Consider the following 115,343-nt stretch of genomic DNA (forward strand, 5'->3'; position numbering starts at 1 on the left):
GGAGCCTGACGAAACCATGAGTCATCGGCGCGCAGTGCGTTCCCGGCTGGAGCGGCTGGTCCGCGAGATCGCCAAGTTCGGCGCCATCGGCGCGGTCGGCTTCGTGGTCAACACCGTCATCTTCAACATGTGCCGGCACTCGGGGCTGGCCGTGGTCCGCTCGGGCGTGATCGCCACCTGCTTCGCCATCGCGGCGAACTACGTCGGCAACCGCTACTGGACGTACCGCGACTGCGACAAGAGCCGCCGCAGCCGGGAGCTGACGCTGTTCCTGCTGTTCAGCGGCGTCGGCCTGGTGATCGAGAACGGGATCCTGGCGCTGTCGCACTACGGCTTCGGCCTTACTTCCGCGGTGGCGGACAACATCGCCAAGAACGTGGTGGGGCTGGGCATCGGGACGGTGTTCCGGTTCTGGTCGTACCGGACGTGGGTGTTCAAGCGGCTGCCGGTGACGCAGGCGACCGTCGAGGCGGCTGAATCGTTTCTGGCGCAGGCTCCGAAGGCTTCCGCCACTCCGGAGATCCCGCGCCAGCGGCACCGGGCTTCGTCGACGCGCCACTGACGGCCGGGCAGCCCGACCCCCTGACGCCCGGGCCGGCGCCCACACGCCGTCGGGGAATCAGTCCCCCCGCTCCTCCCGCTCCGGCTCCCGGCTCCCCGGCCCCGCCTCCATGCTCAGGAACAGCGCGAACACCGGCGGGCGCTGCTGGAGCAGTTCCAGCCGGCCGCCGTCCGCCTCCGCGAGGTCCCGGGCGACGGCCAGGCCCAGGCCCGTCGAGTTCCGGCCGCTGACCGTCCGTTCGAAGACCCGCGCGCCCAGGTCCGTCGGAACGCCCGGACCCTCGTCGGAGACCTCGACCACCGCCTGGTTGCCGGTGACCCGAGTGCGCAGGGCCACCGCTCCGTCGCCGTGGGTCAGGGAGTTCTCGATCAGCGTCGCGATGACCTGCGAGACCGCGCCGGGCGTGCCCACCGCGCGGAGCCCCTGTTTGCCGGAGCGGACCAGGGCCCGGCCGCCGGCGCGGATGGCGGGCCGCCATTCCTCCAGCTGCTGCTTGATCACCTCGTCGAGGTCGAAGGTGACGGCGGAGCCGGTCTTGGGGTCGCGCGAGTTGGTCAGCAGCCGCTGGACGACGTCGGTGAGGCGCTCGACCTGGGTGAGGGCGATCGTCGCCTCCTCCTTGACCGTGTCCGGGTCGTCGGTGAGCGTGATCTCCTCCAGCCGCATGGACAGCGCGGTCAGCGGGGTGCGGAGCTGGTGGGAGGCGTCGGCGGCGAGCCGCCGTTCCGCCGTGAGCATCCGGGCGATGCGTTCCGCGCTGCTGTCGAGGACGTCGGCGACCCGGTCCAGCTCGGGGACGCCGTAGCGGCGGTGGCGGGGGCGGGGGTCTCCGGAGCCGAGCCGCTCGGCGGTCTCGGCGAGGTCGGTGAGGGGCGCGGTCAGGCGGTTGGCCTGCCGGACGGCGAGGAAGACGGCGGCGACGACGGCCAGCAGGGCCACCGCGAGGATCACCAGCAGCGTCCGGCCGACCTCCTTGCTGACGGCCGAGCGGGACTCCTCCACCCGGACCCGCTCGCCGTGCTCCCCGGTCTGCTCCGAGACGATCAGCCCGCCCTCGGGGCGGGTGCCGACCTCGATGGGCTTGCGGCCGGGGATCTCCACCCGCGCGTACCGGTCCTGGGCGATCTGCTGCTGCAGTACGCCCGCCTCGACCCGTTCGCCGCCGGCCAGCCGCCCCTCGACGCTGCTGACCAGCCGCACCGCCTCGGACTGCACGCTCTCCTGCGCGCTGCTCTCGATGGTCCGCGTCTCGACGATGACCAGCGAGATCCCGAAGACCGCGATCACGACGAGGACGACGGCGAGCGTGGAGTTGATCAATCGGCGGCGCACGGGCGGTTCTCCGGCTCGTTGTTCCGTTGTTCGGTGCCCCCCGGTTGCCCCGGGCGCGGGGCGTCGCCCCTCCGGCGCGGGGGCTAGTTCTTCTCGAACCGGAAGCCGACGCCGCGCACGGTGGCGATGTAGCGCGGGTTGGCCGCGTCGTCCCCGAGCTTCTTGCGCAGCCAGGAGATGTGCATGTCGAGGGTCTTGGTGGACGACCACCAGGTGGTGTCCCAGACCTCGCGCATCAGCTGGTCGCGGGTGACGACCCGGCCCGCGTCCCGGACCAGGACCCGGAGCAGGTCGAACTCCTTGGCGGTGAGCTGGAGTTCCTCGTCGCCCATCCAGGCGCGGTGCGACTCGACGTCGATCCGGACGCCGTGCGTCGCCGTCCCCTGCTGGGGGGACTCGGCGGCGCCGCGCCGGAGCAGGGCCCGGACGCGGGCGAGCAGCTCGGCGAGGCGGAACGGCTTGGTGACGTAGTCGTCGGCGCCGGCGTCCAGCCCGACGACGGTGTCGACCTCGTCGGCCCGGGCGGTGAGGACCAGCACCGGGAAGCCGTGGCCCTCGGTGCGCAGCCGCCGGCAGACCTCCAGACCGTCCATTCCGGGCAGCCCGAGATCGAGGACGAGCAGGTCGACGTCTCCCTTGATCCCCGCGGCGAGCGCTGTGGGACCGTCTTCTCGTACCTCCACCTCATACCCCTCACGGCGCAGCGCGCGTGCGAGCGGCTCCGAGATGGACGCGTCATCCTCGGCGAGCAGTACTCGGGTCATGCACGTGATGGTAGTCCGCTCGGGCGCACGTCAGAGCGCACTCCGGGCACCCGGGACCCGGGGAACGCCGAAGGGGATGACACATCGGAACCCCGATGAATGGTTCCGCCAACCATTGTGATCCATGTCTCAACTCCTTCCATATGCGGGCGGGGTGTGACGTATGGTTACCGGAAGTCTGGACCAGCGTGTGGGACCTTCGGCTCGGCAGTAGCGCCGGAGGTCTCTTCCGTACGCGGGACTGATACGTCACTCTTATGTGAAACCTGAACGACCTGTCGGCCGGGTCCGCCGCGCGAAGGTGCGCGGGGGCGTGGATCCCGGAATCAAGGCCGCTCTGCCGGCTCCCCCACGGGAGGCGAACCCCAAGGGCGTGGGGGCGGGCGGTGTCGTGATCCGGTGCCGGCCAACCCCCACACGGGTGCGCAGCAGCTCCACGCGCGTCCTCGGAACCCAAGGATCGACCATGGCGTCCAGCCTGACGAAGGAGTCAACCGCGCGGGACAACACCCCCGTCGCCGGCGGTAAGACCCTCTTCGGCCACCCCCTCGGCCTGGCCCCCCTCTTCCTGACGGAGATGTGGGAGCGCTTTTCCTACTACGGAATGCGCGCCCTCCTCGTCCTCTACCTGATCTCCGGTGGCCCGGACGCCAAGTCCGGCAGCCAGGGCGGCGGTCTGGCCATGCCGGAGTCGACGTCGCTGGCCATCTACTCGGTGTACGTGGCCATGGTGTACCTGCTGGCCATGCCCGGCGGCTGGTTCGGCGACCGCGTCTGGGGTCCCCGCAAGACGGTGGCCATCGCGGCCAGCGTGATCATGTGCGGTCACCTGCTGCTCGCGCTGCCGGGCAAGCCCACCTTCTTCGCCGGTCTGGCGCTGGTGGCGATCGGTTCGGGTCTGCTGAAGTCCAACATCTCGACGATGGTCGGCCACCTCTACAACGGCCCCAAGGACCCGCGTCGCGACGGCGGCTTCACGCTCTTCTACATCGGCATCAACCTCGGTGGTCTCGGCGCGCCGCTGGTCATCGGCACCGTCGGCCAGCAGGTCAGCTGGCACCTGGGCTTCACCCTCGCCGCGATCGGCATGGGCCTCGGCCTGGTGGCGTTCCTCATCGGCACCCGCTGGCTGGACCCGAAGAGCGCCGAGGTCCCGATGCCGCTGACGGCGGCCGAGCGGAACTCGTGGCTGCTCAAGGGCCTGATCTGGCTCGTCATCGCCGCGATCTTCTACGGCGTCGTGGTCGGCACCGGTCACTTCACGATCAACTGGGCCCTCGTTCCGATCGCCCTCATCGGCCTGATCGTCCCGATCTTCGTCCTGGCCCGCATCAAGCGGGACAAGGAGCTGACGTCGGAGGAGCAGACCAAGGTCAGCGGCTACATCTGGTTCTTCGTCGCCGCCGCCGTGTTCTGGGGCATCTTCGACCAGGCCGGTTCGACGATGTCGACGTTCGCCGAGAAGAAGACCACGGACAACGTCTTCGGCATCCACTTCCCGTCCACCTGGTTCCAGTCGGTCAACTCCGCGTGGGTCCTGGTCCTCGCCCCGATCTTCGCGGCGATGTGGGTGTCGATGGCGCGCCGCAAGCGCGAGCCCAGCTCCACGGTGAAGTTCTCCGCGGCGATGCTGCTGGCCGGTGCCTCCTTCGTGCTCTTCGCCATCCCCATGAAGATGGCGACGGGCGGCTCGACCGTCAGCCCCATGTGGCTGATCACCATCTACATGCTGCAGACGCTCGGTGAACTCTGCCTGTCCCCCGTGGGTCTGTCGCTGACCACGAAGATGGCGCCCAAGAAGTACGCCAGCCAGATGATGGGTGTCTGGTTCCTCGCGGTCACCGCGGGTGACTGCGTCATGACCCTGATGGCCACGGCGGGCGTGGACCTCAACGGCTTCGGCGTGATCCTCGGCGAGGCCGGGGTCGCGGCCCTGGCGGGCGTCGCGGTCTGGTCGTCCCGCAAGAAGATCGAGGCCCTCATGGGCGACGTGCGCTGACGCGCACCTGAGGCGAGCCGTCGGCCGCCTCCCGCACAATGCCCCCGGCGCGATGACGCGCCGGGGGCATTCGTGTGCGCGGGGCGGGCGCGCGGGGCTGGGCGGGCGCGGGTGGGGGCTTCCGTGCGTGGGTGGCGGGGCTGCTGAGGGGGTGGCGGGGGGCCGGGCCCGGGCGGAGGGGGGCCTCTACGTCGCCCCTTGGCGCCTGCCAGAGGCACTCGGCTGTTCGGCGGTCTCGGCGCTCCTCGGCGGGCGCCCTGCGGACGTCAGATGGCGTCAGGGCGCTTCAGAGAGCGGTCAGCGGGCGCCATGGGCGTCATCGGGCCCGGCGGTCCCCGGCGGGCGTCAGCGGTCCCCTGCGGGCATCAGCGGGCGACAAGCGGCCCGTCAGCGGGGTGTGGCCGCGGCGGCTTCCCCACGGCGTCCGGGCGCACCAAAGCGGCCACCGGCGAAGCGCCGTGGCCGTACGGGACAGGGTCGGGGCGTGCGAGGTGGCACGCCGTACGAGCGTCCGTCTACGAGGGGGCGGCCAGTTCCGCCCAGACCGTCTTTCCCGCGCCGTCCGCGTTGCGGACGACACCCCAGTCCAGGCACAGCCGCTGGACGATGAACATGCCGTGCCCGCCGGGGCGGCCCGCGCGGTGCGGGGTCCGGGGCACCGGCTCGCCGTTGCCGAGGTCGGAGACCTCCAGCCGCAGCACCTTCGTCCCGCGGTTGCTGACGAGCAGCTCGGCCGGGCCGCCCGCGTGCAGGCAGGCGTTGGTGACGAGCTCGGAGACGACCAGCAGGACGTCCTCGGCGGCGGCCCGGTGATCGGCGTTGGCCGCGGGCAGCCACCCCCAGTCGCGGAGCGCCTGGCGGGTGAAGTCACGGGACAGGGGAACGGCGCCGCTGACCCCGACGAGGGGGAGCCTGCGGGCCGGCCCGCCCGGTGGCCCCGCTTCGGCGGGCTCGGCCGCGGCTGAGCCGTGCGCCTCCGGGCCGGGGTCGCCCGGCGCCGGCGGGTACGGCCGGGTGGTGCTCATCAGCGCTTCACCTCACCGATTCACCGATTGAGAAAGAGACTCTGTCGTCGCGTACACAGTCTTCGCGTACAAAGCGGTCAGCCTGCTCCTGCCCGGACGTACGCGGTGAACACCTACGGCACCGTTCCGGTGGTCCGCACAACGCACCGTCGCCCGCCCGTCACTCGGCGAGAGCCGCGTCGAGACTGCTGTGCACCGCGAAGACCGCGCCGGCGCCCGTGATCTCGAACACCCGGGCCACCACCGGCCGCATCGCCGCCAGATGGACGGAACCGCCGGCGGCCTCCGCCTTCAACCGGGCACCGAGCAGTACGTTGAGGCCGGTGGAGTCGCAGAACTCCAGCCCCGAGCAGTCGACGACGATGCGCGCGCCGACCTCCTCGGCGCAGCTCTCCAGCGGCTCGCGCAGGAGATCGGCCGTATGGTGATCGAGCTCACCCTCCGGCTTCACGACCGCGCTCGCCCCGTGCCGCCGGACCTCCACCCGCAGCCGGGTCCCGCTCACGACTCCGACACCTTTTTCCTGGTATCTCCGCATGCCATCGCGCATCCCTTCATGGTGTGCCCGTGCCCTGCCTGCCCGCTCAGGACAGCGGAAACCCTACGCGTTCCCTACGCCTGCGGAAAGTCGAACAACCGTCATTTAGCACCAAATACGGACAATCGAGACTTGCCAAGCATAGGTAAAGACCGGTACGGCTAGAGGAAGACATCACCCACCACGGACGGCCCGGAGGCGCCGCAAACCGCAGCACGAGCTCATGGCACCGGCGGCCATATGCCGAGAACGATGGAGGAGACCATGTCACCCCGGCTCGACGAACCGCGTTCCCCCCTCTCCCCGGAGGCAATCCTTCCGCGCTCTGAGGACGAGGACACCGTCCCCTACGGGACGGCGGAGACCGCCTCGTCGACATTCCCGCCCCTTCCGGACATCCCCCCGTACGACGAGGTGGAACCGGTGGACGCGCGGGCCCTGTCCAAAACCCTCTTCGCCCGCCTCGAATCGCTCGAGGAAGGCACGCACGAGTACGCCTACGTGCGCAACACCCTGGTCGAACTCAACCTGGCCCTCGTCAGGTTCGCCGCCTCCCGGTTCCGCACCCGCAGCGAACCGATGGAGGACATCGTCCAGGTCGGCACCATCGGCCTCATCAAGGCCATCGACCGCTTCGAGCTCAGCCGCGGCGTCGAGTTCCCGACCTTCGCGATGCCGACCATCATCGGCGAGATCAAGCGCTTCTTCCGCGACACCAGCTGGTCCGTGCGCGTCCCGCGCCGGCTCCAGGAGCTCCGGCTCACCCTCGCCAAGGCCGGCGACGAACTCGCCCAGCGCCTCGACCGCTCCCCCACGGTCGCCGAACTCGCCCGGCACCTGGGCATCTCGGAGGACGAGGTCGTCGAGGGCATGGGCGCCAGCAACGCGTACACCGCGAGCTCGCTGGACGCGCCCTCCGAGGACGACGACCACGAGGGCACCCTCTCGGCCCGGATCGGCTACGAGGACCACGACCTCGAAGGGGTCGAGTACGTCGAGTCGTTGAAGCCCCTGATCGCCGAGCTGCCGCCGCGCGACCGCAAGATCCTGTCGCTGCGGTTCGTCGGCAACATGACCCAGTCGGAGATCGGCGAGGAACTCGGCATCTCGCAGATGCACGTCTCCCGGCTGCTCTCCCGGACGCTCGTGCGGCTGCGGCGCGGGCTGCTGGCCGACGAGTAGCACGACGGACCGGCCTGCCGGTCCGCCGCCTCCGGGTGCGCGAAGCGCCGCGCGGAACCCCCGCGCGGCGCTTCGTCGTTCGCCGGTCCGGCGGGGTCTCCTTCCCCCGCTGCCGCTCGCCTCCCCCCGTCAGGAGGTCGGCGCCGCCTCCGGCACATCGGCCAGCGCCCGGGCGACCGCCGCCTCCGCGTGCAGCCGGGCGGTCGGGAAGACCGGGACCGGGCTGTCCTCGGCACCGATGAGGAGTTCGATCTCCGTGCAGCCGAGGATGATCCCCTCCGCCCCGGCCGCGACGAGGTCGCGGATGACCGCCCGGTACGCCTCGCGGGACTCCTCGCGGACGATCCCGGCGCACAGCTCCTCGTAGATCACCCGGTGCACGGTCGCGCGGCCCTCCCCGTCCGGCACCAGGACCTCCAGGCCGCCCGCCGTGAGCCGGTCGCGGTAGAAGTCCTGCTCCATGGTGAAGGCGGTGCCGAGCAGACCGACGCGGCGCGGACCGGCCGCGTGCACGGCCTCGGCGGTGGCGTCCCCGATGTGCAGCAGCGGGACGTCGACCTCCGCCGCGACCCGGTCCGCCACCTTGTGCATGGTGTTGGTGCAGATCAGCAGCAGCTCCGCGCCCGCCGCCGACAGGGACTTCGCGGCGGCGGCCAGCACGTCGCCGGCCTCCTCCCAGCGGCCCTCGACCTGGAGCCGCTCGATCTCCGCGAAGTCCACCGAGTACAGCACGCACTTGGCGGAGTGCAGTCCTCCGAGGCGCTCCCGCGTGCGCTCGTTCAGCAGCCGGTAGTACTCGGCGGTGGACTCCCAGCTCATGCCACCCAACAGCCCGATCGTCTTCATCGGGTCACTTTCGCCCCGTGCGCCCCTGGAGGCAATCGAGTTGTGATGTGACGGTGGCCGCAACGGGGGTTCCGCGGGAAACGTGGGGGTGATGTGATGACGGCGATGATCCACACTCGATCCCTCGATCTCGGCCGCTTCGCTTGGGAGAAGAGACGCATGCAACGTTCCGGCACCTGCGGGGCGTCCGACACGCCCCCTGCCTCGTTAGGGCGCCGCTCGCTCCTCCGCGCCTCGGCGGGCGCGGTGGGCGCCGCCCTGACCGGTGGCGCCGCGGGCGCCCTGGGCCCGGCGGCGCACGCCGCGACGCCCGCGCCCCGCACACCGTCCATGGACCCCGTACCCCTCCCGGCCCCCTCCGGCCCCTGCCCGGTGGGCACCACCCGACTGCACCTGGTGGACACCCGCCGTACGGACCCCTACGCGCCCACTCGGACGCCGCGTGAGCTCATGGTGCAGCTCTGGTACGCCGCGGACGGCGGCTCCGCGCGGACGACCGCCCCCTACCTCACCGGTGGCCTGCTGCCTTTGGTGGAGCAGCGCTTCACCCTGCCGGCGGGCTCGCTCTCCCGGGTGCGCACGCAGTCGCGCGCCGGCGCGCCCGTGAGCCGTGCGCTCCGGGACGCGCCCCTGATCCTCTACAGCCCCGGCCGCCAGGACCCGGCCGCGACGGGCACCGCGTTCGCCCAGGAACTGGCCTCCCAGGGCTGTGTCGTAGCGGGCGTCAACCACACCTACGACGGACCGGTCGAGTTCCCCGACGGCCGCGTCGTCCCCGGCAATCCGCCGACGAGCGACCCCGAGGAGCTGCGGCGGTACTCCGACGTCCGGGCCGCGGACCTGCGCTTCGTCCTGGACGTGCTGAGCGGCGAGCGGGGCCCGAGCCCGGCGCCCGCGGTGAGCGCCGCCGTGGACTTCGGCCGCGTCGGCGCGTTCGGGCACTCGCTGGGCGGCTCGGCCTCCGCCGAGGCGCTGCGTACGGACGCCCGGTTCTCGGCCGGGGTCGTGCTCGACGGGCGGCTGCGGACGGACGCCGTCCGCACCGGGCTGACGCGGCCGTTCATGCTGTTCACAGAGGACTCGACGGACGCGGGCTGGGACGCCTTCATGGCGGCCCACCGGGCGTGGGGCCGCAAGGTGAACCTGCTGGGCACCCGGCACTACGGCGTCACCGACCTCGCACCGCTGGGCGTCGGCCTGGAGCTGGCGGACACCTGGCCACCGGAGCGGTTCCAGCGGTTCTTCGGCAGCCTCGACGGGCGCCGGGCGCAGGCGGTGACGAGCCGTTACGTGGCGGCCTTCTTCGGTCTGCACCTGTGCGGCCGGGCCGCGCCGGAACTGGACGCGCCGGGGGCGGACCTGCCGGAGGTGCGGATCGCCTGGCGGCAGGAGGCGGAGGGCTGAGGGGTGGCGGCCGGCCGAGCCGTCGGGCCGGCCGCCCGTGCCGGGGCCCTTCCTGGCGTGGGGGCCCTGGGCCCCGGCGTGCGGCGGGCCCCGCCCGAGGGGCGTCGTGACGCCACGGCGGCCGGGGCGCGCGTCCGGAAGCCGTCGTGGTGGGAGCGGTCGTTCGCCGGCCGTCGCCCCGATTCCCCCGGTCGCTCCATCGCCCGGGGCCCTTGTCAGACTCCGCGCCCTTGTCAGACCTCGCGCACGCCCCGGCGCCAGACCGCGGAGACCAGCGGGACGCCCGGCCGGTAGGCGAGGTGGACGTGGCTCGGCGCGTCCAGCAGGAGGAGGTCGGCGCGGGCGCCGGGGGTGACGCGTCCGACGTCGGTGCGGCGCAGGGCCGCGGCGCCGCCCGCGGTGGCGGCCCAGACGGCCTCGTCGGGGGTCATCCCCATGTCGCGCACGGCCAGGGCGACGCAGAACGGCACCGAACTGGTGAAGGACGAGCCGGGGTTGCAGTCCGTGGAGAGCGCGACGGTGACGCCCGCGTCGAGGAGTCGGCGCGCGTCGGGCCAGGGGGCGCGCGTGGAGAACTCCGCGCCGGGCAGCAGGGTGGCGACCGTGTCGCCGGAGGCCAGGGCGTCGACGTCCGCGTCGGTGAGGTGGGTGCAGTGGTCGGCGGAGGCGGCGCCGAGTTCGACGGCGAGCCGGACTCCGGGGCCGTGGCCCAGCTGGTTGGCGTGGACGCGGGCGTGCAGCCCCTTGGCGATCCCGGCCTCGAGGACCGTACGGGCCTGGTCGCCGTCGAACGCGCCGCGCTCGCAGAAGACGTCGACCCAACGGGCGTGCGGAGCGCAGGCGTCGAGCATCTCGCCGGTGACGAGCGCGACGTAGCCGTCGGGGTCGTCGGCGAACTCGGGGGCGACGACGTGGGCGCCGAGGTAGGTGACCTCGTCGGTGTGGGCGGCGGCGATCCGCAGGGCGCGGGCCTCGTCGTGGACGCTGAGGCCGTAGCCGGACTTGGTCTCCAGGGTGGTGGTGCCCTGGCGGAGGGCCTCGTCGAGGTGGCGCCGGAGGTTGGCCTCCAGCTCGGCGTCGGTCGCGGCGCGGGTGGCGGCGACGGTGGTGCGGATGCCGCCGGCGCTGTAGCTCCGGCCGGACATCCGGGCGTTGAACTCCTCGGTCCGGTCGCCGGCGAAGACCAGGTGGGAGTGGGAGTCCACGAAGCCCGGGAGGGCCGCCCGGCCCTCGGCGTCGACGGCGTTGTCAGTGGCGGGTGCTTTGCTTGTCGGACCGACCCAGGCGATGCGGTCGCCGTCGATGACGACCGCCGCGTCCTGGATCACGCCGAGGGGGCCGGTGCCGGGGAGGGAGGGATCGTTGGTGACGAGGCTGCCGATGTTGGTGATCGCCGTGGTGTTGGGGGCCATGGGGGTGATGACGTCCTTCGGGTTCGTGCGCTTCGGGTTCGGCCGCTTCTTGTCAGGGGTTCGGGCGGGGTGCGTGTCGGGGATGCGGCCGGGCTTCCGGTCGGGGATCCCGGCGGACGTTCGGACGGGGGTGCCGTCTCGTGGCCCGGCGGGGGCCGCGCCCGGCTTCTCGCCCGGTTCCTCTTCCCGGCGCTCCGGGGACGGACACTCGCGAGCCGGGACCAGCCGCTCCGCCGCCGAACCTACCCGCCCTGGCGGACCGGGCGGCCCCGGCGGTCCCGTCGGACCGGGCGGGCCTGGCAGAACCCCCGGACCGGACGGGTCCGGGATGCCGAGCGGGCCGGGCGAGCCGGGCGGAGCTGTCGGAGCGCACGCGCCGGGCTGGTCCCCGGATCCGAACGGTCCCGGGACGCCGACCGGACCGAACGAGCCGGGCCGCTCCGCCGGACCGAACGGACCCGGCGAGCCCGTCGCGCCGAACAGGTTCACTGGGCCCGCCCGTTTCAGGAGCGCAGGGCCGCGATGGAGTCGGCCAGCGCGCCCGCCACATCCTCCACGAGTTGGTGGACACCGTCCCGTACGACGTGCCGTCCGCCGACGACGGTGTGCCGTACGTCCGCGTTGGTCGCCGCGAATACGGCCGTCTCGGCGCCCAGCCGTGGGTGTGGGCCCGCCGTGCGGACGGAGTCCAGCGCGACGGTCGTGAGGTCGGCGAGGGCGCCGGGCTCGATGCGGCCGGCGTCGGACCAGCCGAGGGCGGCGTGCCCGTCGGCGGTGGCCGCGCGCAGCAGGGCGGCGGCCGTCCAGTGGCCCCGGGTGCGGGTGCGCAGGCGCTCGTCGAGCTCCATCGCGCGGGCCTCTTCGAGCAGGTCGATGACGGCGTGGCTGTCGCTGCCCAGGGACAGCGGGGAGCCGGCCCGCTGGAGGGCCGCGGCCGGGCCGATGCCGTCGGCGAGGTCGCGTTCGGTGGTGGGGCACATGCAGGTGCCGGTGGAGGAGCCGCCGAGCAGGGCGATGTCCTCGTCGGTGAGGTGGGTGGCGTGCACGGCGGTGGTGCGCGGCCCGAGGACGCCGTGGTCGGCGAGGAGCCGGGTCGGGGTGACGCCGTGGGCGGCGCGGCAGGCGTCGTTCTCGGCGGTCTGCTCGGAGAGGTGGACGTGCAGCGGGGCATCCCGGTCGGCGGCCCAGGCGGCGACGGTCGCCAGCTGGGCGGCGGGCACCGCGCGCACGGAGTGCACGGCCGCGCCGATCCTGGCGTGCCCGCACCCCTTGAGGGCGTCGGCGCGTTCGGCCCACGCGTCGGCCGAGCCGTCGGAGAAGCGGAGTTGGTGCCGGTTGGGCGGTTCGCCGAAGCCGGCGGAGAGGTAGGCGGTGTCGAGGAGGGTGATGCGGATGCCGGCTTCGGCGGCGGCGGCGAGCAGCGCCTCGCCCATGGCGTTGGGGTCGTCGTAGGGGGTGCCGCCGGGCGCGTGGTGGAGGTAGTGGAACTCGCCGACGCAGGTGACGCCGGCGAGGGCCATCTCGGCGTAGGTGGCGCGGGCGAGTGCGAAGTAGCGATCGGGGGTGAGCTTGTCGGCGACGCCGTACATGGTGTCGCGCCAGGTCCAGAAGGTGCCGGAGCCGATCTGGACGGCGCCGCGCAGGGCCCGGTGGAAGGCGTGGCTGTGGGCGTTGGCCAGGCCCGGGAGGGTGAGCCCGCGTAGGGTCACCGCCCCGGGCGGGGGTGCCGTCACCTCGGTGCGCACGGCCGCGATCCGGCCGTCGGCCGGGTCGGCGTCGATGGCCACGCCGGGCTCGACGTGGCTGCCGAGCCAGGCGTGTTCCGCCCAGTAGGTGGTGGTCACCGGCACGCGAGGCCCTCCAGTACGTCGGTGAGTGCGGTCACCCCGGCCAGGCAGTCGTCCTCGGTGGCCGTCTCGGCCGGCGAGTGCGAGACGCCGGTGGGGTTGCGTACGAACAGCATGGCGGTGGGGACGGCGGCGGAGAGGATCCCGGCGTCGTGTCCGGCGCCCGTGGGGAGCACGGGGACGCCGCCGAGCAGTCCGGCGAGCTCGTCGCGGAGGCCGTGGGCGAACTCGACGACCGGGGTGAACGACTCGCGGGTGACGCGGACGTCCACCCCGTCGCGCAGGCCGCGTTCGACGGCGGCCTGCTCGATGGCGGCGACGACCTCGGCCAGGGTGGCCTCGTCGGCGGCGCGGGAGTCGAGCCAGCCGCGGACGAGCGACGCGATGGCGTTGACGCCGTTGGGCTCGACGGCGACCTTGCCGAAGGTGGCGAGGGCGCCGGCGAGGCGCGCCTTCTTCCGGGCGGCCAGAACGGTGTTGGCGTAGGTGAGCATCGGGTCCTTGCGGTCCTCGATGCGCGTGGTGCCCGCGTGGTTGGCCTCGCCGTGGAAGTCGAACCGCCAGCGGCCGTGCGGCCAGATCGCGGAGGCGACGCCGACGGGGTGCGGCGTCTCGGCGAGCGCGCGGCCCTGCTCGACGTGCAGCTCGACGAACGCGCCGATGCGGGCGAGACGTTCGGGGTCGGGGCCGATGGCCTCCGGGTCGTACCCGGCCCGTTCCATCGCCTGCGGCAGGGTGACGCCGTCGGCGCCGCGCAGCGCGTGCGCGGCCTCGGGGGTCAGCGTGCCGGCGGCGAGCCGGGAGCCGACGCAGGCGACGCCGAACCGCGCGCCCTCCTCGTCGCCGAAGTTGACGACGGCGAGGGGGCGGGTGGGCGCGGCGCCGCGCGCGCGGAGCCCGTCGAGCGCGGCGAAGGACGAGACGACGCCGAGCGGGCCGTCGAAGGCGCCGCCGTCGGGGACGGAGTCGAGGTGGGAGCCGGTGACGACGGCGTCGCCGGCGGTGGGGTCGCCGAGCCAGGCCCACTGGTTGCCGTTGCGGTCCACCTCGTAGGTGAGGCCGCGGGTCTCCGCTTGGGCCTTGAACCACGCGCGGCAGTCGGTGTCGGCGCCGGTCCAGGCGTGGCGGCGGTAGCCGCCGCTTTCGGAGTTCCGGCCGATGGGCGCGAGGTCGCGCCACATCTCGTGGAAGCCCGCGCCTGCGGCGGGCTGCTCCACGGAACCGCGCTCCGCGCGGTCGTCCTCGAACTCCGGACGGGCTGTGCGGCTCACGCGTCACCCTCGCGCATCGGGACGCGGACGCCCCGGTCCTCGGCCACCGACTCCGCGATGTCGTACCCGGCGTCGACGTGCCGGATGACGCCCATCCCCGGGTCGTTCGTGAGGACCCGGCGGATCTTCTCACCCGCCAGCGGCGTGCCGTCGGCGACCGTCACCTGGCCGGCGTGGATGGAGCGGCCCATGCCGACGCCGCCGCCGTGGTGGAGGGAGACCCAGGAGGCGCCGGAGGCGACGTTGACCATGGCGTTCAGCAGCGGCCAGTCGGCGATCGCGTCGGAGCCGTCGAGCATGGCCTCCGTCTCGCGGTAGGGCGAGGCGACCGAGCCGCAGTCGAGGTGGTCGCGGCCGATGACGACGGGGGCGGACAGTTCGCCGCTCGCCACCATGTCGTTGAACCGCTCGCCGGCCCGGTCGCGCTCGCCGTACCCGAGCCAGCAGATGCGGGCGGGCAGCCCCTGGTAGTGGACGCGCTCCCCGGCCATCTTGATCCAGCGGGCCAGGGACTCGTTCTCGGGGAAGAGGTCGAGGATCGCCTTGTCGGTCCGGGCGATGTCGGCGGGGTCGCCGGAGAGGGCCGCCCAGCGGAAGGGTCCCTTGCCCTCGCAGAACAGCGGCCGGATGTAGGCGGGGACGAAGCCGGGGAAGGCGAACGCCCGGTCGTACCCGGCGAGCTGGGCCTCGCCGCGGATGGAGTTGCCGTAGTCGAAGACCTCCGCGCCGGCGTCCTGGAAGCCGACCATGGCCTCGACGTGCTTCGCCATGGACTCCCGGGCGCGGGTGGTGAAGCCGGCCGGGTCCTTGGCGGCGGCGTCGGCCATGTCCTCGAAGGCGATGCCGGTCGGCAGGTAGGCCAGCGGGTCGTGGGCGGAGGTCTGGTCGGTGACGATGTCGATGGGGGCGCCCATTGAGAGGAGCTGCGGGACGAGCTCGGCCGCGTTGCCCAGGACGCCGATGGACAGCGGGCGGCGGGCGTCGCGGGCCTCGACGGCCAGCCGGAGCGCGTGGTCGACGGAGTCGGCCTTCACGTCGAGGTAGCGGTGCTCGATGCGGCGGTCGATGGCGCGCGGGTCGCAGTCGATACAGATCGCGACGCCGTCGTTCATGGTGACGGCGAGCGGCTGGGCGCCGCCCATGCCGCCGAGGCCGGCGGTGAGGGTGATCGTTCCGGCGAGGGTGCCGCCGAACTTCTTCGCGGCGACGGCGGCGAAGGTCTCGTACGTGCCCTGGAGGATGCCCTGGGTGCCGATGTAGATCCACGAACCGGCGGTCATCTGGCCGTACATGGTGAGGCCGAGCGCCTCCAGACGGCGGAACTCCTCCCAGTTCGCCCAGTCGCCGACCAGGTTGGAGTTGGCGATCAGGACGCGCGGCGCCCACTCGTGCGTCTGCATCACGCCGACCGGGCGGCCCGACTGGACGAGCATGGTCTCGTCCTGCTTCAGCGTCCGCAGCGTGCGGACCATGGCATCGAAGGAGCGCCAGTCGCGGGCGGCCTTGCCGGTGCCGCCGTAGACGACGAGCTTGTCGGGGTGCTCGGCGACCTCGGGGTCGAGGTTGTTCTGGAGCATGCGCAGGGCGGCCTCCTGCTGCCAGCCCAGGGCGCTGAGCTCGGTGCCTCGCGGCGCTCGCACGGGTCGCGGTCCTGACATGGGCCCTGCCTCCCTGACTCCCGGCCGCGGCGGACGCCGGCCGTGGGTGAGAAGAACGTGTGGAGAACGTGCTGAATAGAACTTCTGCACATACTGGGCCGGTGAATACGTCTAGTCAACAGGTGGTGTGACCCCCTTCGCGCCGTGGCGCCGCACCGGGTCCGGTGGTGAAGTAGGAACGTGGGCCTGAAGGGGAACGGCCGGCCGGAGCCCGGCCCGGCGGAGCGGCGGGACGCCGCCGTCCGGGCGGCGGTGGCGCGGGGGCTGGTGGACGAGGGGCACCCGGTGGCCGGGCTGCTGGACGTGGCCGGTCTGCGGGCGTCGGCGGCGGCCCTGCGCGCGGCGTTCGAGGACGTCCGGACCGGCGGCGGGCAGGGCGTGCTGCACGCCTTCGCGGTCAAGGCCGCCTCCCTGGTGCCGGTGCTGCGACTGCTCGCCGACGAGGGACTGGGCTGCGAGGTGGCCAGCCCCGGCGAGCTGGCCCTGGCCCGCGCCGCCGGCCTGCCGCCCGGCCGGATCGTCCTCGACTCCCCCGCCAAGACCCCCGCCGAGCTCCGCGAGGCGCTGGCGCTCGGCGTCGCCGTCAACGTCGACAGCCGGGCCGAACTCGACCGTCTCGACGCCCTGGTCGCGGCCGGCGGGCCGCCCGCCGCGCCGCTGGGCGTCCGGGTCAATCCGCAGGTCGGCGGCGGCAGCATCGGCGCGATGAGCACCGCCACGGAGAGCTCGAAGTTCGGTGTGGCGCTGCGCGACCCGGGCGCCCGCGCCTGGCTGCTGCGGGCGTACGCGGACCGCCCCTGGCTGACCCGGCTGCACGGCCACGTCGGCTCGCAGGGCTGCCCGCCGGAGCTGCTCGCGGAGGGCGCGCGGATCGTCTACGAGCTGGCCGAGGAGATCAACGGGCTCGCCGGGCGGCAGCAGGTGGACACCCTGGACATCGGCGGCGGCCTCCCCGTCAACTTCGCCTCCGACGAGGAGGCCCCGAGCCACCGGGACTACGCCCGGCTGCTCGCCGCGACCGTGCCGGGGCTCTTCGACGGGCGGTACGGGCTGGTCACCGAGTTCGGCCGGTCGCTGACGGCCAAGCACGGGCTGGTGCTGGCCCGGGTGGAGTACGCCAAGTCCGCCGGGGGCCGGCGGATCGCCGTGACGCACGCGGGCGCCCAGGTCGCCACCCGCACGGTGTTCGCGCCGGACGCCTGGCCGCTGCGGGTGGCCGCGTACGACGCCCGGGGGCTGCCGAAGACCGGCGCGCCGGTGGCCCAGGACGTCGCCGGGCCCTGCTGCTTCGCCGGCGACCTGGTGGCCGTGGACCGGGCACTGCCGCCGCTGGAGGCCGGCGACCACGTCGCCCTCCTCGACACCGGCGCGTACTACTTCTCCACGCCCTTCGGCTACAACGCGCTGCCGCGGCCGGGGGTGTACGGGTGGGTGGGTACGGCGGACGAGGTGCGGTTCGCGCCCGTCCGCGCGGCGCAGACCCTCGACGAACTGGTCGCCGAGAGCGGGGGCGCGCACGCGGGGTCGCTCAGCGGGCTGCGCTGACCGCCGCGCGGCCCGCCGGACGCCGGTCACGGCGGGGGCCGCCGCCGGGGGCGGCGTCGCCCGCGGCGAGACCGGTGGTCAGGTAGCCGCGGACGTGCTTGCCGGCCGGACCGCCCTTCGCCCACTCCGTCCGCACCCACAGCAGCGTCCCCGCCCGGCGCTCCAGCCCGCCCAGCCACTGGGCCTTCGCCCACAGGCCCGCGCCCAGGCCCGCCAGGGCCAGGCCGGCGGTGCCGGGGGCGGCGAGGGAGGACGCGACGGCGGCCGGGAACGCGAGCGCGAGCCACCAGCGGCGGTCTCGCCTCCAGGCGCGGGCGGTGACGGCGCGGTCCTGGAGGAACACCGACTTGCCCGCCCGCGAGGCGGCGCGCGCCAGGTGGGCGTAGCGCTTGCGGCGGGCCGTGAACGCGGCGGTGGCGGTCACCAGGAACAGGGCCGCTCCGGCGAGCAGGCCGACGCGGCGGCCGGTGAGACCGGGGAGGGCGGTACCGATGCCGGCCGCCAGGAGGCCGAGCCACCACAGGGGGGCGGCGGGTGCCCGCACGATCACGGCTACGCGCGCCAGTGCGCAGTGTCCACGTCCCATCGGAAACCTCCTCACATCGGCTGAATTCCGCGGGCAGGGTAGCGGGCGAATCTGAGGAGAAGCTGAGGATGGCGGCGGCGGGGGCGCCTGCGGCGGGCTGTGCCCCGGGCCCCACCCCTTCGCCGATTCCTGGGGGCTGCGCCCCCAGACCCCCCTTTCGCGGCTTCGCCGCTCGTCCTCAAACGCCGGACGGGCTATATCCAGCCCGTCCGGCGTTTGAGGACTGGGGGTACCCCCTCTGGGGGAGCCCGCAGGGCGCTTCGGGGGCGCGGGGGCGCAACCCCCGCAAGAAACGGTGAAAGGGCGGGGCCAGGGCACCCCACATGACCGAACGATGACAGCAACGTCATACCCCGGTATCACCCATCACTGAGCGCCCACGTATGACGTGTACGCGTCCCGACGCCCGCTACCGTCAAAGCAGCGCACAGGGGCGGACCGACGAGCGGAGGAAACCGGAATGCCGGTGGACAAGCGGGGATTGAGGCGGCGGGCAGTGGTCGCCGCGGTGGCGCTGGCGCTGACGGGGCTGATGAGTCTGCTGGGGTCGGCGACGGAGGCCAGCGCGCACGCCTATCAGAAGGCGGCGAGCGCGCCGGCGCGCTGACGTCGCGTCACTCCGTGAAGAGCCCCCGCGCCGCCGCCTTCGCGTCGAACTCCTCCAGGCGCGCCTGCGCGTCGGGCAGCGCGTCGCACATCGCCTCCAGCAGCACCCGCCCCAGCAGCATCGGCGCGCAGGCGGTGTCGAAGACCAGGCCGGTGCCCACGGCCGCGGGGAGCAGGAGGTCGCTGTGGCGGGCCACGGGGGCGAAGGTGGAGTCGGCGACGGTGACGACGGTGAGGCCCGCCCCCCGCGCGTACTCCAGCGCCTCGACGACCTCGCGCGGGTGGCGGGGCAGCGCGAAGCACAGCAGGACGCTCGCCCCGGCCCGTACCGCCGCGTCGAGGCGGTCGACGAGCAGGCTGCCGCCCTCGTCGAGCAGCCGGACGTCGGGGTGCACCTTGCGGGCGAAATAGGTGAAACCGGCTGCCTGGGCGCCGGCGGCCCGCAGGCCGAGCACCGGCAGCGGCCGGGACGCGGCCAGCAGCCGCCCGGCGCGGGCGACGGGCTCGGGGTCGGCGAGCAGCGACGCGAGGTGCCGCAGGTTGTCGATCTCGGCGTGGACCGCCTGCTGGTACGCGTTCTCGGTGGCCGGCGCCGTCTCCGGCGCCGCCGGGACCGACTCGCGCAGGTGCCGTCGGAGCGCCGGGTACCCGTCGAAGCCGAGGGCCACGGCGAAGCGGGTCACGGACGGCTGGCTCACCCCGGCGAGTTCGGCCAGTTCCACGCTGGAGAGGAAGGGCGCGTCGGCGGCGCGGCGCACCATGCAGTGGGCGATGCGGCGCTGGGTGGGCGTCAGCCGGTGCCCCTCGAAGAGCTTCTGCAGCCGTGCGGTGGCCTCCGGTGCCGCGCCGGTCTCCGTCATCCGCTCTTCCTCTCCCCTTCACCCCGGACCATTCATTCGGCCCGGTCTCTGCATGGAATTATGCAGCCAGGGGGCGGCCCGCGCCCCTACATCCCCTCCAGCAGCTTCTTCTGCGGCTTGCCCATCGCGTTGCGCGGCAACGCCTCCAGGAACCGGACCCGGCGCGGCCGCTTGTGCACGGACAACTGTCCTGCCACGAAGTCGATCAGCGCCTGCTCCGTCACACCGTCCGCCACCACGTACGCGACGATCTCCTGGCCGAGGTCGTCGTGCGGCAGCCCGACGACGGCCGCCTCCGCCACGGCCGGGTGGTCGAGCAGCGCGTTCTCCACCTCCCCGGCGCCGATGCGGTACCCGCCCGACTTGATCAGGTCCGTGGAGGCGCGGCCGACGATGCGGTGGCTGCCGTCGGGGTCCAGCGCGGCGATGTCACCGGTGCGGAACCAGCCGTCGGCGGTGTGCGCGCGGGCGGTCTCCTCGGGGCGCCCGAGGTATCCGGAGAAGAGAGTGGGACCGGACACCTCCAGTTCGCCGATGCCGCCGCCGTCCTCGACCGCCGCGAGCCGGGTGCGCGTCCCCGGCAGCGGCACCCCGACGCGTCCGGGCACCCGTTCCCCGTCCGCCCGCGCGGCGACGGTGATCAGCGTCTCCGTCATGCCGTACCGCTCGACGGGCCGCTGCCCGGTCAGCGCCTCCAGCTCCCGGAAGACCGGCACGGGCAGCGCGGCGCTGCCGGAGACCAGCAGCCGCGCCCCGGCCAGCCGCCGCGCGGCGCCGGGGTCGCGGACGACGCGGGACCACACCGTCGGCACGCCGAAGTACAGGCTGCCGCCCGCCGACGCGTACGCCTCGGGGGTCGGCCGCCCGGTGTGGACCAGCCGGCAGCCGGTGCGCAGCGCGCCCAGCACGCCGAGGACCAGTCCGTGCACATGGAACAGCGGCAGCCCGTGCACCAGGGTGTCCTCCGCCGTCCACTGCCAGACGTCGGCGAGCCCGTCGAGGCAGGCCGCGATCGCGTCGTGCGGTATCAGGACGCCCTTGGGGGCGCCGGTGGTGCCGGAGGTGTAGAGGATCAGCGCCGGACGGTCGGGGTCCGCCGTCCGCTCCGGGTGGTCGGCCCGCTCCCGGAGGTCCACGGGGACGGACGCGACGCCGGCGTCCCCGTCCTCCCCGGCCTCGCCGGCCTGCCCGCTCTCCCCGCCGAGGACGAGTTCCGCGCCGGAGTCGCGCAGGATGTGCCGCCGCTCGACGGGCCCGGCGTCCGGCGGCAGCGGCACCACGGGCACCCCGGCGAGCAGTCCGCCGACGACGGCGGCGGCCGTCTCGGCCGTCGCCGTCGCGCGGACGGCGACGCACTCCGCGCCGGAGATCCGGTGCGCCACGGCCCCCGCGGCGCCGAGCAGGTCCTCGCGGGACAGGGTCCGACCGGCGAAGGACAGGGCGTCCGGCCGGTCGGCGGCGGCGCCGTCGGTGAGGGACGACAGGAGGGCGGCTGTCACGGGCTGCTCCTTCCACGGAGCCGTCCCGGGGGCGGCCCCACTGCGGATACTGGTGCTGCCCCCACCGACGGGGGCCACGGGCCGACCGTACCGTTGTCGCCATGACCGGCCACGATCCCGACCTGAAGCCCGAGCTCAAGAAGGACCTCGACGCGTCCCTCCAGGCCCGCAAGGAGCTGGGCGCCGACTACGAGGCGGAGCTCGTCGACTCCTTCCTGGAGAAGGTGGAGGACAAGCTCGACGACGCGGTGGCGCGGCGGCTGCGCCGCCAGGCCGCCGAGCAGCAGATGACGGCCGCGCGCGGCGGGAAACCCGGCGGCGGCGGCGAGTTCGGCAGCTTCGGCGAGCGGTTCGGCTTCGCGACGGTGACGCTGGTGCTGGCGATCCCGCTGTCCGCGATCGGCGTGGGCAGCGCCGGACTGGCCGGTCTGCTGGTGACCTGGGCCGGGATCGTGGGGGTCAACGCGGTGCACGTGATGCAGGCGTTCCCGTGGCAGCGGAACAAGGACCGCGACGGCTCGGGGTGGGACTGACGGACCGGCCGCCGAGGGCGTCCACCGGGGCGCGGGTGACGCGGGGGACGGACGGGGTGGACGAGGCGGGGGAACGGGCTGCGCGGACGACGCGGGGACGGGGACGCGGCCTACGGGTGACCCCAGGAGAGGGACCGCGCGGGGGCCCAGCGGAGGAACCCAGGGGAAGGACCGCGCGGGGAACCCAGCGGAAGGACCGCGCAGGTGCCCCACGGGAAGGACTGCGCGGGGGGCCGCCGCACCCCGGGCCGAGCCCGGGGCCGGGACGGCGGCGGTCCCCCGCGGGGACGCGGCCCGGGCCGTAGGCGCCGGCCACCGCGTCCGGACGGCCGTGGAGTCCGGGAGCCGCTCCGGAAGATCCCGCCGTCGCACCGTTGTGCCGCCCGGGACGGTTCCGCCCCCGCGGCACGCCTCCAGTCTGGCGGGGCCGTGTTAAGTCCGTGCTGCCGTCGCGTGACACATACGTTCCTTTTACGGGACGGGAGCGGGCGTTGACGCCTCTCGAACGACCCCGAACGGCCCCGGAGGGCACGGGCAACCTTGGACGGCCGCGGACGACCCTGGGCGGCCACAGGCAGTCCGGACGGCCACGGACGGCGGACCCCCCTGACCGCTGACCGCCGGGAACGGCCCCGGACCGCCCCCGGCAGCCCTGGGCGCCCACGGCGCCGCCCGCACGGCCCGCCCACGGCGGAGCCCGCCGGTCCGGCTCCCACCGGCCCGACGGGCTCCGACAGTCGTCAGCCGACCCGGGCGACCCGGGCGGCCCGGGCTACTTGCCCCCGTTGCCCTCCGCCAGGAAGGCCAGCAGGTCCTGACGGCTCACCACACCGGTCGGCTTGCCGTCGACCAGCACGATCGCCGCGTCCGCCGCGCCCAGGACGGCCATCAGGTCGCCGACCGGCTCGCCGGAGCCGACCTGCGGCAGCGGCGCGCTCATGTGCTTCTCCAGCGGGTCGGAGAGCGAGGCGCGCCGGGTGAACAGGGCGTCCAGCAGCTCCCGTTCCACGACCGAGCCGATGACCTCGGCGGCCATCACGTCCGGGTGGCCGGCGCCCGGCTTGACGATCGGCATCTGCGAGACGCCGTACTCGCGCAGCACCTCGATCGCCTCGCCGACCGTCTCCTCGGGGTGCATGTGCACCAGCGAGGGCAGGCCGCCGTCCTTGCGCCGCAGCACGTGGCCGACGCGGGCGGCGTCGCCCGGCTCCTCCAGGAAGCCGTAGTCCGCCATCCACTCGTCGTTGAAGATCTTGCTGAGGTAGCCGCGGCCGCTGTCCGGGAGCAGGACGACCACCACGTCGTCCTCGGTCAGCCGCTCGGCCAGGCGCAGCGCGCTGACGACCGCCATGCCGCAGGACCCGCCGACCAGCAGGCCCTCCTCGCGGGCGAGGCGGCGGGTCATCTGGAAGGCGTCCTTGTCGGAGACGGCGATGATCTCGTCGGTCACCGTGCCGTCATAGGCGGTCGGCCAGAAGTCCTCGCCGACGCCCTCGATCAGGTACGGGCGGCCGGAGCCGCCGCTGTAGACCGAGCCCTCGGGGTCCGAGCCGACGACCTTGACCTTGCCGCCGCTGACCTCCTTCAGGTACCGGCCGGTGCCGCTGATCGTGCCGCCGGTGCCGACGCCCGCGACGAAGTGCGTGATCTTGCCCTCGGTCTGCTCCCACACCTCCGGGCCGGTGGAGTGGTAGTGCGACAGCGGGTTGTTCTGGTTGCTGTACTGGTCCGGCTTCCAGGCGTTGGGGATCTCACGGACCAGCCGGTCGGACACGTTGTAGTACGAGTCCGGGTGCTCCGGGTCGACGGCGGTGGGGCAGACGACGACCTCGGCACCGTACGCGCGCAGTACGTTGATCTTGTCCTGGGACACCTTGTCCGGGCAGACGAAGACGCACTTGTAGCCCTTCTGCTGGGCCACCATCGCGAGGCCCACGCCCGTGTTGCCCGACGTCGGCTCGACGATGGTGCCGCCCGGCTTCAGGTCCCCGGACTTCTCGGCGGCCTCGATCATCCGCACGGCGATGCGGTCCTTGACCGAACCGCCGGGGTTGAAGTACTCGACCTTGGCCAGCACGGTCGCCTTGATGCCCTCGGTCACGCTGTTGAGCTTCACGAGCGGGGTGTTCCCGATGAGCTCGATCATCGAATCGTGATACTGCACGGTGGTCTCCGCGGTCGGGGGCACTAGCGGTTCGTCGCGTGCCCGTACAACCAGCCTATTCGGACGATTCGAGGGCCGAGTGCACCAGTGACGCGTTGCACTGGGCCGCGCTCGGGGCACGTAGCCATCAACACGGTCGAGCAAGGGTGCACAGCGCTCGTGGAGCGGGAGGAGACCCGCCTTATGTCCATGTCGAGGGCGAGGGCCGCGCGCCGGATCGCGGCGGCGGCGGCATACGGGGGCGGCGGCATCGGGCTGCTGGGCGGTGCGGCGCTGGGGGTGCTGCTGACCGAGGTGGCGCTGGCCCGCCGGGTCGTCGGCGGCAACCACGACACCCCGCCGCAGGCGGACGGCCGCTACGGGTCGGCGTTCGTCCACCGGGCCGGGAACGAACCGCTGGTCCTCGGCATGCTGGGCGACTCCACGGCCGCCGGCAAGGGCGTCCACCGGCCCCGGCAGACGCCCGGCGCCCTGCTGGCCACCGGGCTGGCGGCGGTCGCCGAGCGGCCGGTGGAGCTGCGGAACGTGGCGCTCTCCGGCGCCCAGTCCTACGACCTGGAGCGGCAGGTCACCCTGCTGCTGTCCGGCCACGACCGGGCACCCGACGTCTGCGTGATCATGATCGGCGCCAACGACGTCACCCACCGGGTGCCGGCCGCCCGCTCGGTCCGGCTGCTGTCGGAGGCCGTGCGCCGGCTCCGCGAGGCGGGCTGCGAGGTGGTGGTCGGCACCTGCCCCGACCTCGGCACCATCGAGCCGGTCTACCAGCCGCTGCGCTGGCTGGCCCGGCGGCTGAGCCGCCAGCTCGCGGCGGCGCAGACGATAGGCGTGCTGGAGGCGGGCGGGCGCTCGGTCTCGCTGGGCGACCTGCTCGGCCCGGAGTTCGAGTCCAACCCCCGCGAGCTGTTCGGCCCCGACAACTACCACCCCTCGGCGGAGGGGTACGCGACCGCCGCCATGGCCGTCCTCCCCACGCTCTGCGCGGCGCTCGGCCTCTGGCCGGAGGACGAGGAGCGGCCGGACGCCGCCCGCCGCGAGGGCATCCTGCCGGTGGCCCGGGCCGCGGCCCAGGCGGCGGCCGAGGGCGGCACCGAGGTCACGGCCGCCCGCGGCCGCTGGGCGCTCCTGAAGCACCGCCGGCGTCGTCAGCTTCCCCCGGCCGAGGGGCCGGAGGGGCCGGGGGACGGGCCGGAGCGGCATCATGTGTGGCACCGGGTGGGTCGGTAGGGGGTGTGCCCCGGCCCCGCCCTTTCACCGTTTCCTGCGGGGGCTCCGCCCCCGCACCCCCGAAACCGCGCTCCGCGCGGTTGTCCTCAAACGCCGGACGGGCTATATCAGCCCGTCCGGCGTTTGAGGACGAGCGGCGAAGCCGCGACAAGCGGGGTCTGGGGCGGCAGCCCCAGCACACCCCGGCGCGGAGCGACAATGGACCGACACCCCGCCGTCACCCGGCCCGACGGCCATGAGTCCCGCATCACAGCCGCCGCCTCGTGACCTTGACCTTACGTGCGGGTAACTTCACCGGAGTCCTGCCTGCCGTCGCGTCGACTGGAGCCGTGATGCCCGAAGCCGTGATCGTCTCAGCCGCCCGTTCCCCCATCGGCCGGGCCTTCAAGGGCTCGCTGAAGGAGCTGCGGCCGGACGACCTGACCGCCACGATCATCCAGGCCGCCCTCGACAAGGTCTCCGGCCTGGACCCGCGCGAGATCGACGACCTGATGCTCGGCTGCGGCCTGCCCGGTGGCGAGCAGGGTCACAACCTCGCCCGGATCGTCGCCGTGCAGATGGGCATGGACCACCTGCCCGCCACCACGATCACCCGCTACTGCGCCTCGTCCCTCCAGACGTCGCGGATGGCCTTCCACGCCATCAAGGCGGGCGAGGGCGACGTCTTCCTCTCGGCGGGCGTCGAGATGGTGTCCCGGTCCGTCAACGGCACGTCCGACGGCATGCCCGGCACCCACAACCCGCTGTTCGCCGACGCCGAGGCGCGTACCGCGGCCCGCGCCGAGCAGGGCGGCGAGGGCTGGCACGACCCGCGCGAGGACGGCCTCGTCCCCGACGCCTACATCGCGATGGGGCAGACGGCCGAGAACCTCGCCCGTCTCAAGGGCATCAGCCGCGAGGAGATGGACGAGTTCGGCGTCCGCTCGCAGAACCTCGCCGAGCAGGCCCTCGCCAACGGCTTCTGGGAGCGCGAGATCACCCCGGTGACCACCCCGGACGGGACGGTCGTCGCGAAGGACGACGGTCCGCGCGCGGGCGTCACCATGGAGGGCGTGAGCGGCCTCAAGCCGTCCTTCCGCCCGGACGGCCTGGTCACGGCCGGCAACTGCTGTCCGCTGAACGACGGCGCCGCCGCCCTGGTGATCATGTCCGACACCAAGGCGCGCGAGCTGGGCCTCACCCCGCTCGCCCGGATCGTCTCCACCGGCGTCTCCGCGCTCTCCCCCGAGATCATGGGCTACGGCCCGGTCGAGGCGAGCCGCCAGGCCCTGAAGCGGGCCGGCATGACCATCGACGACATCGATCTGGTCGAGATCAACGAGGCGTTCGCCGCGCAGGTCATCCCGTCCTACCGCGACCTGGGCATCGACATCGACAAGCTCAACGTCAACGGCGGCGCCATCGCCGTCGGCCACCCCTTCGGCATGACCGGCGCCCGCATCACCGGCACGCTCATCAACTCGCTCCAGTTCCACGACAAGCAGTTCGCGCTGGAGACGATGTGTGTCGGTGGGGGTCAGGGCATGGCGATGGTCATCGAGCGGCTGAGCTGATCACTCCGTCCGCCTCCCGTTCGTGACCCAATCTCCCCCAGGATGTGACCAACGTCCCGGGGGAGATTCGTTTCCCCTGGTCAGCTATGTTGAAGTCACCACCCCCGGGCCCTAAGTCCCGCCGGTTTCATGACGTTTTGCACTGGGGACCAGGGAAGCCGCGCGCGAAGCTGAGGTAGGAATTCGGGGACCGACAGCAACCGGGAGTACGTCAGTGAGCGCCATGTCCCTTGCCCTGCTGCTGGCCGCCGCCACTGCCACCGCCGCGGGCACCGCCGCCCTGTGGACGACCCGCGGGCTGCGCCGGCAGATCCACGCACTCCGCGCCGACCTGGCCGAGGCCGGCGCCCGGCACCCGGCGGCCACGACGGACCCGGCGACCGCGGCCGTCCCGGCCGCCCGGACGGCCCCCGCCGAGGAGCCCGGCGTCGTCCTCTCCGACATACGGGCCGCCGTCGCCGACGCGCTCGCGGAGGAGCGCGAGCGCGAGCTCGCCGAGGCCCGGGCGTTCTGGGCCGCGCAGGAGGCCCTCGACCTGAGCGGCGCCGCCGACGCGCCGTCCCTGCTGTCGGGCCTGCCGGGCGCCGTGGACGACGTGTCCGCCCCCGAGTCGCCGTACGGCGACCTCCCGCAGGGCCCGTTCCCGTACCTGCCCCGGCAGGCCGACGCCGCCGCGGCGGACGAGGCCGAGTCCCCGGAACTGGCCGCGGCCCGCCGCCGGCACCCGTCGCACCCCGACTTCTCGCCCGCCGACCACTCTCCCGCCGGCGCCCCGGTCGGCGACCACGAGCGCACGGTCGAGCGGCTCTCCGAACTGGCCGAGGCCGGCGTGCCGCTGGCGGACGTCCGGCCCGGCCCGCTCGGCACCCTCGACGTCTACGTCTTCGCCGACGGCACCACCGTCTGCATGACGCCCGGCCACCGGGAGACCGCGGAGAGCCTGGCGCACGCGCTGCGCACCGGCGAGGCGCCGGTGCTGCTCGGCGGCTCCGGTGTGGCGGGCGCCTACGCCCTCACCTTCGGCTGCGCGACGGGCAACGTCTACGTGCTCGCGGACCGCGTCATCGCGTCCCTCTGACCCCAAGGCCCCCACGGCCCCCGCGGCTCCCGCCGGGCCCGCGGTCTCACTGCAGGCCGCACCGCCGCGCCGCCCCCGCCACCAGTTCCACCGCCTCCGCGACCGCGCCCTCCGGCGCGCCGCAGGCGGCCAGCGCCTCGGCCAAGTCATGGCCCGCGACGGCGACTTGGTCCGCCACGGCGAACATCCCGGCGTCCGGCATCTCACGCGGCGCGGTCTCCCCGGGCTCCTCCATCCGCTGGGCCCGGGCCGCCAGCTCGCGGGCGAGGGCCAGCGCCTCGGCGGCGGCCCCCCGGCTCAGCCGGGACTGGGGCAGGGCGCGCAGGCGGTCGGCGAAGGTGTCCACGGCGGTCAGCAGAGGCGTCACATCATCCACGCCCCGAGACTATGCGGCGGCCACCGACTGTTGCCAATGGCTGAACAGTCGGGCACGGTGACATGAAGGACCATCATCCGAAGCGTCCGGAGGCGCCGATGTCCTACGTCATCTCCGACGAAACCCACCGGAACCTGCTCTCCCGAATCCCCCACTGCACCGGCCGAGAAGTCGCCGACTGGCTGCGCACGGTCGACGAAGGCCCATCCCTGTCCCGGTTCGAGGAGAAGGTGAGCTGGCTGCGCGGAGAGCACGGCCTCGCCTACGGCCACGCCAAGGCGATCGTGCACGAGTACGACCTCCGACGGGCCGCGCGCAGGCTCCTGTAGCCCGGTAGCCGCGAGCGGCCGGTCCGCAACGCACCCGCACGGACGATCCCGTACACACGGGCAGGGCCCGGGAAGCCGCCGTCAGACGGACTTCCCGGGCCCTGCTTCGTCTCGCGTCCCTCCGGGGGACTAGTCGTCGCTCATCACCAGGGCGATGACCCGCAGCAGCTCGGTGTAGATCCACACCAGCGACAGCGTCAGACCGAACGCGGCCAGCCACGACTCCTCGCGCGGGGCGCCGTACTGGACGCCGTCCTCGACCTGCTTGAAGTCGAGCGCCAGGAACGCGGCACCGATCAGCACACCGATGACGCCGACGAGGATGCCCACCGGGCCGGTGCGGAAGCCGAGGCCGTTGCCGCCGCCGAAGGCGGCGAACAGCATGTTGACGACGCCCAGCAGCAGGAAGCCGATCGCGGCACCGGCCACGAAGCGGTAGAACCTGTTGTTCACGTTGATGATCCGGGCCCGGTACGCGAAGAGCACACCGGCGAAGACCGCCACCGTGCCCAGCACCGCCTGCATCGGGGCGCCCTTGGCGACCTCGTTGTACGCCTGGCTGATCACACCGAGGAACAGGCCCTCGAACGCCGCGTAGGCGAGGATCAGCGCCGGGGACGGCTTGGCCTTGAACGACTGGACGAGGCCCAGCACCATCGCGATCACCGCGGCACCGAAGCCGAGGCCGACCGGCAGCTTGAGCGCCCACGCCGCGCCGGCCGCGACGATCACCAGGCCCAGCGTGATGGCGGTGCGGCTGACGACGTCGTCCATCGTCATGGCGCCCGGGCGGGCCGGGGCCTGCGGCATCCCCTGCTGGAGATCGGGGGCGCCCTGCGCGTACGGGTTGGTGGGCTGGCCGTACGGGTTGCCCGCGTACGGGTCGGCCGGCTGCGCGTAGGGGTTGTTCGCGTAGGGGTTTCCCTGCGTCGCGGACCCGGACGGCGGTGCCGCGTTGAAGTTCGCGTAGCCGCCTCCGGGAGTGAACCCCCGTCGCGAGAAGACCGGGTTCCTGCTCCTCATTTCACTCCTCCATGGCCACCCTGCGCGGCCTTGCCGTCAAGGGTAATAGGTAGGCAAAGGAATGGCTCTCGTGCTGTGGGACGATCTTTTGCCGTACACCTCTCCTACCAGAGAACGCGATACGCAAACGACGGGTTCCACGCGGACGGCCGAAAGCCGGGCGGCCCGTCCGAAGACGGCCCGCCCGGCTCGCTCACACCCGCGCGTACGCCGTGTCAGGCAGCGGCCGCGTTCACCCGGACGGCCATGTTCCCGGACGGGTGCCGGTTCTCGTACATCAGCTGGTGCGCCCGGCCGGTGTCGGCGAAATCACCGGTCCAGGACAGGCACGGGTCGAGTTTTCCGCTCGCGGCGAGTTCGATGACCTGGCGGCACTGCCGGATGTTCGCGAAGTGGGAGCCCTGCAGCCGCTTCTGCCGCATCCAGAGGAATCGCAGGTCGAGGTCGCCGTTGTAACCGCTGGTGCCCCCGCAGATGACGACCATTCCGGCGGTGTCGCACAAATACATCGAGGTGGGAATGGTGTTCTGCCCGCTGTGTTCCAGAACGATCCGGGGCGCCCGGCGTTCGCCCAGGATCTCCCAGAACCGGTTGCCGAAGGCGCGGGCGCCCTTCATCCACTTCGCCATGGCGGCGCCGTCCGAGGTGTCGGGGAGCCGGCCCCAGTGGTCGAAGTCGTTGCGGTTGATGAAGCCCTCCGCGCCGAGCTCCAGGCAGTGCTTGCCGCGCTCGTCGTCCGAGACCACGGCCACGGGGATGCCGCCGCGGATCCGGGTGATCTGGATCGCCATCGAGCCGAGGCCGCCGGCGCCGCCCCAGATCAGCACCGGGTCGCCGGGCTCCACCGTGTGCGGGGGCCAGCCGCAGAGCTGGCGGTAGGCGGTGGCGCCGGTCAGCAGGAAGCAGGCCGCCTCCTCCCACGAGAGGTTCTTCGGCTTGGGGTGGCACTGGAAGTCCTTGACCAGGGCGTACTGGGCGAAGGTGCCGTAGTTGGTCTCGTAGCCCCACGCCTTCTGGGTGACCGACGTCATCGGATCGGCGCCCAGCCGGATGTCCTCGGCGGTCTCGTCCCAGGTGCAGCCGGAGAGGGTGACCTCGTCACCGACCCGCACCGAGGTGACGCCGTCGCCCACGGCCCAGACGATGCCGGACCCCTCGGAGCCGCCGATGTGGAAGTCCTCGGGCTCGCCCTTCTTCCGCCGGCCGGCCACCACGTCGTACGGGTAGCCGAGGGAGGCCCACACGTTGTTGTAGTTGATGCCCGCGGCCATGACGTAGACGAGCACCTGCCCGCGGCCGACCGCCGGCACGTCCACGACCTCCATGGCGAAGCCCTGGGACGGCGGCCCGTAGCGCTCCGGGCGGATGACCGACGCGTGCATCCGCGCCGGAACCTCGCCCAGGGGCGGCATCTCGCCGATGTCGTACAGGTCCTTGGTCAACTCTTCCTCCACGTCGGGTGACTGGCGTCACATGCGTCAAGCGGTACTGGGGGTGCCGGTGCTTCAGACGGGAATCTCCGCCGCCAGCTCCCGGGCCAGGGACGCGGTGGTGGTGCCGCGGGCCAGGCGGGCCACGGGGAGGGCGACGCCCAGCTCCCGTTCGAGCCGTTTGCGCAGCTCCGTGGCCATGAGCGAGTCCATGCCGAGCCGGTTGAACGGCTTGTTCACGTCGAGGCGGCCCACGCGCATGCCCAGGACCTCCGCGACGTGCTCGGCCACCCGGTCGGCGACCGGGCGGTCGGCGGCGGGGGCCTCGGCGGGTGCGGCGGCCGGGGCCTCGGGGGTGACGGGCGCGGGCGCGGGAACGGGCGCGGCGGGAGCCACGCGCGCCTCCACCGCCACGGGCAGGGGCTCGGCGGCCCGTACGGGTGCCGGGGCCGCCTCCCCGCGCGGCGCCGGGGCCGCGATGCGCAGGCTGCCGCGCAGTTCGATCACGAACCCGCTCGCCGGGTCCGTCAGCCGCAGTTCACCGGTCAGTTCGACGCCCTGGTCCGCCGTGTTCGCCGCGGCCCGCCGCCCGCCCGTCCCGTCCGCCCGCGCGTGCTCGGTCACCACGGTCCCGTCCTCGCTCACTTCGCTCACGTGCTCCGGTTTCTCGGTGTCGTCCGTCGGGCGTTCGCCGACGGGCATGCCCTTCGCCTCGGCGACGGCCCGGCCCTCGGCGTCGAAGAGGACGGTGTCCAGGGCGAGCGCCCCGCCGGCGCCCTCGGTGATCCGGCAGACCGTCCACAGCTCCTCGGTCGCCTCGCCCGTCACCGCGAACCCGGTGAGGTGCGGGGAGAGCAGCGACGGATCGGGCAGCAGGGCCAGGGCGGGCTGGTAGGCCGAGCGGACGAGTTCGGGGTGGACGGGGTGTCCGGGCCGGGGTTCCGTCCCGGCGGGCCGGCGCAGCCGGGCGACGGCCTCGCCCCGCCCGAGCCAGACCTCCTCCAGGACGGGCCGCAGAGCACCCGCCGCCGGGACGCGCCGCCGGAAGGCGTCGCCGTCCAGGTGCTCCGGGCAGCGGGCGAGGACGGCGGCGGGCGGCTCGTGCCCGGCGCTCCCCCGGCCGCTCCCCCGGCCCGCGGAGGCGGTGCCCCGGGCGCGCCCGGTCCACTCCCGCGCGCCCTCGGTCCGGCTCTCGACGGCGAACGCCCACTCCCCGTCCGCCGCCCCCGGCGTGACGGTGACGCGCAGCACGGGCGCCGTCCCGGGCGGGACGAGCAGGGCCTCGCCGATGTCGGCGGCGGTGAGCCGGACGTCGCCGGTGCCGGCGGCCCGGGCCACGACGGCCCGCGCGGCCTCGACGCACTCGGGGCCGTGGACGACGGCGGAGTCCTGATCAGGGGCGGGCGGCGGCAGGAACGGCGTCCCCGGCTCGTCCAGCCGGAACTCGTACGTCCGGGGCAGCGCCTCCAGGTCCTCCACCCAGTGGCTCTCCCGCTGCCAGGGGTAGGCGGGCAGCGGGACGCAGCGACCGCCGCCGTACAGGGCGGTCCAGTCGACGGGCGCCCCCGCCTCGTACACCCGGCCGAGGTGGGCGAGGAGCGTCTCGCGCTCGGGCTGGTCGCGCAGCAGGGAGCCGACGGCGGTGCCGGGGAGGCCGGCGTCGGCCAGGGTCTCCTGGACGGCCTTGGAGAGCACGGGGTGCGGGCTGATCTCGACGAAGACGGTCTCGCCCGCCTCGGCGGTGGCGAGTACGGCCTCGTGGAAGTGGACGCGGCCACGGATGTTGCGGGTCCAGTACGCGGCGTCGAGGCCGGAGCCGTCGACGAGTTCGCCGGTGACGGTGGAGCGGATCGGGACCGTCCCGGCGCGGGGAGCGAGGTCGCGGAGCTCGTGGGCGAGTTCGTCGAGCAGCGGGTCCATCTGCGAGCAGTGCGACGCGGCCTCGGCCTTCATGACGCGGCAGAAGACGTCGCGGGCGTCCAGCTCCGCCTTGATCTTCTCGATGCCCTCGACCTCGCCCGCGAGAACGGTGGTGCGGGGGCCGTTGCTGGCCGCGACCGCGACGTCGACGGCAAGGTCGGCGATGAGCCGGTCGGCCTCGTCGGCGGTCAGGGCGGCCACCGACATCGTCCCCCGCCCGGCGACGCGGTCGCGGATGAGCCGGGCGCGGCGGCAGACGACGGCGGCGGCGTCGGCGTGGCTCAGCGCTCCGGCGACGCAGGCGGCGGCGGACTCGCCCATGCTGTGGCCGAGGACGACGTCCGGTTCGACGCCCCAGGCCCGCCAGGTCTCGGCGAGCGACACCTGCACCGCCCACAGCACGGGGTGGACCACGGCGACGGTCTCGTGCACGAGGTCGGTGCCGTCGGTGAGCCGGTCGATGACGGACCAGCCGGTCTCGGCGCGGACGGCCTCGTCGCAGCGGATCAGGGAGGCGCTGAACGCCGGGGAGGCGTCCATGAGTTCGCGGGCCATGCCGATCCACTGGGAGCCGTGGCCGGAGAAGACGAAGGCGACGCGCGGGCGGCCCGCGTAGCCGGCGTCGGAGGCGTCCTCGGCGGCCTCGCGCAGCCGGGCGGCCAGCGCCTCGGGCGCGTCGCCGACGACGGCCGCCCGGCAGTCGTGGTGGGCACGGCGGACGGCGGCGGTGTGGCAGAGGTCGTCGAGGGGGGCGGACCGGCCGTCGGTCTCCAGATGACCGGCCAGGTCCAGCAGGCGCTGCCGCAGGGCCTCGGGGGAGGCGGCGGAGACGGGCAGCAGGTGCGCGGCGCCGCGCTCGGCGCCGGCGGGTCGCTCGGCGGGCGCGGCGCCCGGTCCGGCCTCGGTGAGGACGACGTGGACGTTGGTGCCGGAGACGCCGAACCCGCTCACCCCGGCGGTCAGCGGCCGGCCTTCGGCGGTGAGCGGCACGGCGCCGGCGCGCGGGAGGTCCATGCCGACGGCGTCCCAGTCGACGGCGGGGGTGCGCTCGGTGACGTGGAGGGTGCGGGGGACGGTGCGGTGCTGGAGGGCGAGGACGGTCTTGATCAGGCCGAGGACGCCGGCGGCGGCGCCGGTGTGCCCGATGTTGCTCTTGACCGAGCCGACGAGCAGCGGCGCCCGGCCCGCGCGGGTGTCCCCCAGGACGGCGGCGATGGCGCCGAGTTCGACGGGGTCGCCGGCGCGGGTGCCGGTGCCGTGGGCCTCGATGTAGTCGACGTCGGCGAGCCGGATCCCGGCGTGCTCGTAGGCGAGTTCCAGCATCTGCCGCTGGCCGCTCAGCGCCGGGTTGATCATCGTGTCGCTGCCGGCGCCGTCGTTGTTGACGCTCCAGCCGCGGATGACGGCCCGTACCGGGTCGCCGTCGGCGAGCGCGCGGGCCAGCGGCTTGAGGATCACCGCGCCGACGCCCTCGCTGAACACGAAGCCGTCGGCGGCGGCGTCGCCGAAGCGGCAGTTGTCCGAGAAGACGTTCGCGTCGACGAAGCCGTGGTTCTCGGTGTTGGTGAGCAGGAGCTGGGAGCCGCCGGCGATGGCCACGGTGGACTCGCCGGTCGCCAGGCTCTGGCAGGCGAGGGCGAGGGCGGTCAGCGAGGACGAGCAGGCGGTGTCCACGGAGAGGCCGGGGCCGGTGACGTCCAGGGCGAAGGAGACGCGGCCGGTGGTGGTGGAGCGGGAGCCGGCGCCGAGCGAGGCGTGGATGTCCGGGTGGCCGACGGACTGCTGGAGCTCCCAGTAGTGGACGTTGGTGGTGCCGACCCAGACGCCGGTGCGGGTGCCGGCCAGGGCGGAGGTGTCCTGCCCGGCGTCCTCCAGCGCCTCCCAGACGGCCTCCATGAACAGCCGCTGCTGCGGGTCCATGCCCGCGGCCTCGCGCGGGGAGATCCCGAAGAACCCGGCGTCGAAGCGGTCCACGTCGTCCAGCAGCCCGGAGCGGACGCGCGCGCCCGGGATCTCGTACGGCCGCCCGAAGCGGGTCGACGGCACGTCACGCACCGTGCAGGTCTCGTCCGTCAGCAAGCGCCAGAACGCGTCGGGGCCGTCGGCGCCGGGCACCCGGCAGCCGATGCCCACGACGGCTATGGGAGCGGGCCGCGTCCCGTCGTATTCGCCCATGGTGTACGTGACTTCCTCGATTTCGGCTCGATTCCGGGGCCCGCGCGGCCGGTGCCGGCGCGGGTTCGGACTCCGGCTCTCGGATACGTCACGACTTTCGAGGGTGGAACGGGGCGGTTCAACGGGCCGGTCCGGAAACTGCCGGGCGGTTCGCGGGATGGCGTGAATTCCCCGCCGGTCCCCGGCCCGCGGTGGCAGCTTCCTGCCTCCGGTTCACGCGGATGTCACGTCCGCGGACTTATGCGCGCAACAAACCGGCGCCGGCCGCGTAGAGGCCCGCCTGGAATCGGGAACGGGCGCCGAGCAGCCGCATGATGTCGGCGACGCGGCGGCGGTAGGTGCGGACGGAGATGTCGAGTTCACGGGCGGCCACCTCGTCCGTGTACCCCTCGCCGAGCATGCGCAGGATGCGGGCGCCGGAGTCGCGGCGCAGGCACTCCTGGAGCCGCTGGTAGCGGGTCAGGGGGGCGGCCCGGTACCAGGCCGTCATCAGGATGTCGTACAGCGCGCGGACCACGCTGGGGGCCCGGACGAGCGACGCCTCGGCGCCGAACACGGTGGCCTCACCGGCCCTGACCAGCGCCACCCGCTGGTCGATGACGGCCGCCGCGTGCCGTACGCCGGCGGCCAGCCGGATCTCCACGCCGTCCAGCAGCGTCGTCAGCCCGGCCAGCCGGGCGTCGGCGGCCAGTTCCGGCGGGGCGAGGACCCGTACCCGGGCGTCGTCCGGGTGCCGGCCGGCCAGCGCCCTGAGCGCGTCGGTCACCAGCCGCAGGGCGTCGCCGGCGGGCGGGACGAGGAGGGTCACCGACGTCTCCGCCCGGCGCACCAGGTCGATGAGCGCGTCGACGGCGACGGCGCGGTCGCCGATGACCGCGAGGCTCGATTCCTCCAGCGCCCGGATCTGTGTGCTCTGCATCACGGATTCGATGAGCGGGCGCATTTGTAAAAGGACTTGGTCGACGTCTCCGGGCGGTATGTCGCCACCCGCCCGCGAACCGCCTGCGGCGTCCCGCTCGCACGGGTCCGGGAGTATGTGATCCGGGACCATGTAAAGGGAATTGGGAATACGCATGCACGCCCCATTGAGTTTCTTTGCGGTCCGTCCGGATGGCGGGCCGCCGAGGTGACCGCCGGTAAGGGCCGGAAGGGCCCCGGAAAGGACCGGGAGGCGGCCGGGAACGGGCCGGTGGGGAAGGGGAATTCACGGGCCGCCGCCTCGCCGGACGTCCGGACCGCCCGCCTCACTCACCCCTCCCGCCTCAGCGATCACGACGCTACCGATCGGTAACGCTACAGTCCGTAGCTTTTCTGCGTCAACGCGCCGTAGCTCGCCGACAGTTGCCATTCGGCCAGGCGGCCGACGCCACACCCGTCGCAGGCAGATCTTTGCGGGCCCTGCAAACTTGCGGGCCGCGCATGTTTTCTGGGACGGTGAGGACATGAGCACCAGGGCCGCGAGAACGACGGCACAGCGGGAGGGCGCCGGGCCGACGCCGGCGGAGCACACGGCGGAACCCCCCGCGGAGCCCCGGAACACCGGGCTCCGGGAGCGGAAGAAGCAGGCCACGCGGACGGCGCTCGGCCTCGCGGCGCTACGGCTCGCCGCCGAGCGCGGCTGGGCGGCCGTCCGGGTGGAGGACATCGCGGCCGAGGCCGGCGTCTCGGCCCGGACGTTCAACAACTACTTCTCCAGCAAGGAGGAGGCCGTCATGGCCTCCGGCACCGAACGGGCCGAACGGGTCCGCGCGGCGCTGGCCGCCCGCCCGCCCGAGGAACCGCTGTGGGACGCCCTCACCCACGCCTTCGCCACCGCGCTGGAGCACTCCGCCGTCGACCCGAGCACCCTCCTGCGCGCCCGGCTGGCCCTGACCCACGCGCAACTAGCGGCGGAACAAGTGCGGTTCGAGGCCGGGATGGCCGCCACCCTGGCCGCCGAGATCGCCCGCAGGACCGGCACCGACCCCGAGCGCGACCTCTACCCGCTGCTCGCCGCCACGGTCGCGCTCACCACGACCCGGCTCACCTTCGAGCACTGGGTGCGCACCGGATCCCGCACGCCCGTCGCCGAGGCGGTGCGCCGGGAACTGCGGCGCGTGCGCGTCGATCCCTGACCGGCCACCCCGCCGGTACGCCCCCGCCATGCCCCGACACTCCCGGGCGCGCGGCCTCGATGAGGGGCGCGGGGCGTCCGGAGCGCGCTGGGGGCGTACCGATCGGGCCGGTCGATCGGGCCGGTCGATCAGGCCGGTCGCACGGGGCGGGCGGTGCGGGGCGGACGGACGCACGGCACGCCCGCGAGCAGCACCACGGCGCTCGGCCTCCATGGCACATGCGGCACACGCAGTACACACAGCACGCCCACGGCACACAGCACCCACGGCACACGCAGCACACACAGCACCCAGCACGGCGCCAGGAGCACGTCACCCGCCCCGAGGGGAACTCCCATGTCCCGTACGCCCACCGACACGACCGGTACCGCCGGCACCCGCGCCGACGAGCCCCCGGGCGCCGCCCCCGATCCGGCCGCCGCCACCGCCGAGGCGGCGGCGGGATGGCGGAAGGTCCCGGTCCTGATCGTCGGCCTCACCGCCCTGCTCGCCGCCATGCTGACGGCCTTCGCCCTGCCGGCGATCAACTCCGGCCCGCACAAGGTGCCGATCGCGGTCGCCGGACCCGGCCCGGCGGCCGACCGGGTCGCCGACCGGCTGGCGGAGGCCCGGCCCGGCGCGTTCCGCGTCACGAAGGTGCCGGACGCGGCCGCCGCCCGGCACCGCGTCGACGACCGGAAGGCGTACGGCGCGGTGGTCCTCGGCACGGCGCCCGGCGACAAGCCCGAGGTCCTGGTCGCCACCACGGCGGGCCCGTCCGTCGCCGCCACCCTGCGCGCCCTCGCGCCGTCCCTCGACCCGGCCGCGCCCCGGCCCTCCGTGGCCGTGCACGACCTGCACCCGCCGACGAAGGACGACCCCAACGCGGCCGGACTCGCCGCCGGCGCCCTGCCGTTGGTGCTCGGCGGCTACCTGGCGACCGTCGCCATCGTGATGCTGCTCCGCCGCCCGGCCCAGCGGGCCGCGGCCTCCCTCGGCTTCTCGGTCCTCGCCGGCTTCGCCCTCAGCGCCGTGCTCCAGTACGGGTTCGGGGTCACGGACGGCGACTACGTGCTGATCGCCCTGGCCGTCACCTTCAACACCGCGGCCACCTCCGTCACCATCATGGGCCTCCACTCGCTGCTCGGCGGGCCCGGCCTCGGCCTCGGCGCGGCCATGATGATCTTCCTCGGCAACCCGCTGTCCGGGCTGGCCTCCGGGCCGGAGTGGCTGCCCTCCGGCTGGGGGACGTTCGGGCAGTTCCTGCCGCCCGGCGCCGGCGGCACGCTGCTGCGGTCGACCGCGTTCTTCGACGGGGCGGGGTGCGGGCGGGCCCTGCTCGTGCTGTCGTGCTGGCTGGTCGGGGGGCTCGTACTCTTCGCCGTGGGCTCGCGGCGGGCGACAGCGGTGCGGGTACAGGCTTCCTGAGCCCCGGTCCCACCCCTTCGCCGATTCCTGGGGCTGCGCCCCAGACCCCCTTTTCGCGGCTCCGCCGCTCGTCCTCAAACGCCGGACGGGCTGGATATCCCGCCCGGGCGCACACTTCAGCCCGTCCGGCGTTTGGGGACTGGGGGTGCCCCCTCTGGGGGAGGGACCGGGCTCACCCCTCCACGAACGCCACCACCCGAGCCGGCGCCGCACTCGTCCCCGTCAGCTTCAACGGGAAGAACCCGACCATGAACCCACTCGACGGCAGCGCGCCGAGGTTCACCAACTGCTGGACGATGAAAGCCTCCTTCTCCTGGATCGCGTAGTGCCCGTCCCAGATGTGCCGCGCGTCCCCCGTCTCCTCGAAAGCCCGCCGCATCGCCGGAATCGGCCGGTCCCACCCGATGGCGTCCGTCCCCAGGACGGTGGCCCCCAGCCCGGTGAGGTACCGCGTCCCCGCCCCCGACATGCCCGGATAGGCGAAGTACTCGGGGTCGCCCAGCCGGTACCGCTCCTGCCCGGTCCGGACGAGCACCGCGTCGCCCGGCTCGACGTCCCGCCCGGTGGCCGCGATCGCCTGCTTCAGCGCCTCGACCGGAATGGCCTCCCCTGGTTTCGCCCAAGGCCGTACGTCGAGGACCATGCCCGGCCGGTACAACTCCTCCAGGGAGATGTCGCTCAGCGTCCGGGCCGGCCGGCCCTCGCACAGCCGTCCGCTGTGCAGCGGGGCGTCCACGTGCGTCCCGCAGTGGGTGCTGATCTCGTGCATGACCTCCCCGGCCGGGCCCTCGCGCCCGGGCAGGTCGTCCGGGTCACACCCGAAGGAGGCGACCATGAAGTCCCGTCCCCACTCGTCGTGCGTGTGGTAGTCCATGCGCGGGGCGACGACCAGCGCCAGGTCCGGCATGCTCTCCGGGACGAGGTCGAGGTCACGGGGGTCGATGGGGGAGGTGAGGTCGACGATGCGGCTCATATCGCGGTACCAGCTCTCGGGTTGTCGGCTTCCGGGGGCCGGCCGATCAGCCCCCGCAGTTCGGTCTTGAGCACCTTTCCGTAGCTGTTCTTGGGCAGCGCGGCCACGAACAGGAAGCGGCGGGGCCGCTTGTAGCGGGCCATGCGGCCGAGGCAGTGCGCCTCCAGGGCGGCTTCGAGTCCCGCGGTCCCGCCGCCGTCGGCCCGCACCACGAAGGCGACGGGCAGCTCCCCCCACTCGGGGTCCGGCGCGCCGACCACCGCGGCCTCGGCCACCGCGGGATGGCGCAGCAGGACCTCCTCCACTTCCCGGGGGTAGATGTTGGACCCCCCGGAGATGACCAGGTCCTTGGCCCGGTCGACGAGGGTGAGGAAGCCGTCGGCGTCCAGCCGGCCCAGGTCGCCGGTGTGCAGCCAACCGCCGCGCAGGGTACGGGCGGTGGCCTCCGGCGCGTTCCAGTAGCCGGACATCACGGTGGCCCCGCGGACCAGCACCTCGCCGGTCGTCCCGGTGGGCACCTCCCGTCCGTCCGGATCCGCCACCCGCACCTCGACACCGGTCCGCGCCCGGCCGACGCCGGCCAGCCGGCGGCCCAGCGCCTCGGGGTCGTCCCCGGCGTGGTCCTCGGGACGCAGGTGGGTGATGGTGCCGGGCGACTCGCCCTGCCCGTAGCCCTGCCAGAGCCGCCCGGCGCCGAAGCGGGCGACGACGCGCTCCAGGTCCTCCCGGTACATCGGTGCGCCGCCGTACAGGATGCGGTGCACGCGCGGGACGAGCCCGTCGGGCAGCAGGGCGGGGTCGAGCAGGCGGCGCAGGATCGTCGGCACCGCGAAGAACGCCACCGGGCCGAACGCGCGCAGCGCCTCTTCCAGGGTGTCCGCCGTGACCGCGCCGCCGCGCGGGAAGACCTGGGCCCGGGCGCGCGCCACGTGGGCGAGGCCGAAGAGGCCGCCGGCGTGCGACATGGGGGCGATGTGCAGCATCGACGCCTCGACGCCGTCCCCGATGTCGGCGAGCGCGCTGTCGGTGGCGGCGCGCAGGTTGCGGTGGGTGAGGGTGGCGCCCTTGGGCCGGCCGGTGGTGCCGCTGGTATAGAAGAGCCACGCCGGCGCGTCGTCCGCCACGCCGGCGGGCGGCCCCGGCCGCCCGGCGGTCCCGCAGAGCTCGTCGACGTCCACCAGAACGGCCGGACCGAGCCCCTGCCCGCCCAGCGGACCGGTCAGTTCGCCGGTGGCGACGCAGACCCGCGCGCCGCAGTCCTCCACCAGCTGCGCGAACTCCCGTGGGTGCAGCCGGGCGTTCATCGGCACCGCCACCAGCCCGGCCCACCAGACGCCGAACAGCACCTCCGGGTAGAACGGGGTGTTCCGCATGGCCAGCGCCACCCGGTCGCCGGGCCGCAGCCCGTACGCGCGCAGCAGCGCCCCGCCGATCGCGGCGGCCCGCTCGGCGAGCCCCCGGTAGTCCCGGAGCACGTCCGCCCCTTCGCACACGGCGGGCGCGTCCGGCGCCTCGGCGGCGGCCCGGTGCAGCAGGTACGCGACGTTTGTCCGGCCGGCCGCCGCGTACGTCCCGGCACGCGGCACGGCCCCGAGGCCCGCCGCCGGCGCCCGCCCCATCGCCGTCCCGCCTTCCGCGGCCGTCCGGGCGGCGGTCGCCGGTCCGGTGACCGTCATCGGCCCGAGGCCGGGCGCCCCTCCGGTGCCCGCCGGCCTCGCGCCCGCACCCTCCCCCGCGCTCACGGCCGCCTCCCCGGTGCCTCCAGGACGACCACCGCCGCCGCGGCCTCCTCGAAGCCCAGGAAGCCGCCGCCGTTCTCGGCGAGGCCGACGCGGGCGCCGGGGACCTGGCGGTCGCCGGCCTCGCCGCGGAGCTGGGTGACGAGTTCGTGGATCTGACCGACGCCGGTGGCGCCGACGGGATGGCCGTTGCTCTCCAGGCCGCCGGAGGTGTTGACGGGCAGCCGGCCGCCGAGGGCGGTCTCGCCGCGTTCGGCGGCGTGCGCGCCCTCCCCGTCCGGGACCAGGCCCAGCGCCTCCACCTGGAGCACCTCGCCGATCGCGGTGGCGTCGTGGACCTCCGCCAGCGAGACGTCCGACGGGCCGAGGCCGGCCCGTTCGTAGGCGGCGGCCGAGGCGAGGCGGGTGATCCGGCGGGCCTCCTCGTCGAGCGTCCGGCCGGTGCCGGAGGCGACGACGCTCGCCCGGATCCGTACCGCCCGGCCGGCGCCGAGCCGGCGGGCCGCGGCGGGCGAGCAGACCAGGGCCGCCGCGGCGCCGTCCCCGATGGGCGCGCACATCGGCTGGGTCAGCGGCGGCACGATGGTCCGCGCCGCCAGCACCTCGTCGACGGTGAGCGCCTCGCGGCGGGCGGCGCGCGGGTTGAGCGCGCCGTGCCGCCGGTTCTTGGCGGTGACGGCGGCGAGCCGCCGGGGGGTGAGGCCGGGGTGGCGGCGGCGGTAGTCGGCGGCGAGCGCGGCGTAGACGTCCATGAACACCGAGCGCCGGCCCGGCGGGGCCGCCTCCGCTCCCGCCGCCTCCCGCAGGGCCTTGAGCCCCTCCTCCCAGCGGGCGACGTCGAGCCCGCCGTGGAAGGCGGCGGCCAGCCGCGGTTCGTCGGCGCCGTACATCTTCTCGGCGCCGACGGCGAGGGCGACGTCGGCCTCCCCGGCCCGGACCGCGGTGGCCGCCAGGTGGACGGCGGCGGTCCCGGAGGCGCAGGCGTTCTCGACGTTGAACACCGGGACGCCCTCGATGCCCTTGACTCCCGCGGCGCGCAGCGCCACCTGGCCGCGCACCAGGTGCTGCCCCTCCAGGGCGCCCTGGGTGGCGTTGGCGAAGAACACCGCGTCCACGGCGGCGGCTTCCACCCCGGCGTCAGCCAGGCACAGGGCGAGCGCCTCGCCCGCGAGCGCGCCGACGGTCAGGCCGGGGAACCGGCCGTACGCCGTGCGGCCGACGCCGAGCACGTACGCGTCACTCATGACCGGCCCGGCTCCCCGTTCCGCGCGGCGGGCACCCGGACGGTGTTGCGGAGCACGCCGATGCCCTCGACCTCCAACTCGACCACGTCGCCGTCCTTCAGGTGCCGCCCGAGGTCGAACCCGGTGCCGGAGGGCACGGTTCCGGAGCCGATGACCTCTCCGGCGTGCACCGCGCGGTCCCGGCTGAGGTGCACCACGGCGTCCTCGAAGCTGTGCTCCATCCCGTCGGTGGTGCCGCGCGACCACTCCTCGCCGTTGACCCGGGCGGTCATGGTCAGGGAGTACGGGTCGGGGAGCTCGTCGCGGGTCACGACGCAGGGGCCGAGGGTGTTGGAGCCGGCGAAGTCCTTGCCCTCGCACGGACCGACCCCGGCGCGCATGAGGACGGCCTGGAGGTCGCGGGCGCTCCAGTCGTTGAAGACGGTGTAGCCGAAGACGTGAGCGGGGGCGTCGGCGGGCTTCACGTCCCGGCCGGTCCGGCCCACCACGGCCGCGAACTCCAGTTCGAAGTCGAGCTCGCGCGATCCGGTGGGCGCGGTGATCTCGTCCTCCGGCCCGCTCACCGCCAGGTGGTCCGCCGTGTAGTACATGACCCGCTCCCGGAACAGCGGGCTCAGGTCGAACTTCCCACTGGCCATCAGCCGCTCGAACTCCGCGGCCGGGTCCTCCGCCGCCGCGGCCTGCCGCCGGGCCAGCTCCCGCAGCCCGCTCTCCAGGTGGGCGATGAACAGCCCGCAGTCGCGCAGCCGCACCGGCCGGGGCAGCGGCGCCAGCAGCCGGAGGTCGGCGAGGGGGCGTACGGCCTCGCCGGGCCGCCGTTCGCACAGCTCCCGCACCCGGTCCAGACCGGCCTCGCCGGACTCGATCAGGGCCTGGAGCGAGCCGAGGCGCGGGTCGTCGGGCGCGGCGGCGGTGAGGTCGAGGACGGCGCCGTCCGGGGCGCCGCCGTCCAACAGGACGCCGGCGCGCGGCCGGTCCGGCGGGGGCCCGCCGGCGGGGTGTTTGCCTACGAACGTGATCAGGCGCATGACGGCTCCGATCGTGCGGTCGGTGGTCCCGGGCGGACGGATGGGCACACGGGGAGGCCCGGGGTGGCGTGAATCGACCGGCGTACAGCCGGCGAGGAGCGGTACGAGGGGCGTGCGACGACGTGCGGCTCGGAACGTGTCCCGCCACTTCTGCGGTGCGAGCCGCCGTACACCAGGGCATTCAAGGTCCCCGGCTCCGCTCACCCGCGAATACTGGACGGTGGTCCAATCGTTGAACGCCCGGCACAGACCGTCAAGTGGTGTGCGGGGATTGGTTTTCCGGACACGGGACGGAAAGCGGAGGGATACATACCTCTTCGGCCGCCCCCACCCCCGTGGAACAATCACCGCATGACTGCCGGCCGTCGTGAGGAATCCGCCCGGGAGAGCCGCCGGCGGCTGCTGGAGGCCGCCACCGAACTGGTCGCCGAGGGCGGCCCGCGGGCCGCCTCCGTACAGGCCGTCGCCGACCGCGCGGGCATCAGCCGCGGCTCGGTCGCCTGGCACTTCGGCTCCAAGGAGGGCCTGATCGTCGCGGTGATCGGGCAGGCGTTCCAGCGCGCCGAGGAGGAGTACCGCCGGGTGCTCCCGGAGTCCGGGCCGCTCACCTTCGACGCCCTGCTCGACGCCCACCTCGCGGTGGTGGACGCGCCCTGCGGCCGGGTGTTCGCGACGGTCCTGCCGGAGGTCATGGGCGGGCCGGGCCCGCTGCGCGACGCCTATGTACGGGGGTACGAGGGGACCCGCCGCGTCTGGGTCGGCTACCTGGAGCGGATCACCGCCGGCACCCCGGGGCTGCCGGACGCCAAGAGCCTGGCCTCGCTGGTCTTCGGCAGCGGCGTGGGGGTGAACACCCTGCACGGCCTCGACGGCCTGGTGGACCGGGCGGAGGCGTTCGCCGCCCTCAGGACCCTCTTCGAGCTGGCGGGCGGCCCGGCCCCGGACGCCTGAGGCACCCGGAACACACGGGCCCCACGGCCGACGACCCCGGTCGCACGGGCGGACGCCGACCGTATGACCGGGGTCCGCCCGTCGCCGGGCACACGCGCCCGCCCACAGGCGAACGGTGAACGTGCGGATGTGCCCGGAGCCGGACTCGAACCGGCACGGCCCGAAGGGCCAGCGAGGTTTAAGCTCGCCGTGTCTGCATTCCACCATCCGGGCGGGCCCTCGGGCCACGCGTGCACGGACGCGCGCGCGGGTTCCCTCGAGGAGAACAGGATGAGCCTATCCGGGTGGCGCCCCCCAAACAGCGGAACACTGACCAGAGGTTGTCTTATTTTATGGGCAACTGAGGAGCTGTCAGTGCAGCAATGACGCCATAGGCACATGCCAGCGGCCGATCCATCCCGTTCACCACCCCACCCGGGCACTCTCCCGGAATTGTCGCAATCTCGACTCCCCGCTCACCCCTCCGTAGCCGTTCCCTCACCGTCCGGCCGCTCCGGCGCCGGCGGAGGCACCCCCAGGGCACCCCCGAGGCATCGCCCGGACACCGGCGGACCCGGCGTCGGCGCCCTCATACCGGAGGATGACCCGGCCCCCCGCCCGTACCTCTGGAGACGGTCCCGCGAACGGGAGCCTGGTCTGATCCGGGCCGGGCAGGCGGACAGGACCATGGAATCACGTCCCGTTCCGCGTCCCGACAGGAGTGTCCCCCGTGACCACCAGCCCCTACGGCGCCCCGACCGCCGTCCGCACCGCCGAGGTGGCGGCCCGTGCCACGGATCTCACCAAGGTCTACGGCCAGGGCGAGACCCAGGTGGTCGCCCTGGACGCCGTGTCCGTGGACTTCCGCAGGGCGGAGTTCACCGCGATCATGGGACCGTCGGGGTCGGGCAAGTCGACGCTGATGCACTGCATGGCCGGGCTGGACACGGTCTCCGGCGGCTCCGCCCGGATCGGGGACACCGAGCTGACCGCGCTCAACGACAAGAAGCTGACTCAGCTCCGCCGGGACAAGATCGGCTTCATCTTCCAGGCGTTCAACCTGCTGCCCACGCTCAACGCCCTGGAGAACATCACGCTGCCGATGGACATCGCCGGCCGCAAGCCCGACAAGAAGTGGCTCGACACCGTCGTGGACACCGTCGGTCTCTCCGGCCGGCTCAAGCACCGCCCGAACCAGCTCTCCGGCGGCCAGCAGCAGCGCGTCGCCGTCGCCCGCGCCCTCGCCGGCCGCCCCGAGATCATGTTCGCCGACGAGCCCACCGGCAACCTCGACTCCCGCTCCGGCGCCGAGGTCCTGGGCTTCCTGCGCAACTCGGTGCGCGAACTGGGCCAGACCGTCGTCATGGTCACCCACGACCCGGTCGCCGCCTCCTACGCCAACCGCGTCGTCTTCCTCGCCGACGGCCGCATCGTCGACGAGATGTACGAGCCGACCGCCGACGCCGTCCTGGACCGCATGAAGGCGTTCGACGCCAAGGGCCGGACCAGCTGACCGTCCGGCCGCCGGAGACCGACAGGCCGCCCGGCAGCCGAAACCGGACGTCAGCCGACCAGACCACCCGACCCCCAGGACCACCTGTGTTTCGTACCGCACTGCGCAACGTCCTCGCGCACAAAGCCCGATTGCTGATGACCGTCCTCGCCGTGATGCTCGGCGTGGCCTTCGTCTCCGGCACCCTCGTCTTCACCGAGACCTTCTCCAGCGCCCTCCAGAGCAGCAGCCAGAAGGGCTTCGCCGACGTCGACGTCGCCGTCCAGCCGCACAAGGACGACGACGACCAGGGCAAGCCCGGCGACGCCCCGCTGCTGACCCAGCGCCTGCTGGACAAGGCGGCCAAGGTCCCCGGCGCCGCCTCGGCCACCGGCAGCGTCGACGGTCAGGCCTACCTCGCCGACAAGGACGGCGAGCTGGTCGGCTCGGGCTTCACCCGGGCCGGCTCCAACTACTTCCCGGGCAAGGACGGCAAGGACGCCCGCTATCCGCTGAAGTCCGGCCGGGCGCCGCAGCGCGCCGGCGAGATCGCCGTGGACGCCAAGACCGCCGAGCGCGCGGGCTTCAAGGTCGGCGACACCGTCCGGATGTCCGTCCGGGGCCCGGTCCTCCCCCAGAAGATCACCGGCATCTTCACCACCGACAAGGGCCAGGTGACGGCAGGTGGCACGCTCACCCTCTTCGACACCGCCACCGCCCAGAAGCTCTTCACCAAGCCCGGCCGGTTCAACGAGATCGACGTCAAGGCCGCCCCCGGCACGTCCCAGGACAAGCTGAAGGCCGAGCTCGACAAGATCCTGCCGCGTGACGCCAAGGCCACTACCGGCAAGAAGCTCGCCGACGACGAGGCCGAGATGATCGCCCAGGGCATGGACGGGGTGAAGACCGGTCTGCTGGCCTTCGCCGGAATAGCCCTGTTCGTCGGCATCTTCATCATCGCCAACACCTTCACCATGCTGGTCGCCCAGCGCACCAAGGAACTGGCCCTGCTCCGCGCGGTCGGCGCCAGCCGCCGCCAGGTGACCCGCTCGGTGCTCGTCGAGGCGTTCGTCGTCGGCGCGGTCGCGGCCGTCGCCGGTCTGCTCGCCGGCATCGGCATCGGCGCCGGCATGAAGGCCCTGATGCCCTCCGACGCCATGCCGGACGGCCCGCTCGTCATCCCGCCGTCGGCGATCATCTCCTCGCTGGCCGTCGGCGTCCTGGTCACCATGCTCGCCGCCTGGCTCCCGGGCCGGCGCGCCGCCAAGATCCCCCCGGTGGCCGCCATGAACAGCGTCCACGCCGTGGCCACCACCAAGTCCCTGGTGGTCCGCAACACCATCGGCGCGCTCCTCACCGCCGCGGGCGCCGCGGTCGCCGTCGTGGCGAAGGACAAGTCCAGCCTGGGGATCGGCGCGGGCCTGCTGCTCATCGGCGTGTTCGTGCTGACGCCGCTGCTCTCCCGGCCGCTGATCGCCGCCGCCGGTCCGGTGCTGCGCCGCTTCGGGATGCCCGGCAAGCTCGCCGGCCAGAACGCGGTCCGCAACCCGCGCCGCACCGCCGCGACCGCCTCCGCGCTGATGATCGGCCTCACCCTGATCACCGGCCTCACGGTCATCGGGAACAGCGTGCAGAAGGCCATCGACAAGATGGCGGCCGACTCGCTGAAGGCCGACTACGTGGTCGTCATGGCCAACATGAACGACCTCTCCCCCGACATCGCCGAGAAGCTCGCCAAGCAGCCCGGCGTCACCGCCGTCAGCGCCCTGCGCCAGTCGCCCTCCCGCATCGACGGCGACGGCGAGTACCTGACCGGCGTGGACGCCGCGAGCATCGGCAGGCTCACCCAGGTCGACTTCACGACCGGCTCGTACGCGGCGCTGTCCCAGCGGCAGCGGGTGGTCGTGGACGACAGCACGGCCAAGAGCCACCACTGGAAGGCCGGCTCGTCCTTCGAGGTCACCTACGAGGACGGCAAGAAGGGCCGGCTGACGGTCGGCGGGATCTACAAGGGCAACGACATGCTCAAGGGGATCATGGTCGACAACCGGACCCTGACCCCGCACATGTCCGACCTCGTCGACCGCCAGGTCCTGGTCAAGACCGACACGGGAGCGAGCGCCGCGACCAAGAAGTCGCTGCGCAAGGCCCTCGGCGACAACCCGGCGATCCAGGTCCAGGACAAGGACGACATCTCGCGCGAGGTCGCGTCGATGATCGGCATGATGCTCAACGTCCTCTACGGCCTGCTCGCCATGGCGGTGATCGTCGCGGTGCTGGGCGTCGTCAACACCCTGGCCATGTCCGTCTTCGAGCGCCAGCAGGAGATCGGCATGCTGCGGGCCATCGGCCTGGACCGCACCGGCATCAAGCGGATGGTCCGCCTGGAGTCGCTGGTCATCTCGCTCTTCGGCGGGGTGCTGGGCATCGTCCTCGGCGTCTTCTTCGGCTGGGCCGCCGGCGAGCAGATCGCCACCAGCATGGCGACCTACGAGCTGACCCTGCCCTGGGGCCGGATAGCCCTGTTCCTGCTGCTGGCCGCGGTGGTCGGCGTGCTGGCGGCGCTCTGGCCGGCCCGCCGGGCGGCACGGCTGAACATGCTCTCCGCCATCAAGGCCGACTGACGGCCCCGATCCCGCGAGGGCCCGGCTCCACGATCGGAGCCGGGCCCTCCGGCCGTTTCAGGCCCGCCACTCCCGGGTGCGCAGCGGCAGTCCCGGATCACCGGATCCGGGGGTCCGTACGGCCAGCACCTGGTTGACGCCGATGCGGTTGTGCTCGAACGACAGCGCCGAGGCGGCCATGTAGAGCCGCCACACCCGGGCGCGGCCCGGCGAGGTCAGCCGCACGGCCTCGGTCCAGTGCTCCTCCAGGTTGGCCACCCAGCGCCGAAGCGTCAGCGCGTAGTGCTCGCGCAGCGCCTCCACGTCCCGGACCTCGAACCCGGCCTCCTCCAGCTGCGCGACCGTCCGTCCGACGGGCGCGAGCTCGCCGTCCGGGAAGACGTAGCGGTCGATGAACTCGTCGACCCGGTACGCCTCCTCGTCCCGCAGCGGGCGCCGGGCGATCTGGTGGTTGAGCAGCCGGCCGCCGGGGCGGAGGAGGGCGTAGAGGTCGGCGGCGTACTCGGCGTAGCGGTCGCGGCCGACGTGCTCGGCCATGCCGATGGAGGAGATCGCGTCGAAGGGCCCGTCGGAGATCTCGCGGTAGTCCTGGACGCGGATCTCCACCCGGTCCGTCAGCCCGGCCTCGGCGATCCGCTTGCGGGCGTAGCCGGCCTGCTCCTCGGAGAGGGTGATGCCGACCGCGCTCACCCCGTACTCGCGGGCGGCGTGCAGCACCATCGAGCCCCAGCCGCAGCCGACGTCCAGCAGCCGCGTGCCGGGGGCCAGGCCGAGCTTGCGGCAGACGAGGTCGAGCTTGGCGCGCTGGGCGTCCTCCAGGGTGCCCTCGGGCTCCCAGTAGGCGCAGGAGTAGACCATCGAGGGGCCGAGGACGAGCTCGTAGAAGGCGTTGCCGACGTCGTAGTGGTGGCTGATGGCCTGCTTGTCGCGGCGGAGGCTGTGCAGTCGCCCGGACGTCCCGCGGGCCTCCTCCGGGGGCGGCGCGGGCGGTGTCCAGGGCCCGGCGAGCCTCAGCAGCTCACGGCCCGCGGCCCGGGTGCCGGGGTCCCGGAGGGCGTCCAGGGCCGCCCGGAGGCCGGAGCGGCGGACGGGCTCCTCACCGCGCTCCCAGATCGACTCGGCGAGCAGGTCGAGGGCCGCGTAGAGATCTCCCTCGACGTCGAGGTCCCCGGCCACCCAGGCGCGGGCCAGACCGAGCTCGCCCGGCTTCCAGAGCAGGCGGCGGAGGGCGCGGCGGTTGCGGACCACGAGCACCGGCCCACCGGGCGGACCCGCCTCGCTGCGGTCCCAGGCGCGGAGGCGGATGGGGAGCGGCGCCCCCAGTACCCGTTCCGCGAGGTCGGCGAGCCGTCGGGCGGCCTGGGCCATGTCGCACACCTCCATGATGCGGTGTCAGGAGATTGATTCATCTGACACCTAAACACCGGCGAGCCGTGCTGTAGTCCTTCCCTTCGGGAGTGCGTCATCTTCCCGCCGGGGAAGGAAAATCGCCATGTCGGCCGAGCACCGGGCGCTCACGGGGGCGCGGCGGGGGCGCGGGTCGGCTCAGGAGTGGCGGGCGCGCGGGGGCACGCCGAAGGGCGCCCACCCCACGGATTTGGTGGACGCCCTTGAGCGGATGCCGTGCGTGCGCCGCGCGGCGGCGGACTCAGCCGGCCTTGGCCTTCTGGTTCGGAACCGCGTCGGCCGGCTGCGGAGCGGGCTTGGCGGCCTCGTAGAACTCCTCGCGGGGGTTCTCCATGGCGCCGAGCGAGACGACCTCGCGCTTGAGGAACATGCCCAGCGTCCAGTCGGCGAAGATGCGGATCTTCCGGTTCCAGGTCGGCATGGCCAGACCGTGGTAGCCGCGGTGCATGTACCAGGCGAGACGGCCCTTGAGCTTGATCTTCATCTTGCCCATGACGATCATCGCGACGCCCTTGTGCAGGCCGAGACCGGCGACCGCACCCTTGTTGGCGTGGCTGTACTCCTTCTGCGGGAAGCCCCGCATGCCGGAGACCACGTTGTCGCCGAGGACCTTGGCCTGGCGCAGCGCGTGCTGGGCGTTCGGCGGGCACCAGGCGTTCTCGTTGCCCGCCTTGCGGCCGACGAGGTCCGGGACCTGGGCGTTGTCGCCCGCGGCCCAGATGTAGTCGGTGCCGGTGACCTGGAGGGTCGCCTGGGTGTCCACGTGGCCGCGCGGGCCCAGCGGCAGGCCGAAGCGGGCCAGCGCCGGGTTGGGCTTGACGCCCGCGGTCCACACGATGGTGTTGGCGTCGACCTCGAGGCCGTTCTTGAGCACCACGTGGCCGTCGACGCAGGAGTCCATGGACGTCGAGAGGTGGATCTCCACCCCGCGGCTCTCCAGGTGCTCCTTGCCGTACTGGCCGAGCTTGGGGCCGACCTCGGGGAGGATCTTGTCGGCGGCGTCGACCAGGATGAAGCGCATGTCCTCGCGCTTCACGTTCCGGTAGTGCTTGGCCGCGTCGCGGGCCATGTCCTCGACCTCGCCGATCGTCTCGGCGCCGGCGAAGCCGCCGCCGACGAAGACGAAGGTGAGCGCCTTGCGGCGGATCTCCTCGTCGGTGGTCGAGTCGGCCTTGTCCAGCTGCTCCAGGACGTGGTTGCGCAGGCCGATGGACTCCTCGATGCCCTTCATGCCGATGCCGTTCTCGGCGAGGCCGGGGATCGGGAAGGTACGGGAGACCGCGCCCATCGCGATGACCAGGTAGTCGAAGGGCAGCTCGTACGCCTCGCCCACCAGCGGGGCGATCGTGGCGACCTTGCGGTCCTGGTCGATGGTGGTGACGCGGCCGGTGAGGACCTCCGCCTTGGGGAGCACACGTCGCAGCGGCACCACGACGTGACGCGGCGAGATGCTGCCGGCCGCTGCTTCGGGGAGGAAGGGCTGGTACGTCATGTACGAGCGCGGGTCGACGACCGTGACGGTCGCCTCGCCGTACCGCATCTTCTTCAGGATGCGGCGCGCCGCATACAGGCCGACGTACCCACCGCCTACTACGAGGATCCGTGGACGCTCCGTGGTGCTCATGATTCGAGTATCCAGCACACCCCGAAGGGGTGCTCGTGCGCCCCTTCACAAGACGCGGGGTGCTATCTGCTACACTGCGCGGCCCACGTGACCGACGCCATACCCCTTCCGGGGAACCACCGGACCCCAAAACGCGTTGACCACCCCCGCTGAGCTGGCCTTGCGCCCCCGGACGCAACTGGACCACTCGGTTCCGCCGCCCTGCCTGAACGTTCCTTCCCGCCGGACGGAGAAGGCCCGTTCCCGCTCATCCGGGCCCGTTCGGCCCCGGATGGGGCCCGATCGGCACTGGACCAGCGTTCCAGTCCCTCATTTTCATGTGAAGGATTTCACGAACTTTTTCCCCGGCCGAGCGACGCCCCGCCCTTACAGCTCACTTCAGCCCACCCAACCACACCCGTAACAGCCCCCGGACACGCCTGCGGCCCTTCAGTCCAGCCCCGCCAGAACATCCACCAGCACCCGCCCCTCGGGAGCCCCGCGCCGCAGCAGCAGCGCCGCCACCGCGTGCAACTCCCCCCACGCGTGCGGACGCCCGACCTCCGCGGCGTCCCGGACGACGGCCGTCGCCGCCTCCAGCGCCGCGTCGGCTTCGCCCGCACCGGCGTAGGCGTGGGCGAGGCACGCCCCGTACCAGGCCCGGTCGCGCCGGAAGGCCGGGGCGAAACCGGCGAGCCCCGCCACCAAGTGGTCGATGGCGCTCGCCCAGGATTTCAGGTGCAGGTCCGCCATGCCCCGCTGCGCCGAGAACCAGGACTCGCCGTAGAAGTACAGCCAGGGCGGGGCGTCGCGTGCCTCCCGGATGACCCGGTGCGCTGCGTCCAGATTGCGGTACGCGCCTTCGGCGTCACCGTCGAGCGCGCACCCTCGTCCGGCCATCTGCAGCGCCATGGCCCGCGTCGCCCGGCTCGCCCCGGCCGTACCCGCCGCCGCTTCCGCGAGCCTGACGCACGCCCGCCCCCGCCCCTTGGACCAGGCGAGGTGGGCCTTCATGCTCATGGTGGTGGCCGCCAGGTCACCGTGACCGGCCTCCAGCGCCCAGTCGTACGACCGGTCGAACCACCCCAGAGCCACCGGGGTGTCGTCCTGGTCCTGCGCCATCCACGCGAGGAACTGGGCGTACTCCGCCAGCAACTTCACCAGCCGGTCGGCGAGCGGCCCCCGCGCCTGGTCGTAGAGCCCGGCCACCCGCTCGAACTGCGCGGCCACGACCCCGGCCACGACCCGGGAACCGAGCGTGTCCTCGGCCCGGCGGTGGGAGGCGAGCAGTCCTTCCATAGCCTCAAGGCAGGCCGCGTCCAGGCGCATCCGCCCGTCCCCGACCCGTCGCAGCCGCTCCGCCGCGGGCTCCGCGACCACCTCGGGCAGCACGAGCGACGGCAACGGCACCTCGGCCCGCACACCCCCACCGAGCAACTCGGGCGGGACGCCCAGCCCCTGGACGATCCGCCGCCGCACCTCGGCCGAGGTCACCGCACGCCGCCGGTTCTCGATCGCGGAGACATCAGGCTGCGAAAGCCCCACCCTGGCCCCGAGTTCGCTCTGACTGGCCCGCGTCAGCACCCGCCAGCCCTTCAGCAGCGCCGCCCAGTCCTCGACCGCGGCGGCGGCCCGTAACCGCGGATGCGCCCAGACGTCCGGCTCCGGCTCCATGGCCGAAATATACGACGGCCGTATACGGCCTGGCGGTGGATCAGCGCAGCGGCCGACCGGCAGGGTGAAGCCCATCGCACGGGCACCACCCGCCGATCCCCCACAGGAAGAGAGCCATGCCGTCTGCATCCCACGTCCTGGGCCTCGCCCATATCACCGACGCCGACGGACGCCTTCTCATGCTGAAGGAGGCGGACGGCAGTTGGCGGCTCCCCGGCGGGCCGGCGCTGCCGGAGGAATCGGCCCGGAACGCCATGGCCTACCACGTACGTCGAGACCTCCGGCTCCGCGTCGAACCACGCTTCCTCCTCGGCATGGAACCGGGCCCCGACGCCGATTCCACGGCCTACCTCTTCGCGTGCGAAAGCCTGGCCCCCGACGACATCGCGCGCATCGAACTCCCGGGCGGCACCACCGGCACGGCCGTCGCGGCACTGGCCTTCGTGGACTACCCCGGCATCACCGAACGCGTCAGCGCCCACGAGCACCGGCTCATCGCCAAAGCCGCCGCAGCCCTCCTCCGGCGAGATCCCTCCTGCCCCTTGCTCCCGGACGTCAGCAGGCGACAGTCCACCCCGCTCTCTGCCGAGCGGGGCATGTTCCCGAAACCCGGGAAGGCGGACCCCGCCGGTGGTTGACTACCTGCCGTGAGCGCCGACGCGTACCGTCCGTACGTTCCGCAGAGGCCGCCGGTCCAGTGCGTCAAGTGCCGGGGCATCCACGTGATCCTGAACAAGGCCCTGCACCCGCAACTCATGCAGGACCAGTGGCGGTTCACCTGCCTGGACTGCCGGGTGGCATGGCCGCAGGAACAGCACGGAGGGGAGCCGGACGAGTACGCGTGACTCGACGCGCCGCGTCCATGAAGACGGGTACACCTGGCCTCATGGGTGAGAACACCGTGACCGTACGGGAAGCCCGCGCCCGCCTCGCGGACCACATCGACCGGGCCGAGGAAGGCGTCCCCACGGTCATCACACGCAACGGCGCGCCCGTGGCGGCCGTGGTGCCGATCGCGGGCTTCGAAGCGCTGGAGGCGGCGGTGGACGTCATGCTGGCGCGGGAGGCGGAGGCAGTGCTGGCCGAGGGCGGGCCCACCGTGACGATGGCCGAGTTGCTGGCGGACCTGTTCGCCGAGCAGGGCCAGGGTGATGACGCCGCGCGAAGCACGCGTTCCGCTTCACCGCCGCGGCACAGCGGCAGCTCCGGGCCGTCAGCCGGCCCGACGCCATGCGCATCCTGGCCGCGTTGACCGCGCTCGGCGACGACCCGTACCGCGAGGACGCCGACGTCAAGAAGCTCAGCGGCCCGTCGGGGCTGTACCGGCTCCGGGTCGGCGGCTACCGGGTCGCCTACCGCGTCGACAACGGCGAACTCGTGATCCTCGTCGTCAAGGTAGGCGACCGGCGGGACGTCTACCGGAACCTGTAGCCCCCCTTACCTCACGCCTCTTCTGCCGTCTTCCAGGCGATCCCGTCCAGAATGTCGTGCTCGCTCACCACGACATCCTCCGCCCCAACCCGCTCCATCAAACACAGGAGCACCAGGGCCCCCGCCGCGATCACGTCCACCCGCCCCGGGTGCAGCACCGGGATCGCCGCCCGCTGCTCGTGGGTGGAGGAGAGGAGGCGGGACGTGACCTCGCGGACGCGGGTCAACGGGATCCGCGCGTGGTGGATGGCCGTCGAGTCGTACTCGGGGAGGCCGAGGGCGATGGCCGCCACCGTGGTGACCGAGCCGGCCAGGCCGACGAGCGTACGGGCCTCGCGCAGCGGAACCGTCTGCTCGGCGAGGTCGAGGGCGGCCTCGACGTCGGCCCGTATGGCGGCGATCCGCTCCGGCGACGGCGGGTCCACGACCACGCCGTCCGCGACCAGATGACGTTCCGTCATCCGCACGCAGCCGACGTCCACGCTGCGCGCCGCCCGTACCCGGTCGTCGCCGACGACGAACTCCGTGGAGCCGCCGCCGATGTCGACCACCAGGAAGGGACGGGCGAGGTCGGTGCGGCCGGTGAGTTCCTTGGTGGCGCCGGTGAAGGAGAACTCCGCCTCCAGGTCACCCGTGATCACCTCGGGCTCGACGCCCAGGATGTCCACGATCCCCGCCACGAACTCCGCGCGGTTCCGCACGTCACGGGACGCGGAGGTGGCGACGAACCGCACGCGCTCCGCGCCGTGCGCCCGGATCACCCCGGCGTATTCCCGGCACGCGGCGAACGTCCGTTCAAGCGCCTCCGGCGCGAACCGCCCGGTGCGGTCCACGCCCTGGCCGAGCCGGACGATCGTCATCCGCCGGTCGAGCTCCTTGAACCCGCCCGTCGCGGGGTCGAGGTCGGCGACGAGCAGACGGATCGAGTTCGTACCGCAGTCGATCGCGGCAACGCGGGTCATGCGTCCTCCCTATTCGGCGGTGTCGGAGCCGTCGGACGACGCCGGCGCGCCGCACGGCGTCACGCACGGCCCCTTGCGCCACCACTCCGGCAGCATCGCGATCGTCTCGTCACCCAGCGGGTTGACGCCGGGACCGGCCGCCAGCGAGTGCCCCACCAGCACGTGCAGGCACTTCACCCGGTCCGGCATACCGCCCGCGCTGGGGAAGCCCTCCAGCACCTCGATCGCGTCCCGCCGGCGGATGTAGTCCTCGTGCGCGGCGCGGTACGCGGCGGCCAGCTCCGGGTCGCTCTGCAGCCGAGCGCTCATCTCCTTCATCACGCCCTCGGCCTCCAGCGTGCCGATGGCGGAGGCCGCGCGCGGGCACGTCAGGTAGTACAGCGTCGGGAACGGCGTGCCGTCCTCCAGGCGCGGCGCGGTCTCGACGACGTCCGGGTTGCCGCAGGGGCAGCGGTGGGCGATCGCCCGCAGGCCGCGCGGGGGGCGGCCGAGCTGCTCCTTGAACGCGGCGATGTCCGCGTCGGTGGGCTGGGTGGGCTCGGTCTGGGGAGGAGGGGTTTCCATGTGCTCGCTCGGGTCGGAGTTTCGAAAGGGCGGGGGGTGGGAAGGGTGCGGCGGGTCAGCGATGGGCGTCCGAGGTGTCCACGCCGTCCCAGAGGTTGACGTACCACGGCCGGTCGGCGGCGCCCTGGTCGTGGCGGTGGCGCGCGTTGCCGCTGCCGTCCACCACCGTGTAGCCGGTCTCGCCGGGCCGGACGTAGTGCAGGTGCTCGCGCGCCAGCCGCTCCACGTACGCCGGGTCCTCCAGCCGCGCCTTCTCCTCGCGCAACCGCTTCACCTGCTCCTTGGCCTGCTCGGAGCGGTGCCGCTGGTCGTCGATGTCCGAACGCTGGGTGACCCACTGGCGCATGGGGTAGGCCAGGGCGACGATCAGCGAGCAGACGACCAGTGCCAGCAGCGCCGCGCGGCCGGTGAGCCGGCTGCGCCGCGGCGGACGGGTGCGCCGGGCCCGGGCGTCCGGCCCCTGGACCAGGACCGAACCGATCGCCTTGAGCCTGGTCGCGGTGGAGAACCGTTCCGCCGCCACATCGCCTCCCCGCTGCCGGCTTCACCGAAGCCGGAACGCATGCCAAAACCGTCCCCGGCCACGGTACGGGACCGTGGCCGGGGACGGGGTGAGGCGTGAGGCTTTGTCAGCCTCGCACGCGCACTACCGGGCGCGGGTTCAGCCCTGGCGGAAGCGCGGGAACGCGCTGCGGCCGGCGTACACCGCGGCGTCGTCGAGGATCTCCTCGATGCGCAGCAGCTGGTTGTACTTGGCGACGCGCTCGGAGCGGGCCGGGGCACCGGTCTTGATCTGGCCGCAGTTGGTGGCGACGGCCAGGTCGGCGATGGTGACGTCCTCGGTCTCGCCGGAGCGGTGGGACATCATGCACTTGAAGCCGTTGCGCTGGGCCAGCTCGACGGCGTCCAGGGTCTCGGTCAGCGAACCGATCTGGTTGACCTTGACCAGCAGGGCGTTGGCGGCGCCCTCCTCGATGCCGCGGGCGAGGCGCTCGGGGTTGGTGACGAACAGGTCGTCACCGACGAGCTGCACCGCGTCGCCGAGGCGCTCGGTGATGGTCTTCCAGCCGTCCCAGTCGTCCTCGAACAGCGGGTCCTCGATGGAGACCAGCGGGTACGCCTCGACGAGCTCGGCGTAGTAGTCGGTCATCTCGGCGGCGGTGCGGCTCTTGCCCTCGAAGGTGTAGACGCCGTCCTTGTAGAACTCGGACGCGGCGACGTCGAGCGCGAGCGCGATGTCCTGGCCGGGGGTGTAGCCGGCCTGCTTGACGGCCTCGAGGATGAGGTCCAGGGCCTCGCGGTTGGAGCCGAGGTTCGGGGCGAAGCCGCCCTCGTCGCCCAGGCCGGTGGAGAGGCCCTTGGCCTTGAGCACGGCCTTGAGGGTGTGGTAGACCTCGGTGCCCCAGCGCAGCGCCTCGGAGAAGGACTCGGCGCCGATCGGCGCGATCATGAACTCCTGGATGTCCACGTTGGAGTCGGCGTGCGAGCCGCCGTTCAGGATGTTCATCATCGGAACCGGCAGCAGGTGCGCGTTCGGGCCGCCGAGGTAGCGGAAGAGGGGGAGGTCCGACGCCTCGGAGGCGGCGTGCGCGACGGCCAGGGAGACGCCCAGGATGGCGTTGGCGCCCAGGGAGCCCTTGTTGTCGGTGGCGTCCAGGTCGAACATGGCCTGGTCGATCAGGCGCTGCTCGGTGGCGTCGTAGCCGACGAGCTCCGGGCCGATCTGCTCGATGACGGCCAGCACGGCCTTCTCGACGCCCTTGCCCAGGTAGCGGTTCTTGTCCCCGTCGCGGAGCTCGATGGCCTCGAAGGCACCGGTCGAGGCGCCGGACGGCACGGCGGCGCGGCCGGTGGAGCCGTCGTCGAGGCCGACCTCGACCTCGACCGTGGGGTTGCCTCGCGAGTCGAGGATCTCGCGAGCTACGACGACGTCGATGGACGGCACGAGGGTCTCCTTCGTGTGTGTCTGGGTACTCCAGCGTTCTGCAGCACGAGCCTAACGGGCGCCGGAGGGTCCACCTGCCCCCGGAGCGCCACCCCGCCGGAAAAATGGCACAAACGCCGAGATCAAGGGCGAATGGGCGAGCTGTTCGCTCAACGGGGAACCGGTGGGGGAACTCGGACGGCGCGGGCATGTCCGCCGGGCGTACGCCCCCGAGAATCGTCCGCGCCCGAAAACGTCCCCGCCCGGACACGGCGAAGCCCCGCTCCGATGCGCTCGGGGGGGGATCGAGCGCATAGGAGCGGGGCGGTTCCGCCGCGGACCGGGAAGGGTGCCCCGGGCCGGTGGTTCGGGTACTGCGGTGGGGTCGCGGCGGTACGGACGGCGGAACGCGCCGCCGTCCTGCCGCAGGGGCCCGGCCGTACGGCCGCGCCCCCGTGCGTCCCGTCAGCCTCAGCTGAGGTGCAGCTTCTGGCCGGGGAAGATGAGGTCGGCGCTCTCCACGATGTCCTTGTTGCGGTCGTAGAGCTTCTCCCAGCCGCCCTTGACCTTCTTGGCCTCGGCGATCTTGGCGAGGGTGTCGCCTTCCTTGACCTCGTACTCGCCGTCGCCGATCTTGACGGTCTTCGGCGCGGCGTGCTTCGGGGCGGCCGGCTTGGCGGCCGGCGCGGCCGGGGCCTCCTCGGCCTCCCGCTGGGGAGCGGCGTGCTTCGGAGCGGCCTTGCGCTCGCTGCGGTCGGCGTGGCTCTGGCCGGTCGCACGCTGGCCCGAGGCCGACTTGGAGACGACCTTGCCGGAGCCGGAGGTGTCGACGTCGGCCTTGGCGCCACCGGCCGTCAGGCCGCCGGCACCGGCGCAGCCCCAGGCACCGGGGCCCTGCATGGCGAGCAGCTTCTCGGCGACGGCGATCTGCTGGCCCTTGGAGGCCAGGTCGGCGCGCGGGGCGTAGGCGGTACCGCCCGCGGCGGCCCAGGACGACTGCGAGAACTGCAGGCCGCCGTAGTAGCCGTTGCCGGTGTTGATGTGCCAGTTGCCGCTGGACTCGCACTGGGCGACGCGCTCCCAGGTGTCCACGGAGGCGGCGTGGGCGGACGTGGCCATCATCAGCGGGGCGGCGACTGCGGCGCCGGTGACACCCGCGAGCGTGGCGATGCGGACGGCCTTGTTCGGACGACGGTGCTTGCCCTTGGACATGACTCGGTTTCCTCACCGGCGCCTACGAGGTGAGCTGTCGGGTTCGGGCGTGAGTTGCCCGGCCCGGTGGCTCGCGCTCACCAGGCTTCACCCCAAGCCGTCCCGGTACGTCGGTCGTTGACCGATGAACCGTTCCGGCGACCTACCGTGGTTCCCCCGCTCCTGCCTACGGCGCTTGCGCGACGACTCCCCCGGTCGCCGGCAGGATTCGGCGTGACGACCGTGGTGCTCGCGATGGCGAGCGATGACGACGGTAAGCACAGACGGCCGATGGGTTCAAACCCTCCTTTTCAGCCACCGTCTGTGCCCCCCACCCCGGGGAACTCACTGTTTCCGCAGGTGGGGATGGTTTCTTGGGTTTCTGACGAGCCGTCTCCGCGCGGATGTCAACGAGACCCATGTCTCACTTTCATCCGGAACGGACATTCGACGCGAACTCCCCCGCTACTTCTTCAGTTCGAGCTGCTGACCGGGGTGAATGAGGTCCGGATCGCCCCCGACGACCTTTTTGTTGTCCTGGTACACGCGGTGCCAGCCGCCCTCGACGCGGTGCTGCTCCGCGATCTCTGACAGGTTGTCACCGGGGCGCACGGTGTAGTCGTGCACGGCGGTTGCGTCCGCGCGCCCGCGCTCGGCGCCGCGCGACGCGCGCTCGTCGCCGGAACCGGACGGCTCCGCGCGGTGCTTGCCGGTCCCGGCGCCGTCCGCGCCGGCGCGCGTGCGCTCATCGGTGGTACCGGAGGCGGACGTTCCGGAGTCCGCTCCGCCGTCCCGCCCGGCCTTCTCCCCGTCGGTCGAGGAGCCCGTGGTGTAACCGTCCGGCTTGCGGTGCTTGCCACCGGCGGACGAATCGGTGGACGTGTCGCGGTTCCCGCCGGACGGCTTCTCGGGCTGCCCCGGCCTCCCTGAGGCGTCGGTGGTACCGGAGTCGCCGGTGCTGCCGGTCGCCGACCGGCCGGAGGAGGCGTCCTTGCCGGCGTCCTTGCCGGAGCCCTTCCCGGCGTCCTGGCCGGTGGCCGTCCCCGAGGTGCTTCCGGACGCCTTCTCGCCGGCCTTGCCGTCGGTCTTCTCGTCGGCCTTGTCGGACGACGCGTCCCGCGACCGGCCGGAGTCGGTCTTCCCGGAACTCCCGGACGTCCCGGATGTTCCGGACTTTCCGGAAGCCGGCGTGTGCGAGGACCCCTCGACGGCGTCGTGCGGCATCCCCGGGTTGACCTCGGGTGCCCGGCCGTCCTTGGCCAGGTCGGACTTCACCGCGCAGGCGGGCCAGGCGTACGGGCCGCGGGCGTCGAGGATCCGCTGGGCGACGGCGATCTGCTGGGCGCGGCTGGCCTGGTCGGGGCGCGGCGCGAACTCCGTCCCGCCGTACTGGTTCCACATGTCGGTGGTGAGCTGCAGTCCGCCGTAGAACCCGTTGCCCGTGTCCGCGCTCCACAGGCCGCCGCTCTCGCACTGGGCGACGCGGTCCCAGGTGGGGGCGTCCGCGGCGTCGGCGGTGGTGGCGCCGAGCAGGGGCATGGCGATCCCGGCACCCGCCACGCCCGCGGCGACGACCGCGGCGGGCAGTTGACGGGGACGACGATGTCGGCCTTTCCCGGAGAGCATGCGATCACCTCTCATATTGCTGCCGACCGGCTGCTGACCGCTGCCGATCGTGTGGCTGCTGAATATGACGGCAGAAGATAGCCACGGCCCTCAGGAGCCACAACCCACCGTGATCGACGCCAGGAGACGGTCAAGCGGAGTTGACGTATAGTCATGTGCCCGTCTGCCCGGGCTCCGGTGAGAAGGCCACGGGCAGCGTCCGCAGGCCCCGCATGATGAGCCCGCCGCGCCACCGCAGATCGTCCGGATCAGCGGAAAGCCGCAGGTCAGGGAGGCGCCGCAGCAGCGTCGCGAGCGCCGTCCGGCCTTCCAGCCGCGCCAGCGGCGCCCCGAGGCAGTAGTGGATGCCGTGCCCGTATCCGAGGTGCTGATTGTCACTGCGGGCGAGGTCGAGGGTGTCGGGCTCGGCGAACCGTTCCGGGTCGCGGTCGGCCGCCGCCAGGACGACGAGCACGGGGTCGCCCTCCGCGATCCGCTGACCGCCGATCGTCAGGTCCCGGGTGGCGAACCGCCAGGTGGCCAGCTCCACCGGGCCGTCGTACCGCAGCAGCTCCTCCACCCCGGTCTCCAGCAGGCTCTCGTCCCCCGCGGCCAGCGCGCGTTGCAGGCGCTCGCGCTCCCCGGGGTTGCGCAGCAGCGCGTACGTGCCGTTGCCGATGAGGTTGACAGTGGTCTCGAAGCCGGCGAAGAGCAGGATGAAGGCCATGGCGGCGGCCTCGTTCTCGGTGAGGTGCTCACCGTGGTCGCTCGCCCTGATCAGCCCGGAGATCAGGTCGTCGCCCAGGTCCTCGCGCTTGCGGTGGATCAGCTCGGCGAGGTACGTCCGCATCCGCTTCACCGAGCGGGCCACTCCGCCGCGCGGTCCGCCGCCGTGCCGGATCATCATCCCGGCCCAGTCCCGGAAGTCGTCCTGGTCCTCCGGCGGGACGCCGAGCATGTCGCAGATGGCGTAGATGGGGAGCGGGAACGCGAACTCGTGGATGAGGTCCGCCTCCCCGCGCGCCGCGAACCCGTCGATGAGCCGGTCCGTGAGCTCCTGCACGCGGGGCGCGAACTCCGCGACGCGCCGGGGCGTGAACGCCTTGGAGACCAGACGGCGGAGGCGGGTGTGGTCCGGGGGATCGATGTTGAGCAGATGCGTCATGAGGTTGGCGCTCCGCTCGCCCGGAATGCCCACCTTGCCCTTGCCGTGCGCGGCCTCGGAGTGGTGCACGGGGTTCTTCGACAACCGCTGGTCCGCCAGCGCCTGCCGCGCGTCGGCGTACCGGGTCACCAGCCATGCCTCCACCCCGCTCGGCAGCGCGGTCCGGTGCACGGGGGCGTGCTCGCGGAGCCAGGCGTACGCCGGGTAGGGGTCGCTCGCGAACTCCCAGGTGAAGAGGGGAGGCGTGGGGCCCTCGGCGGCGGGGTCGTGGTGGGCGTGGGCGTGGTCGTCGGCTTTGTCGTGCACGCTCCGACGCTACTAGGGGGCGCGAGGCGGGGGCTCGGCCCCGCCCGCCCACCTCTAGTGGTGACCGCCCCCGCCGCTGCCGAAGGCGCCGCTGCTCCCGGGGTTCCACTTCCGCCGTTCCTCGGTGAGCTCCTCCTCGTGGCTCCCGGGGTTCCGGAGCTCGTGCGGGAGGACGCGCTCCCCCGGCCCCTCGGTGCGCAGCGGGTCCGCCTCCCGGTGCTCGGTCACGTAGCCGACGGCGTCTTCGTTGTCCTCGTGACCCGGCCCGTGGTCCGGCGAGGACGGCCCCCGGTCGTACTCCTCGCGCGTCTGCCACGCGCCCTGCCGCCGCTGCGGCTGGCTCGGGGGCGGCGGTTCCTTGTCGCGCCACCGCCGCCCGTACACGAAGGCGAGGAGCAGCAGGGCGCCGACGCAGAGCCCGACGGCGAAGGGGGCGGCGCCGCCGACCCAGGCGGGCAGGGCGAGAACCATCTCATCGGTACGCATGCAGTCCGGTTACCCGGAGGGCGCCCGGTCAAGACCGTCACTGAGCCGAACGGGTGTGCACCTCGCCGCCGCGTACGAGCGGATGACGCGGACCTACGACGCGCCCCCTTCACCCGCGCCGTCCGCCTCTGCCTCCGCCTGCCGGATCGCGTCCCGGTACGTACGGGCGGCGGCCCGCAGCGCGGTCTCCGGCTCGACGCCCTCCGCCTCGGCCCGTACCGCCATGGCCAGCAGCGCGTACCCGACGCCCTCACCCGCCGGAAGGGGAACCTCCAGTCCCTCGGACCGGACCCGGGAGGCCAGCTTGGCGGCCAACGCGAGGGCCGGCTGCCCCAGCGGCACGCCCTCGGTCAGGGAGTCGCGGCGCTTCTCGGCGGCCTTGGTCCGCGTCCAGTGCGCCCTGACGTCCTCCGGAGTCTCCGCCTCCGCGTCCCCGAAGACATGGGGGTGCCGGTGGACCAGCTTCTCGACGATGGTCCCCGCCACGTCGTCGATCGCGAACGGCTCGTCGGGGTCGTCCTGGGCGATGCGCGCGTGGAAGACCACCTGGAGCAGCACGTCGCCGAGCTCCTCGCGGAGCGCCTCGCGGTCGCCCGTCTCGATGGCCTCGACGAGTTCGTACATCTCCTCCAGGCCGTACTTGCCCAGGTCCTCGTGGGTGCGGATGCCGCTCCACGGGCAGGCCACCCGAATCCGGTCCATGACCTGCACCAGGTCGAGGAGGCGGGCGCCCGGCAGGTCGTACGAACCGGGCAGCAGCTCCAGCGCCGGCATCCGCTGCCGGCCGGAACCGGCGAGCCGGGCCAGACCGTCGGTCAGGGCCGACTCCCCCGCCGCCGAGGTGATCACCACGACGGTCCGGCCGCCGGCCAGACAGTCGTCGACGAGCGCCCTGGCGTCGAAGGACTCCGCCGGGGCCTCGGTGGTGATCCCGGCCTCACCGAGGTAGGGCAGCAGCGGGTGGGCCGGGTCGGCGCACAGCACCCGGTCGGCGGCGTGCAGCGTCTGCCACGCCGGCCAGGACAGCAGTCCGGGCGCGACGCGGTGGCTGGTGGTGAGCAGGACGATCCGGCCGGCCGCCGGGGACGCAGAGTCGTTCACCCTGTCGAGCGTAGGGGACGGCGGGCGGGACGGACTCCGAGGGGCCCGCCGCCCGCATAGGGCTCGCTACGCCGGCTTCTCCGTAGCGGGCTCGCCCCACGGCTCCTACACCGGGCTCTCCGCGGCGGGCGGGGCGACGGGCCGCAGCCAGGGCTCCTGCAGCGGGCGGGCGGTGCCGCGTTTGGCGTCCCAGGCCCCGTACCGGGGGTTGATGTCGACGCGCAGTGCCTCGGAGGTCTTCATCAGCACGTCGTTGGTGCGCGCGGCGCCGAGCTTGCCGTCCAGTTTGGTGCGGACGAGGTCCATGGCGAGGGCCTGGTCGATCTGCGAGGGGGCGATACCCAGGGCCAGGAAGCGGGCGCGCACCGCCTCGGCGCCGCCGTTGGCCCGCTCGACCTGCGACCGCTCGTCCTGGAGCTCGCGGCGGGTGACGTCCACCCCGTTGTCGTGCCCGGCCTTCTCGATGATCCGGTACTGGACGAGGCGGATGAGGGTGTCCTGGCTGAGCCGTGCGCTGTTCGCCGTGAGCTGCTCGCCCTGCGGGGACGAGTCCTGTGCGTCGCGCACGTCCTTCACCTGGCTCTGGAGCTGCGCCACAGTGATCCGGTCGTCGCCCACGACGGCCGCGGCGCCGGGGTGCGGGGTGGACCCGCAGGCGGTGAGCAGGGGTGTCGCGGCCAACAGCCCGGCGGCGGCGGAGAGCGCGGTCCTTCGGCGGATCATGGAGCCTCCCGGCAGTGCTCGTGCGGCGGTACGGCGATCGACCTGGCGTTGATCGATGGTAGGGAGTCCGTGTGGCGGAGGCCACTGATTCGACCAACGATTCGCCGGCGTCCGGGATGCGCGGGGCTGGTGGGGCGAAAGTGACTGAAGGGGCCTCAGCTCTCCCCAGCGGCAGCCCGTTTCACGCCCGGACCTCTCCGAGCCAGCGGAGGGTGTGGCGGATCTCCGCGGGGAGCGGGTGGTGCGGCCCGTGCACCCGCTCGGCGTCGAAGAGCAGGGCCATCAACGTCTCGTGCGCGGCGTGGCGGTCGCCGAGCGACAGCAGGAGGTGGCCCGTGCGCCGGCGTATCTCGAACGCGGTCGCCAGGTCGTCCGGATCATGCTGGAAGTGCGGCAGCAGCGCGCGGTACTCGTCGAGCGCCCCCGCCGCCTCGCCCAGTTGCTCCAGGCACTGGGCGGCGTCGTACCGGAAGCGCAGCACTTGGCGGGCGGCCCGCGGGCCGGTCTCCGCGGCGTAGTCGTCCATCAGCCGGTGCAGCTCGGGGAGGGCGCGGCGGTACTGGCCGTCGTCCATCAGCGTCGCGGCGTACTGCTTGCGCAGGCTCCGGACGACGCCGGAGTGCTCGCCGTGCTCGGCCGCGGCGGCCGGGAGGATCGCCCCGAGGATGTCGACGGCCTGGGTGATGCCTCCCTGGTCGAGCAGCCGCTTGACCTCCTCCACGGCCCCGGCGACGTCGGCCCCGCCGGTGGGCGGGCGACCTGCGGAAACGCTGGTACCGGCGGCGACCGGGAACGCCGGGGCCCCGGAGACGTGGGCGCCACCGGATACATGGGCGCCGCCGGGGCCGGGGGCGGGGGTGTCGGCGGTGGAGGGGATGCCGGCGAAGGCGGAGGAACCGGCGAGGGCCGCCGACCCGGCGGGCGCGGACACGGTCGTGGACCGGTCGGGCCAGGGGGCGTGCGGGAGCAGGAAGGGGCGGGTGGGATTCATCGGGCCCGTGACCAGGGGCATGGCTCCGCCCGCGGCGACGCCCGGGTGGCCCGCGGCTCCGGCGGGGGAGCCGTCCGCGGTCCGATCGGGGGCGGGGAGCAGGGGCACGAGGGCCCGGTAGACCTCCTGGGCGTCGGCGGGGCGGTCCTGCGGATCCTTGGCCAGCAGCCGCAGTACCAGCTCCTCCAGCGCCGGGGGCGCCTCGGGGCGGAGCCGGCGGACGGGGACGGGCGGTTCGTAGAGGTGGCGGTGCAGCACCCCGAGCGCCGTCGAACCGGCGAACGGCACTTCCCCGCTGAGCAGTTCGTGCAGCAGCACGCCGAGCGCGTAGAGGTCGGTGTACGGGCCGACGGCACCACCCATCGCCTGCTCGGGCGCCATGTACGCGGGACTGCCGATGGGCGAACCGGTACGGGTGAGGCGGGTGGTGTCGGCGTCCATGACGGAGGCGACGCCGAGGTCCAGGACGAGCACCGAACCATCCGGGCGGATCATCACGTTCCGCGGCTTGAGGTCGCGGTGGATGATCGGGACGGCGTGCACCGCCGCGAGCACCGAGCAGAGCTGCGCGGCCACCGAGACGGCCCACGGCCAGGGGTAGGGCTCGTGCTCGGCGAGGTGGTCGGCGAGGTCGGCGCCCTCGACGAACTGCATGACGAGGTAGAGGTCCTCCCCGTCGCTTCCCGCGTCGTGCACGGTGACCAGGCCGTGGTGGTCCACCTGGGCGGTGACCCGGCACTCTCGGACGAAGCGGCGGCGGAGCTCGTCCCCGCCGTCCGTGCCGGCCATCCGGTCGGGGCGCAGCAGCTTCACCGCCACGCGGCGGTCGAGCCGCCGGTCGTAACCGGTCCAGACCTGGCCCATGCCGCCCTGGCCGATGACCGTCGCCAGCTCGTACCGGTCGGCGATGACGCGCCCGTTCACTGTTCCCGCTCCCCTTGGTGGCCCGGACCCCTGCGGAGGAGGTCACTCAGTTCGTCCAGCTCGGCCCGCACCTGATCGATCCGCTGCGGCCGACGCGCCCCGTCCGCCGGAGCGGACGCCTGTGGGGACGGCTGCGGTGAGGGCGTGTGCGGGTGCGGCGCGTGCGGATGCTGCGGGTGCGGGTGCGATGCCTGGGGACCCGCGGGTGGTCCGTACGGGGTGGACCGGTGGCCTTGGTCGCCGGGGTGGCGTGGGTGCGACGGCACGGTGGTCTGCGTGTGCGGGTCCGGCTGCGGATAGCCGTACGCCGGCACCTGGCCGGCGTACGGGGAATGAGGCTGCTGGGGCGTCAGGTGCGGTGTCCCGCCGTTCGGGTGGGAGGCCGTGGGCTCCTGCGCGGGTGCCGGGCGTGCGTGCCGCGGCCGGTACGGCCGCTCCTCGCCGCCCCCGGGCGCCGGGGCTCCGGGAGCCATCGGGTCGGCGGGGTTCATCGGACCGGCGGGATTCATCGGACCGGTGAGGCCGGCGGGGCCGGGGAGGCCGCCGAGCCCGGGTCCTCCGGCGGACCGGACCGGCCCGGGGGCGGCACCCATGGGATGCCCGGGCAGCATGGCGCCGCCCGACGGAACGGCCTGAGGCGGCACCGAGGGGTGCCCGGCATCGGCGTGACCACCCGTCAGATACCCATAAGGCTGCGGCTGCCCGCCCACGGGCGGAGTCGGCCCGTACCCGTTGCAGGAGGGCTGCGGCGGGTGGCCGGCCAGGGGCTGACCACCGGGGCGGACCGGAGCGTAGGGGCCGTGGACGGCCGTCGGGAAGGCGGCGGGCGCGCCACTCTCCCGCGACGCGGCCCAGCGGGTCGCGGCGGCCCGGTGGTGACGGATGTCGGACCAGAGGTAGTAAGCGGTCGTGGCCAAGCCGGTGCCGATCGCGCCGGTGATGCCCATGGTGTACCAGGCCGTCTTGGCGAGCTCATCCCTCATCATGAACAACCAGACCACGGAGGCCACCAACACCACCCAGAAAAGCGCCCAGTCCAGGGCCCTGCGCCGGACGATGGCCACCCGCAGCATCGGTATCCAACTCAGCAGGAACACCGTGCAGACGGTGATGGCGACGATGACCACGCGGATGGTGACGACCATCGCTCCACCGGGACGGTGGGGCTGCCGCTGTGCCGGGCCGGGGCCATTCATCACTGCTCCTGGGGTACGGGATGTGACAGAGCCTATCCATCGACCCCCGAACGATCTCGAGGGTTGCCCCGATCCGGCGGCCGAGGGGCGGCCCGCGGTCGGCCGCGACCCGACGCGCCCCGGTCCGCCCGACCGCACCGCACCGCCCCACGGGCCGTACCGAACCGGCCCACGGGCCGTACGGGACCGGCCCGTTCGGCAGTCCCGCCCGGTTCGTCCGGCACACCCGCCCGGTTCGCCGGTCGCCCCGCCAGGCTCAGTCCGGCCGCACCGTCCCGTCCGTCAGCCCGTCGTACAGCCCCTGGACGAGCTGCTCCCCCAGTCGTTCGGTCAGCCGCAGCGCCTCCTCGAAGGCGGCCAGGGCGCGGAACCGGGCGCCATAGCGGCGCTGTTCCGCGAGGGGCAGCCGAGGTACCTGAAGCCTTCGCACGTCGAGCCGGGTCGCCGTGGAGGCGTAACTGCTCGCCTGGCGCTGGTTGGCGGTGCCGCGCAGGAACCCGGCGAGGAACCAGGGATCGAGCGCGGCCGGGTCGGGCCGAAGCAGGAACAGCCCCCGGCCGAGCGCCGCCCCGGCGGTGGCCTCGTCGATGACACGGGCCACGGTGACGTCACCGAGCACCGGCACCACCACATCGTCGACCTCGGCCAGCACCGGTTCCTCGGCCGGCCCGTCGGGCAGTGTGCCGGAGGGCGCGCCGCCCGCCTTGACGTCGTAGTCCGTGAGGACGGGGGGTGCGTCGGGCCCGCCGGCGGTGCCGGGGCCGCCGGCCCGGAGGACGAGGGCGCCGGCTCGCGCCAGCTCTCCCACCGTGGTGGTCGGCCAGCGGGCGCCCGTGCCCTCCTCCGGTACGCCGGGGGCGAGTTCGGCGGCCCGGCCCAGGGCTACGGTGAGCCGGTCCTGGACGGCCGTGAGGTCGGCGACCCCACCGGCCGACGCGGGGGGCGGGAGGTGGCGGGCCGGGGCCAGGTCCACGTCGTCGTCGAGCAGGTCGATCACGGGCAGCGAGCGGTGCTGGCCCGGTTTCCCCTCCACCGTGCCGGACCGGTCGAAGTCCTCCCAGGCTTCCAGCACGGCGGTGCTGACGGCCTGCCAGGGAAGCTTGTCGCGGCCGGCCGGGGCGAGGTCGGCGGTGTCGACGAGGAGCACCTGCGGGGTGGGTGACTGCTGTGCGCCCGGGCGGCGCAGCACCCACAGGTGCAGCGGGATGCCGTACGGCGGGGCGGCGCCGGCCGGCAGGGAGATCACGGCCCGGAGCGCGCCGCGGCGGAGCAGATCGGCGCGGATGCGGCGGCCGGACCGGCGGGAGGCGACGGCCGGGGGCATCAGCAGCACGGCGGTGCCGCCCTCGCGGAGGCGGGCGAGGGCGTGCTGGACCCAGGCGAGCTCCGACTCGGTGCGGGCGGGGAACCCGTACTCCCAGCGCGGATCGTAGGCCAACTCGTCGTGGCCCCAGTTGCGTTCGTTGAACGGCGGGTGGCACAGCACGACGTCGACGGCCAGGTCCGTGAAGGCGTCCGCGCGCAGGCTGTCGCCCGGGCACACGCGCACCTGGGCGTCGGAGTGCAGGGCCAGGCGCAGGGCGGTGAGCGCGGCCAGGTCGGCGTCGGTTTCCTGGCCGAGGACGGCGAGCCGCTCGGCCGGGCCGGCCGAGCCGGCCGCGCTGAGCAGCCCGCCGGTGCCGCAGGCGGGGTCGAGGACCATGCGGTCCCGCCGGTCGGTCTTGGGCCCGTGGCCCAGGGCGGCCATGAGCTCGGCGACGCCCGGCGGGGTGAGGGAGTACTGCCGGGGGTTGGCGTCGAGGTGCCGGCCGAGGAGGAACTCGTAGGCGGGTCCGGCACCACGCACCGTGGCGAGGTCGGCGGTGCCGCGCAGCAGACCGGAGGAGGAGGCGAGCTCGGCCGGGGTGGGGACCGCGATGGCGTGGTGCTCGCCGAGCCGGGCGGCCAGCACGGCCTCCAGAGCGGTGGGCAGGGCCTCGGCGAGCTCGGCGTCGGAGAGCTCCGACAGCTCCAGCCAGTCCATGGGCCGGTTCTTGACCAGAAGCAGGACGGTGCCCGCGTAGCGGAGGGCGGTGACGGCGCCGGCCGGATGCCCGACGAGCTGCTGCCAGACCCGCTCCCGCAGCGGCACCTCCTCGATCTTGCCCTGGTGCCTCAGCCACCGCTCGACGTCGGTGAGGTAGAAGGTCGGGCTGGTCTCCGTACCTCCTATGGGCTGGGGGAAGTCGGCGTGCCGGCGGCGCCAGTTGCTGACCGCCGCGCGCCCCACTCCGGCCAGCCGGGCGATTCCGGCCGCGGTCACCTCCACCGCACTCTCCGACACCTGACTCCCCTCCTCCTCGCCGACTGCCGCTCGTTCGATGTGGTGCCGAGCATACCCCCGACCCGTGGACCGATCCCTTCACAGGCGTGAAGTCACTCGATCCCGTGAACCTCGTTGACTCGGTTAACAGCGTCTGCTGTGATTGCCTCATCGGAACACGGATCTCTCGCCGAAAGGTGTTCGCCATGTATCAGCACGCCCAGCAGAAGCGGCGCAACTGGTTCGCCCGGCACAAGGTGCTCACCGCGGCCGGCGCCCTCGTCCTCGTCGTGGGCACAGGCGCCGCGCTCTCGGGCGGCGGTGACGACAGCGCCTCGGACAAGGTCGTGACCGCCGGCGACGGCGGCGCCGCGGGCAAGGGCGGTAAAGAGGGAAAAGCGGTGAAGAAGGCCGACATCCCCGGCAGCGGGACGTTCCAGATCGGCTCGGACGTCAAGCCCGGCACCTACCGGAGCGTCGGCAACAAGTCCTCGGGCAACTGCTACTGGGAGCGCGCCAAGGACTCCAAGGGCGACCCCGACTCGATCATCGCCAACGACAACGTCACCGGGACCAGCTATGTGACGATCAAGGCGGACGACAAGATCTTCAAGTCCCAGGGCTGCAAGGGCTGGGAGCTCGTCCCCGCCAAGGCGGGCGGCGCCCCGAACACCACGTCGGTGTCCGGCGACGGCATGTACCGGGTGGGGGCCGACATATCCCCCGGCACCTACCGGTCCACCGGCAACAAGGCGGACGGCAACTGCTACTGGGAGCGCGCCAAGGACGCGCTGCACGGCATGGACTCGATCGCCGCCAACGAGAACGTCACCGGCAACGGCATCGTGACGATCACCCCGCAGGACGCCTATTTCAAGACCACCGGCTGCGCCGAGTGGAAGAAGACCGGCTGATCCGGCACCCGGCGACGACCGCGCCCGCCACGGCGTCCGGCGGTTCCGCGTATCTTTTCGACAGTCGTCAGCCGAACCGGAAAGCCAGCAGGAGGAGAGGACCCCCATGGACTCGGCCGCAGCCCCCGTCTCGGCGCCGGGCCCGGACACGGACACGGCCATCGCCCCGGCCGAGGGACGGGCGTGGACCAGCACCCTGCGGGCACCGCGGCTCGACCCCTACTGGGTGGCCGGGGCGCTGTTCCTCCTCTATACCGCCCTCTCGGTGACCCGGCACCGCCGGATGCTGACCATGTCCTGGGACATCGGCATCTTCGAGCAGGCCATCCGGACCTACGCCCACTTCCAGGCGCCCGTCGCCGATCTCAAGGGCCCCGGCGCCAACATCCTCGGCGACCACTTCAGCCCCATCACCGCCCTGGTCGCCCCCTTCTACCGGCTCTTCCCCAGCCCCGTCACCCTGCTCGTCGTCCAGGCCGCCCTGTTCGCGCTGTCCGCCGTCCCCGTCGTCCGGCTCGCCGCCGGAAAACTGGGCCGCACCCGCGGGCTGGCGATAGGCATCGCCTACGGCTTCTCCTGGGGCATACAGCGCGCGGTCGACTTCGACTTCCACGAGATCGCCTTCGCCATGCCGCTCCTGGCCTTCTCCCTGGAAGCCGTGGTCCGCCGGCGGTGGCGCACGGCACTGTGGTGGGCGCTGCCCCTGGTCCTGGTGAAGGAGGACCTGGGTGTCACGGTCGCCGCGATCGGCGCGGCGATCCTCCTGCTGGAGCGCCGGGACCGACGCCACGGCCCGGACGGGATCCCGCGCGACACCACGGCCACCACGGTCGGCGGCATCCTCGTCGTCTTCGGGCTCGCCGCCAGCGCCCTCGCCCTCGGCGTCGCGATCCCGTCCTTCAACAACACCGGCTCCTACGGCTACTGGAACAAGATCGACGGCGGTTCGACCGCCACCATCCCGCCGCTGACCGCCGCCCGCACCCTGCTGTGGATACTGCTGCCGACCACCGGTCTGCTGGCCCTCCGGTCACCGGTGGCGATCGTCGCCCTGCCGACGCTCGCCTGGCGGTTCGTCTCCCACGACGACCACTACTGGGGAACGGACTGGCACTACAACGCCGTCCTGATGCCCATCGTCCTCATCGCGCTGACCGACGCCCTCGCCACCGCCCACCGCAGCCCGCGGGCCTGGCTGCGCCGGTACGCCCGCCAGCTCCCCGCCGCCGTGGCCGGCGCGGCCCTGGCACTCAGCGCGTCCCTCCCCCTCTACACCCTGACCGAGCCCGCCACCTACGAGATACCCGCGAGCGTCAAGGCCACCGAGCGGCTGCTGGCGCGCATACCGGACGGCGCCACCGTCGAGGCGTCGGACGTCGCCGCCATAAGCCGGCTGACCGGACGCTGCCGCGTCTTCTGGTTCGGGGACACCCAGGGGATCACGCCCTCCTACATAACCGAGCGCGTCGACGACGGCAGGCCCGTCAAGGACCTCGTCGCCGACGCGGCCCGGAGGCATCCGGGGGCCCGGTACGACCTGCTGGGTGTGGAGGGCACGACCGTGGTGCTCAAGCGCGCCGCCTGACGCACCCCTCACCTGAGGCGCCCGTCCCCCGAGGAGCCGGTCAGCCGAGGATGGTCGTGAGGAACTCCCCGGTCCAGGCCAGCAGTTCCCGTCCGACCAGTGGCTTGCCGCCGATGGGGCGGGTGGCGGGCCGGGGCACGAGGATCTGCCGGTTGGCGGGCTTCATGACCGTGCGCGGGTAGAGCCGCTTGAGCCGCAGCTCCTGCGACTCGCGCAACTCGACCGGGCCGAAACGGACATTGGATCCCTGCAGGGTGATGTCCGTGACCCCGCAGGCCCGGGCGAGCATGCGCAGGCCCGCGACCAGCAGCAGGTTCTCCACCGGCTCGGGGAGCTTGCCGTAGCGGTCGGTCAGCTCCTCGCGGACGGCCTTGATGTCCTCCTCGCTGTTGGCGGAGGCGATGGCGCGGTACGCCTGGAGGCGCAGCCGCTCGCCCGGCGCGTAGTCGTGCGGAACGTGCGCGTCCACCGGCAGTTCGATCTTGACCTCGAGCGGCGGCGGCTCCTCCGCGCCACCGGCCTCCAAGGAGGCGCGGTAGTCCGCCACCGCCTCGCCCACCATGCGGATGTAGAGGTCGAAGCCGACGCCGGCGATGTGCCCGGACTGCTCGCCGCCCAGCAGGTTGCCGGCGCCGCGGATCTCCAGGTCCTTCATCGCCACGTACATGCCGGCGCCCATCTCGGTGTGCTGGGCGATGGTGGCCAGCCGCTCGTGGGCGGTCTCGGTGAGCGGCTTCTCCGGCGGGTACAGGAAGTAGGCGTACCCGCGCTCGCGGCTGCGGCCGACGCGGCCGCGGAGCTGGTGGAGCTGGGAGAGACCGAAGTTGTCGCCGCGCTCGACGATGAGGGTGTTGGCGTTGGAGATGTCGATACCGGACTCCACGATCGTCGTGGAGACCAGCACGTCGAACTTCTTCTCCCAGAAGTCGACCACGACCTGCTCCAGCGCGGACTCCGACATCTGCCCGTGCGCGGTGGCGATCCGCGCCTCGGGCACGATCTCGCGCAGCCGGGCGGCGGCCCGGTCGATGGACTCGACACGGTTGTGGATGTAGAAGACCTGCCCCTCGCGGAGCAGTTCGCGCCGGATGGCGGCGCCGATCTGCTTCGGGTCGTAGGGCCCGACGAAGGTGAGGACCGGATGGCGCTCCTCCGGCGGAGTGGTGATCGTGGACATCTCGCGGATGCCGGTGACGGCCATCTCCAGCGTGCGCGGGATCGGCGTCGCGGACATGGTGAGGACGTCCACGTTGGCGCGCAGCTTCTTCAGCTGTTCCTTGTGCTCGACGCCGAAGCGCTGCTCCTCGTCGACGATGACCAGGCCCAGGTCCTTGAACTTGGTCTCGGACGAGAAGAGGCGGTGGGTGCCGATGACGACGTCGACCGAGCCCTCGCGCAGGCCCTCCAGCACCGCCTTGGCCTCGGTGTCCGTCTGGAACCGGGAGAGTGCCTTCACCACCACGGGGAACTGGGCGTACCGCTCCGAGAAGGTGCCGAAGTGCTGCTGCACCAGCAGCGTGGTCGGCACCAGCACCGCCACCTGCTTGCCGTCCTGTACCGCCTTGAAGGCGGCCCGCACCGCGATCTCCGTCTTGCCGTAGCCGACGTCGCCGCAGATCAGGCGGTCCATGGGGACGGACTTCTCCATGTCCTCCTTGACCTCGGCGATGGTGGTGAGCTGGTCCGGGGTCTCGGCATAGGGGAAGGCGTCCTCCAGCTCCCGCTGCCAGGGGGTGTCCGGGCCGAAGGAGTGGCCGGGGGCGGCCATCCGCGCCGAGTAGAGCTTGATCAGATCGGCCGCGATCTCCTTGACGGCCTTCTTGGCGCGCGCCTTGGTCTTGGTCCAGTCGGCGCCGCCGAGCCGGTGCAGCGTCGGCGCCTCGCCGCCCACGTACTTGGTGACCTGTTCCAGCTGGTCGGTGGGGATGTAGAGGCGGTCGCCGGGCTGGCCGCGCTTGGCGGGGGCGTACTCGACGAGCAGGTACTCGCGGGTGGCGCCCTGGACGGTGCGCTGCACCATCTCGATGTAGCGGCCGACGCCGTGCTGCTCGTGGACGATGTAGTCGCCCGCCTGGAGGGTCAGCGGGTCGATGGACTTGCGGCGGCGGGCCGGCATCCGGCCCATGTCCTTGCTCGCGGACTTCTGGCCGGAGAGGTCGGTCTCGGTGAGGACGGCGATCTTCAGTCCCGGGTGGACGAAACCGCTGTCCAGGCTCGCGCAGGAGACATGCACCAGGGCCGGGGAGAAGTCGTCGAGCGCGGCGTCGAGCCGGGCCGGGATGCCCTCGTTGCCCAGCACCTCCACCGTCCGCGCGGCCGGGCCGTGCCCCTCAGTGAGGAACAGCGTCCGCCAGCCGTCGGCCAGCCAGCCCTTGGTGTCGGCCAGGGCGCGGGCGGTGTCGCCGCGGTAGGCCTCGGGGGCGTTCATGCCCAAGGTGAGGGTGTCGCTGTCCAGGTCCTCGTCAGCGGCGAAGGGGCTGACGGACCACCACATCATGCCCAGTTCGCGGGCGTGGTCGCGGACGTCGGCGATGCTCCACAGCGAGGCGGCGTCCACGTCGATGGGCGCCTCGCCGCCGCCCGCGGTGGCGGCCCAGGACGCCTGGAGGAACTCCTGCGAGGTGGCGACGAGGTCCGCGGCACGGGTCCGCACCCGCTCCGGGTCGCAGACGACCGCCATGCTGCCGGCCGGGAGGACGTCGAGCAGCAGCTCCATGTCGTCCACCAGCACCGGGGCGAGGGACTCCATGCCCTCGACGGCGATGCCCTCGGCGATCTTCCCGAGGAGTTCGCCCAGCTCCGGGTGGTCCTCGGCGAGCGCGGCGGCCCGCTCCCGGACGGCGTCGGTGAGCAGCAGTTCGCGGCAGGGCGGCGCCCAGAGGCCGTGCTCGGCCACCTCCAGGGACCGCTGGTCGGCCACCTTGAAGTAGCGGATCTCCTCCACGTCGTCGCCCCAGAACTCCACCCGCAGCGGGTGTTCCTCGGTGGGCGGGAAGACGTCGAGGATGCCGCCGCGGACGGCGAACTCGCCGCGCTTCTCGACCAGCTCGACCCGGGCGTACGCGGCGGCGGCCAGTGCCTCGGTCACCTCGCCGAGGTCGGCGCTCCGCCCGCTGCGCAGGCTGACGGGCTCCAGGTCGCCGAGCCCCTTGACCTGCGGCTGGAGCACCGACCGGATGGGCGCGACGACGACGCTGACGGGCCCGGCGGCCGGGTCGTCGGGGCTGGGGTGGGCGAGCCGGCGGAGCACGGCGAGCCGGCGGCCGACGGTGTCGGAGCGCGGCGAAAGGCGCTCGTGCGGCAGCGTCTCCCAGGACGGGTACTCGACGACGCCGTCCGGCGGCAGCAGCGAGCGCAGGGCGGCGGCCAGGTCCTCGGCCTCCCGCCCGGTGGCGGTGACGGCCAGCACGGGCCGGCCCGCGCGGGCCAGGGCGGCGATGGTGAACGGCCTGGCGGCGGGCGGTCCGACGAGGTCGATGTGCGGCCGGTTGCCGTCGCCCGCGGCCTTCACCGCTTCGGCGAGCGCCGGATCGTTGACGACGGCGTCGAGCAGACCGTGCAGGCTCATGAGGGGCTTCCGTCCCGGGAGGGTGACAACACGAATCGCCCGACGCGTGGGGGACGAGCCGGGTGTGTCTCCAGCGTACGACGCGGTGGTGGGGTGGGTGGGGGCGTCGGGGTGCGGCCGAGCGCGGGCCGGTGGGTGGCGGGCGGCCCGCGCCCCGGTGGCGGGGTGAGCGCCCCGGGCTTCCGAGGCCCGGCCGGGCCTCGGAAGGATTCTTGCCCCTGTCCCGCCCCTTCCCGTTTCTTGCGGGGGCTGCGCCCCCGCGCCCCCGCAGCACGCTTCGCGCGCTGTCCTCAAACGCCGGACAGGCTGGGGGCGGGCGGCAGGGGTGGGTGGGCCGGTGCTCGCGCGCTGCCCTCAAACGCCGGACGGGCTGACTACGGCGCCAGGCCCGGCCGCGCACCCCCGTGGCGTGGCCGGGCCCTGGCGACCCTGGTGGGGTCAGTCCGTGGCGATGGCGTTGAGGACGTTCATCCGGCCTGCCCGGAAGGCCGGGATCAGGGCGGCCAGGAGGCCGACCACCGCGGAGCCGAGGAAGACGGCGACGATCGTGGGCCAGGGGATGTCCAGGACGCCGAGGCCCTCCAGGGCCAGCAGCTTCTGGGCCGTCGTGCCCCAGCCCATGCCCAGTCCGAGGCCCAGCAGGGCACCGAAGAGGGCGATGACCACCGACTCCAGGCGGATCATGCGGCGCAGCTGGCGGCGGGAGAGGCCGATGGCGCGCATCAGGCCGATCTCGCGGGTCCGCTCGACGACCGACAGGGCGAGGGTGTTCACGACGCCGAGGATCGCGACGATGATCGCCAGGGCCAGCAGCCCGTAGATGATGTTGAGGAGCTGCCCGACCTGGTCCTTGATCATGGCCTTGTAGTCGGCCTGGTCGCGCACCTTGACCTGCGGGTACTCGGCGACGGCGGCCTTGAGGGAGGCGGCGGCCTCCGTGGCCCGGCCGTCCTTCGCCTTGGCGAGGATCATGCCGGTCAGCGGCATCGCGCCCGCCGGCAGGTACCGCCGGGCGGTGGCGATGTCCAGGTACATCGCGCCCTTGTCCAGCGACGTGTCGTCCGAGGTGACGGCGTTGACCCGGAGCCGGGCGGTCCGGCCGTCGATCATGGTGACGGTCAGCCGGTCGCCGCGCCGGATGCCGTGGTCCTTGGCGAAGCCCTCGGGCACGGACATGGCGTCCTTGGCGTAGGCGTCCTTCAGCCGGCCCTGGACGGTCTCGGACCGGACGTCGTCGGCGTAGGTGGGGTCGGTGGCGGTGAGCCGCTGCGTGGCGGTCTTCCCGTCGGGAGTGGTGACCTTGGCCGTGACGTGGAAGTAGCGGCTGAAGTGCTCGATGTCGTGGGCCGACAGGACGGCCTTCTCCACGGCCGGGCTCAGGGCCTTGTCGCCGCCGTCCTGGATGATGAAGTCCGCTCCGACGGACTTGTCCAGCTGGTCGGTGGCGGAGGCGACCATCGAGGAGCCGACCACGGACAGGGCGGCCACCAGCGCGAGGCCGATCATCAGGGCGGAGCCGGTGGCGCCGGTGCGCCGCGGGTTGCGCAGCGCGTTGCGCTCGGCGAGCCGGCCGACGGGGCCGAAGACGCGGAGGACGACGGCGCCGAGGGCACGGACGAGGAAACCGGCGAGCAGCGGTCCGACGACCACGAACCCGACGAGCGTCAGCAGGACGCCGATGCCGAGCAGCCCGGAGCCGGCGGACGCCTGGTCGGCGTTGCCCGCGGCGAGCAGCGCGGCGGCGCCGGCGGCGGTCAGCGCCAGCCCGATGCCGGCCCGCACCCGGCCGGCGCGGCCGTCGGCGGGGGTGCCGGCGTCGCGCAGGGCGGCCATCGGCGAGATCTTCCCGGCCCGGCGGGCGGGCAGGTAGGCGGCGAACACGGTGACGAGCACGCCGATGGCGAGGCCGACGAGCGGGGTGGTGACCTTGATCGTCAGTTCACCGGTGTCCAGGTTCATGCCGACGGACTCCATCAGCCCCATCAGGCCGACGGCCAGTCCGATGCCGCCGCCGATGCCCAGCACCGAGCCGATGACACCGAGCATCAGCGCCTCGACGAGCACCGACCGGTTGATCTGGCGGCGTCCGGCGCCGATGGCCCGCATCAGGCCGATCTCGCGGGTGCGCTGGGCGACCAGCATGGAGAAGGTGTTGACGATCAGGAAGATGCCCACGAGGACGGCGATGCCGGCGAAGCCCAGCAGCGCGTACTTCATGACGTCGAGGACGGAGCCGAAGTCCTCCTTGTTCTCCTTCTTCGTCTCGGCGGCCGTGTGCACCGTCAGGCGCGGGCCGACGGCCGCCGTGACGCGTTCCTTGAGCTGCTCGTCGCTGACGCCGGGGGCGGCGGTCAGCCCGAAGCCGCTGTACCCGCCGGTGGTGCCGAGCAGCCGGGTCTGGGCGGTGCGGGTGTCGAGGTAGACGACCGCGGCGCCCGGGTTGGTGGTCTTGTAGGTGGCGAGGCCGACGACGCGGACGCGGAAGTCGCCCGGGGCCGCGATGACGCGGAGGGTGTCGCCGATCCGCACGCCGCGCTTGTCGGCGGTGTCGGAGTCGAGGACGGCCTCGGCGGCCCCGCGCGGCTCGTGGCCACTGGTGATCTCGACGGACTTCTTCTGCCGCTCGCTCCAGTTGGTGCCCACGGTGGGGGCGCCGGAGTCGGGGCCGATGTCCTTGTTGCGGGCGTCCGCGACGGTGATCTGCTGACTGCTCGCCTCGGGCTCGACCCTGGCGACGCCGGGCACGGCGGCCAGCTTGCCCTGGAGCGAGGCGGGCACGGTCCGCGGCTTCCCGGTCTGCTGGACGTCGTCCTTCTTCTCGGGCGTGACCGAGACGTCGGAGGCGGTGGCCGCGAAGAGCTTGTCGAACGTCGCGTTCATGGTGTCCGTGAACACCAGCGTGCCGCAGACGAACGCCACCGACAGCAGCACGGCCACGGCGGACAGCGCCATCCGGCCCTTGTGGGCCAGGAGGTTGCGCAGGGAGGTCTTGAAGACGGTCACGAGACCCGCCCGCGGGCGTCGAAGTGCTTCATGCGCTCGAGGACCATGTCGGCGGTGGGCTGGTGCATCTCGTCGACGATCCGCCCGTCCGCCAGGTAGAGCACGCGGTCGGCGTAGGAGGCGGCGACGGCGTCGTGGGTGACCATCACGATGGTCTGGCCGAGTTCGTCCACCGAGCGGCGGAGGAAGCCCAGCACCTCGGCGCCGGCCCGCGAGTCGAGGTTGCCGGTCGGCTCGTCGCCGAAGATGATCTCGGGCCGGGCGGCGAGCGCGCGGGCCACGGCGACGCGCTGCTGCTGACCGCCGGAGAGCTGGTTGGGCCGGTGCTTGAGGCGTCCCGCCAGACCGACGGTCTCCACCACCCGGTTCAGCCAGTCCCGGTCCGGCTTGCGGCCGGCGATGTCCATGGGGAGCGTGATGTTCTCGAGGGCGTTGAGGGTCGGCAGCAGGTTGAACGCCTGGAAGATAAAGCCGATCCGGTCGCGGCGGAGCTGGGTGAGCTTCTTGTCCTTGAGCCGGGTTATCTCGGTCTCGTCGATCCAGATCTCGCCGGAGGTGACCGTGTCGAGGCCGGCGAGACAGTGCATCAGGGTCGACTTGCCGGACCCGGACGGGCCCATGATGGCCGTGAACTGCCCGCGGGCGATGTCCACGTCGACGTGGTCCAGCGCGGTGACGCGGGTCTCCCCCGAGCCGTACGCCTTGAGGACCTGACGCGCCCTCGCCGCGACGGCCGTCCGTCCTCCGCCACTCCCGGTCATGGGAATCGATACAGCCGTCTTCACAGTGGGGTCTCCTGATTCTGCTTCGTCCGGGGTCCGTCCGGTGGAACCCTCCGGACCTGCACCAGCCTGTCGTTCCACGGCGGGCGCCGCGATGGGGCGGAGAGGTGTTCCGGTGGTGGGGCCAGCCCCACCCCGGCCCTCCTGCCGGCCGCCGTACGACGAGCCTAGGGAGCGGGAGGGCCGCCCCTCCTCCTGCTGCGGGACGAGCGCCACCGGTGGGGACGTAGGGGCCGACCCCTAGGGGACGCACCCCCCAAGACGGGCCGCTTCTCAGGGTCGTGCAGAATCGGAATGCCCTCTTCCGGGCGCCGTGAGCCGACGGTGCGCGGGTGAAACGGCCGAACTGCCCTCCCTTCCGAGGGAACGCGTCGCGAAGAAACCGTGAAGCCCGTCCCGGGGCAAGACAATTGGGGCTTGAGGGAATTAGTGTTCGGGTCTATGGCCGAGGGGGGCGTCCGACAGCCTCCCCTGCGCCCGGCCGCCGGTCTCCCAAGGAAGCAGCCCAGGTGAAGATACTTCGTACGCGCGCTGCCAGCGTCTCCCGACAGGGACTGTGCACTGCTCTGCTCGTCGCCAGCCTCACCACCGCGGCGGTGGGCGCCAGCCCGCCGCACAACGCGGCGGACGCCGGTGACCCCGCCCCCGGGCCCGGCAACCCGCAGAGACTGCCGCATGGCTCCCCCAACCTCGCCCTGCCCGACCTCGTCCCCCCGCCGGGCACCCCCGGAGCGCCGGGCCCCGGCACTCCCGACGGCGGACCGGACAAGGCCACCGGCATCCCCGCGACCGCCCTGGCCGCCTACAAGAACGCCGAGAAAATCGCCAAGGAACAGTGGCCGGACTGCCACGTGCCCTGGGAACTCATCGCGGGCATCGGCAAGGTGGAGTCCGACCACGGTGGCATGGGCGGCGGCCTGCGCACCGACGGGTCCAGCGCCAAGCCCATCATCGGCCCGCCCCTGACGGGCGAGAAGTTCGCGCTTGTCCGCGACACGGACGGCGGACGGTACGACGGTGACCGGCAGTTCGACCATGCCGTCGGACCGATGCAGTTCATCCCGTCCACCTGGCAGGCGTACGCCGCCGACGGACGCGGAACCGGCCAGAAGGACCCCAACAACATCTTCGACGCGGCGGCCGGCACCGCCCGCTACCTGTGCGCCGGCGGCCTCGACCTGAGCAAGCCGGCGGACGTCGAGAAGGCGGTCCTGCGCTACAACTCCTCCCGCGACTACCTCAACACGGTGCTCGCGTGGATGCGCACGTACCAGAACGGCGGCGGGGGCGCCGTCTCCGACGTGCCCGTCGGGTCGCCGCCGGGCGGCACGACCCTGCCGACGATTCCGGCCGTGCCCACCGTGCCGACCGTGCCCACGACGCCGTCCCGGCCCACGCCGGGGAACACGACGCCGAGCACGCCCAAGCCCAACCCGAAGCCGAAGCCCGACCAGAACAAGCCGGGTGACAAGGACAAGCCGGGTGGGGACAAGGGCAAGCCCGGGGACCACAAGCCCACGGCGTCCCGCCTGGAGCGCAGGAGCGACAAGGAACTGACGGCGGAGGCCGGCCAGAAATTCGGTCCCCTGACGGTGCGCGCGCTCACCGCCGACGGGAAGCCCGTCACGGGCACCCGGGTGCAGTTCGAGGTCATGGGAGACGACGGCCCGAGCTTCCCCGACGGCCCGATCATCACCGCCGCCACCGGCAAGGACGGCCTGGTCACCGTAAAGGGCCTGACCGCGGGCAACACCCCCGGGACGTACACGGTCCGCGCGACCATCGGCGACCGGAGCAGTACGCACGTCGACTTCACCGCGGTCGTCACGAAACCGAAGCCTCCTCAGGCGGACAAGATCGTCCGAATCGGCAACACCCCTCTGTCGGCAAACGCGGGTGACCCCTTCGACCCGATCACCATCGAGGCCGACGCCGACGGCGAGCCGCTGGCCAACGTGAAGTTCACGGCGACCGTTCTCGAGGGCGACAAGGTGGCGAAGACCGGTCCGTACTTCAAGGACGGCGACAAGCGGCCCCGTACGTGGACGTTCACCACGGGCGACGACGGCAGGGTGGATCTGAAGACGCTCGTCGCCGACGGCAGGAAGGGCACCTTCACCCTGCTCCTCACCACCGAGAACGATGTCCGGCTTTCACTGAAACTGATCGTCACCCCCAAGCCCGGCGAGCCCAGTGGATCGGGCACGCCCAGCGACAAGAGCACCGGCAAGGGAGACAAGGGCGCGAAGGGCGTACCGAAGAAGGCCCCGGCCACCCCGAGCGCCGGCTCAAGCCCGAGTCCCAAGGCCACCCGTACGAAGGGCTGACGCACCCGACCCGTACGTCCCGTCCGCCCCACCCCGCGGAGGACGGGACGTACGGCCGCTCAGTCGCCCAGCGCCGGATCCTCCGCCACCGGCTTGCCGGTCAGGGCGGCGAGGCTGTGGCGTACGTGGGCCATGTGCGATCGCAATTCCTCGCGCCGTTCCTCGTGCTCCCGGAGGACCCGTTCCGTCTCCCGGGCGATCCGCTCCTCCCGTACCCGGGCCTGCGCGATCAGTGAGGCGGCCTGCGCCTCCGCGTCCTCCTGGCCGTGCCGCGCCGCCTCCTCGGCGTCCGCGTAGCGGCGCTGCGCCTCGTTGAGCGTCGACCGCGCGTACTCCTCCATCGCGGCCACCCGCGCGTCCAGCGCGGCCTCGCGCTCGGCGTCCTCGCGGCCCGCCTGGTCCCAGCGCTCGGCGTGCTCCTTCTCCTGGTCGGCGAGCATCTCGGCGGTGCGCTCGCGCATCTCCTGCAGGGCCGCCTCGGCGTCCGCGCGCCACTGCTTGGCGTCCTGGCGGGCCGTCGCGCGGAGTTCGTCCGCGACCGTCTGGGCCGCGAGTTGCGCCTGCCGGGCCCACTCCTCGGCCTCCGACCGCACCTCGACCTGGTACTCGTGGGCGGCGTCGCGGACCTTGCGGGCGTAGGCGCCCGCCGCGTCGTGCATCTCGGCGGCCTCGGCCTCGGTGCGCTCCCGCAGGCCCAGCGCCTCCGCCTCGGCGGTGGCGATCAGGCCCTGGGCGCGCGGCCCCAGCGTCTCGTACGTCTGCGGGGGGAGCTGGGCCACCACCTGCCGGAGGCGCTGGACCTCGTCCTCCATCTCCCGCGCGAGGACGGTGAGCCGCGCCGCGCGCTCCCAGGAGGTGTCGCGCTGCCGCGCGAACTCGGCGAGGGCGCGCTCAACCTGGTCAGGCCGGTAGCCGCGGCCTCGTACGACAGTGAAACCGTCAGGTGACACCGATGCACTCATGCTTGTAGCCCCTTATATCCGGAAACCCGGTCTGCGACGCGGTCAGGCGCACATCATTCCCGCACGAGGGAAGTGCCCAAAACACGACACTCCGCCTGGTTGTTCTGTCAAGGATGCGCCGACCGGCAGCGCAGAGCGCCCGGTCCCCCGTGCGCGGGGCCGAGCGCCCTGCCGCCGTCGAATCCCGGCCGGCCGCTAGAAGAGACCGTCCCACATCTGCTCCAGCAGCACCGCCCACCAGTTCTCCGGCGAGGAGAAGGCCACCGGGTCCAGCGCGGCGATCTGGTCCTGGAAGTCCACGGTCCAGCGCCCCGCCTGCTCCGGCGTCAAGCCGTAGCGCCAGCGCCACATGCGCCCGAGCAACGCCAAAGAGCGTACGAACTGAGGAAGGCTCGTGTTGACGAACTGCGGTGCCGCCGGTCGGCCGTCGGGCCCCGCCTCCAGCGGGACGGCCACGATGTGCGCCGTCCCGTACTGGACGCAGAGCTGCCGGCCGAAGTCACTGCCCATCACCAGGTACGAACCGGCGTCCGACGCCGGCCGCACCCCGCGCTCGACCGCCAGCTCCGCGAGCGTCGGCACCGGGCGGCCCGGCTGGGCCTGCGCCCAGAAGAACGGCCCGAAGTCCGCCGGCAGCCCCGCCCACACCAGCGTCTGCGCCACCACGTCCGGCACGCCCTGCCGGGACACGGCGCGCTGGTCGAAGCGGAAGACGCCCTGCGGACCGAAGGATTCCAGCAGTTCCTGCGCGATGCCCTCGGCCGCGAGCGGCGGGGCCGGGCGCACCTGGTGCGGCTGCGGCAGCGGCACCCGGTTCGGAGCCGGCCGGGCGGGGGCGCCGGCGACCTGGTGCAGCTCGCCCTGGTGCTCCAGCAGGTGGCGTACGCCCTGCTGGCGGCCGGCGTGGTCGCTGCCGTACGCCGCGGTGTGGCTGATGCGCACCTGCGGCCAGGTCTCGCGGACCATCCGGGCGCAGTAACCGCCCGGCAGGTCGCAGGACTCCAGCTCGGTGTGGAGCTCCAGCACCTGCTGCGGCGGAACGTTCAGCGACCGCAGCTCGTGCAGGATCTGCCACTCCGGGTGCGGGGTGCCCGGCGCGCTGCGCCGGATGACCTGCTGCTCCGAGCCGTCCTGGGCACGGTAGCGGAGCACGGCCATATAGCCGGGGCCGACGGTCGGGACGCCGGCCGGCGGCTGCGGGTAGCCGTAACCGCCGGGCGGCTGGGGGGCGTTGGGCACCGGCGGAACGCCCGGCGCGCCGGGGCTCGCGAGCATCGTCGCCGCGGCGTGCACGCCGCCCGCCGGGGCGCCCGGGGCCGCGGGCGCCCCGGGAGCGTGCGGGGCCGGCGCTGCGGCGCCGGGCGCGGCGCCCGGGGTACCGGGGGCGGCCGGCGGATGCGCGCCGGGGCCTCCCGGGGCGCCCGGGGGCGTGGAACCACCCGGTGCGCCGGGGGAGTTCGGTGCGGCCGGGGTTCCGGGGGCGCCGGGGGCTCCCGGTGCGGCGGGCGCGTTCGGCGCCCCCGGCACGTTCGGCCCGGCGAGCATCGTCGCGGCGGCGGGCACGCCGCCCGGCGGCGTCCCGGGCGCGGCGGGCGGTGTCCCCGGCGGCGCGGGCGGTACGGAAGCGGCGCCGGGGGCCGCAGGCGCGCCCGGGACGGGCGGGACGCCCGGAGCGGACGGGGCCGCGCGGGGGGCGGACGGGACACCAGGGCCCGCCGGGGCACCGGGAGCACCAGGCATCCCGGGCGTACCCGGTGTCGCGAGCATCGTCGCCGCATAGGCGGCCGAACCACCCGCACCCGCCGGGGTGTTGGGGGTGACCGACGGAGCGGGCGGCGGCGTGGCCGGGCTCGCAGGCGGCACGTGCGGTGCGTGCGGCGCCTGGGCCGCGTGCGGCGCGGGCGCGGTCTGCGGCGGGACGACGGGGCCGGGCGCGGCCGGCGGTACGGCCGGGGCACCCGGCACCGGACCCGGACCCGAGCCCGGGCCCCCGGGCTCCTCGATCGCGGGGGCCAGCCGCGTTCGCGGCAGCGAACTGCCCCCGGGCATCAGCTCGGTCTTCGCGTCCGGCCGCACACCCGGCGGAGGCGTGTCGTCGGCGTCCGAACCGGAGAGCGCGGGCGCGAGGACGGTCGCGGGGAGGTTCCCGGTGTCGTCGTCGTCCCCGCGCGCCGAGACGTCGGCGCCCGCCCAGATGGGCTCGGGGGCCGGCGCCGGAGAGGGAGAAGAGGGGGTGGCCGGGGCCGCGGAAGCGGGCACGGCCCGACCCGGCGCCTCGCCCGGGACGGAGGCATCGGACGTGCCGAGCGCCTCGGGCGTACCGAGCGCCTCAGGCGTACCGCCTGCCGTGGAAGAGGGAGCGGTCGCCCCGGAGCCCGTCCCCCCGGGCGCGCTCGACGTCGGCCCGCTCGATCCCGCCGCACCGGCGGAGCCCCCACCGGACGTACCGCCGGACATACCGCCAGACGCACCCGTCGCAGCGGACGTACCCGACGCACCCGTGGCGCCCGCCCCGCCCGACGTGTCACCCGAGCCCGCGGAGCCGGTCCGCGGCGCCGGCACGCCCTCCCGGTCCCGTCCCGGCGCGGAGGCGCCTTCCGCCTCCCGTTCCCGCTTGCGGTCCGGGATGCCCATCGCGTCCGCCGCGTCCTGGAGCCACTGCGGCGGGCTCAGCAGGAACGACGTCGCGTTCAGGTCCACCCGCCGCGGCGGCTCGTCCGCCACCGGGGCCGGCTCGGCCGCGGTGCCGTACTCCTCCTCGTACCGCCGGATCACCTCGCCGACCGGCAACCCGGGCCACAGCGTGGTCTCCCCGCTGTCGCGCGCGATCACCAGCCGCGAGCGGGCGCCGTCCGTGGCGGCCACGCCCTCGCGGTCCTCGGCCCAGGCGACGAAGCCCAGGTCGAACTCGCGCACCTTCACCTCGCGGTGCAGATACGCCGGAACGTCGCCGTTGACCCAGCGCTCCGCGCGCTCCTGAGCCTGCGCGAACGTCACCACCGCGCTCACCCCTCCACCGGGACGGCGTACGCGAAGCCGCCGTCGACCATCAGGTTCGCCACCGTCTCCAGCTCGGGCGGTCCGCCCGCCAGCCGGGACAGGAAGGCGTCGAAGTCCTCACCACAGGGCAGCAGCAGCCGCTCCACCCGCTCCTGCACCGTCCAGCCGTCCTGGTCGCGGGCGTCGTCGTACGGGCAGAACCAGACCGAACCGGTCGCCTCGCCCTTCACCTTGACCGCCAGCACGCCGCCCTGCACGAAGGCCACCCCGAGGTAGTCCTTGGTGAAGTGGTCGCGCAGGCACTTGTTGACGTAGACGAGGTCGTTGACCGCCGCCTCCTCGCGGACGGTGAAGAACGGCTGGTCCAGCAGCAGTCCCAGCTCCGCGTCGAGCGCGGCGCCCACCGGGGCGCAGCCGCCGGCCGCCTTGAGGAACGCCCGGTAGGCACCGGGCAGCCGGTAGCCGAGGTCCTCCTCGACGCCCTGGACCTGCTCCTCCGTCACGGCCAGTTCCCGCTGCGGGAGCGCGAAGTGCACCGGCCGGGTCTCCTGGAGCGGCCGGGTGCCGCGCTTCTCCTGGTCCACGGCGGCCGTCGCCAGCCCGCCGTGGTGCCGCAGCAGCGCCTTCACCTCGGCCGGCACCAGCTCCAGCCGGCGCGTTCCGGCCACGTGGTGCCAGGTCCAGCCGTGCGGGGTCGCCACCGGGTGCAGGCTCGCCCAGAGTTCGTGGCCCTCCGCGTGCAGCGCGGCGTTCGCGGAGACGTAGTCGGTCAGCCGCAGTTCGTCCACCCCGAAGCCCTCCGGCGGGTCCGCGATCTCGGCGGCGGCCCGGGCGTACGGGGAGAAGTCGGGGTACCCGTCCTCGTCCACCCGCACGCCCTGGGGGTAACGGCCGTGCCGGACGGGGTCCGGGAAGTGCACGACCTGCCCGGCGTAGGCCGTGTTCGGTGGCGCGGCCTGCTGCCCGAGCCGACCTGTCGTCATGGCGGATGCCCCCTGCTTGGCTGGCGTGTTCTGCGACGTTCGCGGTCCCGGCGGCGGGTGACGGATCCCGCGGCCGGAACGGCCTCGTGACGGACAGCCTATGCGGTGCCGCAAGACGGCTCCCCGCCCGTGGGTGGGGAGCACGCCCCCCTCCGGAGAACGCCCGCTCCGCCGGCCCGGGTTCCGGCCCCGCCGGGATCCGCCGGGGCCCGCCGTACGCGAAGGGGGCGGCTGCCCTGACGTACGCGGCGGCCCGCGCCGGATTCGGGTTCCAGGACCCGGGGCCGCACCGATGACCCGGGACCCCGGGACCGCACCAGTGGCCCGCCAGTGACCCGGGCCCCAGAACCCAGGACAACCGCAGAAACCCCTCACGCCCCGGCAAACCCCCACACCGCGACCGCCTCACCCCCGTGCCGCGACTCGGGCCCCTCTCACCTATTCCGGCACACCCGACACACGCAACACCGCCCTGCCTTCCACTCCCACCACCCCGTTTGGCAGGCTGATCCCCGCAACAGGGGGATTGCAGGGAGGGAAGAACCACCATGCACACGACGCAGGACCACCAACCCCTGACCGGGAGCGCCGACGGACGGACCGCCGCGCCCGGCGACCCCCGGCTCAGCTGGAGCACGACCGAGGACGCCGACCGTCCACCCGTGCTGCTCCACCGCCGCGACGGCATCCTGCCCGCCGTCGCCGCCGCGCTCTCCGTCCGCGGCACCACGCTGACCTGCACCGGGGGCAAGGCCGAACAGCCGCCCGCCCTGCACCCCCTCGTCCAGGACTTCCTGGACACGCTCACCAGCGACCGCCGCGAGCGCTTCACCGGCCGCTGCCCCGAGGCGCTGCTCCTCACCCGCTTCCTCACCACCCACGAGGCGGGCCGCAGCAAACGTGCCTCCCGCAAACCGCTCACCCACGGCGAGGCCCGCCGCGCGCTCAAGCAGTCGAAGATCACCGCCCGGCACATCCGCGAGGACGGCGACCCCCGGCACGGCGCCTACGCCCCGCCCTGCCGGTCCTGTACCGCGCTCCTCGCCCACTTCGGCGTCCGCGCCATCGACCCCACCACCACGGAACGAGGCAGGCCCTGACCTCCATGCGCGCTTTCGACCGCACCGCAGCCACCCGGTTCCCCGTCGCCGTCGACGCCGCCCTGCGCGAGGCGGGCTGGCAGCCCGGCCGCTGGGACATCAAGGCCGCCGAGAAGTGGGCCGACGCGCTGCGCGCCCACGTGTCGCCCGCCGGGCACCGGCACACCGTCTTCCCCGCCGCCGTCGAGGCGTGGGCGGAGTTCGGCGGACTGCGCATCGCGGGGCCGGGCTCGGGCAAGCACATCGCACCGACCCCGTTCCACATCGACCCGCTGCACGGGCTGCACCTCGCCCGGACCGTCGCCGACCTCGGCCGCGCGCTCGGCACCGAGGTCTGCCCGCTCGGGCAGGAGCTCGACGGGCAGGCGCTGCTCACCATCGACGCCCATGGGCGGGTCTACAGCCTGGACCACACCGGCGACTGGTACCTCGGCTCCGACATCGATCACGCGATCGGGGCGCTGGTGACGGGGACGCGGCCGGCTCGGCTGTCCTACAGCGGCGGCTGAACCGGCCGCCCGGTGGGACGGCCGGTGCCCACAAGAGGCGAACCGGACCCGCCGGGCCTCAGGCCGCGTCCGCCGCCTCCGCCGCCTCCGGGATCACGGCCGAGACCCGGAACCCGCCCCGGTCCGTGGGCCCGGAGACGAACACGCCGCCCAGCGCCGTCACCCGCTCCCGCATGCCGACGAGCCCGTTGCCGCCGCTCGGCAGCCCGGCGTCCGTCCCGCCGTCCGACGGCCCGTTCTCCACCTGGAGGGCCACCTCGCCCTCCCGGTGTGCGACCCGCACCCGGGCCGCGGCCCCCGGGGCGTGCTTGTGGACGTTGGTCAGGGCCTCCTGCACCACGCGGTACGCGGTGCTCTCCACCCGCGCGGTGTACGTGCGCTGGTCGCCCTCGACCGAGAACTCGACGGCCATCCCCGCCTGCCGCGACTGCCCCACAAGGTCCGCGAGTTGGGCGAGGCGCGGCCCGTCCGCGGTGCTCGTGGCCAGGGCGTCGGCGGACCGGCGCACCCGCGCCGAGGCCGCCGCGGCCACCGCCGCGAGCCGCTCCGGCTCCTGTGCCGCCGCGGGTTCGGCGGCGCCGTCCGGCTTGGCGCGCAGCACGCCGAGCATCTCCCGCAGCTCGGTCAGCGCCTGCCGGCCCATGTCGCCGACGAGCTCCGCGTTCCTGGACGCCTTCTCCGGGTCCTTCAGGGCCACCGCCTGGAGCGCTGCCGCGTGCACCACCATCAGGGAGACCCGGTGCGCCACCACGTCGTGCATCTCGCGGGCGATCCGCGTCCGCTCCTCGCTGCGGGCCCACTCGGCCCGTTCCTCGGCCCGCTCGGCCAGCAGCGACAGCTCCCGCTCCAGCCCGTCGGCCCGTTCGCGCAGGCTCTCCACCAGCCTTCGGCGGGCGCCCACGTACAGGCCGAGGAGCAGCGGCGGCGCCGTCAGCCCCAGGGCCATGACGGACGAGAAGAGGACCGCCGTCACCACGCTCGACTCCAGGCCCGAGGCCGTGGCGTCGCGGTGGAACCGGGCGGCGGAGACGAGCAGCGTCCCGGCCATGGAGGCGACCGCGAGGACGACGACGATCCGCCGCGGGACGTCCGCCGCGGCGAGCGTGTACAGCCCGACGACCCCGAGCAGGAAGCCCATCTCGGCCGGGGTGACGGCGATCGACACCAGCACCACCGCCACCGGCCACTTCCGGCGCACCAGCAGCGCGCCGCCGACCGGTATCCCCGCGAGCGCTCCGAGCGCCCCCGGGGCTCCCACCTCATGCGCGAACGAGAGTCCCTCGAAGGTGCACTCGATCACCGACATCAACGCCAGGACGACGTCCAGCACCATGCTCCGCCGCCTGGCCCACCACCACGGCCCCGCGGGCGCGCCCCGAGCGCCCGCTTCCGTGATTGCCCCCGTTGTGGTCATACCACCCAGACTACGGGGGCGGGCCAACGGTTTTCGGAATACTGACAGCAGCACGCAAACGGCAGGAGCGGAAGCGAACGGGGCCGAAGCCCGGTGGCACACCACCGGAACCACCCCACGCACGACCCCGCGCCCAGGTGCTCTCAGTGGCCCCGACACCGTCGCATCGAGGCCGGGCGGTACGGCATAGTGGTGTCTGCACGCTCACCCGATCAAGCAACTCGGGCACAGCAGGCGAACCATCCCGGGTCGTCTAATGGCAGGACAAATGGTTTTGGTCCATTGAATGAGGGTTCGATTCCTTCCCCGGGAGCCCATGGTCCGGGTCCTGACCGCCCAGGTCAGGACCCGGCCGCGTTCCGGCCCTTCTACGCACCGGTATCCTGCGGGTGTCACCCCCTCGTAACCCCGAAGCCGAAGGGCACACCCGTGAGCGCCAACCGCCCGGCAGCCGTCGTCGTTCTCGCAGCGGGTGAGGGCACCCGCATGAAGTCGGCGACCCCCAAGGTCCTGCACTCGATCTGTGGCCGGTCCCTCGTCGGGCACGTCGTCGCCGCCGCGCGCGAACTGGAGCCGGAGCAGCTCGTCGTGATCGTCGGGCACGCGCGGGAGCAGGTGTCGGCCCACCTCGGCGAGATCGACCCCGACGTCCGCACCGCCGTCCAGCTGGAGCAGAACGGCACCGGGCACGCGGTCCGCATGGGCCTGGAGGAGCTGTCCCGCGAGGGCATCCGGCCCGACGGCACCGTGATCGTCGTCTGCGGCGACACCCCGCTGCTCACCGGCGCCACCCTGAAGCGCCTGGCCGAGACGCACGCCGCCGACGGCAACGCGGTGACCGTGCTGTCGGCCGAGGTGCCGGACTCCACGGGGTACGGGCGGATCGTCCGGGACGCCGCGACGGGCGCGGTGACGGAGATCGTCGAGCACAAGGACGCCACCGAGGAGCAGCGGGCGATCCGCGAGATCAACTCCGGGGTGTTCGCGTTCGACGGCCGGCTGCTGGCGGACGCGCTGGGCAAGGTCCGGACGGACAACAGCCAGGGCGAGGAGTACCTCACCGACGTCCTCGGCATCCTGCGCGAGGCCGGGCACCGGGTGGGCGCGGCGGTCGCCGGTGACCACCGGGAGATCCTGGGCATCAACAACCGCGTCCAGCTGGCGGAGGCCCGCCGGCTGCTCAACGAGCGGCTGCTGCACGACGCGATGATGGCCGGCGTCACGGTCGTGGACCCGGCGACGACGTGGGTGGACGTCACGGTGACGTTCGAGGCGGACGCGCTGGTGCACCCGGGTACGCAGCTGCTGGGCGCCACCCACGTGGCCACCGGCGCCGAGGTCGGTCCGAACACGCGGCTGACGGACACCACGGTCGCGGCCGGCGCCCGGGTGGACAACTCGGTGGCCGACGGCGCGGTGATCGGCGAGGGCGCCCTGGTCGGCCCGTACGCCTACCTGCGGCCCGGTACGAAGCTCGGCCGCAAGTCGAAGGCCGGCGCCTACGTGGAGATGAAGAACGCCGAGGTCGGCGAGGGCACGAAGGTGCCGCACCTCTCCTACGTGGGCGACGCCACGATCGGCGACCACACCAACATCGGCGCCGCGAGCGTCTTCGTGAACTACGACGGTGTGAACAAGCACCACACGACGATCGGCTCGCACTGCCGCACCGGCAGCGACAACATGTTTGTGGCTCCGGTCACGATCGGGGACGGCGTGTACACCGCCGCCGGCTCCGTCATCACCAAGGATGTGCCCCCGGGTTCGCTCGCCGTCGCACGCGGTCAGCAGCGGAATATCGAGGGTTGGGTGGCTCGAAAGCGCCCGGGAAGCGCCGCCGCACAGGCCGCTTCCGCCGCTCTCCAGGAGCACGACGGGGAGCAGTGACCTGACAACGGCAGCGTCGAACGGGGCGTACCGTGATAAGCGCACACAATGCGACATCCAAGGAGACTGTGCTGTGACCGGGATCAAGACGACCGGCGAGAAGAAGCTGATGCTCTTCTCCGGCCGCGCCCACCCCGAGCTTGCCGAGGAGGTCGCGCACCAGCTGGGCGTCGGCCTGGTCCCGACCAAGGCCTTCGACTTCGCCAACGGTGAGATCTACGTCCGCTTCCAGGAGTCCGCGCGCGGCGCCGACTGCTTCCTGATGCAGAGCCACACGGCTCCCATCAACAAGTGGGTCATGGAGCAGCTGATCATGATCGACGCTCTGAAGCGGGCCTCCGCGCGGAGCATCACCGTGATCCTGCCGTTCTACGGCTACGCCCGTCAGGACAAGAAGCACCGCGGCCGCGAGCCCATCTCGGCCCGCCTGATCGCGGACCTGATGAAGACGGCCGGTGCCGACCGCATCCTCACGGTCGACCTGCACACCGACCAGATCCAGGGCTTCTTCGACGGCCCGGTGGACCACCTGTTCGCGCTGCCGATCCTGGCGGACTACGTGGGCGCCAAGGTCGACCGCGACAAGCTGACCGTCGTCTCCCCGGACGCCGGCCGCGTGCGCGTCGCCGACCGCTGGTGCGACCGGCTCGGCGCCCCGCTGGCGATCGTCCACAAGCGCCGCGACAAGGATGTCGCCAACCAGGTCACGGTGCACGAGGTCGTCGGTGACGTGAAGGATCGTGTCTGCGTACTGGTGGACGACATGATCGACACCGGTGGCACCATCTGCGCCGCGGCGGACGCCCTGTTCGCCCACGGTGCCGCGGACGTCATCGTCACCGCCACCCACGGTGTGCTCTCCGGCCCGGCCGCGGACCGGCTGAAGAACTCCAAGGTCAGCGAGTTCGTGTTCACCAACACCCTGCCGACCCCGGACGAGCTGGAGCTCGACAAGATCACGGTGCTGTCGATCGCCCCGACGATCGCCCGCGCGGTGCGCGAGGTCTTCGAGGACGGTTCGGTGACGAGCCTCTTCGACGAGCAGGCGTGATCACCGCCTAGATCGATTTCGGTGCGGCCTCCCGCGCCGGGTACACTCCCTGAGTTGCTCGGCGAGGGAGGCCGCACCGTTTTCTCCACGGTGTGGCGGTCCGTTATCGACGCGCTCTTCGTAGCAGGCCGTTCGTGGGCCGGGTGACCCTGTCCGCACACGACCTCCGAGGAGTGCACCATGGCCGAGATCAAGCTCGCCGCCGCCGTCCGCACCGAGTTCGGCAAGGGCTCCGCCCGCCGTATCCGCCGCGCCCACCAGGTTCCCGCCGTCGTCTACGGCCACGGTGCCGAGCCGGTCCACGTGTCCCTCCCGGGCCACGACCTGATGATGGCGCTCAAGACCCCGAACGCCCTGCTCTCCCTGGACATCGAGGGCCGCGACGAGCTCGTCATCCCCAAGCAGGTCCAGCGTGACCCGCTGAAGGGCTTCCTCGAGCACGTCGACCTGCTCGTCGTCAAGCGCGGCGAGAAGGTCACCGTCGAGGTTCCGGTCCAGACCGAGGGCGACCTGGCCCCCGGCGGCAACCTGCTCGAGCACACCCTGACCGCCCTGCCGGTCCAGGCCGAGGCCACCCACATCCCCGAGGCCGTCGTCGTCTCCATCGCGGGCCTGGAGGCCGGTGCCTCCGTCCTCGCCAAGGACGTCGTCCTGCCGGCCGGTGTCGAGCTGGCCGTGGACGCCGACGCGGTCGTCCTGCACGTCGTCGCCGGCCAGGCCGCTCCGGCGGACGAGGCCGCCGAGGGCGCCGAGGCCTGAGCCTCGCGCTGAGCCTCACTTTCCTCCGGCCGCCGCCCCGCTCCTGACCCGGAGCGGGGCGGCGGTCGGCGTATGAAGGAGTTATGCGGATGACGATGGACGACGCCACGGGCACGAGCCCCTGGCTGATCGTGGGCCTCGGCAACCCCGGCGGCGAGTACGCGGGCAACCGGCACAACGTGGGCTTCATGGTCGCCGACCTGCTCGCGGAGCGGATCGGCGCGAAGTTCAAGGCGCACAAGGCCCGCGCCCAGGTCGTGGAGGGACGGCTGGGAGCGCCGGGCCCGTCGAGCCGGCGTGTGGTGGTCGCCAAGCCGATGTCCTTCATGAACCTGTCCGGCGGGCCGACGGCCGCGCTGCGCGACTTCTACAAGGTGCCGGTCGGGCGGATCGTCGCCGTGCACGACGAGTTGGACATCGACTTCGGGCAGCTGCGGCTGAAGCTTGGGGGTGGGGACAACGGGCACAACGGTCTGAAGTCGATCACCAAGGCGCTCGGGTCCGACTACTGCCGGGTGCGGTTCGGGATCGGGCGGCCGCCGGGGCGGATGCAGGTCGCCGACTTCGTGCTGAAGGATTTCTCCGCTGCCGAGCGGAAGGATCTCGCCTTTGAGGTGGATCGGGCGGCGGATGCGGTGGAGTCGTTGATCGTGGACGGTCTGGAGCGGGCGCAGGGGACGTACAACTCGTAGGGGGATGCCCCGGTCCCTCCCCCAGAGGGGGCACCCCCATTCACCGTTTCTTGCGGGGGCAAGCCCCCGCACCCCCGCAACCGCGCTGCGCGCGGTTGTCCTCAAACGCCGGACGGGCTGATTTCAGCCCGTCCGGCGTTTGAGGACGAGCGGCGGAGCCGCGAAAAGGGGGATCTGGGGGCTTGCCCCCAGGAAACGGCGAAGGGGCGGGACCGGGGCACCGCCCGCCGCAGGCGCCCCACCGCGGCCTCATCCCGTGTTGCGCAACCCCGCCGCCACACCGTTCACCGTGAGCAGCAACGCCCGCGCCAGCAGCGGATCGGGCGCCTCCCCCCGAGCCGCCGCCTCCCGCTGCCGGTGCAGCAGCGTGACCTGGAGGTACGAGATCGGGTCGAGGTACGCGTCGCGGATGTGGAACGTCTGCCGCAGCACCGGGTTGGAGTCGAGCAGTTCCCGCTCGCCCGTGATGCGCAGCACCTCCTGGACCGTCAGCTCGTGCTCGGCCTGGATGGCCTCGAAGACGTGCTTGAGCTCGTCGGGCACGAGCGTGTCGACGTAGTGCCGCGCGATGCGCAGGTCGGTCTTCGCGAGCGTCATCTCCACGTTGGAGAGGAAGTTGCGGAAGAAGTGCCAGCGCTCGTGCATCTCCTCCAGGACCGTGTCGAGCCCCGCCTCGCGGGCGGCCTTGAGGCCGGAGCCGACGCCGTACCAGCCGGGGACGATCTGCCGGGACTGGGTCCAGCCGAAGACCCACGGGATGGCCCGGAGCCCGTCGAGGCCGGCGCCGGAGTCGGGGCGGCGGGACGGGCGGGAGCCGAGGTGGAGTTCGGCGAGCTGGTCCACGGGGGTGGAGGCGAAGAAGTAGGCGGGCAGGTCGGGGTCCTCGACGAGCCGCCGGTACGCGCCGTGCGCCGCGTCCGAGACCGTGTCCATGGCCGCGTCCCAGCGGGCGAGCGCCTCGTCGGACTGGCGGGGCGCGGTGTGCAGGGCGGACGCCTGGAGGGTGGCGGCGACGGTCAGTTCCAGGTTCTCCCGGGCGAGGGCCGGGATCAGGTACTTGTCGGAGATGACCTCGCCCTGCTCGGTGACCTTGATCTCGCCGTCGAGGGTGCCCCAGGGCTGGGCGAGGATCGCGTCGTGGGTGGGGCCGCCGCCGCGGCCGACGGTGCCGCCGCGGCCGTGGAACAGCCGCAGCCGGACGCCGTAGCGGTGGGCGACGTCGCGCAGCCGGCGCTGGGCGCGGTGGATCTCCCACTGGCTGGTGGTGATGCCGCCGAACTTGGAGGAGTCGGAGTAGCCGAGCATGACCTCCTGGACATCGCCGCGGAGGGCGACGAGCCGCCGGTAGGAGGGGTCGGCGAGCATGTCGTCGAGGATCCGGTCGGCTTCCCGGAGTTCGTCGGTGGTCTCCAGCAGCGGGACGATGCCGATCTTCGCCCAGCCGCCGTGCAGGTCCATCAGCCCGGCCTCGCGGGCGAGGACGGCGGCGGCGAAGACGTCGTCGGCGCCCTGGCACATGGAGATGATGTACGACTCGACGACCTCGGGGCCGAAGCGGTCCAGGGCCTCGCGGACGGTGTGGAAGACGCCGAGGGTCTTGGCGCCGGCCGCGTCGAGCGGGGCCGGGCTGGGGGCGAGCGGGCGGCGGGAGCGCAGTTCCTTGGCGAGGAGCTTGCGGCGGTACTCGCGCGGCATGTCGGCGTAGCGCCAGGACTCCTCGCCGAGCCGGTCGAAGAGCTGGCCGAGGGCGTGGTGGTGGGCGTCGGCGTGCTCGCGGACGTCCATGGTGGCCAGGTGGAGGCCGAACGCGGCGAGGGTGCGCAGGGCGCGCTCCAGCCGGCCGTCGGCGATGAGGCCGCCGCGGTGGGCGCGCAGCGAGTCCTGGATCAGCTGGAGGTCGGCGAGCAGGTCGGCGGTGCCGAGGTAGTCGCGGCCTTCCTGGTGCGGGGTGTTGTGGGCCAGGCGCTCGCGGGTGTTGAGGAGCTTCTGGCGGATGCAGGTGGCCTTGAGCCGGTAGGGCTCCTCGGCGTTGAGGCGCTTGTAGCGGGGGCTGATCTCCGGGAGGAGTTCGAGGTCGCGCTGGAGGGAGGCGAGCAGTTCCTCGGTGGCGCCGCTGTTGCGGATGGAGTTGGAGAGGGCGACGCGGAGCTTGTCGACGAGCTCGACGGCGTCGGTGATGCCGTGTTCGTGCTGGAGGATCAGCACGTCCCAGGTGACCTGGGGGGTGACGTTGGGGTTGCCGTCCCGGTCGCCGCCGATCCAGGTGCCGAAGGTGAGGGGGCGGGTGGTGGCGGGCAGCGGGACGCCGACCCGGTCGAGCTCGGCGGCCAGGTCCTCCAGGACGTCGCCGACGGCGCCGGTGTGCAGCTCGTCCAGGTAGTAGATGGCGTTGCGGGCCTCGTCGGTGGGCTCCGGGCGGGCGACGCGGAGTTCGTCGGTCTGCCAGAGCAGGTCGATGTTCTCGGCGAGGCGGAGGTCGGTGCGGCGCTTCTCGCTCTCGCCGGCGGCCCGGTGGCCCAGGAGTTCGGCGATGCGCAGGAGCTTGTTGAGGACGCTGCGGCGGGCGGCCTCGGTGGGATGCGCGGTGAAGACGGGGCGGACGCCGAGGTGCGCGACGGCTTCCTTGAGGTGCTCGGGGTCGGCGTCCTTCAGCTGGTCCGCGGTACGGGCGAGGATCGAGCCCTCGGCGTCGCGGCGGGCGCCGAGCTCGCGGGCGCGGTGCACCTGTTCGGTGACGTTGGCCAGGTGGAAGTAGGTGGAGAAGGCGCGGACGAGCTTGGCGGCGGTCTCCGGGTCGGTCTCCCCCAGCAGGCGGGCGGCGGCCTCGCCGTCGGTCCGGGTGAGCGCGCGGACCCGTTCGACCAGGGCGAGGAGTTCCTCGCCCTCCTGGCGGACGAGGGTCGCGCCGAGGAGGTCGCCCAGGCGGCGGATGTCGGCGCGCAGTGCGGCGCCGCTTTGTGCTTCGAGGCTGGTGGGGTCGGCACTGCTCACAGGTGCTGCTCCTAGCGGTGTTTCCGAGCACGTCTGGAGGGGTGGCGGACCGCGCTGTCCGACGCCCACCAGCATAGGTCGCCACCCGGCGCGCCCGGTGGCGGCCGACAGCCCTCTTGCCCACCGCCGGGGCCCTGCCATACTTACGTTGCCGTAGGTTACGGAACCGTAGCCAGCTCCCGACCCCCACGAGGGAATCCATGACTGCAAGCCCCGACCTGATCGAGGACGTGCCGAAGGCCCAGGAGGCCCCGCTCCCCATCGCCACACTGGGCGGTGACAGCAAGCGTTCGATCGAACAGATCACCCTGCTGCTGTTCATCACCGTCCCCTTCGTCGCCCTGCTCGCCGCGGTCCCTCTGGCCTGGGGTTGGGGGGTCAGCTGGCTCGATCTGGGGCTGATGACGGCGATGTACTTCATCGGCTGCCACGGCATCACCATCGGTTACCACCGCTACTTCACCCATGGCTCCTTCAAGGCCAAACGGCCGCTGCGCATCGCCCTGGCGATCATGGGGTCGCTGGCGGTGGAGGGGCCCGTGGTGCGCTGGGTGGCGGACCACCGCAAGCACCACAAGTTCTCCGACGCCGAGGGCGACCCCCACTCCCCGTGGCGCTACGGGGAGACCGTGCCGGCCCTGATGAAGGGCCTGTGGTGGGCGCACGTCGGCTGGATGTTCGACGAGGAGCGCACGCCGCAGCACAAGTACGCGCCGGACCTCGTCAAGGACCCGGCGATCCGCTTCGTCTCCCGTACGTTCATCCTGTGGACGACGATCTCCCTGCTGATCCCGCCGCTGGTCGGCGGGCTGGTGACGTGGTCCTGGCAGGGGGCGGTGACCGCGTTCTTCTGGGGTTCACTGGTCCGGGTGGCGCTGCTGCACCACGTGACCTGGTCGATCAACTCGATCTGCCACGCGGTCGGCAAGCGGCCGTTCAAGTCCCGGGACCGCTCCGGGAACGTGTGGTGGCTGGCGATCCTGTCCTGCGGCGAGTCGTGGCACAACCTGCACCACGCCGACCCGACCTCGGCCCGGCACGGGGTGCTGCGGGGCCAGCTGGACTCCAGCGCCCGCCTCATCCGCTGGTTCGAGCTGGCCGGCTGGGCGTACGACGTGCGCTGGCCGAGCGCGGGCCGCATCGCGGCACGGCGCAAGCCGCGGCCCGGCGAGGAGAGCGCCCGGGCGGCCGACGGCGAGCAGAAGGACGCCGCTCAGGCGGCATGATGGACGGCGTGGCGATCGACAGCAAAACCTCCGGTAAGAAGGACCTGACCCCCGCGCAGGGGGCCAGACGCACCCGCCGGGTGCGGATGACCGGCGCGGAGCGCCGCGAGCAGTTGCTGGACATCGGTCGCACACTCTTCGCCGAGCGGGGGTTCGAGGGCACGTCGGTGGAGGAGATCGCGGCCAAGGCCGGGGTCTCCAAGCCGGTGGTGTACGAGCACTTCGGCGGCAAGGAGGGGCTGTACGCGGTGGTCGTCGACCGCGAGATGCGGCAGCTCCTCGACATGGTGACGGGCGCCCTCACCGCGGGCCACCCGCGCGAGCTCCTGGAGCAGGCCGCCTTCGCCCTGCTCGACTACATCGAGAGTTATACGGACGGCTTCCGCATCCTCGTCCGGGACTCCCCCGTGGCCCAGTCGACGGGCACCTTCGCCTCACTGATCAGCGATATCGCCACGCAGGTGGAGGACATCCTGGGGATGGAGTTCAAGACCCGGGGCTTCGACCAGAAGCTCGCCCCGCTGTACGCGCAGGCCCTGGTCGGCATGGTGGCGCTGACGGGCCAGTGGTGGCTCGACGTCCGCAAGCCCAAGAAGGCCGAGGTCGCGGCCCACCTGGTCAACCTCGCCTGGCACGGCCTCGACGGCCTCGAACAGCGCCCGCGCCTGGTGGGCCACCGCAAGAGCTGAGCCGCTCCGGCGGAGCGGCACGGGGGGGGGCGGCACGGGGGGGCGGCGCGGACGGGCGGTCAGGGCGCGGTGATCGCCGCGCCGATGGCGAAGCCCTTGGCGGGGCCGGAGGGGATGACGGCGTCGGTGCCGTAGGGGACGCGGTGCTCGTCGAGGTAGTCCTCCTTCTCCGCGGCCGGCGAACTCAACAGGACGACCGCGCCGTCGCCGTCGAAATCGTCGACGAGGACATAGAGCGGAATGCCGGCTCGGGCGTACTCGCGACGCTTGCGCACGCGGTCGCGCTCCTGGTTGCGGCGACCGGGCGAGACGACTTCGATGACGCCGCTGACACCGGCCGCGTCGATGCCGAGCCCTTCCTCGTCGGGGACCTCGTCCAGGTCGACAGGGGCGATGAGGAGGTCCGGGATCCAGCCCTTGCGGCGGTGCATCAGGTTCGCGTCCTGGAAAGGCGCGTGCCCGGAGTCCGCCAAGTGGGCGTCGAGCGCACGCCGCAGGCGGTTGATGACAATGGTGTGACGACGGTTGCCGGTGGGCGACACCTCGATGGACCCCTCGATGATCTCAGCGCGGTAGCCCTCGGGGAGATCCATGGCCTTCCACGTCTCCCACAGAAACGTGTCCAGATCGGCCACCGGTTCGTCATCCGCCACCGGGATCACCTCGTGCGCGAGTGCGGTCATCGTGAAGCACCTCCTCCTTCAGTCTGGGCGCGGGCGCCATTGCGGCACAAGCGACGCCACGGAGGCTAGGAGCTCCCGAACAGCCCGCACGGCCGGCCCGTGCGTTCTTCACGCGAAAGGGTGATCAGACGATCGCCTCTCTCCCCCCGGCTTCCGTGCCACCACGAAGATCCGCCGGAACGGGAACACCGTCCCGTGCGGGCCCGGCGGATACGCCTCGCGGAGGAGGGCCGCGTACTCGGTGAGGAACTGCTCCCGTTCCTCCGGCTCGTCGGCGAGGGCGGTGAGGACGGGGCGGAGGCCGGTGCCCTTGAGCCAGTCGAGGACGGGGTCGGGGCCGGGGAGGACGTGGACGTAGGTGGTCTCCCAGGCGTCGACGGTGAGGCCGAGGTCGGTGAGGAGGGTGAGGTAGGCGGCCGGGTCGAGGACGTGGACGGGGCCTCGGGCGGCGCCGGCGAGGCGGGTGCGCCACCGCACGGTGTCGCAGAGGCGGCGCATCAGGGTGTGCGAGGGCGCGTTCTGGTTGCCGGGCACCTGGAAGGCGAGGACGCCGCCGGGGGTGAGTGCCCCGGCCCAGGCGGGGAAGGACGCGGGGTGGTCCGGGACCCACTGGAGCAGGGCGTTCGCGATGATCAGGTCGAGCGGGCCGTCGGGGGTCCAGTGGGCCGCGTCGGCGGCGGCGAAGGAGATCCGGCCGCCGCCCCCGGTGGGGCCCGCGTGCGCGGCGGCGGCGCGCAGCATCTCGGGGGAGTTGTCGAGCCCGGTGATCAGGGCGTCGGGCCAGCGGTCGGCGAGCAGTGCGGTGGCGTTGCCGGCACCGCAGCCGAGGTCCGTGATCCGGGCCGGCCCGGGGCCGGGCAGGTCGGGGACGCGGGCGAGCAGATCGTGGAAGGGACGGGTGCGGGGGCCGGAGTGACGGAGGTACTGCCGTGGGTCCCAGGCCGGGGTGTGGGGCATGGGGGCCTCCTGGGGCTGAGGAGGGCGTCGGGCTCTGCTGTGCCCAGCATCCTCCCGGCACTATCTTGACGTCAAGAGACTTCATGTCGACAGACCCACTACACTGACCCCATGGAGGACGAGGTCGATCGGCTGGTCGCAGCATGGCGCCGGGAGCGCCCGGACCTCGACGTGGAGCCGCTGGAGGTGCTGAGCCGGGTCAGCAGGCTCGCCCGGCACCTCGACCGGGCGCGGCGGATCGCGTTCGCCGAGCACCAGTTGGAGCCCTGGGAGTTCGACGTCCTGACGTCGCTGCGGCGGGCGGGCGCGCCGTACCAGCTGTCTCCCGGCCAGTTGCTGACCCAGACGCTGGTCACCTCGGGCACCATGACCAACCGCATCGACCGGCTGGCCAAGAAGGGCCTGGTCCGGCGGGAGCCCGACCCCAACGACCGGCGCGGCGTCCTGGTCCGGCTGACGGAGGAGGGGCGGGACCGCGCGGACGAGGCGCTCGCCGGGCTGCTCGCCCAGGAGCGGGCGATCCTCGCCGAGCTCTCCACCGCGCAGCGCGTGGAACTCGCGGCCCTGCTACGCCAGTTGACCGCCCCGTTCGACAACGTCCCCGGCTAGGTCGACCGGGCCGACCCCGGCCCGGCGGGCCAGCGCGACGGCGGCGAGCGTGGAGTGCACGCCCAGCTTGCCCAGCACGTTCTGCATATGCGTCCGCACCGTGTGCGGGGAGAGGAAGAGCCGTTCGGCCACGGCCTTCCGGCCGAGCCCGGCCACCATGCAGCGCAGCACCTCCCGCTCGCGCGGGGTGAGCGACTCCACCAGGCGCTCGCTCTCCGTACGGTGCTTGCGCGCGGCCGTCAGCTCCCGCAGGACGCCCGTCAGCAGGGCGGGCGGCAGGTGCGTCTCGTCCCGCAGCACACCTCGTATCACCGCGAGCAGCCGGGACAGCGAGCAGTCCTTCGCCACCCAGCCGCCGGCCCCGGCCTGGAGCGCCGCCGCCGCCCGGCGCGGGTCGTCCCGCTCCGCGAGCACCACCGTGCGCACCCCCGGATGCCCGGAGCGCACCCCGGCCACCAGGGAGATCCCGTCCACCACGCCCTCGGGCTGACCCGTCGGCGGCCGCCCCGGAGGCCGCCGCTGCTCCGGGACCCGGGCCGCCTCCACGGCCGCCGCGCCCAGATCGGCGTCGATCAACAGGACGTCGTAGCGCCGCCCTTCCGCCGCCGCGCGCTCCAGAGCGCGCAGCGCCGCCGGCCCGCTGCCGGCCGCCGAGACGTCCACGTCCTGCTCGGCCGCGAGGGCGGCGGCGAGCGACTCGGCGAAGATACGGTGGTCGTCGACCACCAATACCCGAATACGTGCCACAACCACCCCCAAATTCGGGGAGGCGTGCAGTGCGGGTACGGCGCCCGGTACGGAGCCGTCGCACACGCACGGCCGCCGCCGTGCCCTGACAACTACCCCACCCCGGGCGACGTACCTGCCTGTCTCGCCCCCTGATCGGCGTCGGCCCCCACCGACGCTGTGCTCAGCGTACGGCCGGGGTCCGACAACGGAAGCCGATTCGCAAAACTGCTTGACCCAGATGTTTATCGTGAGCTTTATGTTCAGTATTGAGGTAGTGAACGACACGGAACGACGCGATGCGGTCCATCGGCGGCTCGCCTCCGACAACACCGAACGGTCGTCCGTACTGCGCTCCCTGCGCGGCACCCCCGCCGAGGACAGCGTCCCCCTCCAGGTCTACGCCACGGGCGAGGACGGGGAGTTGGCCGGCGGCCTGGTCGGCTACGTCCAGTACCACTGGCTGCACATCGACTACCTCTGGGTCGACGCGCGGCACCGGGGCACGGGACTCGGCGGACGGCTCGTGGCCGACGCCGAGGAGACCGCCCGCCTGCGACACGGCTGCGTCGGCAGCCGGGTGGAGACCTGGGACTTCCAGGCGCCCGACTTCTACCGCAAGCAGGGCTACCGCGTGGTGGCCACGGTGGAGGACTACCCGCCGGGCGTCACCGACTACACATTGATCAAGTCCCTGACCCCGTAAGGGTGATCGGGAGCGGTCCGGTCAGCCGTCCCGCCCCGCGCCCTTCCCCGCCGTGACCGCGAAGACGGCGGGCGCCCGGAACCCGGCGGACGCGAAGGCCGAGCCGACGGCCCGTTCCACCGCCTCCGCCCGCTCCTCGTCCACCAGCGCGATCGCCGACCCGCCGAAGCCCCCTCCGGTCATCCGCGCGCCCAGCGCGCCGGCCGCGCGGGCGGTGTCCACCGCCAGGTCAAGCTCCGGGCAGGAGACGGCGAAGTCGTCGCGGAGCGAGGCGTGCCCGGCCGTGAGCGGCGGCCCGGCCGCCCGCAGGTCCCCGGCCGCCAGCAGCGCGGCCACCCGCGCCACCCGCTCGTTCTCCGTGACGACGTGCCGGACCACCGGCCGCAGCTCGGCGGGCAACGCGCTCAAAGCGTCCGGGAGTTGTGCGAGCGCGACGTCCCGCAGGGCGCGTACGCCGAGCGCCCGCGCGCCCGCCTCGCACGCGGCGCGGCGCGCCGCGTAGGCGCCGTCCGCGAGCGCGTGCCGGACGCGGACGTCGACGACGAGCAGCCGCAGTCCGTGCGCGGCCGGGTCGAACGGCAGGTGGCGGACGGTGAGATCGCGGGTGTCGAGGTGGAGCGCGTGCCCGGCGCGGCAGCGGGCGGCGACCGTCTGGTCCATGATCCCGCAGGGGACGCCCACGAAGGCGTGTTCGGCGTGCCGCGCCAGCCGGGCCAGCTCGGCCGGTTCCGGCGCGAGGCCGTGGACCCCGGTGACGGCCAGCGCCGTCGCGATCTCCAGGGCGGCGGACGAGGAGAGCCCGGCCCCCTGCGGCACGTCGCTCTCCACGTGCAGGTCCGCCCCGCCCACGGCGAGGCCCGCCGCGCGCAGCGCCCAGACGACGCCCGCCGGGTAGGCGGCCCAGCCCCGGACCCGTCCGGGGACGAGCTCGTCCCGCTCCAGCGTCACCACCCCGCCGTCCGCCCGCGCGGAGTGCAGCCGCAGCAGCCCGTCCGGCCGCGCGGCGGCGGCCACCCGGGTGCGCCGCGACAGGGCCGTCGGCAGCACCAGGCCGTCGTTGTAGTCGGTGTGCTCGCCGATGAGGTTGACGCGGCCGGGCGCCGACCAGACGCCGTCCGGCGCGCGGCCGTAGACCGCCCGGAACCCCGCCTCGGGGTTCATCGCGGCTCCGCTTGCCGGGCGAACTCCCAGGCGTCCGCGATGATCCCGGCCAGCTCGGGCCGCCGCGGCTTCCAGCCGAGCACCTCGCGGGCGCGCTCGGCGGACGCGACGAGGACGGCCGGGTCGCCGGGGCGGCGGGGGCCCGTACGGCACGGGAGCGGTCGGCCGGTGACCGCGCGGGCGGTCTCGACGACCTGGCGGACGGAGAAGCCGTTGCCGTTGCCGAGGTTGCAGATCAGGTGTTCGCCGGGGCGGGCGGCGCCCAGGGCGAGCAGGTGCGCCTCGGCCAGGTCGCTCACGTGCAGGTAGTCGCGGACGCAGGTGCCGTCCGGGGTGGGGTAGTCGTCCCCGTGCACGGTGATCTCCGGGCGCTCGCCGAGGGCCGCCTGGAGGACGAGCGGGATCAGATGGGTCTCGGGGGCGTGCCGCTCGCCGTACCGGCCGTGGGCGCCCGCGACGTTGAAGTAGCGCAGCGAGACGGCGGCGAGGCCGTGCGCCGCGCACTCTCCGGCGATCATGTGGTCGACGGCGAGCTTGGAGGCGCCGTAGGGGTTGGTGGGGGCGGTGGTGTCGGTCTCGGTGAGCGGGACGGGGTCGCGCGGGTCGCCGTAGGTGGCGGCCGTGGAGGAGAAGACGAGCGTGCGGACGCCCGCCTCCCGCATGGCGTCGAGCAGGTCGAGGCTGCCGCCGACGTTGTTGCGCCAGTACTTCTCGGGGGCCGCGACGGACTCCCCCACCTGGGAGCAGGCGGCGAAGTGCAGGACGGCGTCGTACGAGCCGTCCAGCCAGCGCCCGGCGTCCTGTACGCGCCCCTCGATGAAGCGCGCGCCCTGCGGGACAGCGTCGCGGTGACCGGTGGACAGGTCGTCGAGCACGGTCACGCGGTGCCCGGCGGCCAGCAGGTGGGCCGCGACGACACTGCCGATATAGCCGGCGCCGCCCGTGACCAGGCAGGTCTTCTCGCTCATGCTCGCGCTCACGCTCGCGCTCATCGGGATGCCGCCTCTCGCAGTCGCTCCGCCGCGGTCTCCGGCGGCACGTCGTTGACGAACACGTTCATGCCGGACTCGGAACCCGCGAGGAATTTGAGCTTGCCGGGAGCCCGGCGGACGGTGAAGAGCTCGGCGTGGAGCGCGAATTCACTCCTGAGGGGGTGGCGCACGGGTGCCTGGTGCCAGCCGGAGATGTACGGGGTGGGCGGCGCGTCCGGCCCGAACAGCCGGTCGAAGCGGCGCAGCAGCTCCCGGTGCACGCCCGGCAGCTCGGCCCGGGCGGCCGGGCCGAGGGCGGTCAGGTCGGGCACCCGGCGTCGCGGGTACAGGTGCACCTCGTACGGCCAGCGGGCGGCGTACGGGACGAACGCCGTCCAGTGCTCCCCGGCGAGGACGACGCGGCGCCCGTCGGCCTCCTCGCGCGCCACGACGTCGTCGAACAGGTTCCGGCCGCCGGTGCGCTCGCGGTGCGCGGCGACGGAGGCGAGGGCGCGCTCGGTGCGCGGGGTGACGAAGGGGTACGCGTAGATCTGGCCGTGCGGGTGGGCGAGGGTGACGCCGATCTCCGCACCGCGGTTCTCGAAGCAGTAGACCTGGGCGACGCCGGGGCGGGCGGACAGCTCGGCCGTGCGGTCGGTCCAGGCGTCGAGGACGAGGGCGGCCCGCTCGTCGTCGAGCGCGGCGGCGGAGCCGTGGTGGTCGGCGGTGAAGCAGACCACCTCGCAGCGGCCTCCGTCGGGCCCGGCGAGGGCCGGGAAGCGGTTCTCGAAGACCACGACCTCGTAGTCGGCGTCCGGGATCTCGGTGGTCCGGCCGGGCCGCGAGGGGCAGAGCGGGCAGGCGTCGGGCGGCGGGAGGTGGGTGCGGCCCTGGCGGTGGGCGGCGATCACGACGGTGTCGCCGAGCAGCGGGTCGGCGCGGAGCTCGCCGACGCGGTCGGCGGGGGCGGGGCGCGGCTCGCCGACGGCGGCGCCGCGCGGTGCGGCCGGGCCCGGGACGCGTGCCCCGGGCGCCCCGGCGTCGCGGACCGTGTCCGGGCCGACGGCGGGCGACCCCGTCGCGGCGTCGTCCCGGTCGGCCGCTCCGCCGCCCGGACCCGATCCCGGCGGGTCGGCCCGGCCGGAGCCGCGGCGGTCCACCGCGTCGCGGACCGTGTCGTCCCGGGCGTCGTAGTAGAACAGCTCGCGGCCGTCGGCGAGCCGGGTGGCCGTTCTCTTCATCTCCGCACTCTGCCCACTCGCACCGCCCGGCACACCGGCCCCAAGGGACAACGGCCGGGCCACCGGTGAACGGGCGCCCGGGCCCCTACGGTCCCTGGCGCCCCACCGCGCCCCTGGCGACCGGCGGGGTCGGGGTGGGTGTGCGGCTGCCGGAGGCGCGGTCGAGCAGGCCGGTGCGGGCGGCCAGGGCGGCGGCCTCCAGGCGGGAGCCCACGCCGAGCTTCATCAGCACCCGCTGCACATGCGTCCGTGCGGTGCTGGGCGCTATGCCCATCCCGGCCGCGATCAGCCGGGTGTCCTCGCCCTCGGCCACCCGGACCAGCACCTCGACCTCGCGCGGGGTCAGCAGCTGCAGCAGCCGGGCGCCCTCGTCGTCCGGCTGGGCGGCCGGGTTGAGCAGTTCGGCGAAGGCGCCCTGGAGGAGCTGCGGCTCCACCGCGGCCTCGCCGGCGCGGGCCTTCATCATGGCGCGCTCGACGCCCTCGATGCGCTCGTTGTGCCGTACGTAGCCGGAGGCGCCGGCGGCGAAGGCGGCGGCGATGCCGAGCGGGCTGGGCACCGGGCCGAGCACCACGACGGCGACCTGCGGACGCTCGCGTTTGATCCGGACCACGGGGTCGAAGGCCCCGGGCTCCGCCGGGGCGGCGGTCCCGAGCAGGCACACCTCGGGTGCCCGGCTCACCACCAGATCGGCCGCTCCCGCGCTCGGCGCCGCCGCGGCCAGCACCCGGTGCCCCCGCAGCTTCAGCGCCGAGGCGAGCGCCTCGGCCAGCAGCCGGTGGTCGTCGACCACCATGAGCCGCACGCCCATGCGCTGCCCCCCTGTCGCCCGCGTACGTCTCTCGTCGCCCTCTGCCCCCGGAAGCTACACGCTTGTTCGACGTTCCGCGCCCCCTACTCGTGAGAAGTCCCCCGGAATGCCGAAATCCCTGCCAATCACGTGTACTTCGCGTCTGAAACGGATCGTTCAGGCATGTACGCGTGATGGACAGGGATACGGCGTGGAGCGCTCGCCAAGTGATCAACTCTCGTAGCGGGAGTGATCGTTCAGCGGCGGGGCCTCAACCCCTCACTCGGCTCCCCAGATCATGGCGACGTACTCCTTGCCGCCCGCGAACGGGCTCGGCTTGTGCAGGTACTTGCGGCCGAGGTAGAGCCGGCCCTGCGCCCAGACCGCCTGCTCGAAGAGGGGCGAGATCTGGTTCTCGACCTGCTGGGTGGCGACCGGGTTCTTCAGCAGCACCTTGGCGGCGAGGGTCTGCGGATCGATGCTCACCACCGTCCCGCCGTCGCGCCAGCCCGCGGTCTGGTAGCCGATGACCGCGCCGTCCTTGTCCACGCCCAGCGGCACCAGCGTGGAGCTGACGCGGCCGTCGACCTTGCCCTTCGTCTGCCCGTTGGACAGGTCGAACGCGACGATCTCGTTGACGCGGCCGACCTCGCCGGACTTGCCGGTCTGGTGGTCGTCGGTGGGCAGGTAGAGCTTGTCCTTGCCGACGGCCAGCTTGTAGCAGGACTCGACGCCGCTCGACGAGCAGCGCGGCTGGTACTTGCCGTTCTCCGTGGAGATCTTGCTGCGCAGCTTGCCGTCGGAACCGCTGTCGTCGATGGCCATGAAGTCCGAGACGCCGGTGCCGCTGTGGTCGCCCACCTTGACGCCGATGACCAGTGGGTCGGTCGACACCACGTGCGCGCCGTCGACGCCGTTCGGCAGGTTGAAGGTGGACTTGGCCTTGCCGGACACCGGGTCCAGCGTCTGGATCTTCATCTGCGGGCGCTCGTAGTCGCCGCAGCGCCGGACCGCGACGAGCTTGCTGCCGCCGCCGTAGCCGTCGTCCTTGCAGAGGTCCTCCGGCTTGGGCTTCCACAGCTCCTTGCCGTCCATCGTCCAGGCGGCGCCGCCCTGGATGCTGCCGGCCGCGACGGTCCCGCCGCCGACGGTGACCTCATCAAACGCGACCGTTCGGTCACCGACCTTGATGGATTTCTGCCACAACTTCTTCCCGTTGTTCAGATCCAGGGCCACGATCTGATTGCACGGGCCGCCGTAGCGGTTACTGGAGGACGGCGGCGACTCCGCGACGACCACGGCCGTCCTGCCGTCCTCGGTGACGTGCCGGGGCGCCGAGCAGATGTCGCCGGGCAGCGGGATCTCCCACTGCTTGCCGCCGGACAGGCCGTAGCCGACGACCTTGTCGAGGTCGCTCTTGGCGAAGACCTTGTCGGTGACCCACATGCCGGCCGCCGACCGGCTGTCGTCGACCACCGGCTGGTCGGCGCCGAAGAGGAGCTTGCCCTCCTTCGGCTTCTGGTCCTCGGACCCGCCCTTGCCGCCGGTCTCCTTGCCCTTCTCCTGCTTTCCGCCCTTGGTCGCGGAGTTGGTGGTCTTGTCGTCCTTGTCGTCACCGCCCGTGGTGGCGTACCAGACACCGCCGCCCGCGACGAGCACCAGCGCGGTCACCGCGCTGACGATGACCGCCATCCGCTTCTTCGAACCGCCGCCGGGCGGCGCGGGCGGCGGCGGGTAACCACCGCCCCCGTACTGCGGGAACGGCTGGACGGGCGTGGGGGCGCCGGGACCGGCCTGGCCCGGGTAGCCGTAACCGCCCGCCGGGGACGGCGGGATGTGCGGCGCCCCCGGCGGAGGCGGCGGCTGGGAAGCGCCCGGCGGCGGAGCGAGCGGCGCTCCGGGGGGCGCGGGCGGAGCCTGGGGAGCACCCGGCGGCGGTGGGGGCGCCTGCGGGTAGCCGTACGCGGGTTGGGCCGCCGGCTGCGGTGCGGCCGGCGGCCGGTCCTGCGGCCGCGGCGGCATGGCCGGCGGAGCGCCGAACCCGGGCGCGGTGCCCTGCGGCGCGCCGAAGCCCGGCGCGGGCGCCGGTCCGCCGGGTGCGAAGACGGTGGGCGTGGGCCCGGACGTGGGCCCGGGAGCGTCCTGGGGCGCCGCGGCCGTCGGGGTGGGGTCCTGGGGCGCGCCGAAGCCTCCGGCCGGCTGCTCCGGGGGCACCCCCTGCGGTGGCTGAGGCGGCTTGGGCGGCTGTGACATCGGCTTTCCTCTTTACGCGCGGGAAGCCGCGGCCCGACCGGCCTCCCCCGCGATCCCGGTGGCGGGCGGCCATCGGGAAGGAGCGCATCGGGTGCGGATCCCGCCAGTGAGCGGCAGGCGAGCGGGGGTTCTTTGTATCACTCTGCGCCGCCGGGACAGGGGGAGCCGCCTGAGGCGCGGAGTCACCGATACCGGGCTGTGACGAGACCGTTGTGGCTTCGATGGAGGGCGCGGGTCGCTTCGATGGAGGGCGGGCGCCGCCTCGCGCCCGCCTCACCACCCGTCCCGCACGTCACACGTCTTCGGCCAGTTCCAGCCAGCGCGACTCCAGTTCGTCGCGCTCCGCGGCGAGTTCGCGCAGTTCGGCGTCGAGCTTGGCCACCGCCTCGAAGTCGGTGGCCTGTTCGGCGATGCGCTCGTGCAGCTTCGCCTCCAGTTCGCTCACCTTGTCGAGCCGGCGCTCGATCTTCTGGAGCTCCTTCTTGGCGGCCCGGGCGTCGCCCGCGCTCTTCTGCTTGGCGGGCGCGGCGGCGACGGCCGGTGCGGCGGGCGCCGCCGCGTCGAGGACCGCCTGCCGCCGCTCCAGGTACTCGTCGAGGCCGCGCGGCAGCATCCGCAGGAAGCGGTCGCCGAGCAGCGCGAACACCCGGTCGGTGGTGCGCTCGACGAAGTACCGGTCGTGGCTGATGACGACCATCGAGCCGGGCCAGCCGTCGAGCAGGTCCTCCAGCTGGGTCAGGGTCTCGATGTCGAGGTCGTTGGTGGGCTCGTCGAGGAAGAGGACGTTGGGCTCGTCCATCAGCAGCCGCAGCAGCTGGAGGCGGCGGCGCTCACCGCCGGAGAGGTCGCCGACGGGCGTCCACTGCTTCTCCTTGGTGAAGCCGAACTTCTCGCACAGCTGCCCCGCGGTCATCTCCCGGCCCTTGCCGAGGTCGACCCGGTCGCGCACCTGCTGGACGGCCTCCAGCACCCGCAGGGCGGGGTTGAGTTCGGAGACCTCCTGCGACAGGTACGCGAGCTTCACGGTCTTGCCGACCACGACCTTGCCGGCCGCGGGCTGCTTCTCACCGTCCGTCCGGGCGGCCTCGGCGAGGGTGCGCAGCAGCGAGGTCTTGCCGGCGCCGTTGACGCCGACCAGGCCGATCCGGTCGCCGGGGCCGAGCTGCCAGGTCAGGTGCTCGATCAGGACCTTGGGGCCGGCCTGGACGGTCACGTTCTCCAGGTCGAAGACGGTCTTGCCCAGCCGCGAGCCGGCGAACTTCATCAGCTCGGCGCTGTCGCGCGGCGGCGGGACGTCGGCGATCAGCTCGTTGGCGGCCTCGATGCGGAAGCGCGGCTTGCTGGTGCGGGCCGGGGCGCCGCGGCGCAGCCAGGCGAGCTCCTTGCGCATCAGGTTCTGCCGCTTGGCCTCCTCGGAGGCGGCGATCCGCTCGCGCTCGGCGCGGGCGAAGACGTAGTCGCTGTAGCCGCCCTCGTACTCGTGGACCGTGCCGCGCTGGACGTCCCACATGCGGGTGCACACCTGGTCGAGGAACCAGCGGTCGTGCGTGACGCAGACGAGCGCCGAGCGGCGCGCCCGCAGGTGGCCGGCGAGCCAGGAGATGCCCTCGACGTCCAGGTGGTTGGTGGGCTCGTCGAGGACGATGAGGTCCTGCTCGGCGATCAGCAGCTTGGCGAGCGCGATGCGCCGCCGCTCGCCGCCGGAGAGCGGGCCGATGACGGTGTCCAGGCCCTGCGGGAAGCCGGGCAGGTCGAGGCCGCCGAAGAGGCCGGTGAGGACGTCGCGGATCTTGGCGTTGCCCGCCCACTCGTGGTCGGCGAGGTCGCCGATGACCTCGTGCCGGACGGTGGCCTCGGGGTCGAGGGAGTCGTGCTGGGTGAGGACGCCGAGGCGCACGTGGCCCGCGTGGGTGACGCGGCCCTTGTCGGCGTCCTCCAGCTTGGCGAGGATGCGGATCAGGGTGGTCTTGCCGTCGCCGTTGCGGCCGACCACGCCGATCCGGTCGCCCTCGTTGACACCGAGGGAGACGCCGTCGAGCAGCGCACGGGTGCCGTACACCTTGTCGACGGCTTCCAGATTGACCAGGTTGGCTGCCATTCCGCTCCTCGCTCCGCGGTCTCCCCTTCAGGAGCCCTGTGGTCCTCCCTTCAGGATCCCACGCCCGCCGGGCGGCCCGGCCGCGGAGTCTCCGCTCACGCCTTCGCCGCCTCCACGGGCCGGGTGCGCAGCGCGGCCCAGGTGGGCAGGAGCGTCGAGACGAGGGTGACGGCCCCGGCCGCGGCCACCACCGCCAGGTAGACCGCGGCGGGCCCGGACGGCCGCCAGGTGCCGGAGACGGACAGGTTGAACGGGACGAGCGTGGTGGCCGCCGCGAGGGTGCCGAGGATCAGCCCGACGGCGGCGACGTAGAGGCTCTCGACCGCCATCATCCGCAGCACCTGGCCCTTGGTGGCCCCGGTGAGCCGCTGGAGCGCGAACTCCCGGCGGCGGGCGCCGACCGCGACGACGGTCGAGTTGACGACGGCGAGGGTGGTGTAGGCCACGAGCATGCCCACGATGAGGTAGTTCGCCCACATCTGGGTGCGGGTGTTCTGCGTGCTCGCGGCGATCACCGCGTCCCGGTCGCTGACCTTCAGCCCGGGGTGCCGGACCGCCAGCCGCCCCAGCTCGTCGGTGAGCCGCTCGACGGGAACGCCGGGCGCGGCCTTGACCAGGATCTGCGTCGGCAGACCCACGGTGGTGTGCGGGGCGAGCAGGGTGGTGCTGGTGAGGGCCGTCTCGAAGCCCTCGCGGGCCGGGAAGAGGGCCACGATCCGGACGTCCACCGAGGCGCCGTCGCCCATCCGCAGCCCGATGGTGTCGCCGACCCCGCGGTGCATCCGCCGGGCGGCGGCCTCGGGGAGCGCGACGGCGTTCCCCTTGAGGTCGGCCAGCCGGCCGGCGGTCGGCCGGGTCGCGAGGACCTGTCCGGCGCCCTCGGCGTCGACGCCCTGGAGGGTCGTGCCGCGCTTGTTCTCCCCGCCGTCGTGCGGGCGTTCCGTGAACACCGTGCCGGTGACGGACGCGCTCGCCGCGGCGACGCCGGGCAGCCCGCGCACGGTGGCCACCAGCGCCGGGTCGACGCCGCCGGCCGCCGAGGTGAGCACCGCGTCGGCCCGCAGGTTCCCGGTGAACTCCCGGTCGGTGGCGGCGGCCACGCTGGTCTGGAGGTAGAGCATGCCGGTGGTGATGGCCGTCGCCAGCATCACCGGGGTGGCGACGGCGGCCGTACGGAGCGCGCTCGCCCGGCAGTTGAGGGCGGCCAGCCGGCCGGACGCGCCGGTCAGCAGGCGCACCGGCCAGTGCAGCAGCACGCTCACGAGCTTCACGAACCACGGCCCCAGCAGCGCCAGGCCGATGACGCAGCACATCACCGTCGGCCCGGCCGTGCTCGCCGCCACCGGGCCGCGCAGGACCAGCGCGGTCACCAGCGCGAGGGCGGTGGCGCCGGCCAGGAACAGCAGCCCGAGGCCCAGCCGCACGGGATGGAACCACCGCTGCGGCGCGGCGGCCTCGCCCAGCGCCTCGACCGGCTTGGCGCGCACGGCCCGCAGGGTGCCGACGAGCGCGCCGACGACGGCCGTCAGCAGGAGGGAGCCGTACGCGGGCAGGGTGGGGATCCAGCCCTGGCTGAACTCGACGGTCTCCGCCACCATGCCCGTGTCCGTCATCCGCCCGAACAGCCAACGGCCCAGCGCGGGACCGGCCGGCCACGCGGCCGCCCCGGCGAACACGGCGATCAGCAGCGTCTCGCCGAGGAGCAGCCGGCGGATCTGGCCCGTCGTGGCGCCGACGGCCCGCAGCAGGGCCAGCTCGCGGAACCGCTGCCGGGCGGACAGCCCCACCGTGCCGGCCACGACGAACATCGCCACGGTGATACCCAGCCCGCCGAACACCCCGGAGATCGCGACCAGGTCCTCGCCGCCCGTGACCACCTCGGGGTGCTCGACCGCACCCCGGTCGTCACCGGTCAGCAGGGTGACGGACTGCCCGGCGAGCGCCGCCTTGACGCCCTTGCGGACAACGGCGGTATCGGCGCCCGGCCCGGTGACGACCGCGATGTCGGCGACCGTGCCGGGGTGGGCGGAGAGCCGCTCGGCGTCCGGCGCCGAGAAGAACAGTGTCCGCCGCGGCACGTCCCGCCCGGCGGCGGGCCGGGCCACGCCGCTCACCCGGTACTCGGCGGCGCCGCCGTGCGCGGCGACGCGGACGCGGTCGCCCGGGCCGGCGTGGGCGCGCCCGGCGAGGGCCGCGTCGAGGACGACCTCCCCGCGGCGGGGCGCCGCGCCTTCCGCGAGGGTGTACGGAGTGAGGGCCGCGGACTCCCACCCGTGCGCCTCCGCCGTCCCGCCCCCGTCCGGCAGCGCGACGTCGAACGTCCGCTCCCCGACGGCCGTCCGCACGCCGGGCACGGCCCTGACCTCGTCCACCAGCCCGGCCGGCAGCTCGACGCGCTCCGCGAGCACCCGCTGCTTCTTGTCGCCCGGCTGGTGGTGGATCCGGTCGCCCGTGACCAGGATCCGCGCCCCGGCGAGGCGCTGCGGCGGGACGTTGTTGCGGATGCCCGTCTCCATCAGACCGCCACAGGCCATCACGATCGCGGCGCCGATGAAGAGCGCCACGAAGGTGGCGAAGAAGGCGCCGGCTCTGTGGCGGAGGGAGCGGAGGGCGAGTTTGCCGATCATTCCCGCAACGCTAGGTTTCGCGGCGGGCCCGGCCCATGGGAGCAGCGGGTGGGTGGGGGGTGGGGTTTTCCCCAGCCCCGCCCCTTCACCGTTTCCTGGGGCTGCCGCCCCAGACCCCGCTTGTCGCGGCTTCGCCGCTCGTCCTCAAGCTCCCCCAGAGGGGGCACCCCCCGCAAGAAACTGGGGGCACCTCCCAGCGGTAGCTGGGGGAGAAAGGGCGGGGCCGGGGCTCACCCCACCACGGTGGCACCCACCACCGGCCCCGACGCCACCCGAACGGACCGGCACGTGCCCGACGCCCGCAACGCCGCGGCCACCCGCTCCGCCTCCTCCGCACTCTTCGCGAGGAAAGCGGTCGTCGGCCCCGACCCCGACACCATCGCCGCGAGCGCCCCGGCCGCCGACCCGGCCGAAAGCGTCTCCGCCAGCGACGGCCGCAACGAAACCGCCGCTTCCTGAAGGTCGTTGGCAACGGCCCCGGCCAGCGCGCCCGCGTCCCCGACGCGCAGAGCGTCCAGCAGCACGGCGGACGCCGAAGGCTGCTCGGGCCCCGGATCCGTCCCCGCCTCCGCCCGCAACCGGTCGCACTCCGCGTACACGGCCGGCGTGGACAGCCCGCCGTCCGCGAGGCCGAAGACCCAGTGGAACGTCCCGCCCGCCTCCAGCGGGGTCAGCCGCTCGCCGCGCCCGAGGCCGAGCGCGACCCCGCCGAGCAGGCCGAACGGCACGTCGCTGCCCAACTCCGCGCAGATGCCGAGGAGTTCGTCCCGCGACGCTCCCGTCCCCCACAGTGCGTCGCAGGCGAGCAGCGCGCCCGCGCCGTCCGCGCTGCCGCCCGCCATGCCGCCGGCGACGGGGATGTCCTTGTCGATGTGGAGGTGGACGCGTGCGTCGCGCCCGTACCGCTCGGCGAGAGCGAGGGCCGCGCGGGCGGCGAGGTTGGAGGTGTCGAGGGGGACCTGGTCGGCGTCGGGGCCGGAGCACGTCACTCGCAGTTCGTCGGCCGGCGTCGCGGTGACGCGGTCGTACAACGAGACGGCGAGGAAGACGTTGGCCAGGTTGTGGAAGCCGTCGGGGCGCGGCCCGGCGACGGCCAGCTGGACGTTGACCTTGGCGGGCACGCGGACGGTGACGGACTGCGCGGTCACGGAGGACGGCTCCTCGGATCGGGACGGGCGGACGACGGAAAGCGTAGGGCCCGCTCAGCCCGCCTTGTGCTCGGTCTTGTG

89 protein-coding genes, 2 tRNA genes, 2 pseudogenes and 1 riboswitch (1 of these 94 running past the window's edge) are annotated in these 115,343 nt (G+C 73.4%); of the genes and pseudogenes, 34 read left to right on the plus strand and 59 right to left on the minus strand.

Annotated elements, in window-relative coordinates:
- Window positions 1–16: 16 nt before the first annotated feature.
- Window positions 17–562, plus strand: coding sequence for a GtrA family protein (locus J7W19_RS12430; protein ID WP_040892044.1), 546 nt, complete (start codon window positions 17–19; stop codon window positions 560–562).
- Window positions 563–619: 57 nt separating this feature from the next.
- Here the strand turns inward: J7W19_RS12430 and J7W19_RS12435 are convergent, their stop codons facing one another.
- Window positions 620–1,894, minus strand: a complete 1,275-nt coding sequence (locus J7W19_RS12435) for an ATP-binding protein (RefSeq protein ID WP_040892047.1) — start codon at window positions 1,892–1,894, stop codon at window positions 620–622.
- An 83-nt stretch (window positions 1,895–1,977) separates the two neighbouring features.
- Window positions 1,978–2,658 carry a response regulator transcription factor gene (locus J7W19_RS12440; RefSeq protein WP_004952297.1) on the minus strand — a complete coding sequence of 227 codons (681 nt, stop codon included), beginning with the start codon at window positions 2,656–2,658 and terminating at the stop codon, window positions 1,978–1,980.
- Between the two features lie 466 nt (window positions 2,659–3,124).
- Here J7W19_RS12440 and J7W19_RS12445 point away from each other — a divergent pair, with 466 nt between their 5' ends.
- On the plus strand, window positions 3,125–4,657 hold the full coding sequence (locus tag J7W19_RS12445; protein ID WP_004952301.1) for a peptide MFS transporter: 1,533 nt from the start codon (window positions 3,125–3,127) through the stop codon (window positions 4,655–4,657).
- A 515-nt stretch (window positions 4,658–5,172) separates the two neighbouring features.
- Here J7W19_RS12445 and J7W19_RS12450 read toward each other — a convergent pair.
- Window positions 5,173–5,682: an ATP-binding protein gene (locus J7W19_RS12450; protein ID WP_004952304.1), complete on the minus strand. Its 510-nt coding sequence runs from the start codon at window positions 5,680–5,682 to the stop codon at window positions 5,173–5,175.
- Between the two features lie 160 nt (window positions 5,683–5,842).
- Window positions 5,843–6,232: an STAS domain-containing protein gene (locus tag J7W19_RS12455; RefSeq protein ID WP_040892049.1), complete on the minus strand. Its 390-nt coding sequence runs from the start codon at window positions 6,230–6,232 to the stop codon at window positions 5,843–5,845.
- A 240-nt stretch (window positions 6,233–6,472) separates the two neighbouring features.
- On the opposite strand from J7W19_RS12455, the gene J7W19_RS12460 reads away from it, so the two are divergent.
- On the plus strand, window positions 6,473–7,402 hold the full coding sequence (locus tag J7W19_RS12460) for an RNA polymerase sigma factor SigF (protein ID WP_040892050.1): 930 nt from the start codon (window positions 6,473–6,475) through the stop codon (window positions 7,400–7,402).
- A 129-nt stretch (window positions 7,403–7,531) separates the two neighbouring features.
- Here the strand turns inward: J7W19_RS12460 and J7W19_RS12465 are convergent, their stop codons facing one another.
- A complete protein-coding gene (locus J7W19_RS12465; protein WP_004952314.1) occupies window positions 7,532–8,248 on the minus strand; it encodes an aspartate/glutamate racemase family protein in 717 nt (238 codons plus the stop codon).
- 159 nt (window positions 8,249–8,407) lie between these two features.
- Between J7W19_RS12465 and J7W19_RS12470 the strand changes: the two genes are divergently transcribed.
- Window positions 8,408–9,652 (plus strand): alpha/beta hydrolase family protein, encoded by a 1,245-nt coding sequence (locus tag J7W19_RS12470; protein WP_158688827.1) that lies wholly within the window; start codon window positions 8,408–8,410, stop codon window positions 9,650–9,652.
- Window positions 9,653–9,885: 233 nt separating this feature from the next.
- Here J7W19_RS12470 and hutI read toward each other — a convergent pair whose 3' ends face one another.
- From hutI to hutU, 4 genes are all read right to left on the minus strand, one after another.
- On the minus strand, window positions 9,886–11,064 hold the full coding sequence (hutI, locus tag J7W19_RS12475) for an imidazolonepropionase (RefSeq protein ID WP_004952319.1): 1,179 nt from the start codon (window positions 11,062–11,064) through the stop codon (window positions 9,886–9,888).
- 503 nt (window positions 11,065–11,567) lie between these two features.
- Window positions 11,568–12,914, minus strand: a complete 1,347-nt coding sequence (locus J7W19_RS12480; RefSeq protein WP_004952321.1) for a formimidoylglutamate deiminase — start codon at window positions 12,912–12,914, stop codon at window positions 11,568–11,570.
- Complete coding sequence (locus tag J7W19_RS12485) at window positions 12,905–14,092, minus strand: allantoate amidohydrolase (RefSeq protein ID WP_078588224.1); 1,188 nt, start codon at window positions 14,090–14,092, stop codon at window positions 12,905–12,907. Before J7W19_RS12485 ends, J7W19_RS12480 begins: the two co-directional genes overlap by 10 nt.
- A gap of 86 nt (window positions 14,093–14,178) precedes the next feature.
- Window positions 14,179–15,840 (minus strand): urocanate hydratase, encoded by a 1,662-nt coding sequence (gene hutU / locus J7W19_RS12490; RefSeq protein ID WP_004952328.1) that lies wholly within the window; start codon window positions 15,838–15,840, stop codon window positions 14,179–14,181.
- A 180-nt stretch (window positions 15,841–16,020) separates the two neighbouring features.
- Here hutU and J7W19_RS12495 point away from each other — a divergent pair, with 180 nt between their 5' ends.
- Window positions 16,021–17,385 (plus strand): type III PLP-dependent enzyme domain-containing protein, encoded by a 1,365-nt coding sequence (locus tag J7W19_RS12495; RefSeq protein WP_233478100.1) that lies wholly within the window; start codon window positions 16,021–16,023, stop codon window positions 17,383–17,385.
- On the opposite strand, the gene J7W19_RS12500 is transcribed toward J7W19_RS12495, so the two are convergent.
- Window positions 17,369–17,971, minus strand: a complete 603-nt coding sequence (locus tag J7W19_RS12500; RefSeq protein WP_004951231.1) for a hypothetical protein — start codon at window positions 17,969–17,971, stop codon at window positions 17,369–17,371. The two genes, J7W19_RS12495 and J7W19_RS12500, sit on opposite strands and share 17 nt — an antisense overlap.
- 460 nt (window positions 17,972–18,431) lie before the next feature.
- Between J7W19_RS12500 and J7W19_RS12505 the strand changes: the two genes are divergently transcribed.
- Complete coding sequence (locus J7W19_RS12505; protein WP_158688821.1) at window positions 18,432–18,578, plus strand: hypothetical protein; 147 nt, start codon at window positions 18,432–18,434, stop codon at window positions 18,576–18,578.
- A gap of 7 nt (window positions 18,579–18,585) precedes the next feature.
- Here the strand turns inward: J7W19_RS12505 and J7W19_RS12510 are convergent, their stop codons facing one another.
- Both J7W19_RS12510 and J7W19_RS12515 read right to left on the minus strand, forming a co-directional pair.
- The gene (locus tag J7W19_RS12510; RefSeq protein WP_004951229.1) at window positions 18,586–19,437 is read right to left on the minus strand and encodes a MurR/RpiR family transcriptional regulator; all 852 of its coding nucleotides are present in this window, start codon (window positions 19,435–19,437) and stop codon (window positions 18,586–18,588) included.
- An 86-nt stretch (window positions 19,438–19,523) separates the two neighbouring features.
- A complete protein-coding gene (locus tag J7W19_RS12515; RefSeq protein ID WP_004951223.1) occupies window positions 19,524–20,936 on the minus strand; it encodes an acyl-CoA synthetase in 1,413 nt (470 codons plus the stop codon).
- 101 nt (window positions 20,937–21,037) lie between these two features.
- Here J7W19_RS12515 and J7W19_RS12520 point away from each other — a divergent pair, with 101 nt between their 5' ends.
- Window positions 21,038–21,469, plus strand: coding sequence for a hypothetical protein (locus J7W19_RS12520; protein ID WP_004951220.1), 432 nt, complete (start codon window positions 21,038–21,040; stop codon window positions 21,467–21,469).
- A gap of 772 nt (window positions 21,470–22,241) precedes the next feature.
- Here J7W19_RS12520 and J7W19_RS12525 read toward each other — a convergent pair.
- A complete protein-coding gene (locus tag J7W19_RS12525) occupies window positions 22,242–23,633 on the minus strand; it encodes a cystathionine beta-synthase (RefSeq protein ID WP_004951218.1) in 1,392 nt (463 codons plus the stop codon).
- A gap of 183 nt (window positions 23,634–23,816) precedes the next feature.
- Between J7W19_RS12525 and J7W19_RS12530 the strand changes: the two genes are divergently transcribed.
- The 3 genes from J7W19_RS12530 to J7W19_RS12540 all read left to right on the plus strand — a co-directional run bounded on the left by J7W19_RS12530 (window position 23,817) and on the right by J7W19_RS12540 (window position 27,491).
- Window positions 23,817–24,860, plus strand: coding sequence for an SGNH/GDSL hydrolase family protein (locus J7W19_RS12530; RefSeq protein WP_004951217.1), 1,044 nt, complete (start codon window positions 23,817–23,819; stop codon window positions 24,858–24,860).
- A 332-nt stretch (window positions 24,861–25,192) separates the two neighbouring features.
- A complete protein-coding gene (locus tag J7W19_RS12535; RefSeq protein WP_004951213.1) occupies window positions 25,193–26,413 on the plus strand; it encodes an acetyl-CoA C-acetyltransferase in 1,221 nt (406 codons plus the stop codon).
- 214 nt (window positions 26,414–26,627) lie between these two features.
- Complete coding sequence (locus J7W19_RS12540) at window positions 26,628–27,491, plus strand: hypothetical protein (RefSeq protein ID WP_040891708.1); 864 nt, start codon at window positions 26,628–26,630, stop codon at window positions 27,489–27,491.
- Window positions 27,492–27,537: 46 nt separating this feature from the next.
- Here J7W19_RS12540 and J7W19_RS12545 read toward each other — a convergent pair whose 3' ends face one another.
- Entirely contained in the window at window positions 27,538–27,867 is a 330-nt protein-coding gene (locus tag J7W19_RS12545; protein WP_040891706.1) for a hypothetical protein, read from the minus strand.
- A 98-nt stretch (window positions 27,868–27,965) separates the two neighbouring features.
- Between J7W19_RS12545 and J7W19_RS12550 the strand changes: the two genes are divergently transcribed.
- Entirely contained in the window at window positions 27,966–28,196 is a 231-nt protein-coding gene (locus J7W19_RS12550; RefSeq protein WP_004951205.1) for a DUF4287 domain-containing protein, read from the plus strand.
- A gap of 129 nt (window positions 28,197–28,325) precedes the next feature.
- On the opposite strand, the gene J7W19_RS12555 is transcribed toward J7W19_RS12550, so the two are convergent.
- From J7W19_RS12555 to J7W19_RS12570, 4 genes are all read right to left on the minus strand, one after another.
- Window positions 28,326–29,219 carry a Bax inhibitor-1/YccA family protein gene (locus tag J7W19_RS12555; RefSeq protein ID WP_004951203.1) on the minus strand — a complete coding sequence of 298 codons (894 nt, stop codon included), beginning with the start codon at window positions 29,217–29,219 and terminating at the stop codon, window positions 28,326–28,328.
- 215 nt (window positions 29,220–29,434) lie between these two features.
- Entirely contained in the window at window positions 29,435–30,661 is a 1,227-nt protein-coding gene (gene ccrA / locus J7W19_RS12560) for a crotonyl-CoA carboxylase/reductase (RefSeq protein ID WP_004951200.1), read from the minus strand.
- A 63-nt stretch (window positions 30,662–30,724) separates the two neighbouring features.
- Window positions 30,725–34,744 carry a type I polyketide synthase gene (locus tag J7W19_RS12565; RefSeq protein WP_004951197.1) on the minus strand — a complete coding sequence of 1,340 codons (4,020 nt, stop codon included), beginning with the start codon at window positions 34,742–34,744 and terminating at the stop codon, window positions 30,725–30,727.
- A 238-nt stretch (window positions 34,745–34,982) separates the two neighbouring features.
- The gene (locus tag J7W19_RS12570; protein WP_154080497.1) at window positions 34,983–35,663 is read right to left on the minus strand and encodes a helix-turn-helix transcriptional regulator; all 681 of its coding nucleotides are present in this window, start codon (window positions 35,661–35,663) and stop codon (window positions 34,983–34,985) included.
- Between the two features lie 523 nt (window positions 35,664–36,186).
- On the opposite strand from J7W19_RS12570, the gene J7W19_RS12575 reads away from it, so the two are divergent.
- Window positions 36,187–36,858 (plus strand): TetR/AcrR family transcriptional regulator, encoded by a 672-nt coding sequence (locus J7W19_RS12575; protein WP_004951193.1) that lies wholly within the window; start codon window positions 36,187–36,189, stop codon window positions 36,856–36,858.
- 336 nt (window positions 36,859–37,194) lie between these two features.
- Entirely contained in the window at window positions 37,195–38,265 is a 1,071-nt protein-coding gene (locus tag J7W19_RS12580; RefSeq protein WP_004951191.1) for a hypothetical protein, read from the plus strand.
- A gap of 172 nt (window positions 38,266–38,437) precedes the next feature.
- Here J7W19_RS12580 and J7W19_RS12585 read toward each other — a convergent pair whose 3' ends face one another.
- Genes J7W19_RS12585 through J7W19_RS12600 form a run of 4 tightly spaced genes read right to left on the minus strand, consistent with a single transcriptional unit; the run spans window position 38,438 to window position 43,249 of the window.
- On the minus strand, window positions 38,438–39,238 hold the full coding sequence (locus J7W19_RS12585; RefSeq protein WP_004951188.1) for a cyclase family protein: 801 nt from the start codon (window positions 39,236–39,238) through the stop codon (window positions 38,438–38,440).
- A complete protein-coding gene (locus J7W19_RS12590; RefSeq protein WP_201768255.1) occupies window positions 39,235–40,980 on the minus strand; it encodes an AMP-binding protein in 1,746 nt (581 codons plus the stop codon). The genes J7W19_RS12585 and J7W19_RS12590 overlap by 4 nt, the downstream gene beginning before the upstream one ends.
- The gene (locus J7W19_RS12595) at window positions 40,977–42,221 is read right to left on the minus strand and encodes a thiolase family protein (RefSeq protein WP_152265432.1); all 1,245 of its coding nucleotides are present in this window, start codon (window positions 42,219–42,221) and stop codon (window positions 40,977–40,979) included. The genes J7W19_RS12590 and J7W19_RS12595 overlap by 4 nt, the downstream gene beginning before the upstream one ends.
- Complete coding sequence (locus tag J7W19_RS12600; protein WP_040891058.1) at window positions 42,218–43,249, minus strand: fumarylacetoacetate hydrolase family protein; 1,032 nt, start codon at window positions 43,247–43,249, stop codon at window positions 42,218–42,220. Before J7W19_RS12600 ends, J7W19_RS12595 begins: the two co-directional genes overlap by 4 nt.
- Before the next feature lie 351 nt (window positions 43,250–43,600).
- Here J7W19_RS12600 and J7W19_RS12605 point away from each other — a divergent pair, with 351 nt between their 5' ends.
- Window positions 43,601–44,200 (plus strand): TetR/AcrR family transcriptional regulator, encoded by a 600-nt coding sequence (locus J7W19_RS12605; RefSeq protein ID WP_004949012.1) that lies wholly within the window; start codon window positions 43,601–43,603, stop codon window positions 44,198–44,200.
- A gap of 130 nt (window positions 44,201–44,330) precedes the next feature.
- Here J7W19_RS12605 and J7W19_RS12610 read toward each other — a convergent pair.
- A tRNA-Leu gene (locus J7W19_RS12610) sits at window positions 44,331–44,413 on the minus strand.
- Between the two features lie 496 nt (window positions 44,414–44,909).
- On the opposite strand from J7W19_RS12610, the gene J7W19_RS12615 reads away from it, so the two are divergent.
- Both J7W19_RS12615 and J7W19_RS12620 read left to right on the plus strand, forming a co-directional pair.
- Window positions 44,910–45,692 carry an ABC transporter ATP-binding protein gene (locus J7W19_RS12615; RefSeq protein ID WP_004949010.1) on the plus strand — a complete coding sequence of 261 codons (783 nt, stop codon included), beginning with the start codon at window positions 44,910–44,912 and terminating at the stop codon, window positions 45,690–45,692.
- A gap of 86 nt (window positions 45,693–45,778) precedes the next feature.
- The gene (locus J7W19_RS12620) at window positions 45,779–48,295 is read left to right on the plus strand and encodes an ABC transporter permease (protein ID WP_040891053.1); all 2,517 of its coding nucleotides are present in this window, start codon (window positions 45,779–45,781) and stop codon (window positions 48,293–48,295) included.
- A gap of 57 nt (window positions 48,296–48,352) precedes the next feature.
- Here J7W19_RS12620 and J7W19_RS12625 read toward each other — a convergent pair whose 3' ends face one another.
- The 3 genes from J7W19_RS12625 to J7W19_RS12635 form a co-directional block, all read right to left on the minus strand.
- The gene (locus J7W19_RS12625; RefSeq protein WP_004949007.1) at window positions 48,353–49,663 is read right to left on the minus strand and encodes an SAM-dependent methyltransferase; all 1,311 of its coding nucleotides are present in this window, start codon (window positions 49,661–49,663) and stop codon (window positions 48,353–48,355) included.
- Between the two features lie 280 nt (window positions 49,664–49,943).
- The gene (locus J7W19_RS12630) at window positions 49,944–51,326 is read right to left on the minus strand and encodes an NAD(P)/FAD-dependent oxidoreductase (protein WP_004949006.1); all 1,383 of its coding nucleotides are present in this window, start codon (window positions 51,324–51,326) and stop codon (window positions 49,944–49,946) included.
- 429 nt (window positions 51,327–51,755) lie between these two features.
- Window positions 51,756–52,979, minus strand: a complete 1,224-nt coding sequence (locus tag J7W19_RS12635; RefSeq protein WP_004949004.1) for a helix-turn-helix domain-containing protein — start codon at window positions 52,977–52,979, stop codon at window positions 51,756–51,758.
- Between the two features lie 116 nt (window positions 52,980–53,095).
- Between J7W19_RS12635 and J7W19_RS12640 the strand changes: the two genes are divergently transcribed.
- From J7W19_RS12640 to J7W19_RS12655, 4 genes and pseudogenes are all read left to right on the plus strand, one after another.
- Complete coding sequence (locus tag J7W19_RS12640; protein WP_004949002.1) at window positions 53,096–53,617, plus strand: NUDIX hydrolase; 522 nt, start codon at window positions 53,096–53,098, stop codon at window positions 53,615–53,617.
- A 9-nt stretch (window positions 53,618–53,626) separates the two neighbouring features.
- On the plus strand, window positions 53,627–53,824 hold the full coding sequence (locus J7W19_RS12645) for a hypothetical protein (protein ID WP_004949000.1): 198 nt from the start codon (window positions 53,627–53,629) through the stop codon (window positions 53,822–53,824).
- 41 nt (window positions 53,825–53,865) lie between these two features.
- Window positions 53,866–54,120 (plus strand): annotated as a pseudogene (locus J7W19_RS12650) (type II toxin-antitoxin system Phd/YefM family antitoxin); the annotation flags it as partial.
- 23 nt (window positions 54,121–54,143) lie between these two features.
- Window positions 54,144–54,410 (plus strand): annotated as a pseudogene (locus J7W19_RS12655) (type II toxin-antitoxin system RelE family toxin); the annotation flags it as partial.
- An 11-nt stretch (window positions 54,411–54,421) separates the two neighbouring features.
- On the opposite strand, the gene J7W19_RS12660 reads toward J7W19_RS12655, so the two are convergent.
- The 13 genes from J7W19_RS12660 to J7W19_RS12720 form a co-directional block, all read right to left on the minus strand.
- Window positions 54,422–55,372, minus strand: a complete 951-nt coding sequence (locus J7W19_RS12660; RefSeq protein WP_004948994.1) for a Ppx/GppA phosphatase family protein — start codon at window positions 55,370–55,372, stop codon at window positions 54,422–54,424.
- A gap of 9 nt (window positions 55,373–55,381) precedes the next feature.
- Window positions 55,382–55,936: a DUF501 domain-containing protein gene (locus J7W19_RS12665; RefSeq protein ID WP_004948992.1), complete on the minus strand. Its 555-nt coding sequence runs from the start codon at window positions 55,934–55,936 to the stop codon at window positions 55,382–55,384.
- Window positions 55,937–55,991: 55 nt separating this feature from the next.
- Window positions 55,992–56,459, minus strand: a complete 468-nt coding sequence (locus tag J7W19_RS12670) for an FtsB family cell division protein (RefSeq protein WP_004948990.1) — start codon at window positions 56,457–56,459, stop codon at window positions 55,992–55,994.
- Between the two features lie 138 nt (window positions 56,460–56,597).
- Window positions 56,598–57,881 (minus strand): phosphopyruvate hydratase, encoded by a 1,284-nt coding sequence (eno, locus tag J7W19_RS12675; protein WP_004948988.1) that lies wholly within the window; start codon window positions 57,879–57,881, stop codon window positions 56,598–56,600.
- Window positions 57,882–58,331: 450 nt separating this feature from the next.
- Window positions 58,332–59,072, minus strand: coding sequence for a LysM peptidoglycan-binding domain-containing protein (locus J7W19_RS12680; RefSeq protein WP_004948986.1), 741 nt, complete (start codon window positions 59,070–59,072; stop codon window positions 58,332–58,334).
- Window positions 59,073–59,076: 4 nt separating this feature from the next.
- Window positions 59,077–59,256: riboswitch (cyclic di-AMP (ydaO/yuaA leader) on the minus strand.
- 260 nt (window positions 59,257–59,516) lie between these two features.
- Window positions 59,517–60,677 carry a transglycosylase family protein gene (locus J7W19_RS12685; RefSeq protein WP_040891051.1) on the minus strand — a complete coding sequence of 387 codons (1,161 nt, stop codon included), beginning with the start codon at window positions 60,675–60,677 and terminating at the stop codon, window positions 59,517–59,519.
- Window positions 60,678–60,828: 151 nt separating this feature from the next.
- Window positions 60,829–62,127 (minus strand): cytochrome P450 family protein, encoded by a 1,299-nt coding sequence (locus J7W19_RS12690; protein WP_004948981.1) that lies wholly within the window; start codon window positions 62,125–62,127, stop codon window positions 60,829–60,831.
- A gap of 54 nt (window positions 62,128–62,181) precedes the next feature.
- Window positions 62,182–62,613 (minus strand): DUF6479 family protein, encoded by a 432-nt coding sequence (locus J7W19_RS12695; protein ID WP_004948979.1) that lies wholly within the window; start codon window positions 62,611–62,613, stop codon window positions 62,182–62,184.
- Window positions 62,614–62,706: 93 nt separating this feature from the next.
- Window positions 62,707–63,714 carry a nucleoside triphosphate pyrophosphohydrolase gene (locus J7W19_RS12700; protein ID WP_004948977.1) on the minus strand — a complete coding sequence of 336 codons (1,008 nt, stop codon included), beginning with the start codon at window positions 63,712–63,714 and terminating at the stop codon, window positions 62,707–62,709.
- Window positions 63,715–63,819: 105 nt separating this feature from the next.
- Window positions 63,820–64,437 carry a SurA N-terminal domain-containing protein gene (locus tag J7W19_RS12705; RefSeq protein ID WP_004948975.1) on the minus strand — a complete coding sequence of 206 codons (618 nt, stop codon included), beginning with the start codon at window positions 64,435–64,437 and terminating at the stop codon, window positions 63,820–63,822.
- Window positions 64,438–64,618: 181 nt separating this feature from the next.
- A complete protein-coding gene (locus J7W19_RS12710; RefSeq protein WP_004948972.1) occupies window positions 64,619–66,352 on the minus strand; it encodes a serine/threonine-protein kinase in 1,734 nt (577 codons plus the stop codon).
- Window positions 66,349–67,497: a hypothetical protein gene (locus J7W19_RS12715; protein WP_004948970.1), complete on the minus strand. Its 1,149-nt coding sequence runs from the start codon at window positions 67,495–67,497 to the stop codon at window positions 66,349–66,351. Before J7W19_RS12715 ends, J7W19_RS12710 begins: the two co-directional genes overlap by 4 nt.
- 307 nt (window positions 67,498–67,804) lie before the next feature.
- On the minus strand, window positions 67,805–69,871 hold the full coding sequence (locus tag J7W19_RS12720; protein ID WP_004948969.1) for an N-6 DNA methylase: 2,067 nt from the start codon (window positions 69,869–69,871) through the stop codon (window positions 67,805–67,807).
- 185 nt (window positions 69,872–70,056) lie between these two features.
- Between J7W19_RS12720 and J7W19_RS12725 the strand changes: the two genes are divergently transcribed.
- Both J7W19_RS12725 and J7W19_RS12730 read left to right on the plus strand, forming a co-directional pair.
- Window positions 70,057–70,764, plus strand: a complete 708-nt coding sequence (locus J7W19_RS12725) for a hypothetical protein (RefSeq protein WP_004948967.1) — start codon at window positions 70,057–70,059, stop codon at window positions 70,762–70,764.
- 106 nt (window positions 70,765–70,870) lie between these two features.
- Complete coding sequence (locus tag J7W19_RS12730) at window positions 70,871–72,349, plus strand: DUF2079 domain-containing protein (protein ID WP_004948965.1); 1,479 nt, start codon at window positions 70,871–70,873, stop codon at window positions 72,347–72,349.
- A 40-nt stretch (window positions 72,350–72,389) separates the two neighbouring features.
- On the opposite strand, the gene mfd is transcribed toward J7W19_RS12730, so the two are convergent.
- From mfd to J7W19_RS12745, 3 genes are all read right to left on the minus strand, one after another.
- Complete coding sequence (mfd, locus tag J7W19_RS12735; RefSeq protein WP_004948963.1) at window positions 72,390–75,917, minus strand: transcription-repair coupling factor; 3,528 nt, start codon at window positions 75,915–75,917, stop codon at window positions 72,390–72,392.
- 438 nt (window positions 75,918–76,355) lie between these two features.
- Window positions 76,356–78,920: an ABC transporter permease gene (locus J7W19_RS12740; protein WP_004952592.1), complete on the minus strand. Its 2,565-nt coding sequence runs from the start codon at window positions 78,918–78,920 to the stop codon at window positions 76,356–76,358.
- The gene (locus J7W19_RS12745) at window positions 78,917–79,681 is read right to left on the minus strand and encodes an ABC transporter ATP-binding protein (protein ID WP_004952593.1); all 765 of its coding nucleotides are present in this window, start codon (window positions 79,679–79,681) and stop codon (window positions 78,917–78,919) included. The genes J7W19_RS12740 and J7W19_RS12745 overlap by 4 nt, the downstream gene beginning before the upstream one ends.
- A 530-nt stretch (window positions 79,682–80,211) precedes the next feature.
- Here J7W19_RS12745 and J7W19_RS12750 point away from each other — a divergent pair.
- Window positions 80,212–82,029: a lytic transglycosylase domain-containing protein gene (locus J7W19_RS12750; protein WP_004952595.1), complete on the plus strand. Its 1,818-nt coding sequence runs from the start codon at window positions 80,212–80,214 to the stop codon at window positions 82,027–82,029.
- Between the two features lie 59 nt (window positions 82,030–82,088).
- Here J7W19_RS12750 and J7W19_RS12755 read toward each other — a convergent pair whose 3' ends face one another.
- From J7W19_RS12755 to J7W19_RS12765, 3 genes are all read right to left on the minus strand, one after another.
- Window positions 82,089–82,991, minus strand: a complete 903-nt coding sequence (locus J7W19_RS12755) for a coiled-coil domain-containing protein (RefSeq protein ID WP_040892118.1) — start codon at window positions 82,989–82,991, stop codon at window positions 82,089–82,091.
- Between the two features lie 195 nt (window positions 82,992–83,186).
- Complete coding sequence (locus J7W19_RS12760; protein ID WP_210455446.1) at window positions 83,187–85,991, minus strand: SUKH-4 family immunity protein; 2,805 nt, start codon at window positions 85,989–85,991, stop codon at window positions 83,187–83,189.
- A gap of 5 nt (window positions 85,992–85,996) precedes the next feature.
- Window positions 85,997–86,974: an SMI1/KNR4 family protein gene (locus tag J7W19_RS12765; protein ID WP_004952601.1), complete on the minus strand. Its 978-nt coding sequence runs from the start codon at window positions 86,972–86,974 to the stop codon at window positions 85,997–85,999.
- A 548-nt stretch (window positions 86,975–87,522) separates the two neighbouring features.
- Between J7W19_RS12765 and J7W19_RS12770 the strand changes: the two genes are divergently transcribed.
- Window positions 87,523–88,074 (plus strand): YwqJ-related putative deaminase, encoded by a 552-nt coding sequence (locus J7W19_RS12770; RefSeq protein ID WP_004952603.1) that lies wholly within the window; start codon window positions 87,523–87,525, stop codon window positions 88,072–88,074.
- A 5-nt stretch (window positions 88,075–88,079) separates the two neighbouring features.
- Window positions 88,080–88,583 carry an SUKH-3 domain-containing protein gene (locus J7W19_RS12775; RefSeq protein WP_004952605.1) on the plus strand — a complete coding sequence of 168 codons (504 nt, stop codon included), beginning with the start codon at window positions 88,080–88,082 and terminating at the stop codon, window positions 88,581–88,583.
- Window positions 88,584–88,641: 58 nt separating this feature from the next.
- On the opposite strand, the gene J7W19_RS12780 is transcribed toward J7W19_RS12775, so the two are convergent.
- The gene (locus J7W19_RS12780) at window positions 88,642–89,997 is read right to left on the minus strand and encodes a sensor histidine kinase (RefSeq protein WP_040892120.1); all 1,356 of its coding nucleotides are present in this window, start codon (window positions 89,995–89,997) and stop codon (window positions 88,642–88,644) included.
- Between the two features lie 242 nt (window positions 89,998–90,239).
- Between J7W19_RS12780 and J7W19_RS12785 the strand changes: the two genes are divergently transcribed.
- From J7W19_RS12785 to pth, 5 genes are all read left to right on the plus strand, one after another.
- Window positions 90,240–90,310: transfer RNA gene (locus J7W19_RS12785), tRNA-Gln, on the plus strand.
- 116 nt (window positions 90,311–90,426) lie between these two features.
- Window positions 90,427–91,884: a bifunctional UDP-N-acetylglucosamine diphosphorylase/glucosamine-1-phosphate N-acetyltransferase GlmU gene (gene glmU / locus J7W19_RS12790; RefSeq protein ID WP_078588233.1), complete on the plus strand. Its 1,458-nt coding sequence runs from the start codon at window positions 90,427–90,429 to the stop codon at window positions 91,882–91,884.
- 73 nt (window positions 91,885–91,957) lie between these two features.
- Window positions 91,958–92,935, plus strand: a complete 978-nt coding sequence (locus tag J7W19_RS12795) for a ribose-phosphate diphosphokinase (protein ID WP_004952610.1) — start codon at window positions 91,958–91,960, stop codon at window positions 92,933–92,935.
- 180 nt (window positions 92,936–93,115) lie between these two features.
- Window positions 93,116–93,694, plus strand: a complete 579-nt coding sequence (locus J7W19_RS12800) for a 50S ribosomal protein L25/general stress protein Ctc (protein WP_004952613.1) — start codon at window positions 93,116–93,118, stop codon at window positions 93,692–93,694.
- 95 nt (window positions 93,695–93,789) lie between these two features.
- On the plus strand, window positions 93,790–94,386 hold the full coding sequence (gene pth, locus J7W19_RS12805; RefSeq protein WP_004952615.1) for an aminoacyl-tRNA hydrolase: 597 nt from the start codon (window positions 93,790–93,792) through the stop codon (window positions 94,384–94,386).
- A gap of 249 nt (window positions 94,387–94,635) precedes the next feature.
- On the opposite strand, the gene ppc is transcribed toward pth, so the two are convergent.
- Window positions 94,636–97,377 (minus strand): phosphoenolpyruvate carboxylase, encoded by a 2,742-nt coding sequence (gene ppc / locus J7W19_RS12810; protein WP_004953426.1) that lies wholly within the window; start codon window positions 97,375–97,377, stop codon window positions 94,636–94,638.
- Window positions 97,378–97,577: 200 nt separating this feature from the next.
- Between ppc and J7W19_RS12815 the strand changes: the two genes are divergently transcribed.
- Entirely contained in the window at window positions 97,578–98,603 is a 1,026-nt protein-coding gene (locus tag J7W19_RS12815) for an acyl-CoA desaturase (RefSeq protein WP_004953424.1), read from the plus strand.
- Complete coding sequence (locus J7W19_RS12820; RefSeq protein WP_004953423.1) at window positions 98,603–99,292, plus strand: TetR/AcrR family transcriptional regulator; 690 nt, start codon at window positions 98,603–98,605, stop codon at window positions 99,290–99,292. Before J7W19_RS12815 ends, J7W19_RS12820 begins: the two co-directional genes overlap by 1 nt.
- 59 nt (window positions 99,293–99,351) lie before the next feature.
- Here the strand turns inward: J7W19_RS12820 and J7W19_RS12825 are convergent, their stop codons facing one another.
- On the minus strand, window positions 99,352–99,975 hold the full coding sequence (locus J7W19_RS12825; RefSeq protein ID WP_004953420.1) for a Uma2 family endonuclease: 624 nt from the start codon (window positions 99,973–99,975) through the stop codon (window positions 99,352–99,354).
- A 108-nt stretch (window positions 99,976–100,083) separates the two neighbouring features.
- On the minus strand, window positions 100,084–100,932 hold the full coding sequence (locus tag J7W19_RS12830) for a trans-aconitate 2-methyltransferase (RefSeq protein WP_004953416.1): 849 nt from the start codon (window positions 100,930–100,932) through the stop codon (window positions 100,084–100,086).
- Window positions 100,933–101,043: 111 nt separating this feature from the next.
- Between J7W19_RS12830 and J7W19_RS12835 the strand changes: the two genes are divergently transcribed.
- Window positions 101,044–101,541, plus strand: coding sequence for a MarR family winged helix-turn-helix transcriptional regulator (locus J7W19_RS12835; protein WP_004953415.1), 498 nt, complete (start codon window positions 101,044–101,046; stop codon window positions 101,539–101,541).
- Here J7W19_RS12835 and J7W19_RS12840 read toward each other — a convergent pair.
- A complete protein-coding gene (locus tag J7W19_RS12840; RefSeq protein ID WP_040892268.1) occupies window positions 101,500–102,288 on the minus strand; it encodes a response regulator transcription factor in 789 nt (262 codons plus the stop codon). The genes J7W19_RS12835 and J7W19_RS12840 overlap by 42 nt on opposite strands.
- Window positions 102,289–102,544: 256 nt before the next feature.
- Between J7W19_RS12840 and J7W19_RS12845 the strand changes: the two genes are divergently transcribed.
- On the plus strand, window positions 102,545–102,973 hold the full coding sequence (locus J7W19_RS12845) for a GNAT family N-acetyltransferase (protein ID WP_004953411.1): 429 nt from the start codon (window positions 102,545–102,547) through the stop codon (window positions 102,971–102,973).
- Window positions 102,974–102,994: 21 nt separating this feature from the next.
- Here J7W19_RS12845 and galK read toward each other — a convergent pair whose 3' ends face one another.
- From galK to rsmA, 9 genes are all read right to left on the minus strand, one after another.
- Window positions 102,995–104,134 carry a galactokinase gene (gene galK, locus J7W19_RS12850; protein WP_004953404.1) on the minus strand — a complete coding sequence of 380 codons (1,140 nt, stop codon included), beginning with the start codon at window positions 104,132–104,134 and terminating at the stop codon, window positions 102,995–102,997.
- Window positions 104,131–105,126, minus strand: a complete 996-nt coding sequence (gene galE, locus J7W19_RS12855; RefSeq protein ID WP_040892266.1) for a UDP-glucose 4-epimerase GalE — start codon at window positions 105,124–105,126, stop codon at window positions 104,131–104,133. Before galE ends, galK begins: the two co-directional genes overlap by 4 nt.
- Complete coding sequence (gene galT / locus J7W19_RS12860; RefSeq protein WP_004953398.1) at window positions 105,123–106,346, minus strand: galactose-1-phosphate uridylyltransferase; 1,224 nt, start codon at window positions 106,344–106,346, stop codon at window positions 105,123–105,125. Before galT ends, galE begins: the two co-directional genes overlap by 4 nt.
- A gap of 85 nt (window positions 106,347–106,431) precedes the next feature.
- On the minus strand, window positions 106,432–107,157 hold the full coding sequence (locus tag J7W19_RS12865) for a response regulator transcription factor (protein ID WP_004953396.1): 726 nt from the start codon (window positions 107,155–107,157) through the stop codon (window positions 106,432–106,434).
- Between the two features lie 258 nt (window positions 107,158–107,415).
- Window positions 107,416–109,389 (minus strand): PQQ-binding-like beta-propeller repeat protein, encoded by a 1,974-nt coding sequence (locus tag J7W19_RS12870; protein WP_040892263.1) that lies wholly within the window; start codon window positions 109,387–109,389, stop codon window positions 107,416–107,418.
- A 292-nt stretch (window positions 109,390–109,681) separates the two neighbouring features.
- Window positions 109,682–111,487 carry an ABC-F family ATP-binding cassette domain-containing protein gene (locus J7W19_RS12875; protein WP_210455332.1) on the minus strand — a complete coding sequence of 602 codons (1,806 nt, stop codon included), beginning with the start codon at window positions 111,485–111,487 and terminating at the stop codon, window positions 109,682–109,684.
- 95 nt (window positions 111,488–111,582) lie between these two features.
- The gene (locus tag J7W19_RS12880) at window positions 111,583–114,114 is read right to left on the minus strand and encodes an FtsX-like permease family protein (protein ID WP_004953311.1); all 2,532 of its coding nucleotides are present in this window, start codon (window positions 114,112–114,114) and stop codon (window positions 111,583–111,585) included.
- A gap of 230 nt (window positions 114,115–114,344) precedes the next feature.
- Entirely contained in the window at window positions 114,345–115,262 is a 918-nt protein-coding gene (locus J7W19_RS12885) for a 4-(cytidine 5'-diphospho)-2-C-methyl-D-erythritol kinase (protein WP_004953314.1), read from the minus strand.
- Window positions 115,263–115,316: 54 nt separating this feature from the next.
- Window positions 115,317–115,343: the end of a 16S rRNA (adenine(1518)-N(6)/adenine(1519)-N(6))-dimethyltransferase RsmA gene (rsmA, locus tag J7W19_RS12890; protein ID WP_004953317.1), read on the minus strand. 861 nt of this gene lie beyond the right edge of the window; the window shows 27 of its 888 coding nt (coding positions 862–888); its start codon lies off the right edge, out of view; its stop codon occupies window positions 115,317–115,319.

Source organism: Streptomyces mobaraensis NBRC 13819 = DSM 40847 (assembly GCF_017916255.1).
GTDB lineage: Bacteria > Actinomycetota > Actinomycetes > Streptomycetales > Streptomycetaceae > Streptomyces > Streptomyces mobaraensis.

What these genes read in the sequence shown, in the direction of transcription:
- J7W19_RS12430 (WP_040892044.1), top strand. Translation starts at nt 17, where the DNA reads ATGAGTCATCGGCGCGCAGTGCGTTCCCGGCTGGAGCGGCTGGTCCGC.
- J7W19_RS12440 (WP_004952297.1), bottom strand. Translation starts at nt 2,658, where the DNA reads ATGACCCGAGTACTGCTCGCCGAGGATGACGCGTCCATCTCGGAGCCG.
- J7W19_RS12445 (WP_004952301.1), top strand. Translation starts at nt 3,125, where the DNA reads ATGGCGTCCAGCCTGACGAAGGAGTCAACCGCGCGGGACAACACCCCC.
- J7W19_RS12450 (WP_004952304.1), bottom strand. Translation starts at nt 5,682, where the DNA reads ATGAGCACCACCCGGCCGTACCCGCCGGCGCCGGGCGACCCCGGCCCG.
- J7W19_RS12455 (WP_040892049.1), bottom strand. Translation starts at nt 6,232, where the DNA reads ATGCGCGATGGCATGCGGAGATACCAGGAAAAAGGTGTCGGAGTCGTG.
- J7W19_RS12460 (WP_040892050.1), top strand. Translation starts at nt 6,473, where the DNA reads ATGGAGGAGACCATGTCACCCCGGCTCGACGAACCGCGTTCCCCCCTC.
- J7W19_RS12465 (WP_004952314.1), bottom strand. Translation starts at nt 8,248, where the DNA reads ATGAAGACGATCGGGCTGTTGGGTGGCATGAGCTGGGAGTCCACCGCC.
- J7W19_RS12470 (WP_158688827.1), top strand. Translation starts at nt 8,408, where the DNA reads ATGCAACGTTCCGGCACCTGCGGGGCGTCCGACACGCCCCCTGCCTCG.
- hutI (WP_004952319.1), bottom strand. Translation starts at nt 11,064, where the DNA reads ATGGCCCCCAACACCACGGCGATCACCAACATCGGCAGCCTCGTCACC.
- J7W19_RS12485 (WP_078588224.1), bottom strand. Translation starts at nt 14,092, where the DNA reads ATGTGGCGCGACCTCGCGCCCATCGGCCGGAACTCCGAAAGCGGCGGC.
- hutU (WP_004952328.1), bottom strand. Translation starts at nt 15,840, where the DNA reads ATGTCAGGACCGCGACCCGTGCGAGCGCCGCGAGGCACCGAGCTCAGC.
- J7W19_RS12500 (WP_004951231.1), bottom strand. Translation starts at nt 17,971, where the DNA reads ATGGGACGTGGACACTGCGCACTGGCGCGCGTAGCCGTGATCGTGCGG.
- J7W19_RS12505 (WP_158688821.1), top strand. Translation starts at nt 18,432, where the DNA reads ATGCCGGTGGACAAGCGGGGATTGAGGCGGCGGGCAGTGGTCGCCGCG.
- J7W19_RS12510 (WP_004951229.1), bottom strand. Translation starts at nt 19,437, where the DNA reads ATGACGGAGACCGGCGCGGCACCGGAGGCCACCGCACGGCTGCAGAAG.
- J7W19_RS12520 (WP_004951220.1), top strand. Translation starts at nt 21,038, where the DNA reads ATGACCGGCCACGATCCCGACCTGAAGCCCGAGCTCAAGAAGGACCTC.
- J7W19_RS12530 (WP_004951217.1), top strand. Translation starts at nt 23,817, where the DNA reads ATGTCCATGTCGAGGGCGAGGGCCGCGCGCCGGATCGCGGCGGCGGCG.
- J7W19_RS12535 (WP_004951213.1), top strand. Translation starts at nt 25,193, where the DNA reads ATGCCCGAAGCCGTGATCGTCTCAGCCGCCCGTTCCCCCATCGGCCGG.
- J7W19_RS12550 (WP_004951205.1), top strand. Translation starts at nt 27,966, where the DNA reads ATGTCCTACGTCATCTCCGACGAAACCCACCGGAACCTGCTCTCCCGA.
- J7W19_RS12555 (WP_004951203.1), bottom strand. Translation starts at nt 29,219, where the DNA reads ATGAGGAGCAGGAACCCGGTCTTCTCGCGACGGGGGTTCACTCCCGGA.
- J7W19_RS12565 (WP_004951197.1), bottom strand. Translation starts at nt 34,744, where the DNA reads ATGGGCGAATACGACGGGACGCGGCCCGCTCCCATAGCCGTCGTGGGC.
- J7W19_RS12570 (WP_154080497.1), bottom strand. Translation starts at nt 35,663, where the DNA reads ATGCAGAGCACACAGATCCGGGCGCTGGAGGAATCGAGCCTCGCGGTC.
- J7W19_RS12575 (WP_004951193.1), top strand. Translation starts at nt 36,187, where the DNA reads ATGAGCACCAGGGCCGCGAGAACGACGGCACAGCGGGAGGGCGCCGGG.
- J7W19_RS12580 (WP_004951191.1), top strand. Translation starts at nt 37,195, where the DNA reads ATGTCCCGTACGCCCACCGACACGACCGGTACCGCCGGCACCCGCGCC.
- J7W19_RS12585 (WP_004951188.1), bottom strand. Translation starts at nt 39,238, where the DNA reads ATGAGCCGCATCGTCGACCTCACCTCCCCCATCGACCCCCGTGACCTC.
- J7W19_RS12595 (WP_152265432.1), bottom strand. Translation starts at nt 42,221, where the DNA reads ATGAGTGACGCGTACGTGCTCGGCGTCGGCCGCACGGCGTACGGCCGG.
- J7W19_RS12600 (WP_040891058.1), bottom strand. Translation starts at nt 43,249, where the DNA reads ATGCGCCTGATCACGTTCGTAGGCAAACACCCCGCCGGCGGGCCCCCG.
- J7W19_RS12605 (WP_004949012.1), top strand. Translation starts at nt 43,601, where the DNA reads ATGACTGCCGGCCGTCGTGAGGAATCCGCCCGGGAGAGCCGCCGGCGG.
- J7W19_RS12625 (WP_004949007.1), bottom strand. Translation starts at nt 49,663, where the DNA reads ATGGCCCAGGCCGCCCGACGGCTCGCCGACCTCGCGGAACGGGTACTG.
- J7W19_RS12630 (WP_004949006.1), bottom strand. Translation starts at nt 51,326, where the DNA reads ATGAGCACCACGGAGCGTCCACGGATCCTCGTAGTAGGCGGTGGGTAC.
- J7W19_RS12635 (WP_004949004.1), bottom strand. Translation starts at nt 52,979, where the DNA reads ATGGAGCCGGAGCCGGACGTCTGGGCGCATCCGCGGTTACGGGCCGCC.
- J7W19_RS12640 (WP_004949002.1), top strand. Translation starts at nt 53,096, where the DNA reads ATGCCGTCTGCATCCCACGTCCTGGGCCTCGCCCATATCACCGACGCC.
- J7W19_RS12660 (WP_004948994.1), bottom strand. Translation starts at nt 55,372, where the DNA reads ATGACCCGCGTTGCCGCGATCGACTGCGGTACGAACTCGATCCGTCTG.
- J7W19_RS12665 (WP_004948992.1), bottom strand. Translation starts at nt 55,936, where the DNA reads ATGGAAACCCCTCCTCCCCAGACCGAGCCCACCCAGCCCACCGACGCG.
- J7W19_RS12680 (WP_004948986.1), bottom strand. Translation starts at nt 59,072, where the DNA reads ATGTCCAAGGGCAAGCACCGTCGTCCGAACAAGGCCGTCCGCATCGCC.
- J7W19_RS12685 (WP_040891051.1), bottom strand. Translation starts at nt 60,677, where the DNA reads ATGCTCTCCGGGAAAGGCCGACATCGTCGTCCCCGTCAACTGCCCGCC.
- J7W19_RS12695 (WP_004948979.1), bottom strand. Translation starts at nt 62,613, where the DNA reads ATGCGTACCGATGAGATGGTTCTCGCCCTGCCCGCCTGGGTCGGCGGC.
- J7W19_RS12705 (WP_004948975.1), bottom strand. Translation starts at nt 64,437, where the DNA reads ATGATCCGCCGAAGGACCGCGCTCTCCGCCGCCGCCGGGCTGTTGGCC.
- J7W19_RS12715 (WP_004948970.1), bottom strand. Translation starts at nt 67,497, where the DNA reads ATGGTCGTCACCATCCGCGTGGTCATCGTCGCCATCACCGTCTGCACG.
- J7W19_RS12725 (WP_004948967.1), top strand. Translation starts at nt 70,057, where the DNA reads ATGTATCAGCACGCCCAGCAGAAGCGGCGCAACTGGTTCGCCCGGCAC.
- J7W19_RS12730 (WP_004948965.1), top strand. Translation starts at nt 70,871, where the DNA reads ATGGACTCGGCCGCAGCCCCCGTCTCGGCGCCGGGCCCGGACACGGAC.
- mfd (WP_004948963.1), bottom strand. Translation starts at nt 75,917, where the DNA reads ATGAGCCTGCACGGTCTGCTCGACGCCGTCGTCAACGATCCGGCGCTC.
- J7W19_RS12745 (WP_004952593.1), bottom strand. Translation starts at nt 79,681, where the DNA reads ATGACCGGGAGTGGCGGAGGACGGACGGCCGTCGCGGCGAGGGCGCGT.
- J7W19_RS12755 (WP_040892118.1), bottom strand. Translation starts at nt 82,991, where the DNA reads ATGAGTGCATCGGTGTCACCTGACGGTTTCACTGTCGTACGAGGCCGC.
- J7W19_RS12765 (WP_004952601.1), bottom strand. Translation starts at nt 86,974, where the DNA reads ATGACGACAGGTCGGCTCGGGCAGCAGGCCGCGCCACCGAACACGGCC.
- J7W19_RS12770 (WP_004952603.1), top strand. Translation starts at nt 87,523, where the DNA reads ATGCACACGACGCAGGACCACCAACCCCTGACCGGGAGCGCCGACGGA.
- J7W19_RS12775 (WP_004952605.1), top strand. Translation starts at nt 88,080, where the DNA reads ATGCGCGCTTTCGACCGCACCGCAGCCACCCGGTTCCCCGTCGCCGTC.
- J7W19_RS12780 (WP_040892120.1), bottom strand. Translation starts at nt 89,997, where the DNA reads ATGACCACAACGGGGGCAATCACGGAAGCGGGCGCTCGGGGCGCGCCC.
- J7W19_RS12800 (WP_004952613.1), top strand. Translation starts at nt 93,116, where the DNA reads ATGGCCGAGATCAAGCTCGCCGCCGCCGTCCGCACCGAGTTCGGCAAG.
- pth (WP_004952615.1), top strand. Translation starts at nt 93,790, where the DNA reads ATGGACGACGCCACGGGCACGAGCCCCTGGCTGATCGTGGGCCTCGGC.
- J7W19_RS12815 (WP_004953424.1), top strand. Translation starts at nt 97,578, where the DNA reads ATGACTGCAAGCCCCGACCTGATCGAGGACGTGCCGAAGGCCCAGGAG.
- J7W19_RS12820 (WP_004953423.1), top strand. Translation starts at nt 98,603, where the DNA reads ATGGACGGCGTGGCGATCGACAGCAAAACCTCCGGTAAGAAGGACCTG.
- J7W19_RS12825 (WP_004953420.1), bottom strand. Translation starts at nt 99,975, where the DNA reads ATGACCGCACTCGCGCACGAGGTGATCCCGGTGGCGGATGACGAACCG.
- J7W19_RS12830 (WP_004953416.1), bottom strand. Translation starts at nt 100,932, where the DNA reads ATGCCCCACACCCCGGCCTGGGACCCACGGCAGTACCTCCGTCACTCC.
- J7W19_RS12835 (WP_004953415.1), top strand. Translation starts at nt 101,044, where the DNA reads ATGGAGGACGAGGTCGATCGGCTGGTCGCAGCATGGCGCCGGGAGCGC.
- galK (WP_004953404.1), bottom strand. Translation starts at nt 104,134, where the DNA reads ATGAACCCCGAGGCGGGGTTCCGGGCGGTCTACGGCCGCGCGCCGGAC.
- galE (WP_040892266.1), bottom strand. Translation starts at nt 105,126, where the DNA reads ATGAGCGCGAGCGTGAGCGCGAGCATGAGCGAGAAGACCTGCCTGGTC.
- galT (WP_004953398.1), bottom strand. Translation starts at nt 106,346, where the DNA reads ATGAAGAGAACGGCCACCCGGCTCGCCGACGGCCGCGAGCTGTTCTAC.
- J7W19_RS12865 (WP_004953396.1), bottom strand. Translation starts at nt 107,157, where the DNA reads ATGGGCGTGCGGCTCATGGTGGTCGACGACCACCGGCTGCTGGCCGAG.
- J7W19_RS12870 (WP_040892263.1), bottom strand. Translation starts at nt 109,389, where the DNA reads ATGTCACAGCCGCCCAAGCCGCCTCAGCCACCGCAGGGGGTGCCCCCG.
- J7W19_RS12875 (WP_210455332.1), bottom strand. Translation starts at nt 111,487, where the DNA reads ATGGCAGCCAACCTGGTCAATCTGGAAGCCGTCGACAAGGTGTACGGC.
- J7W19_RS12880 (WP_004953311.1), bottom strand. Translation starts at nt 114,114, where the DNA reads ATGATCGGCAAACTCGCCCTCCGCTCCCTCCGCCACAGAGCCGGCGCC.